This window comes from Nonomuraea fastidiosa (assembly GCF_042751225.1).
GTDB lineage: Bacteria > Actinomycetota > Actinomycetes > Streptosporangiales > Streptosporangiaceae > Nonomuraea > Nonomuraea fastidiosa.
In genome coordinates this window covers 8161613-8276955 of record NZ_CP170570.1, presented here as the reverse complement: position 1 = coordinate 8276955, position 115343 = coordinate 8161613, and the positions used below count along the sequence as shown (strand labels likewise).

The 115343-nt window shown below is 72.4% G+C and carries 86 protein-coding genes, 6 tRNA genes and 1 pseudogene (2 of these 93 running past the window's edge); 39 read left to right on the top strand and 54 right to left on the bottom strand.

Going from position 1 to position 115343, the window contains the following annotated elements; genetic code table 11:
* The 7 genes from ACFMQL_RS38310 to ACFMQL_RS38280 all read right to left on the bottom strand — a co-directional run.
* Positions 1–9142 carry the 5' portion of an SDR family NAD(P)-dependent oxidoreductase gene (locus ACFMQL_RS38310; RefSeq protein ID WP_378789679.1) on the bottom strand. The gene continues 1646 nt to the left of window position 1, outside the view, so only the first 9142 of its 10788 coding nucleotides appear in the window; the start codon lies at positions 9140–9142; the stop codon falls past the left edge of the window.
* Positions 9139–11967, bottom strand: coding sequence for an AMP-binding protein (locus tag ACFMQL_RS38305; protein WP_378789677.1), 2829 nt, complete (start codon positions 11965–11967; stop codon positions 9139–9141). Before ACFMQL_RS38305 ends, ACFMQL_RS38310 begins: the two co-directional genes overlap by 4 nt.
* A gap of 260 nt (positions 11968–12227) precedes the next feature.
* Positions 12228–12434: an acyl-CoA carboxylase epsilon subunit gene (locus tag ACFMQL_RS38300; protein ID WP_378789676.1), complete on the bottom strand. Its 207-nt coding sequence runs from the start codon at positions 12432–12434 to the stop codon at positions 12228–12230.
* Positions 12431–14023 carry an acyl-CoA carboxylase subunit beta gene (locus tag ACFMQL_RS38295; RefSeq protein ID WP_378789674.1) on the bottom strand — a complete coding sequence of 531 codons (1593 nt, stop codon included), beginning with the start codon at positions 14021–14023 and terminating at the stop codon, positions 12431–12433. Before ACFMQL_RS38295 ends, ACFMQL_RS38300 begins: the two co-directional genes overlap by 4 nt.
* 205 nt (positions 14024–14228) lie before the next feature.
* Positions 14229–14837 (bottom strand): TetR/AcrR family transcriptional regulator, encoded by a 609-nt coding sequence (locus ACFMQL_RS38290; RefSeq protein ID WP_364070046.1) that lies wholly within the window; start codon positions 14835–14837, stop codon positions 14229–14231.
* Positions 14834–16357, bottom strand: coding sequence for an FAD-dependent oxidoreductase (locus ACFMQL_RS38285; protein WP_364070044.1), 1524 nt, complete (start codon positions 16355–16357; stop codon positions 14834–14836). The genes ACFMQL_RS38290 and ACFMQL_RS38285 overlap by 4 nt, the downstream gene beginning before the upstream one ends.
* A gap of 40 nt (positions 16358–16397) precedes the next feature.
* Complete coding sequence (locus ACFMQL_RS38280; protein WP_378789672.1) at positions 16398–16841, bottom strand: CBS domain-containing protein; 444 nt, start codon at positions 16839–16841, stop codon at positions 16398–16400.
* A gap of 166 nt (positions 16842–17007) precedes the next feature.
* Here ACFMQL_RS38280 and ACFMQL_RS38275 point away from each other — a divergent pair, with 166 nt between their 5' ends.
* Entirely contained in the window at positions 17008–17625 is a 618-nt protein-coding gene (locus tag ACFMQL_RS38275; RefSeq protein ID WP_364070040.1) for a TetR/AcrR family transcriptional regulator, read from the top strand.
* Positions 17626–17737: 112 nt separating this feature from the next.
* Positions 17738–18949 carry a cation:proton antiporter gene (locus ACFMQL_RS38270; protein WP_364070038.1) on the top strand — a complete coding sequence of 404 codons (1212 nt, stop codon included), beginning with the start codon at positions 17738–17740 and terminating at the stop codon, positions 18947–18949.
* Between the two features lie 7 nt (positions 18950–18956).
* On the opposite strand, the gene ACFMQL_RS38265 is transcribed toward ACFMQL_RS38270, so the two are convergent.
* From ACFMQL_RS38265 to ACFMQL_RS38235, 7 genes are all read right to left on the bottom strand, one after another.
* Positions 18957–20156, bottom strand: coding sequence for a glycosyltransferase (locus ACFMQL_RS38265; RefSeq protein ID WP_378789669.1), 1200 nt, complete (start codon positions 20154–20156; stop codon positions 18957–18959).
* Positions 20153–20605, bottom strand: a complete 453-nt coding sequence (locus ACFMQL_RS38260; RefSeq protein ID WP_364070034.1) for a MarR family transcriptional regulator — start codon at positions 20603–20605, stop codon at positions 20153–20155. Before ACFMQL_RS38260 ends, ACFMQL_RS38265 begins: the two co-directional genes overlap by 4 nt.
* Before the next feature lie 44 nt (positions 20606–20649).
* A complete protein-coding gene (locus tag ACFMQL_RS38255) occupies positions 20650–21600 on the bottom strand; it encodes a cyclase family protein (protein WP_378789666.1) in 951 nt (316 codons plus the stop codon).
* A gap of 46 nt (positions 21601–21646) precedes the next feature.
* Positions 21647–22840, bottom strand: a complete 1194-nt coding sequence (locus tag ACFMQL_RS38250) for an FAD-dependent monooxygenase (RefSeq protein ID WP_378789665.1) — start codon at positions 22838–22840, stop codon at positions 21647–21649.
* Positions 22837–23514 carry a TetR/AcrR family transcriptional regulator gene (locus tag ACFMQL_RS38245; RefSeq protein WP_364070028.1) on the bottom strand — a complete coding sequence of 226 codons (678 nt, stop codon included), beginning with the start codon at positions 23512–23514 and terminating at the stop codon, positions 22837–22839. The genes ACFMQL_RS38250 and ACFMQL_RS38245 overlap by 4 nt, the downstream gene beginning before the upstream one ends.
* 238 nt (positions 23515–23752) lie before the next feature.
* Entirely contained in the window at positions 23753–24931 is a 1179-nt protein-coding gene (locus ACFMQL_RS38240; RefSeq protein ID WP_378789663.1) for an FAD-dependent monooxygenase, read from the bottom strand.
* 29 nt (positions 24932–24960) lie between these two features.
* Positions 24961–25911 (bottom strand): hypothetical protein, encoded by a 951-nt coding sequence (locus tag ACFMQL_RS38235; RefSeq protein WP_364070024.1) that lies wholly within the window; start codon positions 25909–25911, stop codon positions 24961–24963.
* Between the two features lie 72 nt (positions 25912–25983).
* Between ACFMQL_RS38235 and ACFMQL_RS38230 the strand changes: the two genes are divergently transcribed.
* Together ACFMQL_RS38230 and ACFMQL_RS38225 are read left to right on the top strand one after the other, a co-directional pair.
* Positions 25984–26616 carry a TetR/AcrR family transcriptional regulator C-terminal domain-containing protein gene (locus ACFMQL_RS38230; protein WP_364070022.1) on the top strand — a complete coding sequence of 211 codons (633 nt, stop codon included), beginning with the start codon at positions 25984–25986 and terminating at the stop codon, positions 26614–26616.
* A 16-nt stretch (positions 26617–26632) separates the two neighbouring features.
* Positions 26633–27199, top strand: a complete 567-nt coding sequence (locus ACFMQL_RS38225; protein WP_378789661.1) for a hypothetical protein — start codon at positions 26633–26635, stop codon at positions 27197–27199.
* A gap of 70 nt (positions 27200–27269) precedes the next feature.
* On the opposite strand, the gene dgoD is transcribed toward ACFMQL_RS38225, so the two are convergent.
* Genes dgoD through ACFMQL_RS38210 form a run of 3 tightly spaced genes read right to left on the bottom strand, consistent with a single transcriptional unit; the run spans position 27270 to position 30415 of the window.
* Entirely contained in the window at positions 27270–28415 is a 1146-nt protein-coding gene (dgoD, locus tag ACFMQL_RS38220) for a galactonate dehydratase (RefSeq protein ID WP_364070018.1), read from the bottom strand.
* 12 nt (positions 28416–28427) lie between these two features.
* Positions 28428–29180: an SDR family NAD(P)-dependent oxidoreductase gene (locus tag ACFMQL_RS38215; protein WP_378789659.1), complete on the bottom strand. Its 753-nt coding sequence runs from the start codon at positions 29178–29180 to the stop codon at positions 28428–28430.
* On the bottom strand, positions 29177–30415 hold the full coding sequence (locus tag ACFMQL_RS38210) for a cellulase-like family protein (RefSeq protein WP_378789658.1): 1239 nt from the start codon (positions 30413–30415) through the stop codon (positions 29177–29179). Before ACFMQL_RS38210 ends, ACFMQL_RS38215 begins: the two co-directional genes overlap by 4 nt.
* 188 nt (positions 30416–30603) lie before the next feature.
* Between ACFMQL_RS38210 and ACFMQL_RS38205 the strand changes: the two genes are divergently transcribed.
* On the top strand, positions 30604–31323 hold the full coding sequence (locus ACFMQL_RS38205) for an FCD domain-containing protein (protein WP_364070012.1): 720 nt from the start codon (positions 30604–30606) through the stop codon (positions 31321–31323).
* An 87-nt stretch (positions 31324–31410) separates the two neighbouring features.
* On the opposite strand, the gene ACFMQL_RS38200 is transcribed toward ACFMQL_RS38205, so the two are convergent.
* The 8 genes from ACFMQL_RS38200 to ACFMQL_RS38165 all read right to left on the bottom strand — a co-directional run bounded on the left by ACFMQL_RS38200 (position 31411) and on the right by ACFMQL_RS38165 (position 41903).
* A complete protein-coding gene (locus ACFMQL_RS38200) occupies positions 31411–32049 on the bottom strand; it encodes a bifunctional 4-hydroxy-2-oxoglutarate aldolase/2-dehydro-3-deoxy-phosphogluconate aldolase (protein ID WP_378789656.1) in 639 nt (212 codons plus the stop codon).
* Entirely contained in the window at positions 32046–34391 is a 2346-nt protein-coding gene (locus tag ACFMQL_RS38195) for a beta-galactosidase (RefSeq protein ID WP_378789654.1), read from the bottom strand. The genes ACFMQL_RS38200 and ACFMQL_RS38195 overlap by 4 nt, the downstream gene beginning before the upstream one ends.
* Positions 34392–35185: 794 nt before the next feature.
* A complete protein-coding gene (locus ACFMQL_RS38190; protein WP_378789652.1) occupies positions 35186–35656 on the bottom strand; it encodes a TetR/AcrR family transcriptional regulator in 471 nt (156 codons plus the stop codon).
* A 71-nt stretch (positions 35657–35727) separates the two neighbouring features.
* Complete coding sequence (locus tag ACFMQL_RS38185) at positions 35728–36606, bottom strand: alpha/beta fold hydrolase (protein ID WP_364070002.1); 879 nt, start codon at positions 36604–36606, stop codon at positions 35728–35730.
* A gap of 3 nt (positions 36607–36609) precedes the next feature.
* Complete coding sequence (locus ACFMQL_RS38180) at positions 36610–39282, bottom strand: AAA family ATPase (RefSeq protein ID WP_378789651.1); 2673 nt, start codon at positions 39280–39282, stop codon at positions 36610–36612.
* Between the two features lie 24 nt (positions 39283–39306).
* The gene (locus ACFMQL_RS38175) at positions 39307–40239 is read right to left on the bottom strand and encodes an MBL fold metallo-hydrolase (protein ID WP_378789649.1); all 933 of its coding nucleotides are present in this window, start codon (positions 40237–40239) and stop codon (positions 39307–39309) included.
* Positions 40240–40252: 13 nt separating this feature from the next.
* On the bottom strand, positions 40253–40897 hold the full coding sequence (locus ACFMQL_RS38170; RefSeq protein WP_378789647.1) for a TetR/AcrR family transcriptional regulator: 645 nt from the start codon (positions 40895–40897) through the stop codon (positions 40253–40255).
* A 142-nt stretch (positions 40898–41039) separates the two neighbouring features.
* The gene (locus ACFMQL_RS38165) at positions 41040–41903 is read right to left on the bottom strand and encodes an NAD(P)H-binding protein (RefSeq protein ID WP_364069994.1); all 864 of its coding nucleotides are present in this window, start codon (positions 41901–41903) and stop codon (positions 41040–41042) included.
* An 83-nt stretch (positions 41904–41986) separates the two neighbouring features.
* Here ACFMQL_RS38165 and ACFMQL_RS38160 point away from each other — a divergent pair, with 83 nt between their 5' ends.
* A complete protein-coding gene (locus tag ACFMQL_RS38160) occupies positions 41987–42508 on the top strand; it encodes an Rrf2 family transcriptional regulator (protein WP_364069992.1) in 522 nt (173 codons plus the stop codon).
* On the opposite strand, the gene ACFMQL_RS38155 is transcribed toward ACFMQL_RS38160, so the two are convergent.
* Positions 42468–42788, bottom strand: coding sequence for an NIPSNAP family protein (locus tag ACFMQL_RS38155; protein WP_364069990.1), 321 nt, complete (start codon positions 42786–42788; stop codon positions 42468–42470). The two genes, ACFMQL_RS38160 and ACFMQL_RS38155, sit on opposite strands and share 41 nt — an antisense overlap.
* 21 nt (positions 42789–42809) lie before the next feature.
* Positions 42810–43760 carry an NADP-dependent oxidoreductase gene (locus ACFMQL_RS38150; protein ID WP_364069988.1) on the bottom strand — a complete coding sequence of 317 codons (951 nt, stop codon included), beginning with the start codon at positions 43758–43760 and terminating at the stop codon, positions 42810–42812.
* A gap of 113 nt (positions 43761–43873) precedes the next feature.
* Between ACFMQL_RS38150 and ACFMQL_RS38145 the strand changes: the two genes are divergently transcribed.
* Positions 43874–44854: a helix-turn-helix domain-containing protein gene (locus ACFMQL_RS38145; protein WP_364069986.1), complete on the top strand. Its 981-nt coding sequence runs from the start codon at positions 43874–43876 to the stop codon at positions 44852–44854.
* 38 nt (positions 44855–44892) lie between these two features.
* Here the strand turns inward: ACFMQL_RS38145 and ACFMQL_RS38140 are convergent, their stop codons facing one another.
* Positions 44893–45495: a DUF3558 family protein gene (locus ACFMQL_RS38140; RefSeq protein ID WP_378790258.1), complete on the bottom strand. Its 603-nt coding sequence runs from the start codon at positions 45493–45495 to the stop codon at positions 44893–44895.
* A 338-nt stretch (positions 45496–45833) separates the two neighbouring features.
* Entirely contained in the window at positions 45834–47054 is a 1221-nt protein-coding gene (locus tag ACFMQL_RS38135; protein ID WP_364069980.1) for a Gfo/Idh/MocA family oxidoreductase, read from the bottom strand.
* Between the two features lie 338 nt (positions 47055–47392).
* Here ACFMQL_RS38135 and ACFMQL_RS38130 point away from each other — a divergent pair, with 338 nt between their 5' ends.
* Entirely contained in the window at positions 47393–48244 is an 852-nt protein-coding gene (locus tag ACFMQL_RS38130; protein ID WP_378789644.1) for an ROK family protein, read from the top strand.
* Between the two features lie 398 nt (positions 48245–48642).
* On the opposite strand, the gene ACFMQL_RS38125 is transcribed toward ACFMQL_RS38130, so the two are convergent.
* Positions 48643–50028 (bottom strand): MFS transporter, encoded by a 1386-nt coding sequence (locus ACFMQL_RS38125; protein ID WP_364069976.1) that lies wholly within the window; start codon positions 50026–50028, stop codon positions 48643–48645.
* A gap of 214 nt (positions 50029–50242) precedes the next feature.
* Between ACFMQL_RS38125 and ACFMQL_RS38120 the strand changes: the two genes are divergently transcribed.
* Entirely contained in the window at positions 50243–51289 is a 1047-nt protein-coding gene (locus ACFMQL_RS38120; RefSeq protein WP_378789642.1) for an RNA polymerase subunit sigma-70, read from the top strand.
* A 77-nt stretch (positions 51290–51366) separates the two neighbouring features.
* Here ACFMQL_RS38120 and ACFMQL_RS38115 read toward each other — a convergent pair whose 3' ends face one another.
* The gene (locus ACFMQL_RS38115) at positions 51367–52611 is read right to left on the bottom strand and encodes a DUF6596 domain-containing protein (protein WP_364069972.1); all 1245 of its coding nucleotides are present in this window, start codon (positions 52609–52611) and stop codon (positions 51367–51369) included.
* Positions 52608–52928 (bottom strand): YciI family protein, encoded by a 321-nt coding sequence (locus tag ACFMQL_RS38110; RefSeq protein WP_364070070.1) that lies wholly within the window; start codon positions 52926–52928, stop codon positions 52608–52610. Before ACFMQL_RS38110 ends, ACFMQL_RS38115 begins: the two co-directional genes overlap by 4 nt.
* Positions 52929–53055: 127 nt before the next feature.
* Here ACFMQL_RS38110 and ACFMQL_RS38105 point away from each other — a divergent pair, with 127 nt between their 5' ends.
* The 7 genes from ACFMQL_RS38105 (at position 53056) to ACFMQL_RS38075 (ending at position 71880) form a co-directional block, all read left to right on the top strand.
* Positions 53056–56571: a protein kinase gene (locus ACFMQL_RS38105; protein ID WP_378789639.1), complete on the top strand. Its 3516-nt coding sequence runs from the start codon at positions 53056–53058 to the stop codon at positions 56569–56571.
* Positions 56572–56905: 334 nt separating this feature from the next.
* A complete protein-coding gene (locus tag ACFMQL_RS38100; RefSeq protein WP_378789638.1) occupies positions 56906–58387 on the top strand; it encodes a class I adenylate-forming enzyme family protein in 1482 nt (493 codons plus the stop codon).
* A gap of 23 nt (positions 58388–58410) precedes the next feature.
* Positions 58411–64569 carry an amino acid adenylation domain-containing protein gene (locus tag ACFMQL_RS38095; RefSeq protein ID WP_378789637.1) on the top strand — a complete coding sequence of 2053 codons (6159 nt, stop codon included), beginning with the start codon at positions 58411–58413 and terminating at the stop codon, positions 64567–64569.
* A 37-nt stretch (positions 64570–64606) separates the two neighbouring features.
* The gene (locus ACFMQL_RS38090) at positions 64607–70024 is read left to right on the top strand and encodes an amino acid adenylation domain-containing protein (protein ID WP_378789636.1); all 5418 of its coding nucleotides are present in this window, start codon (positions 64607–64609) and stop codon (positions 70022–70024) included.
* A 1-nt stretch (position 70025) separates the two neighbouring features.
* Entirely contained in the window at positions 70026–70229 is a 204-nt protein-coding gene (locus ACFMQL_RS38085; RefSeq protein WP_364069962.1) for an MbtH family protein, read from the top strand.
* Complete coding sequence (locus tag ACFMQL_RS38080; protein ID WP_364069960.1) at positions 70226–70480, top strand: phosphopantetheine-binding protein; 255 nt, start codon at positions 70226–70228, stop codon at positions 70478–70480. Before ACFMQL_RS38085 ends, ACFMQL_RS38080 begins: the two co-directional genes overlap by 4 nt.
* Entirely contained in the window at positions 70477–71880 is a 1404-nt protein-coding gene (locus tag ACFMQL_RS38075) for a condensation domain-containing protein (protein WP_364069958.1), read from the top strand. The genes ACFMQL_RS38080 and ACFMQL_RS38075 overlap by 4 nt, the downstream gene beginning before the upstream one ends.
* A 26-nt stretch (positions 71881–71906) precedes the next feature.
* Here the strand turns inward: ACFMQL_RS38075 and ACFMQL_RS38070 are convergent, their stop codons facing one another.
* From ACFMQL_RS38070 to ACFMQL_RS38035, 8 genes are all read right to left on the bottom strand, one after another.
* On the bottom strand, positions 71907–72065 hold the full coding sequence (locus tag ACFMQL_RS38070; RefSeq protein ID WP_364069956.1) for a hypothetical protein: 159 nt from the start codon (positions 72063–72065) through the stop codon (positions 71907–71909).
* A 154-nt stretch (positions 72066–72219) separates the two neighbouring features.
* On the bottom strand, positions 72220–75201 hold the full coding sequence (locus ACFMQL_RS38065; protein ID WP_378789633.1) for an AAA family ATPase: 2982 nt from the start codon (positions 75199–75201) through the stop codon (positions 72220–72222).
* Between the two features lie 71 nt (positions 75202–75272).
* On the bottom strand, positions 75273–75896 hold the full coding sequence (locus tag ACFMQL_RS38060) for a hypothetical protein (RefSeq protein WP_364069952.1): 624 nt from the start codon (positions 75894–75896) through the stop codon (positions 75273–75275).
* An 8-nt stretch (positions 75897–75904) separates the two neighbouring features.
* Entirely contained in the window at positions 75905–76747 is an 843-nt protein-coding gene (locus ACFMQL_RS38055; RefSeq protein WP_378789631.1) for a hypothetical protein, read from the bottom strand.
* A gap of 27 nt (positions 76748–76774) precedes the next feature.
* The gene (locus tag ACFMQL_RS38050) at positions 76775–78250 is read right to left on the bottom strand and encodes a carboxylesterase/lipase family protein (protein WP_378789629.1); all 1476 of its coding nucleotides are present in this window, start codon (positions 78248–78250) and stop codon (positions 76775–76777) included.
* A 13-nt stretch (positions 78251–78263) separates the two neighbouring features.
* Positions 78264–79169: an MBL fold metallo-hydrolase gene (locus ACFMQL_RS38045; protein ID WP_364070068.1), complete on the bottom strand. Its 906-nt coding sequence runs from the start codon at positions 79167–79169 to the stop codon at positions 78264–78266.
* Between the two features lie 162 nt (positions 79170–79331).
* Complete coding sequence (locus tag ACFMQL_RS38040; protein ID WP_364069947.1) at positions 79332–79532, bottom strand: NADH-quinone oxidoreductase subunit H; 201 nt, start codon at positions 79530–79532, stop codon at positions 79332–79334.
* Between the two features lie 446 nt (positions 79533–79978).
* On the bottom strand, positions 79979–80518 hold the full coding sequence (locus ACFMQL_RS38035) for a hypothetical protein (protein WP_364069943.1): 540 nt from the start codon (positions 80516–80518) through the stop codon (positions 79979–79981).
* Positions 80519–80581: 63 nt separating this feature from the next.
* Here ACFMQL_RS38035 and ACFMQL_RS38030 point away from each other — a divergent pair, with 63 nt between their 5' ends.
* Both ACFMQL_RS38030 and ACFMQL_RS38025 read left to right on the top strand, forming a co-directional pair.
* Positions 80582–81505: an aminoglycoside phosphotransferase family protein gene (locus ACFMQL_RS38030; protein WP_364069941.1), complete on the top strand. Its 924-nt coding sequence runs from the start codon at positions 80582–80584 to the stop codon at positions 81503–81505.
* Between the two features lie 163 nt (positions 81506–81668).
* The gene (locus tag ACFMQL_RS38025) at positions 81669–82952 is read left to right on the top strand and encodes an IS701 family transposase (protein WP_378788690.1); all 1284 of its coding nucleotides are present in this window, start codon (positions 81669–81671) and stop codon (positions 82950–82952) included.
* A gap of 10 nt (positions 82953–82962) precedes the next feature.
* Here ACFMQL_RS38025 and ACFMQL_RS38020 read toward each other — a convergent pair whose 3' ends face one another.
* Positions 82963–83280: a hypothetical protein gene (locus ACFMQL_RS38020; protein ID WP_378789627.1), complete on the bottom strand. Its 318-nt coding sequence runs from the start codon at positions 83278–83280 to the stop codon at positions 82963–82965.
* Positions 83281–83354: 74 nt separating this feature from the next.
* The gene (locus tag ACFMQL_RS38015) at positions 83355–83885 is read right to left on the bottom strand and encodes a hypothetical protein (protein WP_364294226.1); all 531 of its coding nucleotides are present in this window, start codon (positions 83883–83885) and stop codon (positions 83355–83357) included.
* A 61-nt stretch (positions 83886–83946) separates the two neighbouring features.
* Between ACFMQL_RS38015 and ACFMQL_RS38010 the strand changes: the two genes are divergently transcribed.
* From ACFMQL_RS38010 to ACFMQL_RS38000, 3 genes are all read left to right on the top strand, one after another.
* On the top strand, positions 83947–84387 hold the full coding sequence (locus ACFMQL_RS38010; RefSeq protein ID WP_378789625.1) for a MarR family winged helix-turn-helix transcriptional regulator: 441 nt from the start codon (positions 83947–83949) through the stop codon (positions 84385–84387).
* A gap of 126 nt (positions 84388–84513) precedes the next feature.
* Positions 84514–84690: a hypothetical protein gene (locus tag ACFMQL_RS38005; protein WP_378789623.1), complete on the top strand. Its 177-nt coding sequence runs from the start codon at positions 84514–84516 to the stop codon at positions 84688–84690.
* 172 nt (positions 84691–84862) lie between these two features.
* Complete coding sequence (locus ACFMQL_RS38000) at positions 84863–85009, top strand: hypothetical protein (protein ID WP_378789621.1); 147 nt, start codon at positions 84863–84865, stop codon at positions 85007–85009.
* Positions 85010–85272: 263 nt separating this feature from the next.
* Here ACFMQL_RS38000 and ACFMQL_RS37995 read toward each other — a convergent pair whose 3' ends face one another.
* Positions 85273–86409 (bottom strand): IS701 family transposase, encoded by a 1137-nt coding sequence (locus ACFMQL_RS37995; RefSeq protein ID WP_364070935.1) that lies wholly within the window; start codon positions 86407–86409, stop codon positions 85273–85275.
* 496 nt (positions 86410–86905) lie between these two features.
* Here ACFMQL_RS37995 and ACFMQL_RS37990 point away from each other — a divergent pair.
* The 7 genes from ACFMQL_RS37990 to ACFMQL_RS37960 all read left to right on the top strand — a co-directional run bounded on the left by ACFMQL_RS37990 (position 86906) and on the right by ACFMQL_RS37960 (position 87938).
* Positions 86906–86979, top strand: a tRNA-Ala gene (locus tag ACFMQL_RS37990).
* A gap of 1 nt (position 86980) precedes the next feature.
* A tRNA-Gly gene (locus ACFMQL_RS37985) sits at positions 86981–87052 on the top strand.
* Positions 87053–87058: 6 nt separating this feature from the next.
* Positions 87059–87131, top strand: a tRNA-Leu gene (locus ACFMQL_RS37980).
* 4 nt (positions 87132–87135) lie between these two features.
* Positions 87136–87208 (top strand) — tRNA-Glu (locus tag ACFMQL_RS37975).
* A gap of 1 nt (position 87209) precedes the next feature.
* A tRNA-Arg gene (locus tag ACFMQL_RS37970) sits at positions 87210–87285 on the top strand.
* A 6-nt stretch (positions 87286–87291) separates the two neighbouring features.
* Positions 87292–87372 (top strand) — tRNA-Tyr (locus ACFMQL_RS37965).
* A 65-nt stretch (positions 87373–87437) separates the two neighbouring features.
* Positions 87438–87938: a hypothetical protein gene (locus tag ACFMQL_RS37960; RefSeq protein ID WP_378789619.1), complete on the top strand. Its 501-nt coding sequence runs from the start codon at positions 87438–87440 to the stop codon at positions 87936–87938.
* Positions 87939–88546: 608 nt separating this feature from the next.
* Here ACFMQL_RS37960 and ACFMQL_RS37955 read toward each other — a convergent pair.
* Together ACFMQL_RS37955 and ACFMQL_RS37950 are read right to left on the bottom strand one after the other, a co-directional pair.
* Positions 88547–89629: a serine hydrolase domain-containing protein gene (locus ACFMQL_RS37955; protein ID WP_364069143.1), complete on the bottom strand. Its 1083-nt coding sequence runs from the start codon at positions 89627–89629 to the stop codon at positions 88547–88549.
* A gap of 236 nt (positions 89630–89865) precedes the next feature.
* Complete coding sequence (locus tag ACFMQL_RS37950) at positions 89866–90801, bottom strand: NADP-dependent oxidoreductase (RefSeq protein ID WP_378789617.1); 936 nt, start codon at positions 90799–90801, stop codon at positions 89866–89868.
* Between the two features lie 109 nt (positions 90802–90910).
* Between ACFMQL_RS37950 and ACFMQL_RS37945 the strand changes: the two genes are divergently transcribed.
* The gene (locus tag ACFMQL_RS37945; RefSeq protein WP_364069147.1) at positions 90911–91336 is read left to right on the top strand and encodes a helix-turn-helix domain-containing protein; all 426 of its coding nucleotides are present in this window, start codon (positions 90911–90913) and stop codon (positions 91334–91336) included.
* Positions 91337–91553: 217 nt separating this feature from the next.
* Here the strand turns inward: ACFMQL_RS37945 and ACFMQL_RS37940 are convergent, their stop codons facing one another.
* Positions 91554–92570 (bottom strand): LacI family DNA-binding transcriptional regulator, encoded by a 1017-nt coding sequence (locus ACFMQL_RS37940; protein WP_364069149.1) that lies wholly within the window; start codon positions 92568–92570, stop codon positions 91554–91556.
* A 393-nt stretch (positions 92571–92963) separates the two neighbouring features.
* On the opposite strand from ACFMQL_RS37940, the gene ACFMQL_RS37935 reads away from it, so the two are divergent.
* From ACFMQL_RS37935 to ACFMQL_RS37910, 6 genes are all read left to right on the top strand, one after another.
* Positions 92964–94865 carry a glycoside hydrolase family 127 protein gene (locus ACFMQL_RS37935; protein ID WP_378789615.1) on the top strand — a complete coding sequence of 634 codons (1902 nt, stop codon included), beginning with the start codon at positions 92964–92966 and terminating at the stop codon, positions 94863–94865.
* A 96-nt stretch (positions 94866–94961) separates the two neighbouring features.
* Positions 94962–96236, top strand: a complete 1275-nt coding sequence (locus ACFMQL_RS37930) for a sugar ABC transporter substrate-binding protein (protein WP_364069153.1) — start codon at positions 94962–94964, stop codon at positions 96234–96236.
* Between the two features lie 77 nt (positions 96237–96313).
* On the top strand, positions 96314–97270 hold the full coding sequence (locus ACFMQL_RS37925; RefSeq protein ID WP_364069155.1) for a sugar ABC transporter permease: 957 nt from the start codon (positions 96314–96316) through the stop codon (positions 97268–97270).
* The gene (locus ACFMQL_RS37920; protein ID WP_378789612.1) at positions 97267–98121 is read left to right on the top strand and encodes a carbohydrate ABC transporter permease; all 855 of its coding nucleotides are present in this window, start codon (positions 97267–97269) and stop codon (positions 98119–98121) included. Before ACFMQL_RS37925 ends, ACFMQL_RS37920 begins: the two co-directional genes overlap by 4 nt.
* 37 nt (positions 98122–98158) lie before the next feature.
* Positions 98159–100621, top strand: a complete 2463-nt coding sequence (locus ACFMQL_RS37915; protein ID WP_378789610.1) for a glycoside hydrolase family 2 protein — start codon at positions 98159–98161, stop codon at positions 100619–100621.
* Between the two features lie 48 nt (positions 100622–100669).
* Positions 100670–100900, top strand: coding sequence for a hypothetical protein (locus ACFMQL_RS37910; RefSeq protein WP_364069161.1), 231 nt, complete (start codon positions 100670–100672; stop codon positions 100898–100900).
* Between the two features lie 6 nt (positions 100901–100906).
* On the opposite strand, the pseudogene ACFMQL_RS37905 reads toward ACFMQL_RS37910, so the two are convergent.
* The 3 genes and pseudogenes from ACFMQL_RS37905 to ACFMQL_RS37895 form a co-directional block, all read right to left on the bottom strand.
* A pseudogene (locus ACFMQL_RS37905) lies at positions 100907–101122 on the bottom strand (Clp protease N-terminal domain-containing protein); the annotation flags it as partial.
* Between the two features lie 73 nt (positions 101123–101195).
* Entirely contained in the window at positions 101196–101465 is a 270-nt protein-coding gene (locus ACFMQL_RS37900; protein ID WP_364069163.1) for a GlsB/YeaQ/YmgE family stress response membrane protein, read from the bottom strand.
* A gap of 77 nt (positions 101466–101542) precedes the next feature.
* Positions 101543–101917, bottom strand: a complete 375-nt coding sequence (locus tag ACFMQL_RS37895) for a darcynin family protein (protein WP_364069165.1) — start codon at positions 101915–101917, stop codon at positions 101543–101545.
* Between the two features lie 41 nt (positions 101918–101958).
* Between ACFMQL_RS37895 and ACFMQL_RS37890 the strand changes: the two genes are divergently transcribed.
* Positions 101959–102525, top strand: coding sequence for a TetR/AcrR family transcriptional regulator (locus ACFMQL_RS37890; protein WP_364069167.1), 567 nt, complete (start codon positions 101959–101961; stop codon positions 102523–102525).
* Positions 102526–102750: 225 nt separating this feature from the next.
* Complete coding sequence (locus ACFMQL_RS37885) at positions 102751–103107, top strand: SDR family oxidoreductase (RefSeq protein ID WP_364069169.1); 357 nt, start codon at positions 102751–102753, stop codon at positions 103105–103107.
* Positions 103108–103229: 122 nt separating this feature from the next.
* On the opposite strand, the gene ACFMQL_RS37880 is transcribed toward ACFMQL_RS37885, so the two are convergent.
* From ACFMQL_RS37880 to ACFMQL_RS37860, 5 genes are all read right to left on the bottom strand, one after another.
* Positions 103230–104552 (bottom strand): TIGR02679 family protein, encoded by a 1323-nt coding sequence (locus ACFMQL_RS37880; protein WP_364069171.1) that lies wholly within the window; start codon positions 104550–104552, stop codon positions 103230–103232.
* The gene (locus tag ACFMQL_RS37875) at positions 104549–108808 is read right to left on the bottom strand and encodes a TIGR02680 family protein (RefSeq protein ID WP_364069173.1); all 4260 of its coding nucleotides are present in this window, start codon (positions 108806–108808) and stop codon (positions 104549–104551) included. Before ACFMQL_RS37875 ends, ACFMQL_RS37880 begins: the two co-directional genes overlap by 4 nt.
* A complete protein-coding gene (locus tag ACFMQL_RS37870) occupies positions 108805–110052 on the bottom strand; it encodes a TIGR02678 family protein (protein ID WP_364069175.1) in 1248 nt (415 codons plus the stop codon). Before ACFMQL_RS37870 ends, ACFMQL_RS37875 begins: the two co-directional genes overlap by 4 nt.
* Positions 110049–111587, bottom strand: a complete 1539-nt coding sequence (locus tag ACFMQL_RS37865) for a TIGR02677 family protein (protein ID WP_364069177.1) — start codon at positions 111585–111587, stop codon at positions 110049–110051. The genes ACFMQL_RS37870 and ACFMQL_RS37865 overlap by 4 nt, the downstream gene beginning before the upstream one ends.
* A 1012-nt stretch (positions 111588–112599) precedes the next feature.
* On the bottom strand, positions 112600–113361 hold the full coding sequence (locus tag ACFMQL_RS37860; protein ID WP_364069179.1) for a helix-turn-helix transcriptional regulator: 762 nt from the start codon (positions 113359–113361) through the stop codon (positions 112600–112602).
* A 219-nt stretch (positions 113362–113580) separates the two neighbouring features.
* On the opposite strand from ACFMQL_RS37860, the gene ACFMQL_RS37855 reads away from it, so the two are divergent.
* Positions 113581–114663 carry a zinc-binding dehydrogenase gene (locus ACFMQL_RS37855; RefSeq protein WP_364069181.1) on the top strand — a complete coding sequence of 361 codons (1083 nt, stop codon included), beginning with the start codon at positions 113581–113583 and terminating at the stop codon, positions 114661–114663.
* A 58-nt stretch (positions 114664–114721) separates the two neighbouring features.
* Positions 114722–115343, top strand: partial view of an isochorismatase family cysteine hydrolase gene (locus ACFMQL_RS37850; protein ID WP_364069183.1) — the 5' portion only. The gene runs 32 nt beyond the window's last position; only the first 622 of its 654 coding nucleotides appear in the window; it begins with the start codon at positions 114722–114724; its stop codon lies beyond the right edge, outside the window.

The following is a 115343-nucleotide window of genomic DNA, read 5'->3' as shown; positions in this document are numbered from 1 at the left end:
AGACGTCCACCGCGCCGGGATGTCCTGGCGGCGTTACCGGCCGCCATGCCACCGTGAGCAGCGACCCCGCCGCCGGCCCGGCCTGCGCCAGCTGCTCGGCCTGGACCGGCCGGGACACCACCGTCTCCACCGTGGCCACCGGCCGTCCCGAAGAGTCGGCCAGGTCCAGCCGGGTGACCTCGTCGCCGTCCAGCCTGCGCAGCCGTACGCGCACCGCGTCGGCGCCGGCGGCGTGCAGGGTGACGCCGTTCCAGTTGAACGGGATCAGCGTGGCCTTCGGCCCGGCCACCAGATCCACGTGCATCGCGGCGTCGAGCAGCGCGGGGTGCAGGCCGTACCGGGACGAGGACCCGGCCTCCTGGGGGAGCGTCACTTCGGCGTACAGGTCGTCGCCGTCTCTCCAGGCCCGGGTGAGGCCGTGGAAGGACGGGCCGTAGCCGTAACCGTGGTCGACGAGGCGCTCGTACAGGCCGGTGGTGTCCAGGGGCTGGGCATCGGACGGTGGCCATGCCTGCATATCCGCCGGTACGTTGCCCGGGGCCGGGATGAGCGCGCCGGTGGCGTGCCGGGTCCACTGTCCGCCGTCGCTCCTGGAGTGGATGGTGATCTGCCGTCGGCCGTCGCCGTCGGGGGCGGTCACGGAGACCTGGATGACGACGTCACCGCCATCGGGGACGGGCAGAGGCGTGTGCAGGGTCAGCTCGTCGATCGTCGGGCAGCCCACCTGCTCGCCGGCGTGCAGGGCCAGCTCCACGAAGCCGGTACCGGGGAGGATGGTGGTGCCACTGATCACGTGGTCGGCGAGCCACGACTCGGTGATCGCCGACAGGCGGCCGGTCAGGATCGCGCCGCCGTCCGGCTGCTCCACGACCGCGCCCAGGATCGGGTGGTCGATGGCGGTCTGGCCGAGCGACGCCGCGTCACCGGACGAGGCGGGCTGGAACCAGTAGTGCCGCCGCTGGAAGGCATAGGTGGGCAGATCCAGAGGCTTCACGGTGCTCAAGCCCGGCCAGGCGGACCAGTTCACGTCGGTGCCGCTCGCCCAGGCTTGGCCTAGGCCGGTGATGAGGTGAGTGGTCTCGTCGCGGTCTCGGCGGATGAGGGGTACGACGGCGGGATCGGCGTCGGTGAGGGTCTGTTCGACCATGGGGGTGAGCTGGGCGTCTGGACCTGCTTCGATGAAGCAGGTGACGCCTTGCTCGTGCAGGGTGGTGACGCTGTCGGCGAAGCGGACCGGGCGGCGTACGTGCTCCACCCAGTACGCGGGCTCGGTGATCTCTTCGCCTGCCAGGTCGCCGGAGACATTGGAGATGAGCGCCAGCTCCGGGCGTCGCAGTGTCAGCCCGGCGACGACCTGTTCGAACTCGGCCAGCATCGGCTCCATCAACGGCGAGTGGAAGGCATGCGACACCCGCAGCGGGCGGGTCCGATGCCCCTGCTCACGCGCCCACTCGACGATGTGGTTGACCTGGTCGGCGGCACCGGAGATCACGACCGCGCCAGGTGCGTTCACCGCGGCGATGGCCACCTGATCGTAACGAGCCAGCACGGAGGCGATCTCGTCCTCGCCGCAGCCGATCGCGGCCATCGCACCACCGGCCGGCAGCGCCTGCATCAACCGCCCGCGGGCGGCCACCAGACGGCACGCATCCGCCAGGTCGAGCACCCCGGCGACGTGCGCGGCGGTGATCTCACCCAGCGAGTGCCCGGCCACGAAGTCCGGCCGCACACCCAACGACTCCAGCAGCCGGAACAAGGCAGTCTCGAAGGCGAACAACCCGGCTTGGGCGAACACCGTCTGATCCAGCACCCCGTCAGGGGCCGAATCGCCGAGGATGATGTCGCGCACGCTCAGCCCACCGGCCAGCCCGGCTACGACATCCGCTCCGGCGAGTTCGGCTTGCAGCAGTTCGCAGGCTTCGTCGAAGGCTCGGGCGAAGACCGGGAACGCCGCATACAGCTCCCGCCCCATCCCCGAACGCTGAGCACCCTGGCCGGAGAACACCACGGCCAAACGGCCGGATCGCACTCGGCCCTGGACTCCAGAGGACGCCTCCAGCTCGCCGCCAGCCAAAGCGCGCAGCCCGGCCAGCAGACCGTCACGATCCGAGGGCGCGACCGGCAGCACGGCCCGGTGTTCCAGGGCCGCGCGCCGCGTCAGCCCGGCGGCCACCTCCAGCGGTTGCGCCTCCTGATGCTCGGCCACGTAGGCGGCGAGCTGGTCGGCCTGGGCGCGCAGCGCGGGCTCGGTCTTGGCCGAGACCAGCACCGGCAGCACGGTGCCGCCCGCGTCAACCGGCTTCGGGCTTTCCTCGGCGGGTGGTTCCTCGATGATGACGTGGGCGTTCGTGCCGGAGATGCCGAAGGAGGACACGCCCGCGCGGCGCGGCCGATCGGCCTGCTTGGGCCAGGGCTTCGGCTCGGTGAGCAGCTCCACCGCTCCGGCGGACCAGTCCACCTTCGACGACGGGGCGTCCACGTGCAGGGTCTTGGGCAGCAGCTCGTGCTGCATGGCCAGGATCATCTTGATCACACCGGCCACGCCGGCGGCCGCCTGGGTGTGGCCCAGGTTCGACTTGACCGACCCCAGCCATAGCGGAGACTGCCGGTTCTGGCCGTAGGCGGCCAGCAGCGCTTGGGCCTCGATCGGGTCGCCCAGGGAGGTGCCGGTGCCGTGGCCTTCGACCACGTCCACCTGATCCGGCTTGATCCCGGCCGACGCGAGCGCCTGCGCGATCACCCGCTCCTGGGAGGGTCCGTTGGGGGCGGTGATGCCGTTGGAGGCGCCGTCCTGGTTGACGGCACTGCCGCGTACGACGGCCAGGACCCGGTGCCCGCGGCGGCGGGCGTCGGACAGCCGCTCGACCACCAGCACGCCGACGCCTTCACCCCAGCCGACACCATCAGCGGCATCGGCGAAGGACTTGCATCGCCCATCGGCGGCAAGACCCCGCTGGAGGCCGAAGTCGGTGAACGTATCGGGCGTGGACATCACGGTCACGCCACCCGCCAGCGCCAGGTCGCACTCGCCGTTGCGCAGCGCCTGCGCGGCCAGGTGCAAAGCCACCAGCGACGAGGAGCACGCGGTGTCCACCGACACCGCAGGTCCCTCCAGGCCGAACGCGTACGCCACCCGCCCGGAGACCACGCTGGCCAGGCTGCCGTTGCCCAGGTAACCGGCGTACTCCTCCGGAACCCGGCCGGGCCGCGTGCCCCAGTCGTGGTACATCACCCCGGCGAACACCCCGGTCTGGCTGCCGCGCAGCCCCGACGGGTCGATGCCGGCGCGCTCCAGGGCCTCCCAGGTGGTCTCCAGAAGGAGCCGCTGCTGCGGGTCCATGGCGGCGGCCTCGCGCGGGCCGATATCGAACGGAGCAGGGTCGAAGTACGCCGCGTCGTGCAGGAAACCGCCCTGCTTGGTGTAGGTGCGCCCCAGTTTGCCGGGCTCCGGATCGTACAGGCTGGAGATGTCCCAGCCCCGGTCGGTGGGGAAGCCGGTGATGCCGTCGCGGTCCTCGATCAGGAGCCGCCACAGCTCTTCGGGGTTGGTGATCTGGCCGGGGAAGCGGCAGGCCATGCCGACCACCGCGATCAGATCATCCTCGCGATCCCCGCTCGTCTTCACGGTGACGGTGGGGGTCGTGCGGCGCGTACCGGACAAGGTCCTGTCCAGGTGCGCCGCCAGGGCGCGAGGCGTGGGGTGATCGAAGACCAGCGTGGGCGTCAGCCGCAGCCCGGTCACCTGATGCAGCCGGTTACGCAGCTCCACGGCGGTCAGCGAGTCGAAGCCCAGGTCCTGGAACGGCCGATCCGCATCGATGGCCTGCGCACTGTCGTGCCCCAGGGTGGCCGCCGCCTGAGCGGACACCACCTCCAGCAAACGCCGCTGCCGCTGCGCCTCCGGTAATCCGGCCAGCTCCGCCACCACAGGCGGCGTGTCCGAGCCGGGCTCGGGGGTCGCGGAGGGTGCGGCGGCTGCGGCACGGCGTCCGGTACCGGCGGCCAGCTCGCGCAGGACGGGCGGCAGCTCGGGCCCGCGCCGTCCCAGCGCCACCGCGTCGAAGCGGGCCGGAACGAGGAACGGCTGCCCGGACTGCACGGCGGCGTCCAGCAGCGCGAGCCCTTCCTCGGTGGTCAGGGAGATCGAACCGGTGGCACGCATGCGAGCTTCATCGCGCGTGCTGATCCGGCCGACCATGCCTCGCTCTTCGGCCCACGGCCCCCAGGCCAGCGACACGGTCGGCAACCCGGCCGCCGCCCGCGCCACGGCCACGGCGTCTGCGAACGCGTTAGCGGCGGCGTAGTTGCCCTGACCCGCACCGTCCACCACCCCGGCCACCGAGGAGAACACCACGAACCGCTCCAGAGCACGGTCCTGCGTCAGCTCGTGCAGATGCCACAGCGCATCGGCCTTGGGCCGCAGCACCGCATCCACACGCTCCGGCGACAACGAGGAGATCACCCCGTCATCGACCACACCCGCCGCATGCACCACCGCACACAACGGCCGATCCTCAGGAATCCCCGCCAGCAAAGCGGCGAGCGCCTCACGATCGCCCACGTCACAGGCCGCGATCGTCACCTCGGCGCCGAGCCCGGCCAGCTCCTCACGCAGCTCGACAGCGCCGGACGCGTCCGGACCCCGACGGGAAACCAGCAGCAGATGCCGTACGCCGTGCTCGGACACCAGATGCCGCGCCACCACGGCACCCAGACCACCCGTGCCACCGGTGATCAAAGTCGTTCCATCGACCGGCCACACCGCACCATCGAGCACCGACGGGGAGGACGGCTCCACGCGCTTCAGACGCGGCACCCACACCCGGCCGCCGCGCAGCGCGACCTCGGGCTCGCCGGAGGCGAGCGCCGCGGCCACACCATCGCCGGCGCTCTCGACATCGACGAGCGTGATACGTCCGGGATTCTCCGCCTGCGCGGCCCGTACGAGCCCGAGGATTGCCGCCTGGACCGGATCCGCTGGGCCGTCATCGGCCACGGACACCGCGCCCCGGGTCACCACCACCAGCCGCCCGTCGCCCTCCGGCTCGCGGGCCAGCCACTCCTGTACGCGAGCCAGCACCGAGCCCACGCCATCGCGCAGGCGGTCCAGCAGCTCGCCGCCGGCCGAGACGGTCCACTCGGTGGCGTCGATCACCGTGTCGGCGCCGGCCGGGGAGGCCGTCACGTCCACCGGCCGCCACACGAGCTCGTGCAGCCACCGATGAGTCGCGGTACGCGCACCGGACCACTGGGCGGGCACCGGGCGGTAAGCCAGCGACGACACGGTGGCCAGCGGGCGACCGGCGGGATCGGCGATGTCGAGCCGTACCCCATCCGAACCGTCGAGGCGCACCTTGACCCGCGCCGCACGCGCCCCGCCGGCGTGCAGGGACACCCCGCGCCAGGCGAACGGCAACGACGTGTCCCGGTCGTGGCCGGGCAGCAGGTCGGTGCCGTGCAGGGCCGCGTCGAGCAGCGCCGGGTGCACGCCGAAGCCCGAGGCGTCCACGCCCTCGGCCAGCGCCACCTCGACGAACACCTCATCGCCGCGCCGCCAGGCCCGGGTGAGGCCGCGGAAGGCGGGACCGTAGCCGTAGCCGCGCTCGGCCATCGCCGGGTAGAGGCCGGTGATGTCGAGCGGTTCCGCGCCGGGCGGCGGCCACGCGGCGAAGTCGTCCGCCGTGGCGGTAGCGGGGGCGGGGGAGAGGAAGCCGGTGGCGTGCTGGAGCCAGATCCCGTCCTCGGCGATGGAGTGGATCTCCACGGGACGTCGCCCGTCCGCCGTGGAGGGACCGGCGGTCACCTGGATCGCGATCTGGCTCCGGCTTGAAAGGTCCAGCGGGGCGTGCAGGGTGAGCTCGTCGAGCGTGGGGCACCCGACCTGGTCGCCCGCGCGCAGCGCCAGCTCGACGAACGCGGTGCCGGGCAGGATCGGGGTGCCGCTGATGGCATGGTCGGTTAGCCAGGGCTGGGCGGCGGCCGACAGGCGTCCGGTCAGGATGGCGCCGCCGCCCGGCTGTTCCACCACCGCGCTCAGGATCGGGTGGCCGGCGGCGCGCAGGCCCAGCGCGGCCGGGTCACCGGACGGGGCCGGCTCCAGCCAGTAGCGGCGGTGCTGGAACGGGTACGTGGGCAGGTCGAGGTCGCCCGCGCGGGCACCGGTCGGCCAGGCGGTCCAGTCGAGGTCGACGCCGGAGACCCAGGCCCGGCCGAGCGCGGTGGCGACGTGGTCGGTCTCGTCCTTGTCGCGGCGCAGCAGCGCCACCACCGAGGCGGGCTCGCCCTCGGCCTGAGTCAGGGTCTGTTCGATCATGGGGGCGAGCTGGGCGTCGGGACCCGCCTCCAGGAAGTGGGTGACGCCGCGCCGCCGCATGACCTCGACGCCGTCGGCGAACCGCACCGGACGGCGCACATGCTCCACCCAGTAAGAAGGCTCGGTGACCTCTTCACCCGCCAGCTCGCCGGAGACGTTCGAGACCACGGCGAGCTCCGGGCGACGCAACGTCAGCCCGGCGACGACCTGCTCGAACTCGGCCAGCATGGGCTCCATCAACGGCGAGTGGAACGCATGCGACACCCGCAGCGGGCGGGTCCGATGCCCCTGCTCGCGCGCCCACGCGACCACCTCATCGACCTGAGCGGCGGCACCGGAGACCACGACCGCGCCCGGCGCGTTCACCGCGGCGATGGCCACCTGATCGTGTGCAGCCAGCACGGAGGCGATCTCGTCCTCACCGCAGCCGATCGCGGCCATCGCACCACCGGCCGGCAGCGCCTGCATGAGCCGCCCGCGAGCGGCCACCAGACGGCACGCATCCGCCAGATCCAGCACCCCGGCGACGTGAGCGGCGGTGATCTCACCCAGCGAGTGCCCGGCCACGAAGTCCGGCCGCACACCGAACGACTCCAGCAGCCGGAACAGCGCCGTCTCGAAAGCGAACAGCCCGGCCTGCGCGAACACCGTCTGATCCAGCAACTCGGAGCCCTGGATGATCTCCCGCAAGCTCAGCCCATGCGCCAGATCGCTCACGAAGTCCGAAGCGCGGAACTCGGCTTCGAGCAGCTCCAGAGCCTCATCGAAGGCCCGCGCGAAGACGGGAAATGTCGCATGAAGCTCCCGCCCCATCCCCAAGCGCTGCGCACCCTGGCCGGAGAACACCACGGCGAGACGACCAGGCCGCACCCGGCCCACGACGCCCGAAGGCTCACCGGCCGCCAGCGAACGCAGCCCGGCCAGCAGCCCATCCCGATCCGACACCGGGAGTACGGCCCGATGCTCCAAAGCGGCCCGCCGGGCCAGCCCGGCCGCCACCTCAGCCACGCCGGCCGAGGAGTGCGCGGCCACGAAGTCCGCCAGCCGCTCGGCCTGCGCCCGCAGCGCGGCCTCGTTCTTGCCCGACACCACCACCGGCACGACCCCGCGTACAGGCGACAGCACCACAGGACCGTCACCAACAGCAGACGGCACCTCCAGCGGCGGCTCTTCCAGGATCACGTGCGCGTTGGTGCCGGAGATCCCGAACGACGACACACCCGCCCGGCGCGGCCGCCCCTCGACGCGCGGCCACGGCCGGGCCTCGGTGAGCAGCTCCACCGCCCCGCTCGACCAGTTGATCTTGGAGGAGGGCGCGTCCACGTGCAGGGTCTTCGGCAGCAGCTCGTGCCGCATCGCCATGACCATCTTGATCACGCTGGCCATGCCGCCGGCCGCCTGCGTGTGCCCGAGGTTGGTCTTGGCCGAGCCCAGCCACAGCGGCGTGCTGCGGTCCTGGCCGTAGGTGGCGAGCAGGGCGTGCGCCTCGATCGGGTCGCCCAGCGCGGTGCCGGTGCCGTGCGCGTCGACCGCGTCCACGTCCGCGGGCCGCAGCCCGGCCGCCGCCAGCGCGTCCAGGACGAGCCGCCGCTGCGCGGGACCGCTCGGCGCGGTGAGCCCGTTGGACCTGCCGTCCTGGTTGATCGCGGTGCCGCGGACGACGGCGAGCACGCGGTGGCCGTTGCGGCGGGCGTCCGACAGCCGCTCCACGACCAGCACGCCGACGCCTTCGGAGAACGCGGTGCCGTCCGCGGCGTCGGCGAACGCCTTCACCCTCCCGTCGGGCGCGAGACCGCGCTGCCGGCTGAACGCGGTGAACATCCCGGGGCTGCCCATCACCGCGACGCCGCCGACCAGGGCCAGGTCGGACTCGCCGGAGCGCAGCGAGTTGCAGGCCAGGTGCAGCGAGACGATGGCGCCCGAGCAGGCCGTGTCCACGGTGATCGCGGGGCCGGACAGGCCGAGCAGGTAGGCGAGCCTGCCGGAGACCACGCTCGGCGCGTTGCCGGTCATCAGGTAGCCGTCGAGACCCTCGGGCGCGTCGTGCACGCGCACGCCGTACTCGTGCACCTCGGCCCCGAAGAACGAGCCGACGGCCCGGTCGCGCAGCGACGTCGGGTCGATGCCCGCATGCTCCAGCGCGGCCCAGCAGGTCTCCAGCACCACGCGCTGCTGCGGGTCCATGGCCAGGGCCTCGCGCGGGTTGATGCCGAAGAAGTCGGCGTCGAAGCCGGTCGCGTCGGGCAGGAAGCCGCCGCGGTCGACGTAGCTCTTGCCGGGGGCGTCCGGGTCGGGGTCGAAGAGGTTGTCCAGGTCCCAGCCGCGGTCGGCGGGGAAGCCGCCGAGCACCTCGCGCTCCTCGGCGAAGATCCGCCACAGCGTCTCGGCGGAGTCGGCGCCGCCGGGGAAGCGGCAGCCGATGCCGACGATGACGATCGGGTCGTCGCCCGCGCCCGTGTCGAGGTCGTGCCCGCGGCCCGAGGCCGGCTGCGGCACGGGCAGGCCGAGTACGGCGGCGCGCACGTACTCGGCGACCAGCTCGGGCGTGGGGTAGTCGAAGGCCAGCGTCATCGGCAGGTCGACGCCGGTGGCGGCGACCAGCCGGTCGTGCAGGTCAACGGCGGCCAGCGAGTCGAGGCCCAGCTCGCGGAACGGCCGGCTGGACGTCACCGCGGCGGGGTCGCCGCCCTCCACGCCGAGCAGCGCCTCGCCGGTCTCCCTGAGCACCAGTTCCAGCAGCGCCCTGCGCTGCTCGGCGACGGGCAACGCGGCGAGGCCGTCGAGCCCGGCCTCGGAAGGGCCGCCGTGGTCACCAGGAAATGCCATCATGCGCTCCGGGGGTCAGGGGTCGGCGACGGTTCGTAGACGCGCTCGCGGCGCAACTGGGAGACGGAGACGACCTCGCCTCCGCGGATCACCACTTCGGTGGGTGCGGGGCGGCCGAGGAAGAGCGAGAGGCTGGCGGTGAGCCCGTACGCGCCGGCGTGCGGGATCGTCACCAGGTCGCCGGGCGCCGGGTCGGGCAACTCGACCTCGCGGGCGAGCAGGTCGCCAGGCGTGCACAGGGGACCGGCGAGCGCGGCCTTGCGGCCCGGCCGGGCGTCGCCGTCGGGTTGCCGGGGTCTGACCTGGGCGGGAAGCAGCCGGCCGAGGCCGGACATGCCGCCGAACGCGTTGATCCCGGCGTCCAGGATGGCGAACGTGCGGCCCCTGCTCTGCTTGACGTTGACGATCGTGCAGTGCAGCTCGCCGCAGTCGGACACCAGGTAGCGGCCCGACTCGCAGGCGATGCCCGGCCGTCCCTCCCGCCATTGCGGCAGGTGCTGGTCGAGCGCCTCCTCCAGGCCCTTACGCAGGTTCGGGTAGGCGGGACGGGTGCCGGGCACCCCGTACGGGGCGGAGAACCCGCCGCCGAGATCGACGAGCTCGAACGGTTCGCCCAGGATGCGCCGCACCTCGGCGGCCACCGTCACCGTGTGCTGGAACTCGCCGAGCAGGCTCTCCTCGTCCGCGGCGTTGCTGAGCGGGAAGAAGTGGGCGCCGACGATCCGGGTGCCGGGGATCGCGCGCATCGCCTCCACCTGCGCGGGCAGCTCCTCCATGTCGTTGCCGAACTGGGAGGGCGCGCCGGTCATCCGGATGCTGGTGGCGGCGGCCGCGGTGGCGCTGTTGATGCGCAGCAGGCACCTGGCGACGGTGCCCTGCGCGGTGGCCGCGGCGCCGATGTGCTCAAGGTCGGTGAGCGACTCCACCGAGAACAGCCGCACCCCGGCGGCGAGCGCCTCGGCCAGCTCCCCGGCCGTCTTGCCCGGCCCGGTGTACATGCAGTCGGCGCCGGTGAAGCCGGCGGCCAGCGCGGCGGCCAGCTCACCGGTGGAGCTGATCTCCGCCCGGCAGCCGCCGCCGCCCGCCTCGCGCAGCGCGCGGGCCACGTCGGGATGCGGGTTGGCCTTGAGCGCGTAGTAGATCGCGGTGCCCTCCGGCATGAAGTCGGCCAGGTCCCGGTACGCCGCCGTCACCTTGTCGAGGTCGTAGACGTACAGCGGGGAGCCGAACCTGCGCACCAGCTCCTCGCGGGACAGGCGCGGCCGCGCGGGCCCCGTCTTCATGGCGTGCGGGGTCTTCTTGGCGTGCAGGCGGCGGAGCTGGTCGCGGGCGTACTTGCCGTGCGCCGACTGCGGGAGCTCCGCGACCACCTGGCAGGTGGCGGGCACCTTGGCCGGCTCCAGCCGGGCGGCCAGCTCGCGCAGCACGGTGTGGGGCTCCAGCTCGGCGCCGTCGGCGGGCTCGACGTAGATCGCGAGGTCGTGGTCGCCGTCAGGAGGGAGCGCGGCGGCGGCGCGGACGCCGGGGATGTCGAGGGCCGCCGCCTCGATTTCCACCGTGCTCATGCGGATGCCCTTGCGCTTGAACATGTCGTCGCGGCGGCCGTCGAAGTAGAGGTATCCGTCCTCGTCGAGATGGCCGTAGTCGCCGGTGTGCAGGCGCACCTCCCCGGTACGCGGGTCGCGGCGGAACGTCTTGGCGGTCATCTCGGGGTTGCGCCAGTACCCCGGCATCACGTGCGGGCCGGTCACCACGATCTCCCCGGTGGTGCCGGTGGGCACCGGCTCGCCGTCGGGGCCGAGGATCTGCACGCTGGTCCCGGCCAGCGGCAGCCCGACGGAGTCCGGGCGTTCGCGATCCTCCTCCGGCGGCATGACGGAGATGCGCTTGCACTCGGTCTGGCCGAACTGGCGGACCACCCGGGCGCCGGGGAAGTGCGTGCGCAGCGCCTCGATGGTGGCGGCGGGCAGCGCCGCACCGGTGTTGGTGAACAGCCGCACCCCGGTGGTGGGCTCGCCCCGCCGCTGCGCCGAAGCGATGATCATGTTGGCCAGCGAGGGCACGATCGGCACCACGGTCGCCCCGGTCCTCCGGAGGTGGTCCACCAGCCGCAGGTCGGCGCTCGCGTCGGCGAAGACGATCTCCGCGCCGACGGCGCAGGTCATCAGCAGCTTGTACAGCCCGTAGTCCCACGACATGGGGAAGCGGCAGAAGACCACGTCGTCCTGCCGGTAGCCGAGCGCCTCGACGAGCGCGACGGTGGCGAAGCAGACCTGGGCGTGGGGGCAGATCACCGCCTTCGGCGCCGCCGTGCTGCCCGAGGTGTACACCAGCGCGGCCGGGTCGGCGGGGTCGATCTCCTTGGTCACGGCGGCGCGGGCGCCCTGGCTCGCCAGGCCGGTGATCTCCGCCCAGACCGCGTCGAAGCCGTGGACCGGCGCCTCGGTGAGCGCGCGTACGGCGTCGGGCCGTCCGCCGGCCGATTCCGCGAGCACCAGCGCGGGGTTGGCGTTCTCCAGCACCGAACGCAGGTGGAAATCCTTCATCGCCGGATTGAGCGGCACGAAGATGGCGCCACGGCGGGAGACGCCGAAGAACAGCGCGGCCAGCCGGCGGTCGGTGGGGGCCTGCACCACCACGCGCGCGCCCGGGCCGACGCCCTGCTGCTCCAGCCAGTGGTCCACCGCGTGGCTGATCGTGTCCAGCTCGTGATAGGTCAACGTCCCGCTCGAGTCCCTCACCGCCGGCGACTCGGGATAACCCGCGGCGCTTTGGTCGAGAAAGTCGTGGATGAATTTCCCGGTGTATCTCGGCCGGATATTGCGCATAGTTGACGATCTCCCTCAGGCAGCAGAGTTCAGGCTAAGGCGGGGTTCCGCCCCAGAAGTACCCCTAGCCGCCCCTAACGTGGGAACCGGCTGTCCCGCGATAAGTCCGCCATTTTTCGCGGGTTTACGCAGGGAATTCGCCGGAATCGGCGGTGCGGGGCAAGGGGTCGGCAGTGGCCATTCGAGCCGCCTTTTCCGCCGGAGGTCGCCCCGGTGGGCGGCGGTTCGTCATGCTCTCGTGGTCCCCGGCAGGGGTTCGCTCACAGGGGGGACCCGGACTCGATCCACCGCTCGCCTGCCGGGCCGGGCACCAGATGTTCGGCGGCCGGGTGGTCTCCCTGCCGCACCCAGGGGGCCGTACGGCGGGGCGGGGGCGCGGGGGCGGCGGTGCGCAGGCGGAGCGCGCAGACCAGCGCGCAGATCTCCTCGGCCGTGGGAGCTCCGGCGATGACTTTGATCTCGTTCACATCGGCGGGTTTCCGTGCTTGCGGTACGGCGGGGGCACGTGCTTGGCGCGCAGCAGCTCCAGCGCCCTGATCAGCCGGGCCCGGGTGTCGCGGGGGTCGATGATGTCGTCCACCAGGCCACGCTCTGCGGCGTGATAGGGGTGCATGAGCGTGCGCCGGTACTCCTCCACGCGCCTGATGCGCTGCCGTTCGGGGTCGGGGGCGGCGGCGATCTCCCGCCGGAAGATGACGTTCGCCGCGCCTTCCGCGCCCATCACCGCGATCTCGTTCGTCGGCCAGGCGAAGGACAGGTCGGCGCCGATCGAGCGGGAGTCCATCACGATGTACGCACCCCCGTACGCCTTGCGCACGATCACCTGGACGCGGGGCACGCTGGCCGCGCAGTAGGCGTACAGCAGCTTGGCGCCGTGCCGGATCACCCCGCCGTGCTCCTGGTTCACCCCGGGCAGGAAGCCGGGCACGTCCACCAGGCTGACCAGGGGGATGTTGAACGCATCGCACATCTGGATGAAGCGGGCGCCCTTCTCCGACGACCCGATGTCGAGCACGCCCGCCAGGTGAGCGGGCTGGTTGGCGACGATCCCGACCACGTGCCCGCCGAGCCGGGCCAGCCCGCAGATCAGGTTCTGCGCCCAGCCCTGATGGAACTCGAAGAACTGCCCGTCATCGACGACCTCCTCGATGACCGCCGTCATGTCGTAGCTCTGCGCCGGATCACTGGGCACCAGATCGATGAGCGCGTCGTTACGCCGGTCGACCGGGTCGGTGCAGGCCACGGCAGGGGGCAGCTCCTGGTTGTTGGGCGGCAGCATCGACAGCAGGAACCGCACGTCCTCCAGGCACGCCTGCTCGTCGTCGTAGACGAACCCGGCCACCCCGGAGCGGGTGAAGTGCGCCTCCGCCCCACCCAGGCCTTCGCGGGTGATGTCCTCACCCGTCACCGCCCGCACCACATCGGGGCCGGTGACGAACATCTGCGCGGTGCCCTGCACCATGAACACGAAATCCGTCAGCGCCGGGGAGTAGGCGGCCCCGCCCGCGCACGGGCCGAGCATCACGCTGATCTGCGGCACCACCCCCGACATGCGCACATGCCGGCGGAAGATGCCGCCGTAGCCGGCCAGCGCCGTGACCCCCTCCTGGATGCGTGCGCCCGCGCCGTCGTTCAGGCCGATCAGCGGCACCTTCGCCGAGGCGGCCAGGTCCATCACCTTGTGGATCTTCTCGGCGTGCGCCGCGCCCAGCGCGCCGCCGAAGATGCGGAAGTCGTGGGCGTAGACCATCACGTCCTGCCCGTGCACCCGCCCCCAACCGGCCACGACCCCGTCGGTGTAGGGGCGCCGGTCCTCCAGCCCGAACCCGGTGGCCGTGTGCCGGCGGAACGGCTCCACCTCGATGAACGAGCCCGGATCCAGCAGAGCGTCCAACCGCTCCCGCACGGTCAGCTTCCCGGCGGCGTGCTGCTTGTCGGTGGCCCTCGGGTCGGGTCCCTGGATGATGCCGTCCCGCAACAGCTCGAGCTCGGCGATCCTGTCGCGCATGGTCTCCTGCGGCAGCTGACTCACAGGGCCCGGCGCGGTTCTACTCATACAACTCCCCCGTAGAGAGCCAGTGAAATGCATATCGACTATCCATGCGAGCCGGACATTACGGGGAGTGGTGCGGCAAACCAACCCCTAAGCATTAGGGGTGTCCCGGCGGTGACGGTCTCCCTCTCGGCTCTCATAACGGGAGATGAACCGCGGTTAGCCGCATTTAACGCCGAACAATGGCCGCGCGGCGTTCACCGAATAACTAATCGGCGTCCCGATACAGGCCGACCTGGCGATAGACGCTCTTGAGATAGCCGAGCATGGCGGCGGCGTCGGGCGGGTCGGGCTGGAGCACCCGCCAGGTGACCGCCCCGGCCATCATGTCGATGAGCACATCGAGGTCGGCGTCCGCGGCCACCGTGCCCTCCTGCTGGGCGCGGCGCAGCATGGCCGCGGCCAGCTCGCGGCGGGGCAGCACGTGGTGCTTCCAGTAGACGGCCATGAGCCGCGGGTGGCTGACGGCCGCGCCCATCATGCGGGCGACCAGCGCGCGGAAGGCGGGGCTCGCGGTCGTCTCCGCCGCCGTCTTCAGCGCCCGCTCGACGATGTCCTGCGGCGCGAGATCCCGCACCTCGCCGGGCGTGGGCACCATGTCGGCGCTGACCGTCTGCTCGACGGCCTGCGCGATCAGGTCCTCCTTGGTGCTCCAGCGGCGGTAGACGGTGAGCTTGCCCACCCCTGCGCGCTTGGCGATCTGCTCGATGCTGGTGCCCTCCACACCGCGTTCGATGAACAGCTCGAGCGCGGCGCGCAGGATGGCGGAGTCGGTCTCGGGGTCGCGGGGGCGTCCGCGTCCTCGGGCAGCGGTCACGCGAGTGCTCCGTCCAGCCAACCGGTGATCTCGGCGGGGCCGCCCTTGCAGGCCAGATGGGCGTCCGGGCGTACGAGCATAGCGGGCAGCGTGCGCACCGGCCGCAGGTGCACGACGTGGCCGCCGAGCCGCCGATGCGCGGCTTGGAACGCGTCGTGGCCGCCGAGCACCGCCCAGCGGCCGCGCAGCTCGGCGTGCAGCCGGGTAGAGGTGCCGTCGGGCCGCTCGCAGGCCAGGTCGGGAACACGGTCGCCGGGGCGCGGCCTGCGCCCGCCGCCGCCGAGCGGGCCGCGCCGATAGCTGACCCACAGCTGGGACGTCGTGTACGTGACCCGCCGCTGCACCCACGCGACGTTCATCACCCGCACGATCACCCGGTCGCGCAGGAAGCGGCCGACGGGCCCAGAGGCGATGTTGACCTTGGTGGTGGCGGTGCTGCCGCGCAGCACCTGAGTGGCCAGCGGGCGCCGCTCGGCCTCGTAGGTGTCCAGCAGGCGCTCCCCGGCCCTGCCCTGCACGACGAGCGCCAGCTTCCACGCGAGGTTCTCGGCGTCACCGATGCCGGTGAGCATGCCCTGGCCGCCGAACGGGGCGTGCACGTGCGCCGCGTCCCCGGCCAGCAGGACGCGCCCGCGGCGGTAGGCGTCGGCGAGGCGGCGGTGCACCCGGAACAGCGACGCCCACGACGCGTCGAGCAGCCGGATGCCGCTCAGCCCCGTCCGCTCGGGAAGGATGCGGGCCATGCGCTCGACGATCCGCTCCTCGCCCGGCTTGTCCTCGGTGAACGCGGGGTCGTAGGCGAGCAGCCGCCACTGCCCGCCGGGCATGGGCATGGCGCCCAGCATGCCCTGCGGGTGCACCCAGCCGCTGGTGCCCGACCTGTCGAGGGTGGTGTCGAGTGTCGCGTCGACGAGCAGGAAGCGCTCGCTCAGCTTGACGCCGGGGAAGCCGATGCCGGCGAGCTTGCGCACGGTGCTGCCGGAGCCGTCACAGCCGGCCAGCCAGCCCGCCCGCAGGCTGCGGCCGTCGCTGAGCACGGCGGTGACGCCGCCCGCGTCCTGCTCGGCCGCGACCAGCCCGCAGCCCCACTCCGGCCGCACGCCCAGCTCGGCCAGGCGGTCGCGCAGGCGCGCCTCGACGCGGGCCTGGGAGATCACCATCGGGGGAGCGGCGGTGTCCAGCCCGGGATCGCCGAACCGGATGCGCATCACGGGGCGCTCGCCGGCGTACGTCGTGATCGTCATCGCCCTGACCGACTCCTCCGGCAGGCCGCTCAGCGCGTCCAGCCGGTCGAGCACCTCCGAGCCGCGCGCGTGCACGAAGTTGGCCCGCGACGTGGTGGCGGGGCCGGGCGCCCGGTCGATCACGCGTACCGAGACGCCGTGCTGGCGCAGGGCGATCGCCAGGGCCAGGCCGACCGGCCCGGCTCCCACCACGAGGACGTCGGCGTCCATGGCCACCTCATTAATAAACGGAACGGTCTCGTAAACAAAATAGACGCGAGGCGCCGCGCTGTCCACGACGGGTTTTCCGGACCCGCGATGGCCGGCTATCGCGGCGTCAGGTCGTGATCGCCCAGTCCATGAGCGCCTGCAACGTCACCGCGCCCAAGAGCTGCCTGTCCTCCACCACCGCCACCACCGGGCTGTGCGTGCGGGCCATGAGCGCCGCGACCTCCAGCATGGTCGCGTCGGGATCGGTGATCGGCAGCTCGCGCGGCTGCTCGGGCAGGGCGTCGCGCACGGTGCGGTCGGCCAGGGAGCGCAGGAACCGGTCGGCGTGCGCCTCGTCCACGACGCGCGTCAGCATCGGGTCTTCCATGCAGTACGCGGGCACCGCCAGCCGCAGCACCTGGGTGCCCGGCAGAATGCTCAACGGGCGCCCCCGGCCGTCGAGCACGATGAGGCCCGGCAGCCGCTGCTCGGACAGCAGCCTGGCGGCCTCGTGCACCGAGGTGTCGAGCGTGACGGTGGGGAAGGGCGCGGTCAGATCGCGGGCGCGCATGGGGGCCTCTCAGAATCGACGTTCAACGGTATCGCCGACCAGACTTCCCGGCACACCGCCCATGAACGTACCAAGACGCACCCGCCCGCGCCGCCGAACGTGAAAAGGTTGTCACCATCAGCACAATATCCCGATACCGGAAACAATATCGAGATATAGTCCCGGCGTGAGCGACCGCCAGGGGAGACCGCTCGACGAGGTGACGGCGCGGGCGAGGATCAGGGACGCCGCACTGGCCGAGTTCGCCGAGCGCGGCGTCAAGGCGGCCAGGCTGCAGGACATCGCCGCCGCTGCGGGCGTGTCCGTGGGCCTGGTCCAGCACCACTACGGCACCAAGGACGGTCTGCGCGACGCCTGCGACGCGTACGTGCTCGCCCGGCTCGTCGAGCGCGCCAAGGACGAGACCGCCGAGCCGGACCCGGGCGGCCTGGCCGCCCTGTACGACACCAGCGAGCCGATGGCGCGCTACCTCGCCCGCGCCATGGTCGACGGCAGCCCCGCCGCCGACGCCTTCTTCGAGGGCGCGGTCCGGGTGACCGAGCAGTTCCTGACCGCCACCTGGCCCGACCGCTTCCCCGCGGGCTCGGCCAGGACCCGCGACGCCGCCGCCGTGATGAGCGCGATGCACGCCGGCACCATCGTCCTGCACCGCCACCTCACCTGCCGGTTGGGCGTGAACGTGCTGTCGGCCGAGCACGCCGGCGCGATCGGCGCCGCCATGGCCGACGTGTACGCCGCGATGGGCGACTTCGTCCGCTCGGAGGCCGGCCGCCGCCTCGCCTGAAGGCGGCTGGACGTCGGCGAGCACGGTGCTGTTACCGTAGGTCGCGGTGTGCCGGGAAGTCTGGTCGGCGGATGTCCAGTTCCGAGTGACCGACCGGAGGTCCGTTCCCCCCATGCTCCTGACCGCGTTCGCCGCCCTGCTCCTGCTGGCCGTGCTGCTGTCCAGCCTCGCCCACCGCACGATCCTGTCCACGGCCGCGCTGTTCCTGGTCGCCGGATTCGTGCTCGGCGACGGCGTGCTCGGCGTGATCTCGCTGACGGCGGCAGATCCGCTGGTGGCCACGCTGTCGGAGCTGGCGCTGTTCGCGGTGCTGTTCACCGACGGCATGCGGGTGGGCTGGCAGGACCTGCGCAGCGCGTGGCGGCTGCCGGGCCGTGCCCTGGGCTGGGGGCTGCCGCTCACGCTGGTCATCACCGCGGTCGGCGCGCACTACCTGCTCGGGCTCGGCTGGATCGAGTCGCTGCTGGTCGGGGCGATCCTGGCGCCCACCGACCCGGTCTTCGCCGCCGCGCTGGTCGGCAACGAGAAGGTGCCGCCCCGGCTGCGGCAGCTGCTCAACGTCGAGTCCGGCGTCAACGACGGGCTCGCGCTGCCGTTCGTGCTGGTGTTCCTGGCCATCGCCGCCGGCTCGCACGACCTGCACCTGGGCGAGCTGGCGCTGGAGCTGGGCCTCGGCGTGCTGATCGGCGTGGCCGTGCCGTGGCTGGCCATCAAGCTGGAGCAGACCCGCTGGTTCGCCGCCTCCACGCAGTACGAGCCGCTCAACGCCCTGGCCATCGGCCTGCTCGTGCTCGCCATCGGCAAGGCCACGCACGGCAACCTGTTCCTGGCCGCCTTCTCCGCCGGCATCACCGTTGCCACCTTCGGGCCGCGGCAGCGCGAGTCGTTCGAGCACTTCGGCGAGCTGATCGCCGAGGTGTTCAAGCTGGCGGCGCTGCTGGTGTTCGGCGCTCTCATCACGCCGTCCCTGCTCGCGGTGGGCTGGCAGGGCTGGCTGTTCGCCCTCGGCGCGTTGGCGCTGGCCCGTCCCATCGCGATCTGGGTGTCCTTCCTGCGCGCCGGGCTGTCGCTGCGCGAGCAGGCCGCGGTGGCCTGGTTCGGCCCCAAGGGCTTCGCCTCCGTGGTCTACGGCCTGCTCGTGCTGGCCTCCGGCATCACCGCGGCGCCGCAGGTGTTCCAGATCGTGGCGGTGACGATCGTGACCTCGATCCTGCTGCACTCCTCCACCGACATCGTGGTCGCCCGCTGGTTCGACGACGAGCGCGGGCTGCCCGCCTGGTACGGCGTCGCCAGAAAGATCAGGGGGCCGAAGGCGAAGGCGTGACGGGCCGCTAAGCGGTGATGCGGGCGACGGCGGCGGCGACGCCGTCCTCGGCGGCGACCCGCTCGCCCAGCGCCCGGGCGGCGGGCGCGAGCGCGGCCGCCGACTCGATGGCGGCGGCGAGGCGGGTGGGGGAGAGGCGGCCGGTGAGCGGCGCCGGCGCGATGCCGAGCCGGTGCAGGTGCCGGGCCCAGAACGGCTGGTCGCCCAGAAAGGGGCGGATCACCTGCGGGACGCCGGCGCGCAGCGCCGCGGCCACCGTGCCGACGCCGCCGTGGTGCACGACGGCCGCCACGCGCGGGAACAGCCACTCATGCGGAGCCTCCTCGACCACCAGCACGTCGTCCCCACCGGCCGCGCGGCGCAGCGCGCCCCAGCCGGTGGCCAGCACCGCGCGCCGCCCGGCCAGCCGCACCCCCTCCAGCACCGTGCGCGTCAGCGCTTCGGGATCGCCGCTGAAGGAGCTGCCGAACCCGACGTAGACCGGCGGGTCGCCGCCGTCGAGGAAGCGGGCCAGCGGCTCCGGCGGTGGCCGGTCGTCTCCTGGCAGCGTCCAGAAGCCGGTCGGCCGGGCGGACGCGGGCCAGCCGGCGGGCGCGGGAAGCAGGTGCGGGCTCCATGCGTGCAGCACGTCGCCCGCCGCGACCAGCTCGGACATCGGCCGTGACCGGGCGGGCAGGCCGAGCGCCTCGGCCCGCCAGCGGCGTACGGTGCCCCGGTGCGGCGCTTCGACGGCGGAGGCGACGCGCCAGGTCGCCCTGTTGAGCAGGCGCGGCACGCGGACGGGGAAGATGGGCGAGGGGAAGGCGGAGGTGGGCAGGTAGAGCGGCAGCAGCAGGCCGGCGACGGCCGGGACGCCGAGCTTCTCGGCGAGCGAGGGGCCGCCGAGCGCCTTGGGGTGATGCACGACCAGGTCGGCCGGATGCGCGGCGAGCGCCGCCTGGTCGGCGAGCAGGCGGCGCAGCATCGGCTGGAGCGGGCGTGCGGCGGTGACGGCGGCGCGCACGCCCTGCCCGCGTACGGTGTCCTGCAGCGCGAGCAGCGCGTCGTCGAGCCCGGCGAACTCCACGCCGCGGGCGGCGGCGAGCGGCGCGAAACGGCGAGGCGCCGCCAGCAGCGGCCGGTGGCCGGCGGCCCGCAGCCCCACGGCCAGCGCGAGGAAGGGCTGCACGTCGCCGCGGCTGCCCACGGCCAGCAGCAGCGCTCTCATCGGCGCTCCTTGAGCGCGTCCCACTCGTCGAGCAGCCGCGGGAAGCGGTCCATCATGAACGCGTACATGTCGCGCATGAGCTCCAGCCGCCGCCTGCGGGCCGGGTCGTCGCCCACGGCGCGCAGGCCCTGCTCGGCCAGGGCGCGGAAGCCCTCGAACTCGGCCAGCTTCGCGCGGAAGGCGCGCAGGAAGACGTCCTCGGCGAGGCGGTAGCGGTCACGCCGCCCGCCGCGCACCCGGAACCGCTCGATCAGGCCCGCCTGCTCCAGCTGCCGCAGGGCGACGCTCATGCTGCTCTTGGCCACGCCCAGCGCCTCGGCCAGCTCCGGCGCGTCGGCGCTGTCGGCCTCGGCGGCGAGCAGCCAGCCCATGACGCGGCCCGACGTGCGGCTCAGCCCGAGCCGCTCGTAGAAGAGCCCGGCGCTCTCCACGAACTCATCGACGCTCATCCATCGATACTATCGGTTTGTTCGGACTGTGCCGAACAAACCGATCAGAAGGTGGCGATCGGGTTGACCGGGCTGCCCGAGACGCCGGCGAAGCGGACCGGCGCGACCGCGAGCTGGAAGTCCCACTGGCCGAGCTCGGCCGCCGTCGCCGTACACGCCTCCAGATCGCAGTTGTCGAGCAGCCACAGGCCCATGGCGACCAGGCCGACGGCGTGGACCGGCATCAGCACGTCGGCGTACCCGGACGGCTGGACGTCCTGCGGAGTGTCGGCGCCGATCAGTGCGACGTCCCGCTCGTGCAGCCACGGCAGGCAGGCCGCATGCCAGCCCGCCTGCTCGTACCCGCCCTGCGGGCCCGCCTCGTGCCGGAGGCGGCCGCGCCCGGTGCGCAGCAGCACCGCGTCGCCCGGACGTACCCGCACCCCTTGGCGGCGCTCGGCCTCCTCAAGGTCCTCGGGGAAGACGCCCTGACCCGGCTCCAGCCACGGCACCCCGCGCACCGCGGCGACGTCGAGCAGGACGCCGCGGGTGACGATGCCGTGCGCCGCGGCCGTGACCGCCGCCCACGCCGACCCCTTGTCGGCGTCGACCAGCTCGTGCGGCCGCCCGTTGTACATCGCGCCGTCCCAGAAGATGTGGCACGGCGCGTCGAGGTGGGTGATCGTGTTGCCGTGGAAGGTGAGGCCGAGCCGCTCGGTGGAGAAACCCCAGCGCCGGTCGTTGCGGAAGGTGGGCGACGGCATGTGCTCGGCACCCGGCATGTCGGCGGCGCACGGGCAGGCCGTCGTCGCCCGCTCCATCTCTTCCGGTACGGCGACCTCCCAGGCGCACGACACGCTCCTGCCGTGCCGCACCGCACGCGCGGCGGCCAGGCGGACGTCATCGGTGATGTGGTTGAGCGTGCCGAGCTGGTCGTCGTCGCCCCAGCGCCCCCAGTTCGACAGCGTGTCGAAGTAGCCGAGCACGTCGTCCTGGGCGGGTGTCTGTCGCTGCATCGGCTCCTCCGGGCGTACGGGCTGGGGTCAAGGGCACGCTACCCCGCTACGGCCGGGTTCGAGCGGCGACCGGCGTGCCGGGAAGGATGTCGGCGAGGCGGACGTCCTTGCCGGTGAGCGCCGACGTCACGAACCCGGTGACGAAGGGGACCCGGCTGAGCGCGAGCACCACGCGCCGGATGCGCAGGTCCGACCGCGACGAGGGCAGGAACCAGCGCGCCAGCGAGCGGGCGTTGCGCTGCCGCTCCTCGACCACGGGCCGCCACATCCGCTCGAATCCGGCCGTGGCCTCCTCGATCGACGGCGCGTGCGCGAGCCGGTCGGCCAGCACGTACGCGCCCGCGATCCCGAGCGATGCGCCCTGCCCGGCGAGCAGCGACACGGCGTAGGCGGCGTCGCCGAGCAGCACGGTACGGCCCGAGCTCCAGCGCGGCGTCTCGATCTGCGCGACCTGGTCGTAGTAGATCTCCTCGGCCGGCGGGATCTGCTCCAGGGCGCGCGGCGTCACCCAGCCGAGACCGGCGTAGGCGCGCCGGATCGCCTCCCGCGGATCGTCCGGCAGCGCCGGGTCGGCGCTGCGGTGCACCAGGAACGTGGCGACCCGGCCGTTGCGCAGCGCGTAAAAGCCCATCTGCCGGTCGGCCGAGTCGGTGAGACAGAACGCGCGCCGGGTGGCGGCGTGCACGTCCGGCGCGTCGAAGGTGAACGCCGCCGTGTGCAGCCCCAGGTAGCGCAGGTAGCGCTCCTCGGGACCGAACACCAGCCGGCGCACCGTCGAATGGATCCCGTCCGCGCCCACCAGCAGATCGGCCTCCAGCACGGCCCCATCGGAGAGCGTCACCGCCACCCCGCCCGCCCGCTCGTCCACCCCGGTCAGCGCCACGCCGTAACGCACCTCGACCTCGGCCGGAAGGTGCTCGGCCAGCACCGCTTCGATGTCGGGACGCATGAGGCTCAGCAGCCGGCCGCGCGCGAACCCTTTTGTACGGAGCGTGGCCCGGCGGCGGCCGTCCTCGCCGACCAGGTGCCCTTCGGGATAGTCGTAGGCCGCCCGCTCGAACGCCGGCAGCAGCCCCATGGCCTCGACCGCCTCCAGCCCGGGACCGAAGAAATCGATCATGTAGCCCTGCGGTCGGGGCCCCGGAGCCCGTTCCACCACCACGACCTCACCGCCCAGGGCGGCGAGCCGGTGGGCCAGCGCCAGACCGCTGATCCCGGCTCCGGATATCACGGTTCTCATGGGCGCTCCTCCTCGGGGGCGGCGGAATCAGGGGCGGCGCCAGGGGCGGCGTGAGGTGTGGTGGTGGCGTTGGGCGTGGCGGTAGCACGGGGTGTGGCCGGTGCGGCGGGCTCGGAGGCCGTGGCGAGCAGCCTGCGCAGCACCGCCGAGGCGCCATCGGCCTTCAGCCCCAGGCCCCGGTGCAGCATCAGGCCGTCCACGCAGGCCGCCAGCACGGCGGCGGTCCCGTACGGGTCGGGCACGCCGTGCCGCTCCAGCGACTCCCCGAACCGCTGCCGGAACTCGGCGACCAGCTCGGCGATCCGCTCACGCAGCTCGGCGTCGCGGGTGCTCGCCAGATACGCCTCGACGAACAGCAGCGAGGTGGGGTCGGTGCCGGTGTACTCCTCGATCGAGCCGAACAGCACCTCGATCGCCGCGCCGGGCGGCGGTGCGCTCGCCAGCAGCTCGTTCATCTCGGCGAGCAGAGCCCGCATCCGGCCGACCGCGGCCTCGTTCAGCAGGCTCGCCAGCGAGGGGAAGTGGTAGTGCACCACGCTCGGCGTCACCCCGGCCCGCTCGGCGAGTATCCGCGTGCTCACCGCCGTCCATCCGCGTTCGGGGATGAGCTCGGCGGCCGCGTTGAGCAGCCGTTCCCGGACCGCGCGCCCGCGCTCGGCCGCAGGGGAGGCCATGGCTCCCTCCAATCAGGGCGATCGTCCTGTACGACTGCCCTGATACTACGCGCGCGTTCCCGCCGCGCTCAAGACGACCCTGATTCCTGGCCGCGTTCCAGCAGGAAGCGGCGTACGGGAGAGTCGTAGGCGGCGCGCAGGTGCCGCCGGAGAACCTGTTGGATCTCCGGCGGCACCGGCGAGCACCCGGGATCAGGCGCCCGGCCGCGAGGCGAGAGGCCCGCGCGCGACCGGACGGTCACGCCGCCTGAGCCTTGGCGCGCCTGCGTTCCCGCAGGGTGCAGGCCAGGCGCACGGCTACGGAGCGGACGGCCTCGATGGGCAGGTTCGACGGCACGAACATCTGGCTCTTCAGCCGGGCCATGTGCTGGTGCTTGACGACGGACGGGCGCAGCCGCGACTCCCACTCGGTCAGCGCGGCGCCGAGGTCGCCGGGATGCCCCCGTAGAGCCCGGCCGAGCTCGGCACCGCCCAGCAGACCGAAGGTGGCGCCCATGCCCGAGTACAGGTTCAGGCACCAGGCCGCGTCGCCGACGAGCACCACCCTCCCCCTGCTCCACGTGGGCATCTTCACCTGATGCACCGAGTCGAACAGGAAGTCAGGCGTCTCCTCCAGGGCGTCCAGGGCGTGCCGCACCACGGGGTCGTCCAGGTCGGAGAACACCTCGCGCAACCGCGCGATCCGGTCGGCGGCGAACTCCGCCTGGACGTCGTCGGTCCGGTACGTCAGCAGCACGGTCGGAGGCCGGTCGGCGAACCCGAACACCCACACCGCACGCCCCGCCCGCGCGACCGTGACGCTGTCGGACTCCCCGAACGACGGGACCTGCTCCTTGAGCTGGAACGCGCAGATCATGGCGTGCCAGTCGGTCATGAACTCCTCGTGCGGTCCGAAGACCATGCGGCGCACGTTCGAGCGCAGCCCGTCGGCGCCCACCACCAGGTCGAAGGTCTCGTTGCGCAGCGCCCCCGTACGGGTGTCCTCCAGCAGCACCCGGACGCCGCCGTCGAGCTCGTCGATCCCGACCGGCTTGGTGGCGAACCATACGGGGATGGGCTCGTCCGTCCCGCCTCCGCACACGCCCTCCCAGAGCGCGGCCTCGATGTCGCCGCGGACCACCGCGGCGGGGTCGCCGGGCTGATGCAGGAACCCCAGCCCGGGTTCGAGGCCGCCGCGCCGGTTGAGCGACCACGCCTTCCCGCCGCCGGGCGGGTTGCGGGTGTGCAGGTGGCCGGAGATGCCCAGATCCTCGGCGGCCTGCCTGCCCTCGGGCATGAGGCCGATGAAGTAGCCGCCCCTGCGGCGTTCCGGGGCCCGTTCGGCGATGACCGGCTGCCATCCCGCCTGCCGGAGCCCGATCGCCGCGGACATGCCGGCGATCCCGAGCCCGACGACCAAAGCGCGCTTCGGCATCATGTCTCTCCTTTCTCCGGACTCTCTCGGACTCAGTCGGGGACGATGACCGCGCGGGTGCGCCCCTGGTGCGCCCACGCCTCGCCGACGCGGCTCAGCGGATAGGCGGTGTACGGCACCTCGAACGTGCCGTCGGCGAACCGCGCGATCATCTCGGGGAACTCGGTGATCAGGTCGGCCTTGGAGACCGAGCCGAGCCCGCTGCCGGTGACCCGGAACCGCCGGCTGCGCAGCAGCTCCGATGGCAGCGCCGCCTCGTTCCCGGCGAGCGAGCCGATCTGCACGTACGAGACCGTCTCGTCCTCGTTGCCGGGGCGGAAGGCCGACAGCGCGGCGAAGGCGGCCTCGGCCACCCAGCCCCACACGAAGTCGAGGATCAGCGCGGGCTGCGCGTCGGCCAGCACGGGGGCGAGCACCGCGCGCGCGTCCTCCTGGGAGATCGGGACGGTGACGGCGCCGAGTGCGCCCAGCCGGTCCAGCGACTCGCGGTCGCGTCCGGCCGCGATGACCTGCTTCGCGCCGAGCGCCAGCGCCGCCCGCGCGGCCAGGCCGCCCGACATGCCGGTGGCCCCGAGCACCAGCACCGTGCCCAGCGCGCCCGTCTCCCTGCGGTGGGCGGTCAGCGGCATCCAGCCCGCCGACGCGGGGTTCATGCCGGCGGCGACGGCGAGCGGGTCGGCCCCTTCAGGGACCTCCACCTCGAACGGGGTGACCATCGACTCGGCGAACGTGCCCCAGGGCGCACGGGGGAGGCCGGTGTAGACCAGCCGCCCGTCCTGCGTCCTGGCGACCGCGTCGATGCCGGGGACGATCGGGAACCCCTTCCCGCTGCCGTAGTGGCGGCCGGTGGCCATGCCCCGGACGACGTGGTGCAGGCCCGCGCCCACGAGCCTGACCGGCGCGCGGCCCGGGTGCGGCTCGGGGTCGGGGAAGTCCGCGCACACGGGGGCGGCTTCGGGGGATTCGATGACGGCAGCACGCATGACAGCGCCTCCTGAACTAAGTTCAATTCCGACGGCCTCAACGATGCCCTGAACTTTGTTAAGGTGTCAAGCGTGGCGAAGGGCATCACTCGGGAGCGGATCGTGGCGGCGGCCCTCGACCTGCTCAATGACAAGGGCATGGACGCGCTCACGGTCAGGGCGCTCGCGTCCCGGCTCGGCGTGGGGGCGCCCGCGCTGTACTGGCACGTACGCAACAAGCAGGAACTGCTCGACGAGATGGCCACGTTCGTCATCCGCCGGGTGATCGAGGCGCTCGGGAAGATCGATCACGGCGCCGGCTGGCGCGAGGGCCTGGCCGCGTACGCCCGCGTCCTGCGCGCCGAGTACCTGCGCCACCGCGACGGCGCGCGCATCTTCAGCGGCACCCGCTACGTCGACCCGGAGGTGGTGCGGCAGAAGGAGTCCTGGCTTGAGCTGCTGACCGGGGCCGGTTTCTCGCTGGCCGAGGCGGACGACGCGCTCGATGTGATCACGGCGTTCGTGGTCGGCTTCGTGATCGAGGAACAGGAGCGCCGGCGGCCGGACGACGACGGCGACCGCTATTCGGCCGAGGAGCGCGACAAGTGGCTGGGGGAGGGCGTCGAGCTGGTCAAGGCCGCCTTCCACCTGCGCGACGACGGCGACCAGCGCTTCGAACGCCAGCTCGGCGTGGTGCTCGACGGCTTGGAGTCCCGCCTCCGCTGACCGCTACCCGGCGGGGGTGAAGCGCACCGGCAGCGAGCGGATGCCGTTGGCGAAGGTCGAGCACAGGTACTCCGGCGGGCGGCTGCTCGGGATCGTCGAGGACGTCGGCCAGCCGCAGGACCCGGCGGCGGTCCTCGTCATCGGGGAAACCGATCACGTCGGCCAGCACCGCGATCGCGAACTCGGCCGCGACGTCCCGCGCGAAGTCGCACTCGCCCTTCCCGGCCACCCGGTCGAGGACCTGCCCGCACAGCGCGCGCACGCGGCCCGCCCGCCGCGCGACGGCCTGCGCGGTGAACGCGCCGTCGATCAGGCCGCGCAGCTCGCCGTGCGCGGGCGGGTCCAGGCTGACCAGTGTCCGGCCCCGCCGGTCGGGCTGCTCGTCGACGAAGGCCCCGTCGCGTTCGGCGGAGAACGACGGGTCGCGCGAGACGCGCACCACGTCGTCGTAGCGGGTCACGACCTAAGAGTGCGGCCGGTCGGGACGGCGATGCAGGAAGACCGGGTCCTCGCGGCGCAGCCGGGCGAAGAACTCGTGCGGCGCGCCGAGCAGGAACGTGCCCGGGTCGGTGAGATCCACTGAGCCATGGTGGCATCCGCCCCGGGCCGAGCGCGATCGCCGAGATCGCCGGCGCAGGCGTGAAGCACGGGCATCACCACTCGGCGAAGGAGCCGTCCGCGTGCCGCCACGTCGGGTTGCGCCAGCGGTGGCCGCGCTCGGCCGCCCGCTCCACCTCGGCCTCGTCGATCTCGATGCCGAGCCCGGGCCGGGTGGTGCGGGTGGCGTACCCGCCGGGGAAGGTCAGCGGCTCGCGATCGACGAGGTAGTCCAGGACGTCGTTGCCCTGGTTGTAGTGGATGCCGACGCTCTGCTCCTGGATGAGGAAGTTCGGGACGGCGAAGGCGAGCTGCAGGCTGGAGGCCAGCGAGATCGGGCCGAGCGGGCAGTGCGGGGCCATGCTGACGTCGTACGTCTCGGCCATCGCGGCGATCCTGCGGACCTCCGAGATGCCGCCCGCGTGGCTCACATCCGGCTGGGCGACCGCGATGCCGTGCCCGATGACGTCGCGGAAGTCCCACCGCGAGAACAGCCGCTCGCCGGTGGCCAGTGGGATGGAGGTGCTGGCGGCGAGCGCGGAGAGGTTGCGCGAGTGCTCGGGCAGCACCGCCTCCTCCACGAACAGCGGCATGTACGGCTCCAGCAGCGGCAGCAGCCGCCTGGACATGGCGGTGGTGGCCCGGCCGTGCAGGTCCACCACCAGGTCGTTGTGGTCGCCGATGGCCTCGCGTACGGCGGCGACCCGCTGGACGACCTCCATGGTGCGGGCCGGGGTGTCGATGGCGGTCAGCTCGGCCGAGCCGTTCATCTTCACGGCGGTGAACCCGGCCTCGATCTGCGCCTTGGCCTGCTCGGCGACCTCGGAGGGACGGTCGCCGCCGATCCAGGCGTACATGCGGGCCTTGTCGCGCACCGGCCCGCCAAGGAGCTGGTGCACGGGCAGCCCCGCGGACTTGCCGGCGATGTCCCACAGCGCCTGGTCGATGCCGGCGACCGCGCTGGACAGCACCGGGCCGCCCCGGTAGAAGCCGCCCTTGGTGAGGACCTGCCAGTGGTCCTCGATGCGCAGCGGGTCCTGGCCGACGAGGTAATCGGCGAGCTCGGCGATGGCGGCGCGGACGGTCTCCGCCCGGCCTTCGACGATCGGCTCGCCCCAGCCGGTGACGCCCTCGTCGGTGCGGATCCGCAGGAACAGCCAGCGTGGCGGGACGAGGAAGGTGTCCAGAGAAACGATCTTCATGGGGTTCCGTTCCTAAGAGGAGGTGGTGGAGATGCTCCAGCCGCCGTCGACGTTGAGGCAGGCTCCGGTGATGAACGAGGCGTCCGGCGAGGCGAGGAACGCGACCGCCGCGGCCACCTCGTCGGGTGTGCCGAAGCGGCCCGCCGGGGTCTCTGCGAGGGTGGCGTCGCGGCCCGCCTGATCGATGCCGTCCCAGGCGGGGGTCATGATCGGGCCGGGGACGACGGCGTTGACGCGGACGCGCGGCGCGTACTCGACGGCGAGCTGCCTGGCCAGCGACTGCAGCCCGCCCTTGGCGGCGGCGTACGGCGCGCAGCCGGGGATGCCGGTCTGGGCGTGCACCGACGAGGTGATGACCAGCGCGCCCGAGGTCTCGGCGAGCAGCGGGCAGAACGTCCGCGCGGCCAGGTACGCGGCCTTGAGCGAGACGTCGATCTGCAGGTTCCAGTCCGCCTCCGGCATCTCGTGCGCCGGACGCGCGGGCACCACCCGGCCGGGACCGTTGGCGTGCAGCACGTCCAGGCGGCCGAACCGGTCGCGCACCTCGTCCAGGGCGGCGGCCCAGTCGCCGGCGGAGGCGACGTTCAGGTGCACGTACGCGGCCCGCTCGCCGATCGACGCGGCCACCTCGCGGCCGGGCTCGTCGGCGATGTCGGCGAGCAGCACCCGCGCGCCCTCGGCGGCCAGGCGGCGGGCGGTGGCCGCGCCGATGCCCGACGCGGCGCCGGTGACCAGGGCGGTCCTGCCGGTGAAGCGGTCGCTCATCGTCCCTCCGTGAAGATCCGGTTGGCGGTGACCTGCAGCGTCACGTCGTCCCACATGGGGTGGTGCGGGGCGGCGTTCGAGCACACGACGGTGCCCCATGCGCCGGTGTCCCTGGCGTGGCGTACGGCGTCCAGGCAGATCCCGGCCCCCACGGGCCCCTCCTCGAACGTGCCGCGCAGCGGGGTGTAGCCGACCCAGCCCTCGCCGAACACCAGCGGGAGGTCCCGGGCGGCGGCCCAGTCGGCGGCCACCTCGATCCACAAGCGCAGCTTCTCGTCCATGCCGTAGCGGTAGGCGGCGTACCGGTCGTACAGCCAGCGGTCGAAGCGGGCCGGGTCGCACCAGTCGTGCAGATAGACCTCGCGCGGCGACACCACCGTGGCCGCCGTCCGCCACTCCTGCTGCGGCCCCCACTCCGCCAGGTCGGGCGCGTCCGGACGCAGCAGCTCGCGGCGGGCGCGCTCCTGCGGGAACGGCCGGGACGGATCGCGCAGCGCGAACGTGCCGACCAGCTCGTCCAGCACGCCGTAGACGTAGGGGTGGAAGACGGCGACGTCGATGTTCGCGGGGACGCCGCGCAGCTCGCCGTGGGGCACGCCCGCGTAGTTCACGGTCGCGGGCACGTCGGGATGCCGGCACTTGAACGCGTCCAGCGCCTTCTCCAAGTACGGCCGCAGCCCTGGCACCGGCGGCTCGCCCGGCGGCAGCGCCTCGGTGAGCCAGGAGGCCTGGACCTCGTTGTGCAGCTCCACGAACGCGATCTGCTCGGCCAGCCCGTGCCCGGCCACGAAGTCGACCAGGCCGGCCAGCGCCTCGGCCAGCGCGCCCGCCCGCCGCTCCGGCGGCACCGCGCGCAGCGCCTCGTACCAGGCGGGATCGGCCAGGAAACTCGAGCTCTGCTGGTACTCCCAGGAGGAGACGATCACCTTGCAGCCGTGCCGCCTGGCCGCCTCGAACAGCGCCAGCAAGTGGGCGCGGCCGTCCAGCGTCGCGCTCGCACGCAGGTCGTACCAGCGGGTGCCGAGGCCGTAACCGCGCCCGAAGGGGGCGAAGGTCAGCGCGGAGGTGTCCAGCCCCGACCCGAACAGCAGGTACGGCATCGCGCAGATCCGGACCGTGTTGTAGCCGCGCGCCACCGCCTCGTCGAAGGCGCGGTCCAGATCCTCGAACGGCTCGCCGGGCCCGGTCCTGGCGTACCAGGAGAAGTCCCAGAGCGTGATGGTCAAAGTGGACAACAGGTCGGCTCCCTCAGGATCGGCAGGTGAGGTGCCCGGGTACGGGACTCGACGAGCAGGATGCCGCCCTGCCTCGTACGACGTCAAGAAAAAGTATGATTAATGTTCTCACTAGTATGCTCAGCTGACTCGGGCATGGGTGATCATGAGGGCGGTGGCAGGGAGTGCGGGCGTGGCATGATTCCGCCATGACGGAGATCGGGAGATCCGGCGCGCACGACCGGGTGGTCAGCAGCCTCGGCACGGCCATCGTCAACGGCGACCTCCTCCCCGACGACGACCTCGACGTGGCAGAGCTGCAGGAGCGCTTCGCGGTGAGCAGGACCGCCGTACGCGAGGCGCTGCGCGTGCTGGCCGCCAAGGGCCTGGTCGGCGCCAGGCCCCGGCGCGGCACCTTCGTCGCGCCCCGCGAGCAGTGGGCGCTGCTCGACGCCGACGTGCTGCGCTGGCGCTTCGCCGACCGCGTGGACGAGCGGTTCCTCGACGAGCTGGGAGAGGTGCGGCTGACCGTCGAGCCCGCCGTGGCGCGCATGGCGGCCCAGCGCCGCACCGACCGCGACCTCGCCGACCTCGAGGACGCCCTGGCCGCCATGCGAGCGGCGGCCGGCGGGGCCACCGGTGATCACGTCGAGGCCGACCTGGCCTTCCACCACGCCCTGCTGCGCGCCGCGCACAACGAGCTGATGACGCAGATGGCCAGCGCGATCGAGGCCGGGCTGCGGCTGCGCGACCAGTTCGTGCACGCCACGCTCACCAGCGAGTCCACGGACAAGCACGCCGAGGTGCTGCTCGCCGTGCGCAAGCAGCGGCCGAAGGCGGCCGAGACCGCGATGCGGTCGCTCATGGAGCGCTCGATCGCGGACGTCGAGCTGGCCAAGAAGATCCACGGCGAGCAGACGGCCCGCTGACCGCCGAGCCCGCGTTCCCGCGCTCTGTCGCGAGCGCCGAGCCCGCAACTCCGCGCCCTCGCGCCGGACCCGGTCATAGCGTCTTGTTCACCCGTCCGATGGCCGTCGACCGGCCACATCGACCAGGCGTCTGGCGCGGGCGGCCAACGCCGCCATGTCGCCGTCCGCGCACGCGTCGCCCAGCAGCGGCGAGCCCATCCCCACCGCGCGCGCCCCGGCCGCCAGGTAGGCGGGCACGTCCTCGATGCCGATGCCGCCCGTCGGCACCAGCGGGATCTGCGGCAGCGGCGCCCGCACGTCCTTGATGTAACCGGGCCCGCCGGCCGCACCGGCCGGGAAGACCTTCACCATGGCGGCCCCCTGCGACCACGCCTGCACGATCTCCGTCGGCGTGAACGCCCCCGGCAGGACGGGCACGCCGAGCCGCCGCCCTTCCGCGATCACCTCGGGCAGCACGGCCGGGGTGATGAGGAAGCCCGCACCCGCGTCCACGGCCTTGCGCGCCGAGGCGGCGTCGAGCACGGTGCCCGCCCCGACCGCCACGCCCTCAAGCCCGGTGGCCCGGCGGATCGCCTCGGTCGCGCCGGGGGTCGGCATGGTGACCTCCATCGCCCGCAGGCCGGACCCGGCCAGGGTCTCCAGCGCCGCGTCGAGGTGGCGGGCCTCGGCGGCCCTGATGATGGCGATGACGGGCAGCTCCGCCAGCGCCTCATCAAGCGTCGTCATGATTCCTCCAAGGTGAGCCTGGGCATGGGGACGAGGCTGACCGAGCGCAGCTCCAGCACGGAGCCGCCGGGATAGGAGCCGGGCCGCACCTGCGGCGAGACGTACACGGGAGCGTCCTCGCGCAGCGGCAGCAGCCGGATCTCGATGCCGTGCTCCAGCACCGCGTCGCGGAAGCGGCGCAGCCCGATCTCCCAGGCGGGGCCGTACCAGAACTGGTCGGCCACCAGGCGGCCGCCGATGTAGGCGCGGCCGACGTCGCCGACCCAGTCGAGCCGCAGCAGCACCTCGTCATCACCGGTCAAAGCCTCGCGCGGGACGGTGACGCGGTAGACGGCGGCCTGCTCGAAGTCGGCGTCGGCCGGCGCGGACGCCCGCCCTGACCTGGGGTCGATGACCGGTGCCCGGGCCGGGCCCGCCTGCCTGATCTCCTCCACCTTGGGCTCGGGCGGCTGACCGGCCGGAGCCGGCGCGGGCAGCAGGCCGAACACGCCGTCCGTCCGCGTCGCCGAGGCGGGCGCGGGGTAGATCCGCACCTCGGACGAGCCCCGGCCGTAGACCGTCAGCCGGTCGTCCTCGATCACGACCGGCCGCTCGCTCAGCACCAGCCGGTACGCGCCCCACAGCCGGCCCGCCGCCGCGTTCAGCGCACGATCGGCGTCCAGGACGAGGACGGCCGCACGGCCCCCGGAGGCGTCGCGGATCCGCAGCAGGCATCCGGTGCCGGGCGCGAGATCGGTGACCACGAGGCGGTCGCCGTCGCGCTCCGCCGTCGCGGGGCCCTCGACCTCGCTCACGGTGGCCGCGTCGAAGACCAGCTCAACCGGGATGCCCGCCGTCTGGCAGAAGACGTGCACCGGCTCGTCGCCCGCCAGCACGCCCATGGGCTGCGCGGTGGCGGTGAGCAGCGTGGCGCCGCCGACCGGGCGGGCCAGCGGCCAGGCGAAGTACGCCCCGGAGGGCACCGTCACCGGCTCGCGCGGGACGACCAGCTCGCGCCCGCCCAGCTCGACCGCGAACCGCACGCCCTCGTGCGCGGGCAGGGTCTCGACCGGCTGGTGGTTGTTGACGAACAGGAACCCGGAGCGGCCGTCGGAGCGTACGCACCAGCGCAGCGTCCGCCGGTCGGCCGTGTCGGCGGGGGCGTCGGGCGGCATCACCAGCGTCATGCCGGCCAGATCGGGGCCGTCGCTCGCCAGCCACAGGTGCTGCCGCCGCAGGTGCCGATAGGAGTCGCGGACCTGGCCGTACTCGCCGAGCGGCGCCTGGAAGTCGTAGGTGATGACCGGGCAGTCGTTGGGGTAGCCGGTGGCGTGCGACTCCTGCAGCGTGGACAGCGCGCCGATCTTCTGCGACGCCCCGTGGTACATGTAGTAGCCCTGCCACACCGACCCGCTGCCCAGCTTCACCAGCGCCAGCGCGGCGATGTCGGCGGCCTGGATGATCGGCCTGCGGTGGTAGGAGGTGTACATCCCGCCGCCCAGCTCGCAGGTGGCGAACGGGTAGCGCGCGAGGTGGCTCTCGTCCGACCCGGTCACCGCCGTCGTACGCAGGTCGGCCCCGATGGAGTCGTCGTCGCGGCCGGGGCCGAAGAAGTAGTGCGCCCTGCTCTGCTGCGGCCAGCCGTCGTGCGCGGTGTCCCACGCGGCCTCCGGGTAGCCGCCGAACAGCGGGATCACCTCATCCGGCGGAAGCCGCGCGTGCCCCCAGCCGGTCGCCGTCCACAGCGGCGCGTCGATGCCCGCCGCCTTGGCCATGCGCTTGATCGTGACGAGGTGGCCCGGCCGGTCGTGCAGCTCGTTCTCCACCTGCACCGCCACCACCGGGCCGCCGTGCGCGCGGGTCAGCCCGGCGAGCTGCGCGCCGATCTGCTCGAACAGCGGGCGCACCAGGTCCAGGTAGCGTGGGTCGTCGGTACGCGGCTCGCAATCGGCCCGCAGCACCCAGTCGGGGAAGCCGCCGTTGCGCGACTCGCCGTGCGCCCACGGCCCGATCCGCACCACCACGTCAAGGCCGAGCTCGGCGCAGGTGCGTACGAACCGCCGCAGGTCACGGTCGCCGCTCCAGTCGAAGACGCCGCGGCGCTCCTCGTGCAGGTTCCAGAAGACGTACGTGGCGACGACCGTCACCCCGCCCGCCCGCACCTTCAGCAGCTCCTCCCGCCACTCGGCCACCGGGTAGCGGGCGTAGTGGAACTCGCCCATGATCGGAAACCACGGCCTGCCGCCCCGGCTCAGGTGGCGGGAGTTCACGGTGATCGCGTCCGGCCCGCCGGGCGGGTCGCCCAGCCGCAGATGACCCTCCACCGGCGGGGGGATCTGGCGCGGGACGCCGAGTCGTCGCACAGCTGCACCTTTCCTCATGGCCGGACGACCGCCGCCGTACGGTACGACGACTGATCGAAAAAATACTACTAGTCGGGCTTGCGGATGTCGGCGGAGTCACGCCGAGCAGCGACCAGTACAGGTAGCCGCGCACGTTCACGCCGTCGTCCATCGCGGTGGCGGGCGAGCCCGTCCTGGCCTGCTTCGCCTCGACAGGACGCGACCCCGGCCAGTTCGGGCCCGACGCCGACGTCCCGCACGCCGGCAGGCGCGGCGGCGGTGTGGTCGATGCGGCGCTCGTCGTCGCGGGTGGCGAACCCGTTCTCGGTGACGATGAGCGGGGTGCCGCGCCCCAGCTCCCACGAGTGGCGCAGCGCGTTGCCGGGCGAGGCCGGGTAGTACTCCCAGCCGAGGAGGTTCGTCTCACGCCCTCGGGCACCTTCACCGGACCGTCGGGGCCGATCACCGTACGCGAGTAGCTCTGCACGCCGATGAAGCCGTCGCCCGCGGCGGCCTCGGTGAAGAAGCCCTCCCGGTAGTAGCCGTACGCGCGGGCCACCTCCTCGGCGCCGGGCAGCGCCTGGAAGTCCTGCGTGCCGATGGTCCACCCGGACCGCAGCCCGCCGCGCCCGGCCAGCACCTCGCGCGCGGCCTTGTGCGCGCGGACGAGCACCTCCGCCACCTTGACGTCGGGCTCCGGCAGGCGGGCGGCGATCATCTCGACGGCCTCCCAGTCGCGCAGCAGGCAGAGCATGCTCGGCTCGTTGATCGTGCACACCCGGGTGACGTCGTCGAGGACCGGCAGCCGCCAAGTCCTACATCCGGAGGTTGAGCGCGTACTGGTCGTCCAGGTGGCGGGCCCGCAGCGCGGGCGTGGAGATCATGAGCCGGAGGCGGACGAGCAGGGACCGCCGGTCGGCCTCCGCGCCGTCGCCGGTCAGTGCGGTGGCCGCGGCGACGAGTGCGCGGCCGATGCGGCGTACCAGCGGCTGATCGGGCGGGGAGGCGGTGATGCGCTCGGCGATGAGCTCGCCGTGCTGGTCGATCAGTACGAGATCTTCCTTGGTGGGGAAGTGCCGGTAGAGCGTCATCGGCGACACCCCGGCCGCCTCGGCGACGTCGTTCATGGTCGTCGCGTCGTAGCCGCGCTCGCTGAACGGACGGATCGCGTGCGCCTGGATCGTGCGCTGCGTCTGGACCCGTCGTCGCTCCCGGAGGCTTGAACGCTGTGCCGGCTCGGCAACGCGGACGACGTGGCCGACGTGGTGGCGTTCCTCGCCTCCCACGCCGCCCGCTGGATCACCGGCCAGGTCATCGACGCCAGGCGGCGGCCTGTTCCTGGGGCCACGGTCCTGATTCACCCGGCCGTGTGCGCGAGGATGGCGTCGGCCAGCTCCTCGTGCACCTCCGGCGGCAGCGTGTGCCCCATGCCCTGCACGATCATCAGCCGCGCCCCCGGGATCTGCTCGGCGATGATCGCGCCGTGGCCCGGCTTGGCCGGTTCGTGGCTGCCCTCGATGACCAGGGTGGGCGCCTTGACCTGGTGGAGTACGCCCACCGGCTCGAAGTCGGGCTTGGCCGCCGCGGCCAGCCGGTGGTTGGCGGCCTTCGACAGGTCGCGGGCCCGGTCGTAGATGCGCTCCTGGAGACGGCGCGCCGCGTCCTCGTCGAACGGCAGCCCCGTGCCGTGCAGCACGCGCTGCTCGGCGATCATGGCGTCGATCTGCGCCCGCCGGTCCGCAGGAGGCGGGGCGGCCATGAGCCGGCGGAAGAAGGCCACGAACTCCGGCGTCGGCTCCGGCAGGCTGCCCTCGGGCTGCGGCTGCCCCATCAATGCCCGCACGAGCACCTCGCCCTCGCCACCGCCGAGCGGGGACGAGCCGATGACGGTCAGCGTACGCACCCGCTCAGGACGCTCCACCGCGATGAGCTGCCCGAGCAGGCCGCCCGCCGAATGGCACACCAGGTGCGCGCTTTCCAAACCGTGCTTGTCCATCACGCGGTAGACGTCGTCCTTGATGTCCTCCCACGTGTACGGGTTCGCTTCGAAGTCCACGGTGTCCGACATGCCGGTGTCGCGGTGGTCGTACCGGATGACCCGGCGGCCCCCGGCGGTGAGCCGGCCGACGAACTCGTCAGGCCACAGGACACCCTGTGACATCGAACCCATGATCAACAGGATCGGCTCGTCCGTGCCGGCGCCGAACTCTTCACTCCAGATGTTCACGTTCTGCATGCCTCACAGCATGCCGCCGCCGCTTACGGGTGCCTTCCGTAGAACTACCAGCCGCGCCAGATCAGTACGGGAGCTGATCCCCAGCTTCGGATACATCTTGTACAGGTGGTATTCGACGGTACGCGGGCTCAGGAAGAGCCGGGCCGCGATCTCCTTGCTGGACAGCCCGTCGGCGACCAGGCCCGCGATGCGCAGCTCCTGCGGCGTCAGCACGTCCAGCACGTCGGCGGCCGGTGCCTGCCCGCTCTCGCCCGCCGCCCGCAGCTCGTCCTGCGCCCGCCGCGCCCACGGCCGGGCACCCGCCTGCTCGAACGTCTCCAGCGCCGCCCGCAGATGCGCCCGCGCCTCACCGGGCCGCTGCGTCCTGCGCAGCCGCTCGCCCAGCAGCAGCGCCGTCCTCGCCGCCTCGAACGGGTTGGTGTGCAGCCGCAGCGCCTCGGCGAAGGCGTCATCGGAACCTTCGACCAGGCCGCGGCAGCGGGCCAGCAGGGCCTGCGACTCGGCCGTGGCGGCGTTCGCCGACCACCGCTCGTACGCGGCCAGCGCCGCCCGCGCGCCCTCCTCGTCGCCCGCGCCCACGGCGGCCTCGACCCGATCCGGGGCCGTCCGCCACACCACGGTCGGATGCCCGGCCCCCGGCCCCGCCGCGACGACGGCCTTGAACCGGTCGTGCGCCGCCGCGTACCGGCCGAGACACAGATCGAGCAGCGCCAGCGCGTACGACGCCACCCCCGCGCGCATCCCCACCCGGTGCGGGATCGCGATGGCCAGCGCCTCGCGGGCCTGCCGCGCGCACAGCTCCTCCTCGCCCCGCAGCGCCGCCACCGCCGCCAGGTTGGCGAGGTGCGCGGCGACGGTGTTCGTGTATCCGGCCTCGCGTGCCAGCTCCAGCCCCTCCTCGGAGAGGGCCTGGCTGCGCGCCAGCCGCCCGGCCAGGCGCTCCGCCGTCGCTGTGAACTCCAGCACGACCGGCAGCTGCCCGCTCATCCCCGACACCCTGGCGACCCGCCCGGCCCGCTCGGCCAGCTCATTGGCCAGGTCGTTCTCGCCCAGGTAGCTGGCCGCGGCCGCCGCCCACAGGTGCTCGGCCGCGTCCTCCAGCTCGCCGGCCCGCGACAGAGCCCGCGACAGGGCCCGCCGCAGCAGGCCCGGCCCCTCGGGGTCGCCGTCCAGGGTCAGGCCGATCCCGGCCACCGTGTCGCGCAGGAACCCCTCGGGGTGCGCCGCCGCCCGCCGGCCCAGCTCGGCGATCGCCTTCGTGTCGCCGACGTACGAGGCCGCCTCCACGGCGTCGGCCAGCATGTCCAGGCCGTCGCCCGCCGACAGGATGCGTACGGCCTCGGCGGCGTCCCCCGAGTTCAGCTCGAACCGGCCGCGCAGCCGGGCGATCTCCATGGCGAGACGCGCGTCATCGCCGGCGCGCTCGCGGGCCTCGGCCAGCAGCGACTGCGCCTGACCAGGACGCCCGCCGAGCCAGGCGGCGACGGCGGCGTCCTTCAACCGCGCGGCACGGACGCGCGGGTCCGGGGTCAGCTCGGCGGCCCGGGACAGGGCGGTGGCGGCGGCGCCGTACCCGCCGCGCTCGCGCGCCCGCTCGGCGGCGGCCACCAGCGCGGCGGCGACCTGCTCGTCCTGGCCCAGCGTGGCACCCGCCAGGTGCCAGGCGCGGCGGTCGTCGCAGGCCAGCTCCGCCAGCACGGCGTGCACCCGGCGCACGTCGGCGGGGGAGGCCGCCTCCAGGATCGCGGAGCGGACGAGCGGATGCCGGAACCGCACGGTCGCGCCCGACACCTCGGCCAGCCCCGACTCCTCCAGCTCCGCCAGCGCCGCCTGCCCGCCGGCCAGCCGCTCGGCGGCCCCGAGCACCAGCGGGAGGTCGGCCTCGACGGCGGCGATCAGGGCGACGAGACCGGCTTCGGGGGACAGGGCGGCGACCCGGTCGCCGAAGAGGCGCGCGCCGCCGGGCAGCGGGTCGGGCAACGGCTCGTCCCCGGCGAGCTGCGCGGGCGTCAGGCGGGCGACGATCTCGTGGAGCGCGAGCGGGTTCGCGCCGGTCAGCGCGACGAGTTCCCGCCGTACCCGGTCGGGCAGCTCGCCGTGGCGCTCCCGCAGCAGCTCGTCGGCGGCGGACTCGGGCAGCGCCCCTACGTCCACCGTCCGCGGCACCCCCTTGACGGGGGCGTCACCGCGTACGGCGAACAGCATCGCGATGCGTTCCGTGCCCAGCCGCCTGGCGGCGAACAGCAGCGCGTCGGCCGAGGCCCGGTCGATCCACTGGAAATCGTCGATCACGCAGATCAGCCCGTCCGGCACGGCCGCCTCGGCCAGCAGCGACAGGACCCCGGCCCCCACCAGGAACCGATCGCCCGCACCGCCCGGCTCCAGCCCCAGGGCCGCGCCCACGGCGTGCCGCTGCGGCTCGGGCAGCGCGCCGAGCGACCCGAGCACCGGCCACAGCACCTGGTGCAGTGCCGCGAACGCGAGATCGGACTCCGACTCGACGCCCGTGGTCCGCAGCACCCGCATCCCGCCGCCGCGCGCGGCCGCCGCGTCGAGCAGGGCGGTCTTGCCCGTCCCCGCCTCACCGCGCACGACGACCGCGCCGCCGGAGCCGTCACGCGCCCGCGCGATCACCTCGTCGAGCGCGCCCATCTCCGCAGACCTTCCGTAGAGCACGGGCACCCACTGTAGGGGCGCCCGTCACCTGGTGGGGAAGGCGGCCCACTTGTTGACGGCGAAGCCGTCGCCGTTCTTGCGCACCTCGGCGGCACTGTGTCCGGGCCAGTGGGCGGGGAAGATCAGCTCGCGCTGGTCGGCGGCGCGTTCGAGATAGGCGCGGCGGGTCTTGGCGGCGAGCTGCAGGTCGTCGCAGAAGCAGCTGTTCCAGCGCGGATCGAGGACCTGTACGGGGCTGTGCAGCATGTCGCCGACGAAGACCGCCCGGTCGGGGCCGGAGCGCAGGGTGAGCACGGACGAGCCGGGGGTGTGCCCCGGTGCGGGCTCGAGCGTCAGGTTGCCGTCGATGCGGTGGCCGCCCTCCCACAGCACCGCCTGCCCGGCCTCGTGGATGGGCGCGATGCTGTCGTTGAACACGAGCTTGCTGCCCTCCCAGCGGATACGCTCGTGATCGTCGCGCGGCGCCCGGCGCAGGTGGGCGTTCGCCGGGTCGAAGTAGGTGTTGTCGACGCGCGGGATCAGGTACGTGGCGTTCGGGAACGTCGGCCGCCACGCCCCGTCGCGCCACTCGGTGTTCCAGCCGACGTGGTCATAGTGGATGTGCGTGTTGACGACGACGTCGACGTCCTCGGGTGCGACCCCGGCCGCGCGCAGGCGGTCGAGAAAGTCCGTCTGCAGATCGGCGAACAGCGGGATCTGCGGGCGCGCCCTGCCGTTGCCGACCCCGGTGTCCACCAGGATCGTCTTGCCCTCGCTGCGCAGCACCCAGGTCTGGATGTGGCAGAGGTAGGCGTCGTCGGCGGGGTTCCAGAAGTCGGGCGCGAGCCAGTCCTCGTTGCGCCGCCAGGTCTCCTCGTCGCTGTCCGGGACGATGAAGCGGGCGGTGCGGACGGGGCCGGACCACTCGATGACGCGGGTGATCTCGACGTCGCCGAGAACGATCTTGTAAGCGGGCATGAAACGGGATCTCCTAAAGCTGCGGGCCAGGCGAGGCGGGGCCGTAGCGGGCCAGGAACGTGCGTACGGCCTCCTCGATCACCACCTCGGCGGACGGCTGGGCGGCGATCTCCTCCTCGAAGGCCATCACCCCGGGCCACACGAGGAACTCCTGCACCAGCCCCATGAACTGGCGGGCCGCGAGGTAGGTGTCCTCGCAGCGCAGGAGGCCGCGCTCGACCAGGTCGTCCAGACAGGCGGTGAACGCCGCCGCCACCGGTCCCTTACCCAGCCGGTAGAACTCGTCGGCGATCCACGGAAGCCGGGCGGACTCGGTGACCACGAGCCGGGCGAAGCGGATCTGGTCGGTCTCGGTGGCGAAGCGCCGCAGCGAACGGGCGAACTCCCGCAGGACGTCCTCGGCGCTCGCACCCGCATCACACGTGATGCTCTTGCCGTCGAAGGACTCCCAGTGGTAGCGGAGCATCTCGCGGAAGACCGTCTCCTTCGCGCCGAAGCGGTTGTAGACGGTCTGCCGCGAGACGCCGGCCCGCTCGGCGACCCGCTCCACGGTGACGCCGGCGTAGCGGTCGGCCAGGAACAGCTCCTTCGCCGCCGCGAGGATCTTCCCGTCCGATGAAGATCTGCGCCGCCGCGTCTGCGCCGGCCGGTCCGTCATGCCGCCGCGCTCCTCACTCGCCTGCCGTTCACGAATTTAGACTTTACAGTACAGTCTAAACAACGGTGCGAACGGCGGGATTCCGCGCGGTCAGGCGGCTCTTGAACGCGAGCCGGTCCGCAGCGTCAGGCGATCCCCGGCGTCAGGAGCCCTTCAGCGCGGTGCGTACGACGTCCGCCAGCGCGGTCGGCCGCCGCCCGGTGATGTCGGCGACCGCCGAGGTCACGGTGGCGAGGAAGCCGCCCCGCGTCGCCGCGCCGAACGACGTCATCACCCGCGCCGCCTCCTCGGGCACACCGGCCGCCCGCAGGCCGGCGGCGTACGCGGCGTCGTCCACCTCCACCAGCTCCACGTCCCGGCCGCCGATCTCGCGCGCGAGCGCCGCCAGGTCGGCCGCGGTCAGCGCCTCGGGCCCGGTGATGTCGTACGCCTGCCCCTCGTGCCCGCCCTCGGTGAGCACCGCCGCGGCCGCCGCCGCGCAGTCCTCCCTGGTCACGTAGGCGACGGCGCCGTCTCCGCCGTTGCTCACCAGCCGGCCCGACGCGATCGCCTGCTGGATGCGGGCGGTCTGCATGTGCGCGTACAGGTTGTTGCGCAGGAACGTCCAGCTCATGCCGCTGTCGCGCAGCGCCTGCTCCGTGCCGGCGTGATCGGTGACCACCAGCGCCGGGTTGTCCGGCACCGGCTCGGGGACCGAGGTGTAGATCACGTGCCGCACCCCGGCAGCGGCGGCGGCCTTGACCGCCGCGCGGTGCCCGTCGAGGCGCACGCCCACCACGTCGGTGGAGATGAGCACCAGCCGCTCGACGCCCGCGAACGCGGTGTCGAGCGTGGCGGGCTCGCCGAAGTCGGCCCGCCGCACCTGGACGCCGCGGGCGGCGAGATCGGCGAGCGCCTCGGGGCGGCGCGTGGTCAGCACGACCTCTCGCGGGTCGGTGGTCTGCAGCACGTACTCGGCGGTGGCGCGTCCCAGAGGGCCGGAGGCGCCTGTGATGGCGATCGTCATCCCGATGCTCCTATTCGCAATCATCAAAGTTGCGAATTGATTATACTGTAGCCATAACGGTTGCGATATGACAGGATGGCGGCATGGCACGGTCGAAGAACACGCAGTTCGCCGTGGCCGTGCACGTCCTGACCTACCTCGCGGGCCAGACCGACGGCCGCCCGGTCAGCTCCGACGAGCTGTCGGAGAGCACCAACGTCAACCCCGTCTACGTACGCCGCGTGCTCGGGCCGCTGCGCGAGGCCGCGCTGGTGCGCTCGCGCCCCGGCGTGCGCGGAGGCTGGGAGCTGGCCGCCGACCCCCGCGACATCACGCTCGCCCAGGTCTGGCGGCTGCTTCAGGGCGACGACCCGGTGCTCGGGCTGCACGGGCCCGATCCGGCGTGCCCGATCGGCCGCAACATCCAGGAGTCGCTGACCTGCCTCGACCAGATGGTGGCCGACGCCGTCGCCGCGGAGCTGGAGCGGTTCACCGTCCTCGACGTGCTGACCAGGGCCCTCACGGATGAGCCGGACGGGCGGCAGAGCCCGGACCCGGCGTCCGGGGCGGGCCCTGTCCGCGCCGTCACCTCAGGGGAGACGCCGGGGTCGGCGTCACACGGGTGACCACGGTCCTCTCCCGGATCAGCAGGTCGTAGACGACCGGGCCGATCTCGTTCTTCCAGCGGTCGCTCTCGTAGACGGCCTCGTACAGCGCCTTCTTCTCCTCCTCGTCATCGAAGCGGCGGATCCAGACGTAGCCGTCCGGGTCCTCCGCGTCGACGAAGGAGGCGGTCACGTCCATGCCCTGCGCGGTCTGGAACGGGATGACGACGTCCTCCATGTAGCGCACCCATTCGTCGCGGCGTCCGGGCTTGGCCTGGTAGCGGCGGATCTCGTAGAACATCGTGTCACTCGGAAGGCCGCGTCAGTTCACGGTGAGGACGAGCTTGCCGCGGGTGCGGCCGGTCTCGCCGCGCTCGTGCGCCTTGGCGGCCTGCTCCAGTGGGAACGTCTCCTCCACCTCGACACGGACGTGACCCGCGTCGATCAGGCCCGCGATCGTGGCCAGCGCGGGACCGTCCGGCTCGACCAGGTACGCGCTGGTGCGCACCCCGGCCTCCTCGGCCGCCTCGGCCAGCTCGGGGGAGACGCCGCCGGGCACGGCCACCAGCAGGCCGCCGCGGCGCAGCGTCCGCAGGGAACGGGTGCTCGTCCGGTCCTGCCCGTCACCGATCAGGTCGATGACGACGTCCACGTCCTCGGCGACGTCCTCGAAACGGGTGGTCGTGTAGTCGATGGTCTCCTCGGCGCCCAGCTCCTTCAGCCAGGAGTGGCGGGCGGCGCGGGCCGTGCCGATCACGTGGGCGCCCAGGTGGCGGGCGAACTGCACCGCGAAGTGCCCGACACCGCCGGCGGCGGCGTGGATCAGCACGCGCTGGCCCTCCTGCACGTGGGCGGTGGCGGTCAGGATCTGCCAGGCGGTCAGCGCGGCCAGCGGCACGGCGGCCGCGTGCACGTGGTCGAGCGTGGCCGGCTTGCGGGCCCACTGGCGGCTCGGCGCGGTCACGTACTCGGCGTACGCGCCGGCCGCGCGCGGGAACCACGGCATGCCGTACACCTCGTCGCCGGGCCTGAGCGTGTGCACACCGAAGCCGACCTTCTCCACGACGCCCGAGACGTCCCAGCCCAGGATCAGCGGGAACGTCTGCAGGCCCGCCATGCCCTGGCCCGCCCGGGTCTTCCAGTCCACCGGGTTGACCCCGGCCGCGTGCACGCGTACCAGGACCTCGGTCGGCAGCGGCTCCGGGCGCTCCACGTCCTCCACGGTCAGCACCTCGGGCCCGCCGAACTCCTTGATCGTGACAGCTCGCATCATGTCCTCCCTCGGGTTCCGTGCCGGGAGCGTCACCCCCGGCAGGAAGAAAGAGTGGCCGAGGGCGAGGGACCTGTGTGAGTGGCCGGAGAGCCATCTACCGTACAATTCCGGCCATGACACATCGTGTGGCCGTTCTCGCGCTCGACGGCGTGCTGCCGCTGGATCTGGGCATCCCGGCTCGCGTGTTCAACGAGGCCTGCGAGCCCGACGGAACCCGCCTGTACTCGGTCACCACCTGCTCCATCGGCGGCAGGCCCGTACGCACCCACGAGGACTACAAGATCGTCGTAGACCACGACGAGTCGCTGCTGGAGAGCGCCGACACGGTCGTGATCGCCACGCAGGAGCCCAGCGAGCGGCTGCTCGCGACCGGCGAGCCGCCCGATGACGTCGCCGCCGCGCTGAAGCGCATCGGGCCGGACACCCGCATCGTCAGCCTGTGCACCTCCGCCTTCCTGCTCGCCGCCGCCGGGCTGCTGGACGGCCGGCGGGCCACCACCCACTGGGCGCTGTGCGACCGGCTGGCGCGGCTGTTCCCCAAGGTCGAGGTCGATCCGAACGTCTTGTTCGTCGACAACGGCCGCATCCTGACCTCCGCCGGCGGCGCGGCCGGCATCGACCTGTGCCTGCACCTGGTCCGCATGGACCACGGGGCGGCGGTCGCCGCGGCCGCCGCGCGGCGCTGCGTGGTCGCGCCCTGGCGCGAGGGCGGGCAGGCGCAGTTCATCGAGCACCCGGTGCCGCAGGACACCGACCGTTCGACGTCGGCCACCCGGCAGTGGGTGCTGGACAACCTGGCCGAGCCGATCACACTGGAGGACATGGCCAGGCACGCGAACATGAGCGTGCGCACGTTCACCCGCCGCTTCCGCAGCGAGGTGGGCAGCAGCCCGCAGAAGTGGCTGGCGCAGCGTCGGCTCGCGCACGCGCGCCTGCTGCTGGAGACCACCGAGCTGCCGATCGCGCGCATCGCCACCGCCTGCGGCTTCGGCGACCCCGTCGCCTTGCGCAAGCACTTCTACGCCAACCTCGGCCTGTCCCCCCTGGCCTACCGCCGCGCCCACCACGCCCCGGAACCGGCGGCCGCCTCGTAACGGCACCGGCGGGGACCCATACGTTCAGCGGATGTGAGTCAGCGCGGCGGCGACGACCGCGGCTCCCATCGGACATTGGCGTCCTGTGAAACCCCTCGGTCCGGGATGGTCGTCGTCCCGATCAGATGATCGACATCGTCCACAGCGACGAAGATGAAACAGATGCGCTGGAACTCGGCCTGTATGCCCCGGTGCAAACCCACCGGCACCTGCGTGACGCGCCCGTCCTTGGTCATCGTCTTCGCAAAGGACAGCGGCACGTCGAGGTCGAGGCTGACGCTCTGTCCCGCCACCTCCCACCTGCACACCTCCCCGCCCTTGGTCGAGCTGTGCTCTCCCTCCTCCTTGATGCCGAGGGCCGCGCGGTCGCGCTCGTCGAGGGCCAGGCACGGCTTCGACCTCAGCTCCTTCAGCGAGTACTTGCGCAGCGGTGCAGAAGGCGAGGCGGAGGAGGACGAGGGAGTGGCGGAAGAGGGGACCGGTTGGGGGACGCTCCTCGCGCGGCGGGCTGCCCGCTCGCGCAGTCGGCACTGAGCGCGACAGCGGCGAGCGCGAGCGCCGGTCCGGCGTTCAGGTGACCGAGCCCGCTCCAGGAGCGCCGGGGGCTGCCTGATCGCGGCATGCCCGCATGGTAGACGCATCCTCCCGGGACCGCTCCCTGCGATCCGGCTGCTCCAACGGCTGCCGGAAGGACCACGTCGCACCGGACGAAGCGGGCACTGCTCTACGATCACGCACCTGACGGAGCTGAGGCCACGAGCCGGCGCACGCTGACCGAGGGCTCGACCAGGCCCGCGGTCGGCGTGAACGCCACCAACGCCCAGCTCCCGGTCAGCGACGTCGCCGTCTACGCCAACACCGTCCGGGGCGGCGGGTTCGGCTACAGCGCGAACGTCACCTTCCGCCGGGAGCCGCAGCGCTGACGCCCCAGAAGGGCGTTCCCAAAGGGCGTCTCGGAGGGGCGTCTTAGCAGGGCGTCTCAGAGGGTGACGACCGTCCCGGTGAGGCGGGACTCCTCCGCCGCCCAGGCGACCTCATGGCTGTGCAGGCTCTCCCGGGGATCCGACAGGATCGCGGCCGGGTCGTCCCGGGTGAGCGCGTCCAGGAAGGCGGCGATCAGGCCCTGGTCGCCGCCTCCGTGGCCGTCGGCGGGCGGGTTCGTCTCGATGACCTCGGCCTCGCCGGTCACGAAGTCGGTCACGGTGATCGTGGCGCCGTCACCCTCAAGGAAGCCGCGGGTGCCGAAGATGCGGGTCCTGCGGTGGGACATCGGGGAGAACGCGGTCATGGTGAACGAGGCCGTCGCCCCGCCGTCGAAGTCCAGGTTCACCACCTGGTGGTCCACCACGTCGTTGTCGCAGGCGTACACGCACCTGCCGTACGGGCCCTCGCGCAGCGCCCGCAACAGGCCCGCCTCCGTCGGGTCGTCAGTGAGCACCGAGAGGGGCCAGCGCTTCTCCTCGCCCACGTACGGCGAATAGATGCGCCTGGCGTCGTACGGACAGCCGGCCGCGACGGCGCAATCGAGGCAGCGGTCGGCGGCGCCCGCCGGGCGGTTCTCCGCCGTGAAGTGCTTCAGGCCGCCGAACGACGATACCCGGGCGACGCGGCGGCCCATCACGTACGTCAGCCAGTCGAGGTCGTGGCACGACTTGGCGAGCAGCATGAACGTGGCCTCGTCCGCACGGCGCCACTTGCCCCGCACGTACGAGTGGGCGTGATGCCACCAGCCGACGGGCTCCAGGTGCTCGATGGTCACGATCTCCCCGAGCCGCCCGCTGTCGAGCACGTCCTTCACCCGCCGGGTGTAGGTGGTGTAGCGCAGCACGTGACAGACCGCGAATATCACGCCGGAACGTTCGGCCGCCGCGACGATCCGGCGGCAGTCCGCCAGATCGGTGGCCATCGGCTTCTCCAGCAGCACGTGGTAACCCAGCTCGGCGAAGCGCACCGCCGGTTCCACGTGGTCGGCGTCCAGCGTCGCGATCACCACCGCGTCCGCGAGCCGGGGCCGCTCGGCGAGCTCCCGCCAGTCGCCGAAGGCCAGGGCCTCCGGGTGCTCGGCGAGCAGCGCGTCCCTGCGCCGCCGATCGGGCTCGGCCACGGCGGCGAGCCTGGCGTGGCCGTCCATCGTCGCGTACCTCGTGTACTTCGTCCCCCGGTCGCCCGCCCCGACCAGCGCCAGCCCGATGTGCGGCATGCTTTCCGCTCCAATTATGAGAAGATGCGTTATAAAGCTAGGGTCGCTGCAGTCCTACGGTCAAGAGGATTTATGACAACTCCTGGCGTAACTCGCGACGCGGCGCTGCTGCGCCGGCTCAACACCCGCGCCACCCTGCACGCGCTGCGCCGGGGCGGGCCGCAGACGCTGACGCAGCTCGCGCGCGCCGCCGGCCTGTCGCGGCAGACCGCCGAGGCGGCGCTCGCCGACCTGACCGCGCGCGGGCTCGCACGCGAGGTCGCGCCGGCCGAGGGCGGGGCGGGCCGGCCCGGCGCTTCGCGTTCCGGGCGGACGCCGGTCACGTCGTCGGCCTGGACGTGGGGCCGCGGCGCATCCTCGCCATGCTGGCCGACCTCGACGGCGACGTCGTCGCAGAACGCCGGCTCGACACGGACGAGCACCTGCCCGCCGCCGAGCGCCTCGCGCTGGCCGAGCGGGCCGCCACCGCCTGCGTCGAGGCGGCCGGACCGGCGCGCGGCGGCGTGTGGGCGGCCACGGCGGGCACCTCGGGCGTCGTGGACCGCTCGGGCAGGGTGACGATCTCGACTCTCATCCCCGGCTGGACGGGGCTCGACCTCGCCGGGCAGGTGGGCCGATGGTTCGGCTGCCCCGGCTTCGCGGCGAACGACGCCAACCTCGCCGCCGTCGCCGAGCACTGGCGAGGCAGCGCACGCCACGTCGACGACCTGGTCTACGTGCTCACCGGCTACCGGGCGGGCCACGGGCTGCTGCTCGACGGCCGCCTGCGTACCGGCCGCACCGGCAGCGCCGGCGAGCTGGGCAGGGTCCCGCTCACCGGCTGGGAGGACGCGTCGGTGGTGCTCGCCGAGGCGGGCCGCGGCGCGGACGAGCTCTTCCAGGCCGCACGGGCGGGCGAGCGGCAGGCGCTCGCGCTGGTGGACCGGCTCGCCCACGGGCTCGCGCGGGGTGCGTCCGTGCTCGTGGCCGCGGTGGACCCCGAGCTGGTCGTCGTGGGCGGCACGCTGGCACGCGGGGGAGAGGTGCTGCTGGAACGGATGCGGGCGCACCTGGCCGAGATGTGCCTCAACCCGCCGGAGGTCGCGCCGTCCACGTTCGGCGAGGAGAGCATCGCGTACGGCGCCGTACGCATGGCGCTCGACCACGCCGAGCAGAAACTCATGGAGCCGTACGCCGCCGGGGCACCGTAGCCGCCCGCGCCCTGGCCGCTGCCGGCGTCTCCGCCTGACGGAGCCAGTCGTCGCCGTCGAGGCTGAGCGTGACCTCCGCGTCGCCCGCCTTCGTGGCCTCGCCGCGGATGAGGCCGGGCAGCACGCGCAACGCCTCATCGGTCCGGCGCCCCCTGTCCCGCGCGGGAGTCCGACGGCCCGCCAGAACGGCGAGCCGGGGAAACCGCCGATCCCGACGCCGAGCACGACCCGGCCACCCGACCGGTGCTGGAGCGTCTGCACCTGCGCCGCGACCAGGGCGACAGGACGCAGCGGGAGGCTCAGGACGCCGAACTCCAGCCCGATCCATCCGCATCGTGATCCTCCCGTGTCTCCGGATCACGCTGGAAACTCAACCAGGGTTGAGGTCAACCGGCGGTTCAGGGCCTGGCCTGCTGAAGGTCCTCCGGCGGTGCCGGCTCGGCCGCGCCCCCGGCGTCCTCGTCAGGCGAGGAGGTGACGCGCTCGCTGAGCCGGCGGTACGGGCGGCTGCGCAAGGCGACGACGGTGGCGAGCAGGCCGATGACGCCGGCCGCCATGAAGATGACGGCGAGCCCGCGGTCGGTGCCGGTGCCGAACCAGCCGCCGATCGCCCGGGCGCCCGCGCCGTCCGTCATGAACGGGATGACCACGAACTGCGCGATCGGCGAGATCAGGAACGCGGTGAGCGGCGACGCGGCCTGTTCCACGCTCTGCGCGAAGCCGAACACCCGCCCCTGCCGCTCGTACGGCACCACCTTCTGCAGGATCGTCTGCTCCGCGGCCTCGGCGTACGGCACGAGCAGCATGTACGCGTACATCCCCACAGACAGCAGCACGATCGAGGAGCGCACCGGGAACAGCACGGTCACCCCCCACAGCACGAGGTTGGTGAGCAGCAGCACCCGCAGCGGGTTGCGGCTCAGACCGGTACGCGAGACGAGCAGCCCGCCCACGATGAACCCGGTGCTCAAAACGCCCCAGAGCAGCCCCCACACCTGCACGGGCACCAGCGTCAGCCCGTACGGGTCGATCAGCGCCATGAAGACGCCGCCGAGGAAGTTGTTGAACGTGGTGAACAGGATCAGCGCCGTCAGCCCCGGCACCTCGCCGACCAGCCGCATCGTGCCGCGCAGATCCACCGACCGCTTCGGCGCGTCCTCCTGCGCGGAAGCCTCCGGATTCCCCGGAACGCGGACGGCGGCCAGATGCAGCAGCGCGAGCACCAGCGCCCCCAGGCCGAGCACGAGCACCCAGTACATGCCGCCGAGTGCGACGAGCCCGCCGCTGAACACCGACGTGACCAGGAAGCTCACCCCCGTCGAGCTGCCGACCAGCCCGTTGGCGCGGTCCCTGCCCTCCTCGGGGATCAACAGCGTCACCAGCGTCGGCAGCGCGATCGTGCGGATGTTGCCCGCGATGACGCCGAACATCAGCAGCACGACCATCACCCAGAGCGGCACGCCGGCCGGATCGGTGAACGACTCCTGCGGCACCGTCAGATAGACGGCCAGCGCCCCGGCGTAGAGCACGAGCGACGCCAGCGCCGACAGCTGCATCATCGCCTTCTTGGAGTGGTGATCGACCAGGCTGCCGAACCAGATGCCGGACAGCGCCGTCAGCACCAGGAAGATGCCGGAGATCACGCCGGTCGCGAAGACCGAGTGCGTCTGCAGATAGACGTAGAAGGTGATGGCGAACCACGCGGTGCTGTTGACCACCGACACCAGAACGGTGTTGGCCAGCAGCTGGTAGAAGGTCTTGCGATCGCCGGGGATGACGCTCACGCCGCGGCTCCTGTGGCAAACGATGTGCTCCTGCGCACGGGTTGCGCGCCGCGCATAATCGTGCTGTCCTCGTCAGTAGACATCAACAGATTTTCCGTTCTCAGGGGTCGGTGCGAATCCGTCGGTAGTTAAGACCCGCCGGAACGGGCGAACTCATCGCGGTGCCGAGGCACGCGAGTCGTCCGGCCGTGCGGCGCACACCGATGGAGGAGACATGAGGGAAGCCACCGACCGGCCGCACACCACGACCGAGGCCGAGTTGCTCGACGCGGCGCGGGCCGGCGACGGCGACGCGTTCGGAGACCTGGTGGGCCCGCTGCGCGGGGAGCTGCGGGCGTACTGCTACCGCATGCTGGGGTCGGTGCACGACGCGGAGGACGTGGTGCAGGAGACCCTTGACCGGGCCTGGCGGGGCCTGGGACGGGTCGAGCATCGTGGGTCGTTCCGCCCGTGGCTGTACCGGATCGCGACCAACCGCTCCCTGACGCTCATCGAGCGGCGCGGCCGCCGCGAACTGCCCGCCGACCTGCGGCCCGACGGCCCATCGGCGGGGGACGTGGCGTGGCTGGAGCCCTACCCCGACCGGCTGATGGGCTGGGTGGACCGGCTCGGTCCCGAGGCGCGCACGCTCCAGCGGGAGAGCATGGAGCTCGCGTTCGTCGCCATGCTCCAGCACCTGACCGCCGTGCAGCGCGCCGCCCTGCTGCTGCGGGACGTCCTCGGCTACAGCGCGGGCGAGGCCGCCGAGGTGCTGGACACGGGCCGGCCCGCCGTCAACAGCGCGCTGCAGCGGGCCAGGAAGGTCCTCGCCGCGCGGCGTCCCGAGGAGAGCCAGCAGCAGGCGCTCGCCGCGCTCGGCGAGGCCGGCCGGCGGGACGTCGCCCAGCGCTACGCCGAAGCGTGGGAGAGCGGCGACGCCGACGCCATCCTCGCACTGCTCACCGAGGACGCCCGGATCTCGATGCCGCCGCTGACCGAGCTGTACCGCGGGCACGCCGAGATCCGCATCTTCCTGAGCGAGGTGCTGGGGCAGCGCTGGCGCGTCCTGCCCACCGAGGCGAACGGGCAGCTCGCGTTCGGCACGTACGCCTGGGACGGCCGCTCCGCCTACCAGCCCGCCGGCCTCGACCTCATCACCGTGCGCGGCTCCAGGATCGGCGAGGTGGTCTCCTTCCTGACCGCCGACTTCACCTCCTTCGGCCTGCCCGCCCGGCTCCCGGAGGGGTACGCGCGCACGCGGCACGCGTTCGCGATCGTCTAGCCCGGACATCCGGTACGCCCTGGCAGAGCCGTCCTGGTCCTGGCCGTCCACGGCCAGGACCGCCGCTTGTGTGACCGTCAGCCTTGGGCCGTCTCCGCGGCGCGGGCGAGCAGGGCGCGGCGTTCCGCGTCGGTGTGGGCGACGGCGGCGGCCTCGCGGAACAGGGCCGCCGCGCGGCCGCGGTCGCCGAGCCTGGCGGTGAGGTCGGCCTCGGCGGCGAGGGCCAGCGGGTGGCCGTCCAGCTCGCCGCCCGCACGGGCGCCGGCCAGCAGGGCAAGGCCCTCCCGAGGGCCGTACGCGTAGCCGTGCGCCACGGCGCGGTTCAGCTCGACGGCCGGCGTGGAGCGGATGCGGGACAGCTCGTCGTAGCAGCGTGCGATCTGCGCCCAGTCCGTATCCGCCACCGACGGTGCCGTCGCGTGGCAGGCGGCGATGCGGGCCTGCAACTCGTACGGGCCGCACACGGTGATACGGTCCCCGAAACCGCCCTCCGCCGGCTCGGCCAGGATGCCGAGGGCCTCGGCGATCGCGGCGCGGTCCCAGCGCGACCGGTCCTGCCGCTCCAGCGGCACCAGCTCACCGGCGCGGTCGCGACGGGCGTCCCGCCGCGAGTGCTGCAGCAGGAAGAGCGCGAGCAGCGCCGCCACCTCGTCCTGCCCCGGCATCAGCCGCGGCAGCAGCCGTGCCAGCCGGACGGCCTCGTCGGCGAACGCGGGCTCGCCGTCGGCGTTGTAGCCCTGCGTGAACAGCAGGTACAGCACGGAGAGCACACCGGGCAGCCGCTCGTCCAACGCAGGGCCGCTCGGCACCCGGTACGGGATGCGCGCCGCCGCGATCTTGTGCTTGGCCCTGGTCAGGCGGCGGGTCATGGCCGACTCGGTGACCTGGAAGGCACGGGCGAGCTCGGCGGCCGGCACCGCGCAGATCGTCCGCAGTGTCAGCGCCACGCGCGCCTCCAGCGCCAGCGCCGGATGGCAGCACGTGAAGATCAGTCTCAGGCGATCGTCCACGATCTCCTCCCCGCCGCTTTCACCGCTCGTCCACGGGCCGTCGCCGGCGTCCACCGAGAGCGCGGCCAGCTCCTCCAGCTTCCGGCGTTCCAGCGAGGCGCGGCGCAGCGTGTCGATCGCGCGGTTGCGCGCCACCGTCATCAGCCAGCCGCCCGGATTGGGCGGAACGCCGTCTTCCGGCCACCGCTGCACGGCACGCGCCAGCGCCTCCTGGGCGCAGTCCTCGGCCAGCGTCCAGTCGCCGGTGACGCGGATGAGCGTGGCCACGATGCGCGCGTACGCGTCCGCGGCCACGCTTTCCAGGACGTTCACGCCTCCAGGACCGGGCGCAGCTCCAGACGCCCCTCCCTGGCCATCGGGTGGGCGCGGGCCACCTCGATCGCCTCGTCGAGGTCGGCGCATTCGAGCAGATCGAAGCCGACGATCATCTCCTTGGTCTCGGTGAACGGGCCGTCGGTGAGGATCAGTTCGCCGTTGCGCACGCGGACGGTGGTCGCCGCCGACCCCGACGCCAGCGCCCCGCCCTGCAGCCGCCGCCCGCGGGTGTCGTTGTCGGCCACCCAGGCCTCGATGTCCGGCAGGTTCTCCCTGTCGGTGTCGGGCTCGGGGTCGTTGCAGACGAACATCATGTACTTCACTGCGTGCTCCTCCTCGGATTGCGGTTCACCATAGTCACGAACGGGACCTGCCCATCCGGACACGTCCACGAGGAAGAGCTTCAGGAACCACGGCGGCCACGCGCGCATCTAACTCGCCGTGGAAGCGCTCACCGCTGGGGATCCGCAGCGGATCGGGGACTACTGGATCGCCGGGCGGCTCGGCTCCGGCGGCCAGGGCGTCGTCTATGACGCCTATGACGGGGAGGGGCGCAGGGTCGCGCTCAAGGTGCTGCACGCGGTCGACGACCAGGCGAGCCGCGACCGGTTCGCCAGGGAGGCGACGGCGGCGCGGCGGGTGGCGTCGTTCTGCACGGCGCGGGTGCTGGGCTGCGACATGTCGGGCGAGCGGCCGTACATCGTCAGCGAGTACGTGCCGGGCCCGAGCCTGCGCCGGGTGGTCGAGCGGGGACGCAGGTTCACCGGCGACGACCTGCACCGGCTGGCCACCGCGATCGCCACCGCGCTGACCGCCGTGCACGAGGCCGGGGTGATCCACCGCGACCTGAAGCCGGACAACGTGCTGCTCAGCGCCGACGGCCCGCGCGTCATCGACTTCGGCATCGCGCGCACCCTGGAGATGTCGCTGACCAGGACCGGCGAGGTGGCGGGCACGCCCACGTACATGGCGCCCGAGGTGTTCACCGGGCAGCGCGCGGGAGCGCCGGCCGACGTGTTCGCCTGGGGCGCGATCGTGGTGTTCGCCGCCACCGGCGAGGACCCGTTCAGGGCCGACAATCTGGGCGGCGTCATGCACCGCGTGCTGTCGCACCATCCCGACCTGAGCGCGCTGCCGCCTGCGCTGGCCTTGCTGGTCTCGGCCGCGCTGGAGAAGGACCCGGCGGCCCGTCCGGCGGCCCGCGACCTGCTGCTCGCCCTGGTCGGCGGCGTCGGCGTCCCGCTGCTGGAGGCGGGCAGCAGGGCGGCGGCGGGCGTGCACGTGCCAGAGCAGGCCGACCCGGCGCTCGGCACGATCGCCGAGGACGCCTACGGCGCGCTCACCCCCGACGAGCGCGAGCTGGCCGCCGCGGTCTTCCTCCGCCTGGTGACGGTGACCGACGACGGCCACGAGACCGTACGCCACGCGCTCAAAGAGGACCTGCTCGCCGGCCGCTCAGAACGCGAGGTCCAGGCCATCGAGCACATACTCAAGGCGTTCTCCTACCTGGTGACGCAGCAGGACGACGCCGTACGGCTGTCGCGTCCGGCGCTGCTGCGCGCCTGGCCCCGGCTGCGGATCTGGGTGGACGGCGACCGCGACGGCCTCGCCGTGCTCGCCAGGATCAGCGACGCCGCCCGCCACTGGGACGACAACGGCCGCAAGGACGCCGACCTGCTCCAGGGCAGCCGCCTGGACGAGGCGCTGACCTGGGCCGCCACCGGACGCCGGCACATCACGCTGACCCCGCGCGAACGCGACTTCCTCGCCGCCGGCACCGGCCTGGCCAGGCGGCGCGTGCGCCGCAGGCGGCTGACCACGGCGGCGCTGGCCGGGCTGCTCGCGGTGGCGCTCGCGGCGGGCGGCATCGCCGTGCTGCAGGGCAGGCAGGTGGCCGAGCAGAGCCGCGTGGTGGCACGCCAGCGCGACCAGGCCGTCGGGCGGCAGGTCGCGGCGGAGGCCGACCGGCTGCGGACCACCGACCCGGTCAAGGCGATGCTGCTCAGCGTGGCCGGCTGGCGGCTGGCCCCCGGCTCCGACACCCGGCGCAGCCTCACCACGTCGCTGACCATGCCGGAGAGCGGCGTCTTCCGCGACCCGGGCGCCAAGGGCGTCTCGGCCGCGGCGTCAGCAGCAGGCGGGCGTGTCCGCGCCATCGCAGGGGAGGACGGCGTACGGGTCTACGACGTGCCCGCGGGGCGGCAGACCGCGTTCTGGCCGTGGCCTGAGGGGATGGACATGCTGCCGACCGCGGCGGCGCTCAGCCCGAGCGGCCGCACCCTGGTCGTCGTCAGCAGGCAGACCGCCACCGCCTGGGACACCGCCACCGGCAAGAAGCTGCGCGAGCACCGCGTCACCGAGGGCAGTCCCGGCGTGCACGTCGTCTTCGACGGCCACGAGAGCCTGGCCGCCGTCATGCGCGAGAACACGCTGGAATTCCTCTGGGACACCAGAACGGGCGCGTCCTACACGCCACGCCTGTGGGCCGAGCACACCCCGGCGATCGCGCCGTCCGGCGACTACATCGCCGGGGTCGAGATGAACCAGCGCGGGCTCAAAGTGATCCACCTGCCCGACCTCAAGGTCCACGCCCGCATCCCGAAGACGTGCGGCTCGGTGGTGGCGTTCACGCCCGACGGCAGGCGGCTGCTCTGCGCGAACGGCGACATCACCGCCTGGGACCTCGCCACCGGGACCAAGGTCCCTGACGAGGACCGGCCGTTCTGGCAGCCGTCGGCGGCGAGGTACCTGCCGGGTGGGCGGCTGCGGATCAGCCCCGACGGCCGCCGCCTGCTCGGCGTCGAGGGCAGCACCCTGCACCTGTGGGACGCCGCCGGCGGCGACGAACTGGCCGTCTACCACGCAGAAGGCGAGCCCGAGGACGCCTGGCTGGAACGCGACGGCCACACCGTCCGCTACCTGCTCGACAACTCCACCATCACCGCCGACCTCGGCTCCCGCCTGACCTCGGCCCGGCTGCCCGGCGGCCAGCAGGTCGTCGCGTTCGCCGGGAACGGCCGCCTGGCCGCCACCGCCAAAGGGCCGGAGCCGCTGCGCCTGTGGGACGGCCGCCGCCTCGGAGCTCCGATGGAGGGCAGCGGGGGCGCGACCGGAGCGGTGTTCGACCCGGCGGGCCGGCGGCTGGCCGCCGAAGCCCTCGACTCCTCTGTCGGGCTCTGGGACGTGACCTCCGGCCGCCGCCTGTGGCGGTACCCGGTGCCGCGCCGGCAGGGCGTGCTGGCGAAGGCGTTCACGCCGGACGGCCGCAGCCTGGTGCTCTCGCTGACGGAGCAGAGCGAGCGCGACGCCCGCAACGAGCTGATCGTCCTCGACGCGGGCACCGGCCGGGTGCTCGCCCGGCACGCCCTCGCCACCTCCACCGGCTCGATCGAGCCCACATCCGACGGCACGGCCGTGGTGACCGGCACCGGGACCGTGTACGACCTGCGCACCGGCAAGGCCACAGGGCCCGGCTTCGGCCGCGCGGGCCAGGTCGTCGCGGTCAGTCCCACGGAGCCGCTGCTCGCACTCGGCTCAGGGACGGTCGAGCTGTGGGACCTCACCAAGGGCGCCGAGCTGCCGCCCGCGCTGCGCGTGGCGAGCGAAGCCCAGGTCGAGGCCATGCGGTTCAGCCACGACGGCTCCCTCATCGCCTTGATCGGCAGGTCCATGGGGGAGACGTTCAACGACGTCTACAGCGTCCAGGTCTGGGACGTCGCCGCCCGTGAGCGCCTCGGCTCCTTCCCCATCGGCATCCTCGACCGGCTCGCCTTCAGCGCCGACGACCAGACCCTGTACGTCTCCGGCAACGGCGAACACACCGTCACCACCATCCCGGTCGGGGCGCAGGGCGTGGCCAGGCTCGTGTGCGAGCGAGCGGGCCGTACGCTCACCGGCCAGGAGTGGCGTCGGTACCTGAAGGACGTGCCCTACCGCGACGTCTGCGCCGACCTGTGACGCGCGGGGCCGGACCCGGCCATCCGGACCACGCGCCGGAGAGAAGCGATCAGCTCGCTGACGGGCGTCGGCCACGCTGAAGACTTGGAACGATGCAATCCCGCAGGGGATGCGATCGAGCCCGTTCGAAGGGCCGCGAGCGGGCCACCGGCCGGAGCCGCCGCCTCTGAAAGTTTCGGACAACTTCTTAAAGTTTCCCTCTGTTGTTGCTCGCGCGAATTGCCTATTCTTCGGACCATACGGTTTTCGGGGCGGCCGTATTAGGCGTGATCTGCGTGGAATTCGAGTCAAGGAAGCGGGCCATGGTCACGAAACGTTTCGGTCACTCACCGTGGTGAAGGGTAACGCTGGGCTGCTGGTGCCGGATCTCCTCGCGCGCCGCGCCCAAGAGCAGCCCGAGAGCCCGGCGCTCGTGGTGGCCGAGGTCGGGACGCTCACGTTCGGCGCATGGGACCGGCGCTCCAACGCGGTCGCCCGCGCGCTGATCGAACGCGGCCTGGCGGGCGGGCAGCGGGTCGGCCTGGTGTTCGACGAGCGGGACTGGATCGACCTCGCCGTCGCCTGGTGCGGGGTGATGCGAGCCGGCTGCGTCGCCGTGCCGCTGTCCGCGCGGCTGGCCCCCGCCGAGTTACGCCACGCGCTGACCGACTGCTCCGTGAGCGCCGTCCTGCACGGCCCCGGGATCGATCCACCGGACGTGGGCGGCTGGCGGGGCACGCCGGCGGACCTGGATCAGGCGGACGAGAGCCCGGTGCGCGGGGACTTGCAACCCGGCGGGCTGGCGCAGATCATCTACACCTCCGGCACCACCGGCAAGGCCAAGGGCGTCGGCGCCACCCACGCCAACCTCGCCTACGGGCTGTCCGCCGACCCCAAGCGCCGCAGCCTCCTGCACTCCCGGCACTTCCTGCACGCCTTCCCCATCGGCAGCAACGCCGGCCAGACCATGCTCGTCAACTCCCTGGGCGCCCGCCCCGCCGCGCTGACGATGCCGCGCTTCACGCCCGCCCGCTTCGCCCGGCTGATCGAGTCGTACCGGGTGGGGACGGTCTTCGTGGTGCCCGCCATGGCCATCGAACTGCTCAACGCCCGCGTCCACGAGCGGCACGACCTGTCGAGCGTGCGGCTGCTGGGATCCACCGCGGCGAGCCTGCCGCCCGCCGTCGCGGCCGGCATGGCGAAGGCGTTCCCGAAGGCGACGATCGTCAACTACTACACCTCGACCGAGGCCGCTCCGGCGCAGACCGTGATGATCGTGGACCCCACGCGGCCGGCCTCGGTGGGACGGCCCCACTCGGGCGGCGACCTCAAGATCGTCTGCCCGGACGGGCGGCCCGCGAAGACCGGGGAGACCGGCGAGGTGTGGCTGCGCTCACCTGTCGGCACCCGCTCCTACTACCGCGACCGCGGGCTGAGCGAGACCGTCTTCCGTGACGGCTGGGTGCGCATGGGCGACGTCGGCTACCTCGACGCGGACGGCTACCTCTACCTCGTCGACCGGGAGAGCGACGTCATCAAATCCGGCGCGCACAAGGTGTCCACGCTGCAGGTGGAGGCCGCGCTGTACGAGCATCCGTCGGTCGCCGAGGCCGCCGTGGTCGGGGTGCCGCATCCGGTGCTCGGCCGGGTCACCGCGGCCGCCGTCGTGACCAGGTCGCCGGTCAGCGCCGCCGACCTGCGGACGTTCCTGATGGACCGGCTGGCCAGGCACGAGCTGCCGAGCCGGCTGCTGTTCGTCCCCGAACTGCCGAAGAACCACCTCGGCAAGGTGGTGAAGTCGCGGCTGCTCGACCTGCTCCGGCCCGACGCCACCTGACCACGATCACAGGAAGAACGCACATGACGCACTGCCAGGAGAGCGTGCCGGCCTCGTACGTCCAGCAGGACATATGGGTCGGCGAGCGCATGGGAGCGGGAACGGCGTACCACATGCCGCTCGCCGTGTGGTTCGACGGCGACCTCGACGTGGCCGCGCTGCTCGGCGCGTGCGAAGCGATGGCCGCCCGGCATCCGGTGCTCGCCACCGCCGTCGCGGAGAGCGGCGACGGGCTCCGGCTGGTCCCCGCCGCGCGACCGTCCGTGACTGTCGCCGGCCGGACCGATCCCGACCGGCTGATCCGGGAGGAGAGCGCGCGGCCGTTCGACCTGGAGAAGGGGCCGCTCGCCCGGTTCACGCTCGCGCGGGTGGGGGAGCGGCGGCATCTGCTGCTGTTCGTCGCCCACCATCTGGTCTTCGACGGCATCTCCAAGGACATCCTGGTACGCGACCTCGCCGCGGCCTACAGATCCGAGTCCCCGACGCCGCTGCCGCTCACCTGGCAGGAGCCCGCGGCGGACGTGCTGGCGGAGGCCGGCGAGTTCTGGGCCGCACGCGAGCCGGGCGAGGTCATGCTGCCGGGGCAGCGGCGCACCGGGCGGCGGTACGGGCCCGGCGAGCAGATCGACGCCGGGCTCGACCACGAGCTGACCCGCTCGGCGCGCAAGGCCGCGGCGGCGACCGGCGCCTCGACCTTCGAGGTGCTGCTGGCCGGCGTGCACGCGCTGCTGTTCCGGTACGGCGCGGAGCACGTGGCGGTCGCCGTCGACGTCACCACCCGCGGCCCCGAGACCCGCGACCACATCGGCGCGTTCGTCAACGAGCTGCCCGTGCACTCCCGGCCGGAAGGCGGGCAGACCTTCCGCGCGTTCGTCGGCGAGCTGCGAGACGAGCTGCGCGCGGTGTACCGGTTCCGCCAGGCGCCGCCGAGACGAGCGGCACTGCCCGTCTCGATCAGCTATCGCAGGCAGGAGCCCGACCCCGTCTTCCCCGGCCTGACGGTCACCGTGGACCGCATGATGTTCGCGGGCGGCGCGCGGAACCCGCTGCACCTGCAGATCGTGGACGGCCCCGGCGGGCTTGCCCTGTGCGTGCGCTACGACCCGGCGGCCGTGGACCGCGACGTCGCGGCCCGCTTCGCCGACGGCCTGCGCGCCCTGCTGCGCCACGCCGCCGACGATCCCGGCACGTGCCTGGGCGAGCTGGACGTCATGCCGGCGGAGCAGGCGCGGCGGATGCTCGTCGAGTGGAACGACACCGAGGTCGCCTACCCCGCCGATGCGACGCTGCCGAGCCTGTTCGCCGAGCAGGTGCGGGCCCGTCCCGGCGCGTGCGCCGTCACCTTCGACGGCAGGACGCTCACGTACGCCGAGCTGGACGCGGCGGCCGGGCGGCTGGCCGCCAGGATCAGGCAGGCAGGGGCCGGGCGAGGCGAGCTGGTCGCCGTGCACCTGCGCCGCTCCGACCTGCTGCTGGTGAGCCTGCTCGCCGTGCACAAGGCGGGAGCCGCGTACCTGCCGCTCGACCCCGACCACCCGGCGGAACGGCTCGCCATGATCGTGGACGACGCCCGTCCCGTGCTGGTGCTGTCCGAGACGGACGCGCTGCCCTGGCCGGTGATGCTGGTGGACCGCGCGTCCCTGGAGACGGGGGAGCGGCTCGCGGAGCCGGTACGACCCGGCGACTCGGCCTACGTGATCTACACCTCGGGCTCGACGGGCCGGCCCAAGGGCGTCGAGGTCGACCACGGCAACCTGGCCAACCTGCTGCTGGCCATGCGCGACCGGCTCGAGTCGGGACCCGCCGACGCCTGGCTCGCGCTCACCTCGCCCGCGTTCGACATCAGCGCACTGGAACTGTACCTGCCGCTGATCACCGGCGGCCGGGTCGTCGTCGCGCCGCACGGCGCCGTACGGCAGCCGGAGGCGCTGGCCCGGCTGGTCGCCGAACAGGGCGTCACGCACGTCCAGGCCACGCCGTCGGTGTGGCGGCTGCTGCTGCCCGGCGGCCTGGCCGGCGTGACCGCGCTGACCGGGGGAGAGGCGCTGCCGCCCCGGCTCGCGCAGGAGTTACGCGAGCGCTTCCCCCGCGTCGTCAACGTCTACGGCCCGACGGAGACCACGATCTGGAGCACGTACGGCGAGCCGGGCGACGGCGACGTCGTCACCATCGGCCGCCCCCTCGCCAACACCCGGATCTACCTGCTCGACGAGGCACTGCGGCCGGTTCCCCAGGGTGTCGCGGGCGAGCTGTGCATCGGCGGGGCCGGGGTGGCGCGCGGCTACCGGGGCAGACCGGCGCTCACGGCGGAACGCTTCGTCCCCGACCCCTTCGGCCCACCAGGAGCGCGGCTCTATCGCACCGGCGACATGGCCCGCTACCGGGACGACGGCGAGATCGAATTCCTCGGCCGCAGGGACGGCCAGGTCAAGCTGCTCGGCCACCGGATCGAGCTCGGCGAGATCGAGGCCAGGCTGCGCGAGCACCCCCAGGTGGGCGAGGCCGCGGTGGTCGTCCGTGGCGAGGGAACGGACGACCACCGCCTGATCGCCTACGTCGTCCCCGCCCAGGGCGAACCCGACGCCGGCGATCTGGCCGCCCACCTGGCCAGGACCCTGCCCGCCGCCACGCTGCCGAGCGCGTACGTCCTGCTGGACGCCCTCCCGCTCAACCCGATCGGCAAGCTGGACCGCGCCGCGCTCCCCGAGCCGCCGCGCACAACCGAGCCGCCACAGAGAACCGAACTGGCACAGCAAGCCGAATCGGCACAGCAAGCCGCGCCGCCGGGCTCCGGCGGCGGGGCGCTGGTCGAGGAGGTGCGGCGGATCTGGTGCGAGGTGCTGGAGCTGGACGACGTCGGCATCGACGACGACCTGTTCGACCTCGGCGGGCACTCGCTCACCATCACCCAGATCTCGGCCAGGATCAGGGAGAGCCTGGGCGTGGACGTGTCGCTGGACGCCTTCTTCGACGATCCGACCATCCAGGGGGTCGTCGAGGAGATCGTCCGGCTGCAGGGTGACCGCCCGGCGGCGGAGATCCTGCCGCGTCCCGAGGGGGTCGTCCCGCCGCTGTCGTTCGTCCAGGAACGCCTGTGGTTCCTGCAGAAGTTCGACCCGGACGACGCCTCGTACAACATGTATCTGGTGCTGCGGCTGCGGGGCGAGCTGGACACCGGCGCGCTGCAGGAGGCGCTGGACGCGGTGGTGGCCAGGCACGAGAGCCTGCGCACGTCGTTCGCCGACGTGGACGGCGCGCCGATCACGGTCATCCACCCGCCGGGCCCCGTGACCGTCGAGCGCATCGACCTGGCGGGATCGCCGGGCGCGGAAGGCGAGGCGCTGCGGCTCGTCGCCGAGCGCACGAACGCGCCGTTCGACCTGGCGCAGGCGCCGCCCCTGCGGATCAGCCTGCTCCGGCTCGGGCCCGGCGATCACGTGCTCTGCTTCGTGCTGCACCACATCATCGCGGACGGAACGTCGCTCGGCATCCTGTTCGACGACCTGTTCGCCCTTTACCAGGACAGGGACGCCGAGCTCCCGCCGCTGAGGATCCAGTACGGCGACGTCGCCCTGTGGCAGCGGGAACAGGACTCCGAGGAGTCGCTGGCCTACTGGCGCGACCAGCTCGCCGACCCGCCCGTGCTCGACCTGCCCGCCGATCTGCAGGGAGGCGAGCGGCCCGAGGGCGCCTTCCACACCTTCACGGTGCCCGCGGAGCTGGTGACCCGGCTGGAACGGATCGCGCAGGAGCACAACGCGTCGCTGTTCATGGTGCTGGTCGCCGCCTACCAGGTGCTGCTGGCCCGGCACACCGGGCAGGACGACATCCTGGTCGGCACCCCGTGGGCGACCAGGGACCGGATGGAGCTGGAGCCGGTCATCGGCTACCTCACCGACACGCTGGTGCTGCGCGGCGACCTGTCCGGGGATCCGCTCTTCGCCGAGCTGCTGGACGCGACCCGGCGTACCGTGCTCGACGCGCACGCCCACAGGACCGTCCCCTTCGAACGGCTCATCGGCGAGCTGGGCGTGCCCCGCGACCTGAACCGCAATCCGCTGCTCAGCACCATGATCATTCTGCACAGCCAGGCGGGGGAGGGGACTCCGCCCGAGCGGGTCGGCGACCTCGGGGTGGAGCTGTTCGACGGCGGGTACCGGCAGGCCAAGTTCGAGCTGTCGCTGGAGTTCTGGCGCAACGAGCGAGGGCTGCTCGCGGTGTTCGGCTACGACGCCACCCGGTATCGGGCGGACACCGTGGAAGGGCTGGCAGCCCGGCTCGAGACCCTGCTCCAGAGCATCGCGGACGCCCCCGAGACCCCGATCTCCCGGTTGCCCCTGCTGACGGAGGCCGACACGGCCCTGCTCACGGCGTCCCGATCGGCCGTCCCCGGCGACGGGGAGAGCGTGCCCGCGCTCATCAGGCGGGCCATGGCCGCGCACCCCGACGCCACGGCGCTGCTGTGGGGCGGCGAGGCGATGAGCTACGCGCAGCTCGACGCCAAGGTGGCGCGGCTCGCGGCGGCCCTGCGGCGGCGCGGCGTCGCCGATGGATGCGTGGTCGGCGTCTGCCTGGAACGGTCGGCCGAGGCCATCGTGGCCCTGCTGGCCGTGTGGCGGGCCGGGGGCGCCTACCTGCCGCTCGATCCCGCCTACCCCGACGAACGGCTCGCGTTCCTGATCGCAGACAGCGCCGCCCGGCTGGTGGTGACCGACGCCGGGCTCGCATCGCGGCTGCCGGGAGAGACGGTCGTGCTCGTCGCCGGCGACGAGACAGGGCCAGGCGATTCCCACTGGTACGGCGACTGGGACCCGGTCGAGCCGGACGACCCCGCGTACGTGATCTACACCTCGGGCTCGACGGGCCGGCCGAAGGGGGTGCTGGTCGAGCACGGCAGCCTGGCAGCGCGCGTGGAGTGGATGCGGCAGGCGTACGAGATCGGGCCGGACGACCGGGTCGCGCAGTTCGCCTCGCTCAGCTTCGACGCGCACGCCGAGGAGCTGTACCCGGCGCTGACGGCGGGCGCGAGCGTGCTGCTCCTGCCCGACGGCGCCGCCTCGCTGCCCGACGTGCTGCGCACACCGGCCGGCCGGCAGGTGAGCGTGCTGGACCTGCCGACCGCCTACTGGCACCGGCTCACCGAGGCGCTCGGCGACGTGACCTGGCCGGAGCCGCTGCGGCTGGTGATCCTCGGTGGCGAGCAGGTGCACGCGGCGGCGGTGGCCAGGTGGCGGGAGCGGTTCGGCGACCGGGTACGCCTGATCAACACCTACGGGCCGACCGAGGGCACCATCATCGCCACGGCCCACGACCTCGGCGCGGCCGACACCGTGGGGCGCCCGCCCATCGGGCGGCCGATCGCCGGCACGACCGCGCACGTCCTCGGCCCGTACGGCGAGCCCGTACCGCCCGGCTGCCCCGGCGAGCTGTGCCTGGGCGGGGCGGGGCTGGCGAGGGGCTACCTGGGGCGCCCGGCGCTGACGGCCGACCGGTTCGTCCCCGATCCTTTCGGCCCGCCCGGCTCCCGGCTCTACCGGACCGGCGACCGGGTGCGGTGGCGGCGGGACGGGACGCTGGAGTTCCTGGGCCGGTTCGACGCCCAGGTGAAGGTGCGCGGCTTCCGGGTGGAGCCGGGCGAGGTGGAGGCCGTGCTGCTGGCCCAGCCCGGTGTCCGGCAGGCGGTGGTGACGGCGGACGGGGAACGGCTGGCCGCGTACGTGGCCGGGCCGGCCGAACCGGACGAGCTGCGGGCACGCCTGGCCGCGGCCCTGCCGGCCCATCTCGTGCCCACGGCCTGGGTGAGCCTGCCGGAGCTGCCGCTCACGATCACCGGCAAGGTGGACGTGGCGGCCCTGCCCGCGCCCGAGCCAGGACCCGCCGCGGAGTACGTGGCCCCGCGCACCGACGCCGAGGTGCTCGTGGCCGAAGTCTGGCGCGAGCTGCTCGGCCTGGAGACGGTCGGGGCCCACGACGACTTCTTCGCCCTGGGCGGGCACTCCCTGCTCGCCACCCGGGTCGCGGCCCTGCTGCGCAACGCGGTCGAGACGGAGGTACCGATCCGCACGGTGTTCGACCACCCGACCGTCGCCGGGCTCGCGGCCGCGGTCGAGCGGCTGGTGATCGAGCAACTCTCGGCGCTCAGCGACGCCGAGGCCGCGGAACTGCTGGAGGTGGGGGAGTGACGTGCCCGGAGGCGATGGGGCTGTGGGAGGTGGCGCAGTGACGGGCGCGAACGAGCTGTCGGCGGCCAAGCAGGCGCTGCTGGCGCAGCGGCTGCGGCGCGGGGCGGCCCCGCGCCGTACCATTCCCGCGCGCCCCGGCGGCGAGCCGCCGCCGCTGTCGCACGCGCAGGAGCGGCTGTGGTTCCTGGAGCAGTTCGCGCCGGGCACCGCCCAGCTCACGATCCCGATCCGGCTGCGGCTGCGCGGCGCGCTCGACACCGGAGCCCTGGCCGCCGCGCTCGACGCCGTCGTGGCCGGGCACGACGCGCTGCGCATGCGCTTCCCCGCCACCGAGGACGGCCGCCCGCGCGTCGTGCTCGCCGCGGACGCCACGCTCCCCCTCACCGTCCGCGACGCGCCCGACGAGGCCGCCGCCAAGGAACAGGCCGAGCGGTTCCTGGCGGCGCCGTTCGACCTCGGGGCGGGCCCCATCGCACGGGCGCTGCTGATCAGGCTGGGCGACGACGACCACGTGCTGGTGATCGCGGTCCACCACATCGCCGCCGACGGCTGGTCCGCCGACGTGCTGCTGCGCGAGGTCTTCGCCCGCTACGACGGCCGCACACCACCCGCCCCGCAGGTCGGGTACGCCGACTACGCCGCCTGGCAGCGCGGCCTGCCCCCGTCCGAGCGCGACCTGGACTACTGGCGCGACCGGCTGGCCGGCCTGGAACCGCTGGACCTGCCGGCGGACCGGCCACGCCCGCCCGAACGCACTTACACGGGCGCCGCGCACCCGTTCACCCTCGACCCCGAGGTGGCCGCCGCGCTGGCCGGGCTCGGACGCGCGCACCGGGCCACGCCGTACATGGTCATGCTGGCCGCGCTCGCCGCGCTGCTCGGCCGGTACGCGGGCACCGAGGACGTCGCCGTGGGATCGCCCGTGGCCGGCCGGCAGGTCCCCGAGCTGGACGGCGTGATCGGCTGCTTCGTGAACATGCTCACCATGCGGGTGGACCTGACCGGCGACCCCACGTTCGCCGAGCTGATCGACCGGGTGCGCGACCTCGTCCTGGACGCCTTCGCCCACCAGGACCTGCCGTTCGAGCAGCTCGTCTCCGAGCTGGACGTGCCGCGCGACGTGTCCAGGTCACCGCTGTTCGGCGTGATGTTCGCGATGCAGAACTACCGCCACGAGGCCATCGACCCGCCCGCCGGGCTGACCGTCACCGACTTCCCCGTGGACTCCTGGGCCACCCGCTACGACCTGGAGCTGTACGTCGGCGACGACTCGGGCGGCATGTTCGTCTACAACACCGACCTGTTCGAGCCGGACACCATCGAACGCCTCGCCGGCCACCTGTGCACGCTGCTGGAGCGGGTCGCCGCCGACCCCGGCACCCCGCTGTCCCGCATCGACCTGCTCACCGAGGACGAACGCCGCCAGGTCCTGCACACCTTCAACGACACCGCCGCCGAATACCCCGGCCCCGCCACCCTGCACGGCCCCATCGAGGCGCAGGCGGCCCGCACTCCCGACGCCGTCGCGGTGCGCTTCGAAGGGCGGTCACTGACGTACGGCGAGCTGGACACCGCGGCGGACCGGGTCGCCCGCACGCTGCGCGACCTCGGCGCGGGCCCTGGGACGGTGGTCGCCGTGTGCGCGGAACGCTCGCTGGAGCTGCTGCCCGGCCTGCTCGGCGTGCTCAAGGCGGGCGCCGCGTACCTGCCGATCGACCCCGAATACCCGCCGGACCGGGTGGCGTTCATGCTGGCCGACGCCGCACCGGCCGTGCTGCTCACCCAAAGCAGCATCCGCCCGGACCTGCCGGACACCGGCGCGACCGTCCTCGACCTGGACGATCCCGACGTCTGGACCGGCGCGGCAGGACCGCTGCCCGAGGTACGGCCCGACGACGTCGCCTACGTCATCTACACCTCCGGCTCCACCGGCCGCCCCAAAGGCGTGCCGAACACCCACGGCGCCATCGCCAACCGGCTCGACTGGATGCAGGACCGCTTCCGGATCGGCGAGGCCGACGTCGTGGCGCAGAAGACGCCGCTCAGCTTCGACGTGTCGGTGTGGGAGCTGTTCTGGCCGCTGCGCTGCGGGGCCAGGCTGGTGCTCGCGACGCCGGGCGGCCACAAGGACGCCGCGTACCTGCGCAAGCTCATCACCACCGAGGGCGTGACCACCGCCCACTTCGTCCCGTCGATGCTGGCCGTCTTCCTCGCCGAGAACGGCGGCGCGGGGTGCGGCTCGCTGCGGCGGGTGATCTGCTCCGGCGAGGAGCTGCCCGCCGACCTGGCCCGCCGCTGCGTCGCCGCGCTTCCCGCCGCCGAGCTGCACAACCTGTACGGCCCCACCGAGGCCGCCGTGGACGTCTCCGCCTGGCACTGCCGGCCCGAAACCCTCACCTCGGCGGCCCGCGTCCCGATCGGCACCCCCATCGCCAACACCACCCTGTACGTCCTGGACGCCGCCATGTCCCCGGTGCCGATCGGGGTGCCCGGTGAGCTGTTCATCGGCGGTGCCGGCCTGGCCAGGGGCTACCTCAACCGTCCCGCGCTCACCGCCGAGCGGTTCGTGCCGAACCCGTACGGCCCGCCGGGCTCGCGCCTCTACCGCACCGGCGACCTGGTCAGACGCCGCTCTGACGGGGTGCTGGAGTTCCTCGGCCGGCTGGACGCCCAGGTCAAGCTGCGCGGCCTGCGCATCGAGCCGGGCGAGATCGAGGCGGCGCTGCGCGCGTTGCCCGCCGTCGGGGACGCCGCCGTGATCGTCCGCGACGACCGCCTGGTCGCGTACGTCACCCCCGGCACCGGCGACGCCCTGGACCAGGCGCTCGACCAGGCCCTCGACCACGGCGCGCTCCGGGCCGAGCTGAAGAAGACGCTGCCCGACTACATGGTCCCCGCGAGCTATGTCACCCTCGCCGCCCTGCCGCTGAGCCCCAACGGCAAGCTGGACCGCCGCCGCCTGCCCGCACCCGTGGCGACCAGGGACGCCACGGTCGAGTTCATCGCGCCCGGCACCCCCACAGAACGCGCGCTCGCCGCCATCTGGGGCGAGCTGCTGGGCGTCGAGGCGGTCGGCGTGGACGACGACTTCTTCGACCTCGGCGGCCACTCCCTGCTCGCGACCCAGGTGGTGGCCCGGCTGCGCCAGGAGACGGGCGCCGTGGTCAGCGTCATGGACGTCTTCAAGCACCGCACCGTCCGCGAGCTGGCCGCGCTCGCCGACACCCCGCAGGACCGGCGCGGCCCCCGCGCGCTGCTGCACCGGCTGACCGCCGCCGGCAGCACCAGCCCGGTCCTCAGCTACGTGTGCGTCCCGTACGGTGGCGGCAGTGCCGTCGTCTACCAGCCGCTCGCCGACGCCCTGCCGGACGGGCACGCGCTGTGGTCGGTGGCGATCCCCGGTCACGACGTGGGCGTGGACGAGGACAGGCTGCCGTTCGACGAGCTGGCCGCCGGGTGCGTGCGCGAGATCCTGGAGAAGGTCGAGGGCCCGATCGTCCTGTACGGGCACTGCGGCGTGGGCTCGGCGCTGACCGTGGAGATCGCCCGCCGGCTCGAAGCCGCCGGCCGCGAGCTCGACGGCGTCTACATCGGCGGCATCTTCCCGTTCGCCCGCCCGCGCGGCCGGATCATGTCGCGCCTCGCCAAGATCGCGGAGGCCGAGCGGCTGCGCAGCGATCAGCGCTACGTCAACTGGCTGATCTCGCAGGGCGTGGACATGAGCGACCTCGACCCCGCGCAGGCCCGCCGCATCGTACGGAACATGCGCCGCGACTCGCGAGAGGCCGAGGACTACTACACCCGCCTGTTCGAGTCCGGCACGCAGCGGCTGCGCGCTCCCGTGATCAGCGTCGTGGGGACCGAGGATCCGGCGACGGACTACTACCAGGAACGCTTCCGCGAATGGCACTTCCTCACCTCGGTGTCGGCGGTGGTCGTGCTCGCAGAGGCTGGCCACTTCTTCCTGAAATATCGGGCACAGGAGCTCGCCGAGATCGTCACCACCGTCCACCGGAACCTGAAGGAACCGGCCGGTCCCCGCCCGGCCGGGCCGCCGCGAGGCAGCGGCCGTACCTGGTGGTTGCACGACGTGTCGCACGCCGACACGATGCCCGCCCCGACCGGCGTGCGGCCCGGCATTCCGCGCTTCCTCGCCATCGCGCTCAGCCAGCTCGTCTCCATGACGGGATCGGCGCTGACCGAGTTCGCCGTCCCCCTGTGGATCTACACCACGACCGGGTCGGTGGCGAAGTTCGCGCTCATGGCGGTCGTCGGCCTGGTGCCGGGCATGCTGGTGGCACCGGTCGCCGGCGCGATCATCGACAGGACGAGCCGCCGCCGGGTGATGCTGGCCGGAGACATCGCCGCGTTCACGATCCAGCTCGCGTTCGGCGTGCTGCTGTGGACGGGGAACCTGTCGGTCGACATGATCTACCCGCTGCTCGGCTGCCTGTCCGTCGCGCTCACGTTCCAGCGCCTTGCGTACTTCTCCGCCGTCCCGCAGCTCGTCCCCAAGCACTACCTCGGGCACGCGGTCGGCATCACGCAGCTCGGCAACGGCACCGCCCAGCTCCTGGTGCCCATCTTCGCCGTCGGGCTGATGTCGGCGATCGGGCTCGGCGGCATCCTCCTGCTCGACATCGCCGGCTACGCGGTCGCCATCGCCGTCGTGCTGGCGGTGCGCTTCCCCGACAGCATGCCCTGGCGGCGCCGCGAGTCGATCAAGGACGAGATCCTCGGCGGCCTGCGCTACTCCCTTGGCCACCGGGGGTTCGTCGCCATGCTGCTGTTCTTCGTCGTGCTGAACGTGTTCCTCGCACCGCTGCTGCTGATGTTCTCGCCGCTGGTGCTCTCCTTCGCCGGGCTCGCCGACGTCGGCAGGATCTCCTTCCTCGCCGGACTCGGGACGTTCCTGGGCGCGCTCATCATGGTCGTCTGGGGCGGCCCGCGCCGGCGGCGCCTGCGCGGCGTGCTGCTGTGCAGCCTCGTGCTCGGCTGCTTCTGCCTGCTCACCGGCCTGCGCGCCGACCTGGTCGTGATCGCCGCCGGCGTGTGCGGCATCACGCTCTGGATCACCCTGCTGAACGGCATCTACACCACGATCGTGCAGGTCAAGGTGCCGCAGCGGTTCCACGGCCGGGTGTTCGCGATGAACACGCTCATCGCCTGGTCCACGCTGCCCATCGGGTACGGGCTCGTCGCGCCGTACGCCGCCACGCTGCTCGACCCGCTGCTGCTGGACGGCGGCCCGCTCGCCTCGACGGTCGGAGCGGTCATCGGTGTCGGCCCCGGCCGCGGCATCGGCCTGATGTACGTGCTCTTCGGCCTCGCCATCCTGGCGCTCACACTGGCCGCGATGCGGGTTCCGGCCCTGGCCCGCTTCGACGACGAGGTTCCGGACGCCGTCGCCGACGACCTGGTCGGCGTACAAGCCCTGCGACAGAAGGAGGAATGACGTGACGGGACGACACCAGGTGGTCGTCAACGACGAGGAGCAGTACTCGCTGCTGCCGCTCGACCGCCCGCTCCCGGACGGCTGGCGGGCGACGGGCTTCACCGGCGACCGGCAGGAGTGCCTGGATCACATCGACGAGATCTGGACGGACATGCGTCCCCGCAGCGTACGGCTGCGCCAGGAGTCGAAGGGGGGCGCGCGGTGAGCAGCGACCTGGAACGCAGGCTCGCGGACCTGGTGGCCGCCGTGTCCGACGGCGAGATCAGCGCCGAGCAGGCGCTCGCCGGCGACCACTCGCTGTCGGCGCTGGGCCTGACCTCGCTGGCGTGGATCAGGCTCATCGACGCGATCGAGGACGTCTTCGGCGTGGACGTCGATCTCGGCGGCGACCTGTCCGCCTTCGACCGCGTGGACGCGCTCGCCGCCCACGTGTCGGACCTGCTGGACGCCCGATGACCACCCCGGCCATGGCGACCGCCTCGGTCCGGTTCAGCGGGACGCGGGACGGCCAGGCGCCGCTGACCTGGGGGCAGCGGCTGATGTGGCGGGCCGTGCACCTGATGGGGCCCAGCCAGTCGTTCCTCAACTGCCCCTGGGTGCTGCCGGTGCACGGCAGGCGCGACCTCGCGACCGTGCTGGGCGCGCTGCGCCGGATGCTCGAACGCCACGAGAGCCTGCGCACCACGTTCATCGACACCCCAGACGGCCCGGTGCAGCGGGTGGCGCGCAGCGGCGAGCTGACCGTCGAGCTGGTGCGGACGGGCACGGAGGGGCCGCTGGCGACCGCGGGGCGCATCGCCGCCGAGCTCGGCACCACGATCTTCGATCACGGCGCGGACCTGCCGCTGCGCTGCGCCGTCGTGATGGCCGACGGCCGGCCGCGCGCCCTGGCGTTCGCCTTCTCGCACCTGGCGGTGGACTACCAGGCGCTGAGCCTGCTGTCGGCCGAGTGGCGGGCGCTGCTGCGCGGCGACGACCTGCCGGCGCCCCCGTGGCAGCCGATGGAGCAGGCGGCGCTGGAACGCGAGGAGCCGTTCCAGGCCCGCTCGCGGCGGTCGATCCGCTACTGGCGCAAGGTGCTCGAAACCGTCCCGCTCGAGGTGTTCGACCATCCGCCGGGGGAGCCGGAGGAGCCCCGGTTCATCGAGGTCGGCATGGAGTCGGTGGCGCTCGCGGCGGCGGCCGTCCGGCTGGCCGAGCGGCTGACGATCAGCACGACGAGCGTGCTCATCGCCGGCTGCGCCACCGTCCTGGCCGTCGCGAGCGGCCGGCCGCGGGCGGTCATGCAGCTCGTCCACAGCAACCGGCGCGACCCGCGCACCCGTCCGCTGGTCGCCACCGTGGGCCAGGACGCCCTGCTCGTGCTCGACCTGCCCGAGACCGGCTTCACCGACACCTGCCTGGCCGCCCACCGCAGCGCCCTCATGGCCTATCGCAACGCCCATTACGACCCGTTCGAGATGACGGCCATGCGCGAGGAGATCGGCCGCATCAGGGGCAGCGAGCCCGACCTCGACGCCTTCTTCAACGACCGGCGCGGCGACGGAACCTGGCCGAACCTGCCCCGCTTCGGCGAGGACCTGACCCCGCTCACGGAGAGGACCCGTACGTACGTCACCAACGCCTGGCCCGGCGTCCGGTTCAAGGCGTTCTTCACCCTGGGCACCGCCCCCGACACCGGCCAGCTCAGCCTCATCATCGACACCGCGTACCTGACCAGGCAGACGGCGACGGCCATGCTGCGCGCCGTCGAGACCCTGCTGGTCCGCACCTGCACCGAGGACGTCCCGATCGCCGCCGTCAAGGACCTCGTCCCACCGGCAGAAACGGGCATCGCCCCACGATCCCGCACCTAGCCCGCCCCCGCCGCTGTCCCGGCGGGCTAGGGCCTGCCTCTCCGGAGCACGGGCACCAGCAGCAGCGACAGCATGGGGTTCGTCACCAGCGCCCAGGCGAATGCGCTGCTGTGGCTCGCCGCGTCGGTCGCGCCGCCGAGCAGCGACAAGAAGATCAGTCCGATGACCGCGACCCCGAACGCCACGCCCGCACCGCCACCAGCACGCCGCCGACGAGCTGCCCGGCCACGGACGCCAGGCTCGTGTGCGAGCGCGCGGGCCGTACGCTCACCGGCCAGGAATAGCGGCAGTACCTGAAGGACGTGCCTTACCGCGACGTCCGCGCGGACCTGTGGCGCGTCACCGGCCGGTGCCTTCGAGCACGTCGCGCAGCTGCGCGCGGGCGGTGACGCCCAGCTTGGGGAACACCCGGTACAGGTGGGAGCCGACCGTGCGCGGCGACAGGTGGAGCCGGTCGCCGATCTCGCGGTTCGTCAGCCCGCGGGCCGCGAGCCTGACGATCTGCTGTTGCTGCGGGCTCAGCTCGGTGAGGACATCCGGCGTCACGCCGCCGATGGCCTCGACGCCGGCGGCGCGCAGCTCCGCCTCGGCCCGCTCGGCCCACGGCCGCGCGCCGAGCCTGCGGAACGTCTCCAGCGCGGCGGCCAGCTGCGGGCGGGCCTCGGTGATGCGGCGGCGCCTCCTCAGCCACTCGCCGTAGTCGAGCCTGGTCTGCGCCCGCTCGAACGGCCACTGCTCGCCCGCGTCGCCCGCCAGCGCCCTCTGGAAGTACGGCTCGGCACTGTCAGGTTGGGCACTGTCAGGTTGGGCACTGTCAGGTTGGGCACTGTCAGGTTGGGCACTGTCAGGTTGGGCACTGTCAGGTTCGGCGCTGCCTGGGTCGGCGCTGCCGGGTCTGGCGCTGCCGGGTCCGGCGCTGTCGGGTCCGGCGCTGCCGGGCTCGGCCAGCAGGGCGCGGCCCCGGTCGAGCAGCGCGGCGAGCCGGGGCGACGGGGCGGGGCCGAGCCGCTGGGCCGCGCGTTCGAGCAGCTCGGCGACACGTCGATCGGGGCCGTGGCGGCCCCGCCGTCCCAGGCGGGCGGCCGAGGCGGCGAGCTCGGCCAGCACCGTGGGGGAGACGTGATAGTGAACGGGGTCGCCGTCGCCGGTGAACGCCGACCCGAACCACGTGTAGGCGGCCTCGTAGTCGCCGTCGGCCACGGCCGCGAGGCCCAGGGCCCGGTGCGCGGCGACCGCGATGGAGCGGCTCTCCAGCGGATCGACGAGGGCCAGCGCCCGCTCGGCGGCCCGCCGCGCTCCGTCCGTCTCGCCGCGCAGCGCGAGCACCGTCGCATCCAGCGCGTACGCGCACGCCTCGGCGTGCTCCAGCCCCGCCGTCGCCGCCACCGCCGCGATCTCGGAGGCCACCGTGCGCGCCTCGGCCCACCGGCCGTGATCGAGGTACGCCCAGCCGACGGCGCTGCCCAGACCGTCCGGCAGCGCGCCACGGACCCGCCACCTGTCGTACGCCTCGTCGAAGGTCTTCACGGCCAGGGCGGTCTGGTCGAGCAGCCAGGCCACGACGGCGAGCACGGTCAGCCCGCCCGCGTCGCCCTCGGCGGCGGCGACCAGCTCGGGCAGCTTCGGCCTGAGCCGGGAACCCGCGCCATGCGGATCGGAAACGGCCTCCACCCAGACCCGCAACGGGCCGTCGGGGGAGGCGGCGAGCAGGCTCTCGATACGCCGCCGCTGCGCCTCCTCACCCGAGTAGTAGCGGACCACCGCAGCGGCGGCCAGCGCCTCCAGGGACGGGGTGTCCTCTGCGGCTGCGGCATGCGGCTCCCGAGCCGCTGCCCCCTTTGTGGCCGAAAGGTGCGCGCGCAGGGCCGGTACCTCTGCGGAGATGGTGAGGGCCTTGGGCGGCGGTGCCTCTACGGAGGAGGCGAGCATCTCACGGAAGGACGCCTCGGCGGCGATGCGGGTCAGCAAGGCGAAGGCTGTCGTGTGATTACTGCGCAGCGCCATGAGCTTCCCGGTGGCCAGCGAGGCCCGGCCGATCAGCTCCGGGTCGTCGCTGTGCGCCCGGACAGCGACGACCAGGCGTTCCACCCAGTCGAGCTGCCCGGTGAAGACGGCAAGTTCGGCGGCCTCGGCGAGCAGCCGCGCCCGGTCCGCGCGGCGCGGGCTCAGCTCGGCGGCCCGCTCCAGGGCGGCGGCAGCGGCCGCGTACCCGCCACGGCGGCGCGCCCGATCGGCGGTCTCGCGCAGCGCGTCCGACACCTCCGCGTCGGTACCGGTGGCCGCGGCGGCGAGGTGCCAGGCGCGGCGATCGGGCTCCTCGCTCAGCCGCGCCAGAGCGAGGTGCGCCTGCCGGCGCTCCTCAAAGGGGGCAGCGTGGTAGACGGCCGAGCGGATCAGCGGGTGGCGGAAGGAGACCGACGGGCCGGATCGGCGTACGAGCCCGGCCTCCTCCGCAGGCACGAACGCCTCGGACAGCCCATGAGAGACGGCGGAGAAGTCCGCCGCGTCGGCCGCGGCGAGCAGCAGGAGAGAGCGGCGGGTCGACTCCGGAAGGGGCCGCGCCTGCTCCGCGTAGATCCGTTCAAGCCGGTCGGTGACCGGCAGCGGCCCCTCAACACCGGCGCTCCGGACGCGGGCCAGCTCGATCAGCGCCAGGGGATTGCCGGAGGCCTCCTGCAGAACGCGCACCCGATGGCGACCGACCGGCGGCTGCGGCTGCAGGTCGAGCAGCCGGTTGGCGGCGACACCGTCCAGCGGCCCCAGCTCAAGCCGGTCGTAGCCCGTGTCGAACCCGGGCAGCGCGTCCGCCGACCGCACGCCGACCAGCAGCGTGACGGGCTCGGCGTCCAGACGGCGAGCCACGAAGGACAGGACGTCCAGCGACGCCCGGTCGATCCACTGCGCGTCATCGACCACGACGAGCAGCGGCGACGCCCCGAACCGGGAGATCAGGGTGAGCACGGCCGAGCCGGTGAGCACGCCGTCAGGGGCCTCCGTACACTCGTCCAGCCCCAGGACGGCCCGGAGCGCGCAGCGCTGGCGCGGCGGCAGCCCGTCCAGCTCACCAAGCACCGGCCGCAGCAGCTGATGCAGCCCCGCGAACCCCAGACGCGACTCCGGCTCGCTCCCGGCGACCCGCAGCACCAGCCCGCCGTCGCCTCGAACGCGACCGGCCACGACGTCGAGCACCGCACTCTTACCGGCCCCCGGCTCGCCGGAGAGGACGAGCACGTGAGAGCGCCCGGCGGCGACCCGCCGCATGATCTCCGCGATCTCGCCGTCCCGGCCCACGATCGCCGGATCGGAGGTGTACTCGGGCATGTCCCTCCCGCGGGGCCGGTGGCTTCGACCGGCCGACAACGCCCCCGCCACCCGCGATATTCCGAAGCGGCTCACCACTCCTCGTGGGCCAGCTGCCGCCGGAGCAGATCGTGGCGGAAGTAGTAGAAGCCGCCGACCTGCCTGAGCACGCCGCGCCGGTGACCGTCCTCCAGGAAGGCGCCCACCCGCCACGGCAGCCGCCCCGACACCGCGAGCAGGGCGCGGGCCAGCAGCAGGCGCAGGGAAGACGCGGACAGCACGGACACGGCGAGGTAGGTCACGATGAAGGCCAGGATCAGCGCGTACGGGGAGACGGACGGCCGGGTGACGGCGGCGTGCACCACGGCCAGGTCGAGCAGCGCGACCTGCACGGCCCTTATGCCGCGCGAGAGGATCGCCTGCAGCCAGAGCGCGGCCCCCGCCGCGATGACCGCCGCCTGGCCGGCGCTCAGCCCGGCGGCGTTCGTCAGCAGAGCGAGGAGGACGGCGAAGAAGCCCGTCCCCGCGAGAAACGGCAGTGGTCCACCTCCGGGGAGCGGCTCCGAGGACGGGACGGCGAGACCGGCGAACGTGACCACGGCCATGACCGTCCCGACCAGGGCTCCGCTCGCGGATCCCGCCGCCGCTCCGAAGGCCGCACCGGCGCACAACCCGGACAGCAGGCTGAGGACCACGCCGTATAACCAGGTAGGCACGGCGTCGATCAGCCCCGGCACGGAGATGGGCTGCCGGCCGAAGTGCCGCGCGAGAAAGGACAGCCAGCTTGCCGCGAAGCCCGGATGCCAGCCGGGCTGGTCCGGCTCATTCGCACCCGGGTAGAGGGCGGGAACCAGCCCGGCGAGAAGATGGGTCTCGATCTCGTGCCTGGTCGTGAAGGTGAGCAGCTCGTCGGGGTCCTCACCCTGCTGATCGGCTGCTCGGAGGGCTCCCAGGTGGACAGCCGCAGGATGACGGGTACGGGGTCGGACGGCTCGCGCGCCGCCAGCGCGTCCAGGACGAAGCGCACCATCAGCGACGTCTTGCCGCCGCCCGGCTCGCCGAGCACGACCAGCCGCCCCTTGGGCAGCCTGGTGCGCACCACGTCGTAGCTGTCGTTCAGGCTGCCGTCGAGGTCGATGGGCGTGTCGCCGCCGCCGATGACCCGCCAGTGGTCGGTGACCGGCGGGCCGAGCGTGCGCCAGGCGACCGGCATGGGCTCCGGGTCCAGCAGGCGCTGCCGCAACTCCTCGGTTCGCCACGCCCGCTCCACACCGGCGGCCAGCCGCTCGGCGCACGCCGCGACGGCGTCCGCTTCGGGCTCGGCCACGTCCAGCGTGCCGAGGTCGCCCCTGCTCTTGGCGCGTTGACGCAACCAGCCGATCATCGCCGCCGCGGCGACGAGCCCGGTGATGACGAAGCTGAAGATGCTCGCCCACTGGTCGGCGTTCTCCCGGCCCTGGGAGATGAGGAACACGACCGCGGCGATCGCCACGAACGGCACAAGGACGGACGTGACGACCAACGCCCACCAGTACCAACCGCGGAAGTCCGACCCTGAGCGCGCCACGGCAGCCGACCCTACCGCGATCGTGGATCATGTCCAGACGCGGCGCTCCTCCGGGCGGGGGTCGTCGATCTGGGTCCAGGCGGTGCCGATGCGCATGGTGGCGCGGCGTCCGGTGTCGTAGGAGTCCCAGCCGGGCTTGCCGGTCCGCGCGAACCTGATCCACGTCTCGTGGACCCGGGTGGCCAGGTCCGCGGGAGCCTCGCCGGGGCCGAGCAGGGCGTCGGGGCCGTGCAGCTCGGGCCGGTGCGCGAGGTCGAAGACGAACGGCAGCTCCACCGTGTGGGCCGCCCCGAGCCGCCCGCCGAGGGCGGGGGAGCGCCAGGTGAACTCGTAGACGTACGTCCCCGATCCGGGATGGGCGGCGTGCGCGGACGCCAGTGCCCGGCTGCCCGCCCCGAACAGGGTGTCGCCCATGATGGCCGAGCGCAGCTCCGCGTGCGAGGCCCCGGGCCGCGAGGCGCGGTAGGTCTCGACGAGGCCGGCCGGGTCAGGGTGCGAGCGCGCCGCCGCCTCGTGCACGTCGGCGGCGGTCGAGCCTTCGTACGTGCCGACCGGCACGAGATACAGGTTGCCCTCCTCGCTCGTGGTGCCGACGAGCAGATCGACGCCGCTGCCGAGCCCGGCGGTGACGGCGTCGGCGGGCTGCGTGTCGAGCACGAGGCTGAACGGGCTGAGCCCGATCAGCGGGTCCCGGTGCGTCGCGGTGCGCAGGTTGATGCCGCCGAGCCGGGTGGCGGCCTCGACCAGATGCTCGTCGGGGACGCCGGCGAAGGCGGCGGCGTGCGGCGCGACGCCCAGGATCTCGGCGGCCTTCTCGGTGACGCGCATGGCTTGCTCGCGGGTGAACGCGCCCAGCCCGCTGCCGCTCTGCACGATCGCCCGCTGGAACAGCCCCGCCGCCTCGGGCGTGGCGAGCACGCCGCCGACGATCGTCGCCCCCGCCGACTGGCCGAAAAGGGTGACGTTCGAGGGGTCTCCGCCGAACGCGGCGGCGTTCTCCCGCACCCAGCGCAGCGCGGCGACCACGTCCAGCAGGCCCCGGTTGGCGGGTGCCCCTGGCAGGTCGAGGAATCCGGCGATGCCGAGCCGGTAGTTGACCGTGACCAGGACGACCCCGTCGCGGGCGAACGCCGATCCGTCGTACAGCGGCGAGCGCGTCGATCCCGCCACGAACCCGCCGCCGTGCACGAACACCATGACCGGCAGCCCTTCACCGCTGGCCGGCGCGAACACGCTGACCGTCAGGTAGTCCTCGCCGCGGCTCCAGCCGGCGCCGAAATACGCGGACATGTCCATCTCGCCGATCCGGCGCTCCGACTGCGGCGCGTTCGGGCCCGGAGCCGTGGCATCGCGCACGCCATCCCACGGCTCGTGCGGCTCCGGTGGCGCGAACCGGCCCGCGCCGCGCGGCGGGGCGGCGTACGGAATGTTGAGGAAGACCCGGGCGGCGCCCCGGCGCACGCCGCGGACGGCGCCCCGCGTGGTGGTGACGATGTCGATCATGAGCTCTCCTCCCTCAGACCCGCTCGCCGTACGGGGCGAAGGGCGCCCAGCCCTTGATGGCGAACTTGCCGCCGTCGCGGACCACCTCGGCCGCGCCGTGCCCGCCCAGATGGGCCGGGATGATGAGCGCGTTCTCGTCGGCGGCCCGGCCGAGCAGCGCGCGGCGGGTGGCGCGGGCCTCGGCGGGGTCCTCGCAGAAGCAGCTGTTGGCGTCCGGCTCGTGGATCTGGAACGGGTTGTGCAGCAGGTCCCCTACGAACAGCGCCCGATCCGAGCCGGACTCCAGCGTCAGCACCGATGAGCCCGGCGTGTGTCCAGGCGCGGGGTCGAGCTGTAGGTTGCCGTCGATGCGGTGGCCGCCCTCCCACAGCAGGGTCTGCCCGGCCGCGTGCACGGGGGCGACGCTGTCCTCGAACACGTTCTGGTTGCCGCGCCCGAGCCGGGTCCTCTGCTCGTTGGCGGGGTTCCAGTAGTCGAAGTCCGCCTTCGGCATCAGGTAGGTGGCGTGGGGGAACGTCGGCACCCAGGTGCGGCCGTCGAGGTAGGTGTTCCAGCCGACGTGATCGATGTGCAGGTGCGTGTTGATCACGATGTCGACGTCCTCCGGCCGTACTCCGGCGCGGGCGAGGTTGTCGAGGTACGTCGTGTTGAGCCGGTTCCACACGGGCGCGTACGGGCGGTCCTTGTGGTTGCCGACCCCAGTGTCCACCAGGATGACCTTGCCCTCGCTGCGCAGCACCCACGTCTGGATCGCCGAGTTGACGATCCCGGTCCGCTCGTCCAGGAAATGCGGAGCCAGCCAGGACCGATGCTCCCGCCACGCCTCCTGCGGGCTCTCCGGGAAGAACACCTCGGGCGTCATGCCGACGGGCCCGAAGTACTCCCAGACGCGGGTGAGCGTGACCTCACCCAGGGTGATGGTGTCCACGTACGTCTCCATAAGTCGCGAAATAACGGGATGCGTTACGGCCGGCCTCGCCCGCCCATCCTGCGACCACAGAGGCACGCGGCGGTATGCGTCATGTGACTGCATTCGAGGCGGAACGGCGGACATCCCCACGTACGTGGCCGTCGTGTTCAGCTACCGCGACGACAAGCAGGCCGCGAACCTGCCGGCCCGGTTGGGGCCGTAGCGGTGCTGCATCCGCGCGATCAGCTTGCGCTCGAACCACACCCCGAAGGCCACGCTCAAAGCCAGGAAGAGGAACAGCATCACGGCCTTGATGATCGTGATCCACAACGGATCCTTACCGGAATCGGCCAGCGTGGGAGCGGCCTCCATGGAAATCATGCTCAGGCACGCTGGGCGGGCGGCGGCACGATGTCTTGGACGAGTGCGAACAGCCGTTTCGGCGCCATCCCCGTCAACGCCCGCATCCCCGCCGGGGTGAGCCCGACCGCCACGCCTTGCCGCCAGGCGACCTCGCCCGCGGGCGTCGCGGCGCTGCGCGGCCCGGTGAGGACCGCGCAGGCCGGTGCAGTCGATGATCAGGGTGGCCGCGTTGAGCGGCGGCATCCGGTCGGCGGAGGTGCCGTCGCCTCAGCCCCGCGCGGCGGTTGTCCGGCCGATGGCGTACGGAGTCACAGCGGCGATCCTGAGCGCGGCGACCCCGACGACGAACCGCATGTGAAAGCGGGGGCCGACGAACCCCCTGGCGGCCCCCGCTTTCAGCCCTTTGCGACGTACCCGACGCGCCCCCGTTCGCGCAGAGAAACCACCTGGTCGAACTAGTTGAAGCAGTCCTGGTTGCGCAGCGCGATGCCGTACTCGGTGACCTTGCCGCGAGTGACGGTGAAGTTGTAGTACGCCTTCTTGTTGCCCGGCACCGTGACCACGTAGTAGCCGTGGAAGTCCTTCTTGATGCCCGGGTAGGCCGCCTTGAGCTGCTTGTACGTGGAGCCGATCTTGATACCCTGCGGGGTCTTCACGCCCTTCGCCGCCCAGATGGCGGCTAGCCCCACGCGCGGCGAGATGTAGAGCCCCACCGCGTTCTTCGGCGTTCTGAACTTCTTCAGATCCCAGCCCGAGCAGGCCGCGCCGCCCCCGTCCAGCTTCTTGACGATCTGCCCCGTCGCCTGAGCCTGCTTGGTGGTCATCCCGAGCTTGACGGCACCGTAGCCGTGGGGACCCAGCGTCGTCGGCTTCGCCTCGGCGACCGCCGAGGTGGCACCGGCAACGAGCAGCGAACAAGCGAGGAGCGAAGCACCCATCATCATCTTCATCATGTCTTCTTTGATGACGGACTCCGGGTAAAGGTTGCGAGTCATGATCAAGAAATTTCGCCGGACGCCCGGAATCGCCGGACCCGGGGAACGGCTAGGTTGCACCGCATGACGCACACCGAGATCGACATCAGCGCGGAGCTCGTACGGGAGCTGCTCCGCGAGCAGCACCCCGACCTGGCCGATCGCCCCGTGCGGCTCGGTGCGCGCGGCTGGGACAACCAGCTGTGGCGGCTCGGCGACGACCTCGCCGTCCGGCTGCCGTGGGCGACGCAGGACGCGGACGAACTGGTGATCAAGGAGCACACCTGGGTGCCGAGGCTCGCCCCGCGGCTTCCGCTGCCGGTGCCCGTGCCGCAGCGGCTCGGACGGCCGTCATCGGCGTTCCCGCGGCCGTGGATCGTCACCACCTGGGTGCCGGGCGAGCCCGCCGACCGCGCGCCCGTCACGCGCGGCGCCGAGTCGGCCGACGTCCTGGCCGCCTTCCTGACCGCCCTCCACCAGCCCGCCCCCGCAGAGGCGGACACCGGGGGCCGGGGGCGCGGAGGACCCCTGGCCGCCGCGTCCGCGTACGTGGCCGATCAGCTCGCCTCGGCCGTCGAGGCCGGGCTCGTCTCCGGCGAGGACGCCGGCGTCGTCCGTACGATCTGGGACGCAGCCGCCACCGCGCCCGCCTGGGACGGCCCGCCGGTCTGGCTGCACGGCGACCTGCACCCGGCGAACGTCCTCACCGCGGACGGCGTCATCTCCGGCGTGATCGACTTCGGCGACCTGTTCGCCGGCGACCCGGCCTGCGACCTGTCCGCCGCCTGGAGCCTGCTGCCCGACGTCGCCGCCGTCGAGCGCTGCCACGCGGCCTACGAGCCGTCCCCGGACACCGCAACCCTGCGCCGCGCCCGCGGGTGGGCCGTGATCCGCGCCCTCGTCGGCCTGCACGTCGGCGACGCCGGCGTCCACGGACGGCCGGGCGGCAAGGCCACCTGGGGCCCGCCCGCTCAGGCGGCCCTGCGCCGCCTCATCGCGACGGCCTAATACGGCAGCCGTAGATCGTGATCTTCACGGTGTTGCCGCTGGTCGTGTGGCGTGACGCGAAGAGCCGCCGCGATCATGTCGAGTTGTGACACAAGACCAGGCCGCGGCGGCTCGTGCCGTCACCGTAGCGCATACCGAGCACGCCGCTCTACACCAGGAACTCATGGCCCGGATAGCGCCCTGCTTCCCCCGCCGTGAAAGCCGCGCCACCTGCGCACAGATGCTGGCGGGGCTGCTGATGGAACTGGAGGACAAGAACTGCTGGACCCTGGCCGAGGCGGCCGGACACCCCACCCCAGACCGACTCCAGCACTTCCTGGCCCGCGCCTCCTGGGACGAGCAGCAGGTCACCGCCCAAGCCGCCCGATGGGCGATCGAGCACCTGGACGACGGCGACCCCGACCACGCCGTACTGATCATCGACGAGACCGCCGACGCCAAGTCCTCCACCGACGCCGCCGCAGCCGCCCGCCAATACAGCGGCACCCTCGGCGGTGTCGCGTTATGCCAGGTCGCAGTCCACCTGGCGTACGCCACCCCACGCGGGCACACCATCCTCGACCGCGCCCTCTACCTGCCCGCAAGCCGCGCAGCCGACGACGAACACCGCGAGCTGGCCCACATCCCCGAACAGACCATGTTCGCCACCAAACCCCAGCTCGCCGGCGACCTGCTCCAACGCGCGCACGCGACCGGCATACGCGCCGCCTTCGTCACCGGGGACGAGGTATACGGCGGCCGTGAGCTACGCACCCTGATCCGCACCCTGCTCCTGGGCTACGTGCTGGCGGTCCGCTCCAGCACCACGATCATCACCCACGCTGGACGCACCCTCGCCGCCAAAGACGCCGCCACGCTCATCCCCGCCGGCGCATGGATGTGGCTGCGCACCGGCAGCGGCACCAAAGGCACCCGCCACTACGACTGGGCGATGCTGGCCATCCGACCCGACGACACCCCCGACGAGCACGACCCCGGACACGCCGCCCTGCTGATCCGCCGCCACCGCTACACCGGCCAGATGTCGTTCTACCGCTGCTGGAGCCCGCACCCGGTGCCGCTGGCCCGCCTGATTCACGTCGCCACGTCCAGATGGCGCATCGAAGAAGATCATCAACTTGCCAAGCAGACCTGCGGCCTGGACGCCGGACAGGTCATCCGCTGGCGCTCTTGGCACCGCTGGAGCACCATGGCCTTGCTCGCCTACGCCTTCATCGCCGTGGCCACCGCCTACCAGCGTCAACTTGACGGTCCCCTCGCCGAGCATCTCGGCCTGGTCGCCATCGCCATCCCCGAACTGCTCCGCCAACTGCGCGGCGTCGTCATCCCCGACCCACGACGGGACCCCGAGCACCGTCTGACCTGGTCCATCTGGCGGCGACGGCACCAATATCGAGCGCGCCTCTGCCACCAGCGATGGCATACCTACGCCGAGACAACACCATGATCACAACAATCTACGGCTGCCGTATCAGGAGCAGGGCCTGGCCGCGACCGGTGGACAACTGCGGCAAGGCGTCGGGGACGTCGGTGCCCAGATGGAGGACTTGGAGCCAGTCGTCGTTGAGCCGGCCGATCCAGACGACGCCTGTCCCGCCGCCGACGTCCACCCCTTTGAGTAAGTCAGCCCAGGCACAGTTCTTACCGGTAGTGCTGTCGGCGCCCAGCAGGTCAGCGGTTTCCTCGATGCCAAGACCTCGCACCCACATCGCCGTGAACGATTGGCCCATGCCGTAGTCGTGGGCCAAGTGCCACAGCCGCTCCGCATGCCTCATCGCAGTCTCCCGGTGTGGGCGGACCCCATGATCCTCATTGCCGACAGCAAACGGTATCGCGCGGAGAGGACGCGTCAGGCCGGCGCAGGGCTGGCCGGTGCCGCCGGGTGCCCCGGGTCGTCGCGGTGGAAGATGGCCAGGAGGGCGAACCAGATCAGGATCATGATTCCGGCCGGGCGCAGGTATTCCTCGGCGAGATGGGTGCCGACGAAGGAGTAGCCGCCGAGCCAGACGCCGGTGATGACGCCGACTACACGCACCGGCCAGAAACGGCTGACCAGGGAACTGGCCACGATCCAGACACCGGCGAGGACATGCCCGCCCAACCGGACCGCCCAGGCCGTGTCGTACTCGATCGCGTTGATCATCAGGATGCCCGCGAGTACGTCGAGTGCCACCCAGCCGTAGCCTGCGGCTTTGGCCCAGGGTGCCGCTTCCAGGCGCGATACCAGGAAGAGGATCGAGAGGTGGAAGAAGACGCCCAGGTATTCTCCCCACGCCACGTCCGGGTCCGTGAAGAAGGCGATCACGGCAGGGAGGAACAGAACGAGGGGTAGCAGCGCCACCAGGCGCAGGCTGGCGTAGTGCCGCCGAGAATCGAGCATGGGGGAGTCCTTGTACGTCGAGCTGTGTGGTCAGGTCGAACACTAAGAAGAAGGTGTTGATATGTCAACAGTTGGCGGCGGTGAAGCCACCGAGCTGTGGTTGCGGTGGAAGCGCGCCTACGAGACGGTCCGCGCCAACGTCGTCGCCGAAACGACTGCGGCCTCCGGCGTCTCAGAGGCGGAGCTGAGTGTCCTGGTCGCCCTGCACGAGTCCGGTGGAAGCCTGCGGCAGAACGCCCTCGCCGCCGCCCTCGGATGGGACCGGACACGGCTGTCGCACCTGCTGACACGGATGGTCAACCGCGGCTACGTGGCCCGCGCCAAACTCCAGAACGGGGTGGAGGTCACGCTGTGCCCGGAAGGCAGACACGTGATCGACGCGACGTTGCCGACCCTGGAAACGGCCACCCGGCGTCACATGCTGGACCGGCTCGGCCCGGACGACGCCAAGACGCTCAAGGCCCTCGTCGACCGTCTCCTGCCCGGCGAAGGAGGCAACTGAGGCCAAGAGGGGCGAGTCATCTTCACGTCCCGCGGGATGTGCGGGCCAGCCTTGATCTGCAACAGTGAGGCCATGACTCCTGCGACGCGGAAGCCCTGGTGGGACGAGCTTTCGATGATGCGGAGGGTGGCCGTCTTCGCGTCCCCGCCGATCTGTGTGGTGCTCGGCCTGGCCGGGTTGGTCGTCATCCGGCCCTCGGGGCTCGAACTCGCGGGGCTCCTGCTCTTGGTGGTGGCCGGGGCCGCGCTGTGCGTGAGCAACGTGCGTGACCTCGTACGGAAGAGGAGTTCGCACCTCGCTTGAAGGTGATCGACCGGGGCCGGGGTGAACGCGCGCGGCCCCGGGTGGTGAGTGGTTCCCCTCGCTGCGGGGGGCTGAAGTGGGCCGTCCGATATCCAACCAATCAAATCGTCGTCTTTATCGGGATAAATATGTTTATGTACGATGGCCTGGAATTCCTGACCGGAGGTGTCCCGTGGATTCCAGGACCAGCGTCAAGACCTTACTTGTCGCCGCGCTTATCACCGTCGCCGGTTTCGCGTTCGCCAGCCCGGCCCAGGCCGACGACGAGGTTCCCCGCGGCGGGGCGGTGCGCACCAACGGATTCACCTGGTCGAACTGACCCCAGTGCCCAGTCCGCGGCGCGTTCGCTTCGGTATTCGCTTAGAACTGTCCTAGTACTCCAGCCGCATTTAGTGATCGATGATTCGTCGCTGTCGCTGGTAATGGCAGCGGCGGGCGCGGGCTTGATGCCGACGTCGCCACTGTGACCAGCGGATTCGATGACTGGCAGGGTGCCGGGGCTGGGCAAGATGAGCATGCAGACGCCGGATCTCGTTGACGGTAAGCGGGATCAGCTCGCCGGAATCGTCACCGTTCGCACCCTCAAGCTGTGATCGTCCCTGTCGGCAGGGCCCCCTGTGTGGCCAGGCCCGAGAAAGCCTCGCCCTGCTGAGCGCCCGTTGCGCCGGGTGGGCCGGCGGCGAGGAAAGCCAGGTGAGCGTGAGCGACCATGGCCAACGTGACGTGCCGATACCAGGCCAGGTGCTTGCGGACCTGGTAATGGTCCAGGCCGACCTCGTTCTTGGTGGCCTGGAAGCATTCCTCCACGCTCCACCGCGATCCCGCCACTCGCACCAGCTCCGGCAGCGCGACCGGGCCGGTGGCCCAGCAGGTGTAGAACGCCAGCTCGCCGGAATCAGTGATGGAGCGGCGGGCCAGCAGCCACTCGGCCGGGCCGAGCGGGATCCACGCCCAGTCGTAGTAGCGGTGGCCCTTGGCACCCTGGCCGCAGGAGTAACGCTGCCACGCCTGCTCCTCCAGCGCGGCGAAGACCTCATCGGCACGCATCTTCCGGCCGGCCAGCACGATCGGGTGGTCACAGGAGACAGCGAACACGTAGCTCAAACCCCGGCTGCGGCACCGCTCACGCAACACGGGGTTGTCGCCGTAGCCCTCATCCGCGGTGAGCCAGGCGAAGGTGAGCAGCGGATCGTCGGCGGCCCGCTCGATCATCCTCCAGGCCAGCTCCGGTTTGGTCGCGAACTCCACCTGCTCCGGGATGCCGGCGTCGGTGCGCCGCTCGGGTGCGGTGAACCAGGAAGCGGGCAGATACAGTTCCCGGTCGATCAGCACCCGTTGCCGGCCGGGGTGCAGGTAGGAGGCGAACACTCCGACCTGACAGTTGGTGATCTTTCCGGCCGTGCCGGTGTACTGGCGCTGCACCCCGGCCGAGCGGCGGCCCTTCTTCTCGAACCCGGTGTCGTCGACCACCAGCACCCCGTCCAGGCACCCGAGCCGCTCGGCGACCTGGGCCCGCAGTGCATCCCGGACCGCATCGACGTCCCAGCGGGCGTGGTTGAGCAGTCGTTGCATCCCGTCGGGTGTCGCGTCTCCGGCGAACTCGGCCAGGGACCAGCCGTTCTTGCGTTCCAGCGAACTCAGCAGGCCCAGCAGGTAACCACGCGCTCTGATCCGCGGCTCACGCCGGCCGAAGAACGGTGCCACTACCTGCGCGAACAGGTCATCGAACGCATCGGCCCATACACGCGGGTCGATTTCGGCTACCGTGGCTGCCACGGCCACCGCCGATCATCTGGATTCCACACACCCACATGATCACTGCGGTGGCCGTCTCACGTCTCAGCCTCGACCAGATCGAGATCTCGAAGTGCGGCTGGAGTACTAAGAACTCGGCGGGAATTCCCGGTGGCGCTCATGCGTCCGAAAAAATAAGTGGCACGACCGCCGAGTCCGCCATTACCGTCGATGACAACGAAACGCGGGGCGGTGCCCGATCCGCCCCCTCCGGACCACAGCAAAGGAACCACGTCATGCTTCTCGCGGCCGCCGCACTCGGAGAGGAAGGGCGAGGCTATCGCCGCCCTGCCGAGCTGGGCCGCGCCCTGCATGAGGTGGCTCCTGGATGATCCTCGGAGAGGACCATTCCAGAGGCCGCCAGGTGACCACCCGGCGGCCTTTCCTTTTGCTGATTGACAATTGCACAGCGAAGCGCCATGGGCTGATGGTGAAAAGGCATCACACCTGCCTTGCAAGCAGGAGTTCGGGTTTCGAGATCCCGTCGGTCCACCAAGCCGCAGAAGCCGAACGGGTAAGGCGGCTGGCTTCCAACCAGCAGGACGGGGTTCGAGTCCCCGCTGCGGCTCTCCACGCGTCCGTAGCCCAATGGGAGAGGCGCCGGTCTTAGGAACCGGTCAGTGCGGGTTCGAATCCCGCCGGACGTACTGCGCCCCGTTCGTCCAGTGGTCAGGACACCCGGCTTTCACCCGGGAGATCGCCGGTTCGAATCCGGTACGGGGTACGGCCCCATAGCTCAATGGACGAGAGCGCCGGCCTACGAAGCCGGGTCTGGTGCAGGTTCGAGTCCTGCTGGGGTCACCTCACGCGCGAGCTGGGCATGTGGCGAGCCCACCCGGCTGTAAACCGGACGCTTCGGCTGTGGCGGTTCGACTCCGTCCTCGCGCACCGCTTTCCCGGCGCCGCCGGACCCCCATGATGCGGAGCTGAATGAGCCTGCGATAATGCGGCGAATGGATCATCGCTCTCATACGTGGATTCGGCGACGGCTGCGTTCGCTGGCGTGGCTCGAGTTGCTCAACATCCCGCTGCAGGCGATGATCTGGTTCGTCGTGGTCGGGTTTCCGCTGACGACCGTGAACATCGTGGGCTTCGGTCTGACCGCGCTTCTCCTGCTGGAGGGAGCCGCTTATTGGCGGGCCAAGCGCCGCAGGCTGGACACGGGCCGCAAAACCCTGCCCGGAGCCGGCGCTTTCACGGTCGCCCGCTGGGGCAATGTCGCCGTTCTGACCGCGGGCCTGCTCGTCATCCTTCGGGGCGTGGTCACCGATCCGGGAGTGGGAAGCTGGCCGGGTCTGGTGTTCGGCTTGTTCGCGTTTTTGGAGCACGTGAACTACTTCCACCTTCAGCTCATGTACGACACCGCCGAGGATCTCCGATACCTGCGAACGCGCGGCCTGCGCCGCGCCCATCTGGCCCGCGATCTCGCCCTCTATGCAAGAACGCGGGCATGACATTGTCGATTGACGAGATTCGTCAATCGTGCCGGCTTTTCATGGGCTTCCCGGCGCGTTCTGACGGCCGCGCCGGCTCGCCGATCCGCATGGCCCGGACTCTCAGCACTTGACCCTCGGCTCCGGCCGCGTCCACGGCCGCCTTGGACCGCGCCGGCCGCCGTATTGCGCGATCCGGCACCGCACGACGGACGTGCCTACGGCGTTGGCCGCCGAGGCCGCATCCCTTCGCGAAATCACCGAACGGCCGGCCGAGGTGACCAGGGGACCCTAGGGGCTGCCTCGGAGCGTTGACCGGCGGCGTGTCGCAGCTGCGCATCCACATCTCCGCCATCACCGACTGGCTCATCGCCCTCTGAAACACGCCCTTGCTGCTTGCCCTCCAGCGAGACGCCGGTGTGTTCGACGGGCGTCAGGGGAAGGCGCCGGACCAGCGGCGGCGCCACAGGTTCCTACGGGGCAGGGCAGCTTCACCGGCGGCGCGGCGGTTACTCGGACGTCACGGCCTCGGGCGCGGAGCGTCACGTGCGGGTTGTGCGGGCGGGGTGGGCGCCGGCATATGCGCAGGGCCCGAACCCCAGGCGGCGGGATCCGGGCCTTTCGCTGGTTCAGCGCGACCTGCTCTCCGGCTGATCTCCTGGCGCCGCACGGGGGAGTGATCTGCTTCCGGTGAAGACGAGTGCGTGGAAGGCGCTGCGGACGGCCGCGATCGGCTCGCGGTCCCGGCCGAAGTAGAGCTTGTTCGTCAGCAGGACGGCCCACCGTGACTGCTTGGCGGAGACCCACAGGGCCGTGCCGGTGAAGCCGTAGTGCACGTACACGTCCTCGTCGCCGCCGGGGCCGGGGTGCCAGAACAGGCCGCGCCGGGGAGCGAGGCCGCCGGTCTGGATCCGCAGCGACTGCGTCACCCACGCCTCCCCGAACCCGGCCCCGGGGGCGGGGTTGAGGAGGTGCCGCTGGAAGCGGGCCAGGTCGTCCAGGGTGGAGAAGACGCCGGCGATGCCGCACACGCCGCCGAGCAGACGGGCGGAGAAGTCATGGGCGACACCCTTGAGGTGGGCGCCGGACCCCGGGTCGAACTCGGTCGGAGCGCACCGCGCCCGCTCGGCGTCCGGCAGCGGCCCGAACCTCGTGCCGGTCATGCCCAGCGGCCGCCAGATCAGGCTCGCGGCGAGCCGGTCGAGCGGGGCGCCGGTGAGGTGCTCGGCGAGGAAGCCCAGGATGAGGGCGGCCCGGTCGGTGTACTCGACGGCCTCGCCGGGCGGCCGGTGCAGGGCCTCACGCAGCACTCCCTCCCGGACGGCGCGGGGGTCGGTGCCGTACGACGCCTTGAGGTTGGCCCGCAGCGGCACGCCGGCGGTATGGGTGAGCAGGTGATGTGCGGTGACCTGACCGAGCGGCCGGCCCGCGACCTCGGGCCAGAAAGTGCCCAGGGGCTGGTCCAGCGGCAGCCGCCCCTCCTCCCACAGGGCGCCGATCACGGACCACACCGCGACGATCTTGGTCAGGCTTGCGACATCGAAGATCGTCTCGCGCCGCATCGCGGACCCGGGATCGTCGGGGTCGGCCAGCCCGCGGGCTCCCCAGCCGAGCACGCCGCTCGCATCGCCGACAGCCCACACCGCCCCCGGGAAGACCTGCTCGCGCACGCCCCGCTCCAGCAGCCGGATGATCGGGTCGTAGCAGTCCATGATGCGTCCTTGCAGGCAGGCGGGCATGCACCGGCCAGCGTAACGGCCGGTCCGCGTCGGGACCGGTCCTTCAGCGCGTACCACGCCCTGGTGTCGGCGCCCAGCGACAACACGAGCGTGATCGGCGCGGCAGCGCAACCGAACGCGTACGTCAGCGCCAGGGAGCCGGATCCCCGGCCGACGGCCATCGAAGGCCCGTCACCCGATCGCCCGCAAGGCGCGGGGCGGCAGCGGCCTCAAGGGGTGAGGACGAGACGGCCGCGGAGGCCGCCTTCTGCGAGGCGCTTGTGCGCGGCGGCGACCTGCTCCAAAGGCAGGGTCCCGGCCACGCGAAGGGTGAGTGACCCCGCCTCGACCAGGGCGGCGAGCTCGGCGAGGCGGGCGCCGTCAGCGTAGATCCAGTGGGTGAAGACGCGGACGCCGCGCAGCGGAGGCGGCGCCGCTCCGGCCACGAGCGCGGCGAAGGCCCCATGCGACCGGACCGCGTCGAGGGCGGCCGCGCCGGTCAGGGCGGCGTCCAGCGCAGCGTGCACGCCGCCGGGAACGAGGGCGCGAACGGCCTCGCCCAGCCGTGCCGTACGCGGCACGAAGAGATCGGCTCCGAGCTCGCGGACGAGCGGCTCGTCGCCGGCTCCGGCGACCGCGATCACCCGGATGCCGCGCGCGGCGGCGAGCTGGGTCGCGAAGCCGCCGACGGCGCCGGCCGCCCCGGTCACCAGCAGCGTCTGCCCGGGGCTCAGGCCGAGGCCGTCGAGCGCCTGCGCGGCGGTGAGCCCGTTCAGGGGAAGTGTGGCGGCCTGTACGGGCGAGACGCCCGCGGGTGCGGCCGTGACCGCGTCCGCATCGAGCACGACCTGGTCGGCCTGGGCGCCGAGCGGGACGTCCAGCCGGTCGGACAGGCCGATCACCCGGTCTCCGGGCTCGATCCCGGTGACTCCCGGGCCGACCTCCTCGACGGTTCCCGCGACGTCCCACCCGAGGCCCACCACGTCCCGCGCCGACATCAGGCCCGCCTCGGCGAGCGCACCCGACCGGGTGGCCAGATCGACAGGATTGACGGTCGCGGCCTCGACCCGGATCCGCACCTGTCCTTCTCCCGCGACCGGCACCGGAACCTCCGCGACTTCCAGGACCTCGGGCCCGCCGAACGAACGGACGACGACTGCACGCATGAAGATCTCCTCATCACGAAAAGTCGGAACTTGAGGAAGACCGTATGGAGACTTACTCTCTGTTGGGAAGTACGTACCTGAAGGTGCGTACCGTACGGAATGGAGAGCGATGACCACCCGCACCGCCGCCCAGCAGCGCGAGCAGGCGCGCATCGCCTACGACGCCTACCTCGCGACCTGCCCGACACGTCAGCTTCTCGACAGGATCGGCGACAAGTGGGTGGGTCTCGTGCTCACCGCCCTCGCCGATGGTCCCCAGCGCTACAGCGGCCTGTCGCGGACCATCGCCGGCGTCAGCGAGAAGATGCTCACCCAGACCCTGCGCACCCTCGAACGCGATGGCCTGGTCTCCCGGTCGGTCACGCTCTCCGTCCCGGTACGGGTCGACTACGCCCTCACCCCGCTGGGCAGAAGCCTGCTGCCCGTGATGCAGGCCATCAAGGACTGGGCCGAGACGCACATCGACGAGGTCACCGCCGCCCGCGCCGCCTACGACGAGCGCGAATCAGGTGAGCGGCAGGAGCACCTGCCATAGCTCCGAAGCCAGGTCCGCGCCGCCTGGTCATGGCGCCGCACCGGGAAGGCGGGCAGGCGCAGTTCCCGCGGCGTCCGCTGCCGGAGAGCGGCACCGGGATGGCCGCCGTCTGCACCTGGCCCGCGACGCGGCCACCACGTCGGCCGCCTACCGCCGCGCCTACCGAGGCCGCCCGCAACCGCCCGGCCGAGACCGTCACTGAGGCTCCGGCCCGGTGTCAGGACTCGCGCACGACGAGGTGGCCCGCCACCACATGGCGGCCCGGCTGCGGATGCCCGTCGATCGCGGCGATCAGCAGCTCGGCGGCCCGGCGGCCGATCTCCTCCAGCCCCAGGTCGACCGTCGTCAACGGTGGCCGCGCGGCCTCCGCCACCAGGGCCCAGTTGTCCACGCCGACGACGCCGACCTGCATGGGCAGGGAGACCCCGGCCTCGCGCAGCCCGTCGGTGACGCCGCGGGCCACCACGTCGTTGCCGCAGAAGACGCCGTCCACGTCGGGGTGGGCGCGCAGCAGCTGGGCGGCGGCGAAGCGCCCCCACGCTTCGGTCCAGCTGCCGAAGTAGGGCTCGCCCACGAGCCGGAGGCCGTGCCCGGCCAGCGCTTCGATCGTGGCGTCTGCGCGTTCGCGGGCCGAGGCGTGGGAGTGCGGGCCGGTGATGTGGGCGATGCGGCGGCGGCCGGTCTTGACGAGGTGGTCCACGGCCAGGCGCGCGGCGCCGCGCTCGTCGCTGACGACGTTGCAGTCGTCCGGGTCGCTGCTCGGCGCGAGCGCGTACACGACGGGGACGGGCAGGTCGCGGCCCAGAGGGCGGCGCTCGTCGGTGCGCCGCCCGGCCACGATGATGCCGTCGACCCGGCGTTCGAGCAGCTTGCGCAGGTGGTGCTGCTCGCGGATGGGGTCGTCGCGGCTGTCGCACAGAAAGGCGATCATCTCGCCGGCGGCGAGCGAGTCCTCGGCGCCGCGCATCACGGGGATGCTGAAGCGGCCGTAGCTGTCGGTGGTGATGATGCCGACGGTGAACGTACGCCCGGACAGCAGGCTGCGCGCGTTGGTGTTGGGGGCGAAGCCCAGCTCCTCGGCCGCGGCGCGCACCCGGGCCCGGGTCTCCTCGCGGAGGTTGCCACGGCCGTTGAGCGCCTTGGACGCGGTGCCCAAGGACACGCCGGCCCTGGCGGCCACGTCCGCGATGCCGACGCGGCGGCCCGCGGCCTGGGGAGAAAGATCCTCGGTCATGTGCTGTTCTTCGTCGTCGATGGCGGGGCTGCGTGATCACAACCGTAAGCCGGAAACACGTGATCTCGTCTAGGAAAATTTTCCTCAACCGTACACGTGTGTGATGCTCCGCGATAGGCCGTGCCGAACGCCAGGATGCCGGTCGGAGCCTCAGATGGCCACTGTGAGCTGTTGTTTTCGCGGCGTCATGGCGCTCGGGTCTTGACCGGTTCAACGGCACGGTCCTATGTTGACGAACGGGAAAAGGTTTCATTCATGTTTCCCGGCGGTGTTGCCGCCCTCACGTTCCCGTCCATCCGCGATTGATCCCGACGTCACCGTGCGGCGGTGGTTCGGCGTCAGCAGCGACCCGGTCGACCGCTCCACGATCTCCACGAGAGGCAACAGCAGAACGTGCACACCCAAGACGCGCCGCCCCGAACCCGGATCCCGGGCCCGGCCGTACCGCGTAGGCCAGCGCGACTTGCCCCCATACCGCTGGACGCGGCGAAGCCGGACCCCGCGTCCCTGCTCGGCGGCTGGCAGGAGCTCAACGCCACGGCCACCATCCCGCACTGCGTCGACAACGTCGAGCGGACCTCCGCCATCGAGAACTTCCGCCGCCTGGCCGCGGCGGGCGAAGACGGGCCGCAGGGCACGTTCAAGGGGCCGTGGTTCGCCGACTCCGACCTGTACAAGACGCTTGAGGCCATCGGCTGGGAGGCCGGGCGCAGCGGCACCGGCCGCTGGGCGGACCTGCTCACGGAGCTGGCCGACCTGCTCGAACGCGCGCAGGCCCCCGACGGCTACCTCAACACCTACGTGCAGGGCACCGGCAGGGAGCCGTTCACCGACCTCGAGTGGACCCACGAGCTCTACTGCGCGGGCCACCTCATCCAGGCGGCCGTGGCCCTGCACCGAGGCGGCGGCGACGAACGCTTCCTCGCGATCGCCCGCCGCGTCGCCGACCTCATCGTGCGCGAGCTCGGCGAGGACGGCCGCCCGCTCATCGACGGCCACCCCGAGATAGAGACGGCCCTGGTCGAGCTGTACCGGGAGACGGGGGAGGAGTCCTACCTGCGCGCGGCCGAGCTGCAGATCGAACGCCGCGGCCACCGCTCGCTCGGCGCCGGCCGCTTCGGCTCGCAGTACTTCCAGGACCACCTGCCGGTACGGGAGGCGACCGAGGCGATCGGGCACTCGGTCAGGCAACTCTACCTGGCCGCCGGCGTCACCGACGTCTACCTGGAGAACGGCGACGAGACGCTGCTGGAGGCGATGGAACGCCTGTGGGACAGCGCCTTCGGCACCAAGATGTACATCACCGGCGGGCACGGCTCCCGGCACCGCGACGAGGCGTACGGCGACCCGTACGAGCTGCCCCCCGACCGCGCCTACGCCGAGACCTGCGCCTCCATCGCGGCCCTGCAGTGGTGCTGGCGGATGCTGCTGGCCACGGGCAAGGCCCGCTACGCCGAGGAGATGGAGCGCGCGCTGCTGAACGCGATCGCCGCCTCCATGGACCACACCGGCACCGCGTTCTTCTACTCCAACCCGCTCCAGCTGCGCACCGGGCACGACGGCTCGCACGAGGACGCGCCCAGCGAGCGCCTGCCCTGGTACAACTGCGCCTGCTGCCCGCCGAACCTGGCCCGCCTGCTGGCCTCGGCCGGCGCCTACACGGCCACGTCCGGCCCCGACGGGCTGCAGCTGCACCTGCTCACCGCGGGCACGTTCACCGGCCGGAACATGAGCGCCGCCGTCGAGACCGGCTACCCGTGGGACGGCGACGTGCTGGTCACGGTCAGCGGCGCCGGCGAGCTGGCCGTCCGGGTGCCGTCCTGGGCCGAGGGCGCCACCGCCACCGTCACCGGAGGGCGCGTGCTCGCCGAGCCGGTTCCCGGCGACTACCTGCGCGTGGCCTGCGACGACGGCGCCACCGTGCGCCTGACGCTGCCGATGACGCCGCGCCTGGTGCGCGCCGACGAGCGCGTGGACGCCGTACGCGGCTGCGCGGCCGTCCTGCGCGGGCCGATCGTGTACTGCGTCGAGCAGGCCGACCTGCCCGAAGGCGTCCTGGTCGAGCAGCTCCGCCTCGACACCGCCGCCCCGATCACCGAGGAGCGCACCCCCGGCGACCTCACGCCCGTCCGGCTGCGCCTGTCCGGCACGATCCAGCCGCTGGGGACGGAGCTGTACGGCCCGTACGGCCAGGCCCCCGCCGCCCGCACCCCGATCACCTTCACCGCCATCCCCTACCACGCCTGGGCGAACCGCGGCCCAGGAGCCATGCGCGTGTGGATCCCGACCGCCTGACCCTCCATCCACCCCCCTCCACCCCCTGCCGGGCCTCGCGCGGGAAGCGGCCCGGCTCACCGCCCGCACGCGGCGCGGGCAGAAAGCGAAGTCACCATGAGAACCACGAGGCTCGCGGCCCTGGCGGCCGCTCTCGCGATCGCCGTCTCGGCCTGCGGGGGCGGCGACGCAGGCCAGACGTCGGCGGCCGGCGACAAGCCGACCGGCACCGCCACCCTCTGGGTACGCGACAGTGCCAAGGGCTTCATCAAGCTCCTCACCGACCAGTACAACAAGACGCACGAAGGCAAGGTGACGGTCACCATCGTGCCGTCGGGCAACTTCGTGCAGAAGTTCGGCACCGCCGCCGCCTCCGGAGCGGGACCGGACATCACCTCGATCGACCTGGTGTTCGCGCCGTACTTCGCCTCCAAGGGCGTCTTCGAGGACCTCACCCCGGTGCTGAACTCGCTGAGCTGGAAGGACGGGCTCAGCGAGGCGCACAAGAAGCTCGCCGTCTACGAAGGCAAGACCTACGCGCTGCCGTTCACCGCCGAGGCGTCGGTCACCTTCTACAACAAGGACCTGTTCAAGAAGGCCGGACTCGACCCCGACAAGCCGCCTGCCAACTACGCAGAGATGCTGGAGGCGGCGCGCGCGATCCGCAAGCTCGGCAGCGACTACTACGGCTTCACCATGGCCGGGCAGTGCGGCGGCTGCAACGTCTTCGAGTTCGCCCCGCATGTGTGGGCCAGCGGCGGGAAGATCCTGTCCGACGACGGCAAGACCGCGATGTTCGACAGCCCCGAGGTGACCGACGCCCTGGCCTTCTACCGCCAGATGTGGACCGAAGGGCTGATGCCTCCCTCGGCCAAGACCGACGGCGGCACCGTGCAGCCGCAGTCCTTCCAGAGCGGCAAGGTCGGCATGGTGAACCTGGGCGCCTTCTTCGTGCAGACGCTGGTGAAGGACAAGAAGTTCGACTTCGGCGCCACGCCCATCGTCGGCAAGGAGGGCGGCACCGCCTCGTTCGCCGGCGGCGACCTCATCGGCGTCGCCAAGAGCGCCAAGAACAAGGCCGTGGCCTACGACTTCGTCAAGTGGGCCACCGGCGAGGAGGCGCAGACCATCCTGGCCGAGAACGGCATCGTCCCGATCCGCACCGACCTCATCGACAAGATCTACGCCCCGCTCGACCCGCGCTACAAGGTGCTCGGTGACGCGATGGCCGCCGGGCAGACCCCGTACAGCGTGGTCGAAAACGCGATCATCAACGACAACAACGGCCCGTGGGCCAAGATGATCAACCAGGCGGTGTTCGGCACCGGCGACATCAAGGCGGCGCAGGACGCGGCCAAGCAGGCCGCCCAGCAGATCATCGACCAGGGCTGAGGACCGATGCCCGCCGCGGCGCCGGGCCGCCGCGGCGGGATGCACCACATCGGCCGAGCCGGCCGGAGGAGGGCCGCATGACCGAGACCGCAATTCCGAACGTGACGCCGGGCTCGCCGGACACCGCGGCGGCGACGCGGCCGCGCGGGCCCCGGCTGTCCATCAGACGGCGCCGCCAGCTGCTGGGGATGGCCGTGGTGGCGCCCGCCCTGACCGTCGTCACCGTGTTCTTCCTCATCCCGCTCGTCATGACGTTCTGGATGTCGCTGCACGAGTGGCCGCTGCTCGGCGACCACCAGTTCGTCGGGCTCGCCAACTACGTCAAGGCGCTGGGCGACGCCGAGTGGCTGAACGCCATCCGCTTCACCCTCGAGTACACGGCACTGATCACGCCGATCCTGTTCATCGCCGGCCTGGCGCTCGCCCTGCTCGTCCATCGCCGGAGCCGGGCGGCGCGGGTCTTCCAGTCGGTGTTCTTCCTGCCCGTGGTGATCGGCTTCGCGGCGGCCGCGTACCTGTGGCTCTACCTCGCCCAGCCGGGCCTCGGCCCGCTGTCGGACCTCGCCGTGCGGTTCGGGCTCGGCAGCCGCGACACCAACTGGTTCGCCACCGCCACCAGCGGCCTGCTCATCGTCACCGCGATGGTGGTGTGGAAGGTCACCGGCATGCAGATGCTCCTGCTGCTGTCGGGCCTGCAGTCGATCCCGGGCGAGCTGACCGAGGCGGCGCGCATCGACGGCGCGGGCCGCTGGAAGGTGTTCAGGCACGTCACGCTGCCGCTGCTGCGGCCGACCCTGGCGCTGGTGCTGGTCTTCTCCGTGGCCGGCTCGCTGCTCGCGTTCGACCAGTTCTACATCATGACCAGCGGCGGGCCGTCCAACGGGACGATCACCGCCGTCTACCAGATCTACCGCACGTCGTTCATCAACTTCGAGCTCGGCTACGGCGCCGCGCTGTCGGCCATGCTCATGGTCGTGCTCGCCGCGGTCAGCGCCGTGCAGATGCTCCTGCTGCGCAACTCGGACCACTCATGAACCTCATCGCCGACGTCCGCAGGACGCTTCCGCGCGCCGCCTGGTGGGCCGCATGCCTGTGCGTCTCCGTCGTCATCCTCTACCCGCTGTACACGATGCTGTCGCAGTCGCTGAAGACACCGGCCGAGGCGACGGAGAACCCGCCCACCCTCTACCCGCACAGCCTCTCGCTGGAGAACTACGCCGCACTCGGCGACACCGGCCAGGTCGGCCTCTGGCAGCACGTCGGCAACAGCCTCATGGTCGCCGCCGGCGCGACCCTGCTGACCGTGGTGCTCGCCACGCTCGCCGGCTACGGCTTCGCCAAGCTGCGCTTCCGCGGCAGCGGGGTGCTGTTCTTCGTCATCCTCATCACGTTCATGATCCCGTTCCAGGCGATCATCACGCCGCTGTTCTCCATCCTGCACGGCATGGGGCTGAGCAACACGCTGCTCGGGCTCATCCTCGTGTACGCGACGTTCCAGCTGCCGTTCGGCATCTTCCTGATGCGCAACAGCTTCGCCGCCCTGCCGCCGAGCATCGAGGAGGCCGCGCTCATGGACGGCTGCGGCCTCGTCGGCGCCATGACGCGGGTGCTGCTGCCGGTCGCGATCCCCGGCGTGATCAGCACCGCGCTGTTCACGTTCTTCGCCTCGTGGAACGAGTTCTTCGCGGCGCTCATCCTCGTCACCGATGAGGCCAAGTTCACCCTGCCGGTGACGCTGACCGTGCTCGCCTCTAACCAGCTCGGCACCCTCAACTGGGGGCTCACCCAGGCCGGCGTCGCCGTCACGGCCGTCCCGTGCATCGTGCTGTACCTGCTGCTGCAGCGGTACTACGTCACCGGCCTCATCGCGGGCGCCGTCAAATGAGATCCGAGAAAGGCCCGGTGCGATACTCGGAGATCAGATGAGTACCGCACGCGTCACCCGCACCGCCCTGACCGGAGGATGGACGCTCGAGCCGGGCGCGGCCGGCCGCTTCCCCGAGCACGTACGCGCCCACGGCCCCATCCCCGCCACCGTCCCGGGCACCGTCCACACCGACCTGCTCGCCGCCCGCCTCATCGACGACCCCTACCTCGACGACAACGAACGCACCCAGGGCTGGATCGGCGCCGCCGACTGGACCTACCGCCACGAACTGCGCTGGCGGCCCGACGGCAGCGACCGCCAGGAACTCCTCTTCCAGGGCATCGACACCGCCGCCGCCATCACGCTCAACGGGCACCTCCTGGGCACGACCAGGAACATGCACCGAAGCCACCGCTTCGACGTCACCGGCCTGCTGCGCGCCGGCGCCAACGAGCTGACCGTCGCGTTCACCTCCTCGATCAGGGCCGCCGACGCCGCCAGCGTCGAGATCGGCTACCGCCCCCACACCAACCACCACCCGTACAACGCGATCAGGAAGATGGCCTGCGCCTTCGGATGGGACTGGGGCATCGACACCTCCACCTGCGGCCTGTGGCGGCCGGTCGTGCTGGAGACCTGGTCCGTCGCGGCGCTGTCCGAGCTGCGGGTGGCGGGTATCGTGCGCGACGGCGTCCCCACCGCTGTCGTCAACGCGGCCGTCGAACGCACCGCCGGCGGCGCCGGCCTGGCGCTGCGCGTCACGCTCGCCGGCCGCGAGACCGTGCATCCCCTGACCGGCGAGCAGGCCACGATCGAGCTCGCCGTCCCGGACGCCGCGCTGTGGTGGCCGCGCGGGCACGGCGACCCCGCCCTGCACGACCTGCGCGTGGAGCTGCTGCACGACGGCGAGATCCTCGACGCGCAGGAGCGCCGCATCGGCTTCCGCACGGTCGAGCTGCAGACCGAGCCGGACGAGCACGGCACGCCGTTCCGCATCGCCGTCAACGGCGAGGTCGTGCTGATCCGCGGCGCCAACTGGATCCCCGACGACGCCTTCCCCCACCGCGTGGACCGGGCGCGCTACGCCCACCGGCTCGACCAGGCCGAGTTCGCCCGCATCAACCTGCTGCGGGTCTGGGGCGGCGGCATCTACGAGCAGGAGGACTTCTACGCCGAGTGCGACGCGCGCGGCATTCTGACCTGGCAGGACTTCCTCTTCGCCTGCGCCGCCTACGCCGAGGAGGAGCCGCTGTGGCCGGAGATCGAGGCCGAGGCACGTGAGGCCGTGGCCCGGCTCGGCGCGCACCCCTCCCTGGTGCTGTTCAACGGCAACAACGAGAACCTGTGGGGACGCCAGGAGTGGGGCTGGGACGCCGGGCTCGACGGGCGGACCTGGGGCGAGCGCTACTACTACGAGCTGCTCCCGGCCATCGTGGCCGAGCTCGCCCCGCACGTGGCGTACACGCCGGGCAGCCCGTTCAACCCCGCGCGGGAGGAGCGGCAGAACGATCCCGTCCACGGGACCGTCCACATCTGGGACGTCTGGAACGAGAAGGACTACCGGCACTACCGTGACTACCGGCCCCGCTTCGTGGCGGAGTTCGGCTGGCAGGGCCCGCCCACCTGGGCCACGCTCACCGAGTCGATCTCCGACGACCCGCTGACGCCCGAGTCGCCGGGCATGCTCGTCCACCAGAAGGCCGCGCGCGGCAACACGAAACTCACCAACGGCCTCCTCCCGCACTTGAAGCTGCCCCGTGACATGCGCGACTGGCACTGGGCCATGTCGCTCAACCAGGCCGCCGCCGTCCGCACCGGCATCGAGTGGTTCCGCTCGCTCACCCCGCTGTGCGCGGGCACCGTGGTGTGGCAGCTCAACGACTGCTGGCCCGTCACGTCCTGGGCGGCGGTGGACGGCTACGGCCGCCGCAAGCCGCTGCTGTACGCGCTCCGCCAGGCCCACGCCGACCGCCTGCTCACCATCCAGCCGGACGGTGATGGGCTGGTGCTGACCGCCGTGAACGACACCGCCGAGCCCTGGCGCGGCACGCTCACGCTGGAACGCCGCCGCTACGACGGGACCGTGCCGGCCACCGAGACCGCCCGGCTCGACATCCCGGCGCGCGGCACCGCCCGCCACGCCTGCGGCCCGCGCCTCGCCCTGCCCGGAGACGCCGCCGGCGAGCTGCTCGTCGCCACCTTCAGCGGGGCCCGCGCGCACTGGTTCTTCACCGACTACCGGGACTCCGCCCTGCACGCGCCGGAGACCGAGGTCACCGCCGAGCGCACCCCGGACGGGTGGGCGGTGACGATCCGCGCCGCCACCCTCGTCCGCGACCTCGTGCTGCTCGCCGACGCGCTCGACCCGGACGCGGTCGCCGAGGACGGCCTCGTCACGCTCCTGCCGGGGGAGAGCGTCACCATCGCCGTCCGGGGCGCCGTGGACGCCCGCCCGGACGCGTTCGCCGCCCCGCCGGTGCTCCGGAGCGCGAACGACCTGGTGGCCGCTCAGCCGTAGCGGTACGCAGGCCCCGTCATCGGTGATCCGGCTCGTAGGCTCACGCGTATGGCGAAGCAGGAAGTCGGAGCCGCGAAGACCAGGAAGGCGTCCGAGATCGGCGGCCGCGCGTACTACGCGTGCTTCGCGCGGGGCGGCCGCCCCCACACCCTGCTGGACTGCTGGTTCGAGGACGAAGACGGGGACCGCGACAACTGCGACTGGGTCAACATCAAGACCGGCGAGGGGCCGTGGCCGTACGTCCGCAAAGGCGAAGTGATCACGCCGGAAGACCCGTGACGGGACCTACCGCGCGGGCCCGCGGACGTACCTGCCCGTCGACCAGGACCTCAGTGGCAGGGGTGCGATACCCGTCACCCTCCATCGTCGCGAGCGGCTTCGCCTCCGGCTCGCCCGGTTCGACCATCCCGGCGAGCAGCTGGGGGGCACCGCGTCACGGTCGCGCAGCAGGGCGCGGAAGAGGTGCTCGGCGCCCACGTACGCGTGGCCCATGGAACGCGCGACGCGCGCCGCCTCCTCGACGGCGGCCTCGTACCGAGGCGTCGGCGTGGGGCCGCCGGACCCTCGTGGCCGGTCATGTGCGGCGCTTGCCGTAGGTGCCGGCCGTCAGCGAGACGCCGAGCGCCGCCAGAGCCACCTGGATGCCCAGCTCGATCCAGTCGACGCCCGAGGTGTCGGCGACGCCGAGAACGGTGGCGATCGCGGTGCCGATCAGGGCCGCCACCAGGCCGATCACGATCGTGAGCCAGATCGGGATGCGCTGCCGTCCGGGGATGACGAGCCGCCCGAGCGCGCCGATGACGATGCCGACGATGAGGCCGGAGAAAATGCCGGTGATCTCCACGCGTCTACCTCCCGAGTCCCACACGTGCGTCTGCTCTGGGAACGAACGCCGCCCCGGCGCGGTTCCTGCACGGCCGGTCACGAAGGGGCGTTGCGCCGCTCGTAGTCCGCGAAGCCGTCGCCGACCGTGGTGATCGTCTGCTCGTGCCGGAAGTACGGAACGCCGAACAGGGGAGTGTCGCGCAGCCCCTCCCACAGGTCGTACCAGTCGCCCATGTCGGTCGTGGTGACCACGGCGACGTCGGTGGGGCTCGCGCTCCACGCCTCGGCGTCGAACCAGTCGAGCCGGGTGGTGCCGGCGTACCGCTCGAGCAGCGGCCGTACGTGCCGCTCGATCACGGCCCCGCGCTCGCTCCTGGTCAGCGCCAGCCAGGCGGGCAGCGCCGTGAAGTGCAGAAAGATCGTGTACGTCCGGCCGGCGCCGCCCTTTCCTGTAACAGGTGCTTCACTCATGGGTCGGCATTGAAACATGTAACACCTGCTACAGTCAACGCGTGGCGCGAGCGGCGGACCAGGAGAAACGCAGGCGGCTCATCGAGGCGGCCATCGACCACCTCGACCGGCACGGCGTCGCCGAGTTCTCGCTACGGCGGCTCGCCGAGGCCATCGGCACGAGCGCCCGCATGCTCGTCCACTACTTCGGCACCAAGGAGAACCTCCTGAGCCAGGCGCTGGCCGCCTCCCGCCCCGACGTGCCCGCCCTGTTCGGCACCGTCCGCGATGCCGCCGGCCTGCGCGAGGCGGCCTTCGCGCTCTGGCAGGACAGTGCGGAGGGCGCCCAACGCCGCAACGTCAAGCTGCTGCTGCAGACGATGGCCCTCGCGACCGCACCAGGCCACCACTACCGGCCGTTCGTCCAGGAGGCGGTGACCGCATGGGTGACGCCACTGGCCGCCGCCTTCGTACGCATCGGCCTTGACGAGGCGGAAGCCGAGGCCCGCGCGACCGCCCTGGTGTCAGGGCTCCGCGGCCTGCTCCTCGACCGCTACGCCACCCACGACACCACCCGCACCGACGCCGCCGCCCAAGCCCTCATCAACGCCCTCCTGCCCCCGCAATAGGCGACCGCCAAAACCCCCGCGATAGGTGGCCGGCGAAAGCCCCCGCGATAGGTAGCCGGGAAAAGCGTGATAGCCGCCCTTGCGCACACCCGAAAAGCGAGGTCAGATTTCAGCGAGAAATGCTCGCCTGATGTGCGCCAGCCCTCGTCACACCGCTGCTTTCAGCGTTATCGCGCGAGTTCACGGTCCGTTTCGAACGGACGAAATCACCACGAGGGAAAAGATATGGATCTCCAGCTTTCCGGCAGGGTCGCGGTCGTCACCGGCGCCTCCAAGGGCATCGGCCTGGCCGTCACCCGTACCCTCCTCTCCGAGGGCACACGTATCGTGGCCGCTTCACGGAAGAGCACCCCCGAGCTGGACGCGCTCAGCGGCGCGGCCGACATCATCGCCGCCGCGATCGGCGCCGACCGCGACAGCGTCCTCGACAAGGCCGCACCCGAGATGATGAAGCCGGTCACCGGCCGTCTGATCGCCCCCCAGGAGGTCGCCGACGTGATCGCCCTGCTCGCCTCACCCCGCTCGGCCGGCACGACCGGCGCCGACTTCGCCGTCGATGGCGGCCTCCTCAAGCAGATCTGACGAGCCCTGCCGTCCGGTGCCGGCTGCTTTCGGCGAGACCCGAAAGCTCGGGGGATGGGGCGGATGAAAAGCGCCCCGGCGCCAGAGCCGAACACCTCTCGGCTGCTTGAGGATTCTCCACGTCATGAAGGCGACGCGTCATCAGCGCCCAGATCCTCCAGCAGGGCCGGCAGGAGCGTCTCCTCGTGGATGGCGAGGTCGTGCCGGCGCATGGCCTCCATGAGCTCCGGCTCCCAGGGAGTGGGGACCGGGGTGCCGGTGAGGGTGAGCACGGAGTCCGCCGCCAGGGCGGCCGCGGCCTCGACGTAGTCGCCGGTCCGCATCCGCCACGGCTCCACGCCGATCGAGAACAGACGCGCCGCGATCGCCACGCCCGGCCAGTCGAAATCGCCGTGGTAGCGGACACGTGCGCCGTCGTCCACGAGCCGGCGCACGACCTCCCAGGCCGCGAGGGACGGATTTCCCGCGAGGCACACCATGGGAGTGGTGACGCCGGCTCGCGCCGCGGCCTGCAGCACCTGCGGGTTCTCGCAGGCGAACACCTCGGCGCCGGGCGCGGCCAGGCGTTCCCCGAGCGCGGCGCCGCGCAGCTCGTGCAGGGTCAGGTGGGTCGCCAGGCCCATGCCGGCGCGGGCACGCATCATCTCCGGCCAGGGACCGGTACCGGGAGGACGGAGACGGAAGACCAGGGCGGTCCCCGAGACGAGATCGGGGGTGACGCCCAAGCGGATCCACAGCTCGCGCCGCTCCTCGGCGGTGCCGGGGGTGGCGACGCCGAACGCGGCCGCGGCCGCGCGGAGCAGGAGCGATGCGGTGAGTTCGCCGTCGTCCAGGCCGTGCGCGTCGCCGAGGCAGCGCCCGGCGAGCTCGGCCAGCTCCCAGCCGGGCCTGGGCACGACGGCGGTGTCGAAGACCTCCGCCGCGGCGCATTCGCGCAGCACCGCTGCGAACCGGGGGATCGCCGTCGAGGCGGCGTCGATGCCGGCTCTGGTCAGGATCCCCGAGCGGCGCACCCCCTCGACGAACGCCGGAGCCCAAGCGGCGCCGGCGAGGCCGGCGGACGCGAGGGCGGCGTCCAGGCGCTGCCAGATGCCCGCCCACGAGGCCCTGGTCTGCTCGCGGGCGGCCCTGCGGTCGACCAGGTCGCCGCCGGTGAGCTGGGCCACGACGGTGACCAGGCCCGCTTCGGCGGCCGAGCCTCGCAGCACCTGATCGAGCACGGGCAGGGAGACGCGGACCCGGCCCGCGGTGATCGTCCGGCCCAGCAGTCCGGAGAGCAGGGCCGCGCCATCGTCCTCCAGCGTCACGGCGACCGTTCCGGTGACGGCGAGCCCTGCGCGTTCCAGCTTCGTCCGGACGGCCGTCCACAGCGGAGCCAGGCCGGCGTGCGAGAGATAGCGGCGCGTGCGCTCAGGGAGGGCAGGAGCGGCGGTGGACGGGTTCATCGGGCGGCTCGCAGATGCCGGTTACGGCCGTCCCAGTGGATGTGCGTGGTCACGGCGGCCGTCCCTTCCCCTCGCCTGATCTCGTAGCAGTCCAGAGCCGGGACCTGGGCGAAGAATCCCCAGAGCGCGTGGCCCGTCATGGCGAAGTCCAGGTCGAGCCGGACGAGCAGCCCCAGCAGTTCGCCGATGGTGGGGTCGTCGACTTTGGCGAAGGCGTCGTCGAGCAGGATGAGGCGCAGCGCCTTCTTGGTGTCCGGCAATCCGGACAGATACGCGTCGACGGCGGCGAACAGCGTCACGTACGACACGAACCGCGTCTCGCCCTGGCTCAGCTTGGCCCGCCTGCTGATCTTCCGTTCCCGGCCCGGCTCGGGACCGGTGATGATGACCTCCACCTCATGCCACGCCCGGTAGTCCAGCGAGGACCGCAGGTGGGCCGCGTACCCGGCGGTCGGGTCCGTGGCGAACTCCTCATCGACGCGGGCCTTGAGCAGGTCGGTCAGCTCTTTCGTCTGTTCGGGGGAGCGGACGTCGTCGGCGACGGCCACGAGCGCGCGGATGCGCTCGACGGTGGGCCCGGCGTGCCCGGCGAGGCTCCAGCGCAGCCGGACGCCGATGCCGTGGCTGGTGCTGATGCCGCTCAGACTCGCGTTCATCGCCTTGATGAGGGTCTCGGCCTGCAGCAGGCGCCGGCGGAGCTCCTCGGCGACGCCTCCGAGGACGAACTCGGTGAAGACCCTCCGCTCCCGATCGCTCAGCGCGAGCCGGCCCTCCTCGCACTGGCGGCTCAGCTCGGCCGCGGCTTCCGGCAGTGAACGCTCACCGCTTCCGTCGACGATCGCGATCAGCCTGACGCCGTCGTTCACCGTGGGGATCACATCGAAGCCGCCGGAAAGCTCGCGTTCGGCCTTCTGCTGCGCGTGGATGAGCGCGTTCTCGTCGATGGCCGGGCCATGCCGCTTCAGCGCCGTCAGCAGGGCCTGGACGGCGCTCTTGACAGCGGCGGGCTCGGCGTCGGCCGGCGGAAGATCCGGGTGCGGCGGCATATCCGCCGCGGCGGCCACCCCGGGCAGCGCCAGCCGGCGGGCGAGCCGGTGGACGGCGCCGGCGAGCGAGCGTCGTTCGCGTGCGGCGCGCTCGTGCGCCGCACGCGCTTCAGCCTCGGCGGTGCCCTTCTGCTCGGCCAGCATGGCGATGCGCTTACCCACCTCGGTCAGCTCGCGGCGGCACGTGGCGAGCTCGGCTTCGGCGGCGTTCAGCTGGGCGTGCACCTCGTGGGCCGCCGCTTCGATGCCGGTTCGCATCGCGGCGACCGCGGATGCCTCTTTGTGCCAGTCGGCCCACTGATCCTCGGCCGCGGCCTCGGCTTCGCGTCGTTGATCGCGGGCGGCGCGCGTCCGCGCCGCGGCTCTGGCGTGCAGGTCGGCACGGTGCCGCAGCTCCCCGATGAGCCGGCGGGTGGCGCCGCACCGCTCTTCGGCCCGCCGGAGCAGCTCGCGTACGGCGTCGAGCGCGTCCACGGTGACGGGCAGGCCGAAAATCGCGCACGCCTCGCGGTGGGAGGAGACCGCCTGCGTCCATTCGTGGCGCAGTCTGGCCGCCTCTTCCCGGGCCTTGCGGCTCGCCTCCTCCGCCTTCTTCACCCGCTTGAGCGCCCTCTGCAGCGCGTCGCGCCTGCTCTGGACCGGCCGGCTGCGCGGAGCCGATCGGATGTGCGTCTCCAGTGCCCGCAGGTCGAGGTCCAGCTCCTGCCGCCTGGCGGCGCGCGCGGCGGCCGCGTCCGCCAGAGCGGCCAGGGAGCGGTCGATCTCGGCGAGCCGTTCCGCCCGCGCCGCGGCGCGGGCCGCGGCGCCGATGTGGCGGGCCGCCGCCGTGCGGTGGAGTCCCGTCAGCGGCCCGTTGCCCCAGGCGCCGTCGGCGTCCACCCAGGTCGGATGGTCACGATCACCCCAGGAGATCCGGCTGAGCACGTCCCGGACCAGCTCCACCGGCACAGGTGCGTCGGCGTCGACGACGAGTGCCTCCGTCAGCGGGTGGGCGGCCACCGGGCCGTGGGGGCTCACCAGAAGCCGGCCGTCGGAGGCGACGACGCTTCCCGCCCTGGTGATCGTCGCGGTCAGCAGACCCGACGCCAGCAAGGCACCTTCAAGGCCGGCGCGCTGGTCCTCGTCGAGGTGGGCGGCGAAGTCGAGGACGCGCCACAGAGGCACCTCGTCAGCGGACGGGGGACGTGTCCAGTGCGGCCGTGGAGGCTCGGGATCGCGTGCGGCGCGCAGCGCCTCGCGCTCGGCCTCCAGCTGATCGCGCCGTTCGTCGTCCGCCTGCTGCGCGGCGTCCAGGAGCGCGCGGGAACGGGACAGCTTGTCGCGTACGCCGATGGCGGCTTGTGAGGCGACATGGTCGAGCTCGGCCAGGAGCTCCCCTGTCTCATCGGGTTCGCCGGTGTCGCCGGGGACGAGCACGCCGGCGTCGTCGAGCACGCCGGGGACGACGAGCACGCCGGGGTCGTCGAGCACCGGCCCGAGAGCGGTCGAGCGCCAGTCGACCTCGCCCAGCAGGCTCTCCGTCGTCTCGTGGGCGATCCACGCGCGCCACGCTTCACGAAGATCGGCGGCGGCCCGCTCAAGCGCCTGCTCTTCCTCCTCGGCCTCCTGCCTGACATCGGCCAGCCGCTGCTCCTCCTGCGACGCCCGCTTGTCGGCCGCCTCCACCTCGCGTGCCTGCTCGTCGATCTCACGCGCCTGCACGCGGCGGGCGTCCGCGTGTGCGAGGCGCCGCTTCGCCGCCTCCTCGGCACGCGCCACCTGGCCGATCGCGTCGGAAAGGTCGGTGGGCGTCAGGGTGATCCGTGCCGGCACCGGGCGGGTCACCGGTGCCGGGTCGGCGTCCAAGGACAGCCGGACCACCTCGGTGCTGCCGGGATCGCCGTCTTCGCGTACGCAGGCGACCTGCGGCAGGGCCGCGTGCACACCGGCCTGCGCCAGCAGGTCACGGGCCTCTGCCAGGCTGGAGGTGACCTGCTGGGCCGCGTCGGTCACCTCTGCGGCGCGCTCGTCGGCCGTGCGTACTTTGTCGGCCTCGCCGTCCCGGGCGGAGCTCGCCGTGCCGAGGGCGGATGCCGCCGCCTTTCTCAGGGCGGTCACCCTCTTCTCCCGGTCGTCCAGCTCGCGCACGTCCCGGTAGGCCTGCGAATCGCGGATGCCCTCGACCGTCGCCTGCAGCTCCCGCTCGCTGTCGGTCAGCTGCGCAAGCCGCCTGCCGGCGTCGGTGTGCTCACTGGTCAGCCGCCGATGCTGGTCACACACTTCGGTGGCCTTCCGTTCGGCGGCTTCCGCGGTGGTCGCGGCGGCGTGAACGGTCTCGGCCGTCTCGCTCAAAACGCCCGCGACGTACCGGCGATAACTGCCGAGGAACCCCGAGACCTCCTTGTGCGCGGCCTCCAGCCGCTGCTGCGCGGTACGCGTCTCCAAGAGGCCGTCGAGCTGCTCGCCCGCGCGAGACAGCGCGGCATCGCTCGGCGGCGGCAGCGCGTCCGACAGGATCTGCGGAAGCCTGCCCTCCTCGATCCGGTTGCCGACGTCGGGCGAGCGCAGGGTACGCAGCAGCTGGAGGAGACCGGTGAAACGTTCGCGGCCCGACTCACCCGTCAGCCCGAACACGGCGGCGCGTACGCGCTCGCGATGCGTTTCCGGAGAGTCGGTGATGCGGTCGGCGCCGATCGCCGCGGCCAGATCGTCCCGCGACAGGGGAGTGCGGTCCGCCCCGAGCAGGACGAGATCCCGCCCCACGCGCAGGGGAGTGATGAAATACCACGCTTTCGCCTCTCCGGTGGATCGGGCGAAGCGCACCATCGCGCCCAGCGTCAGGAACTCGGGAGGGGTCGCGTGGCCGGGACCGTTCGCGTCGTCCGGGTGCCGGATGAGCTCCAGCCAGAGATGGCCCACCCTGTTCGGCTGCTCCTCGCCGCCCGCCCGCATGAGGTCCTCCAGGCGGACGCGGCCTGCTCCCGTCGCGTCCATCTTGCGGCGGTCGGCGTCGAGGAGGAAGGGCAGCAGCATCTCCAGCGCCCGGGATTTGCCCGAGCCGTTGGTGCCGCGCAACACCAGTCGCCCGCCGGAGAAGGCGAACTCGGTGTCGTAGTAGTACCAGACGTTCACGATCCCCGCGCGGTGCAGCCGCCACCGGAACGGATGGTGCCGGGCGGGCGTCTGCGCCACGGCGGCGAGCCCGTCAGCGGCCTGAGACAGCGGCGTCATGCGGGTTCTCCTCTTTCGTCGTCGACGGTGAACAAGGGGGATGGGAGCTGCCGCGCGTCGTCACCGAGGCGGCGCTTGGCGCGCGTGACCGGAGGGGCCAGGCGCACGGAGGGCCGGTAGCGCGCGGCGGCGGGGTGCAGCACCAGCCCCTCGGTCGTGATGGCGGCCAGGCCCACGGCCTGCAGCAGGGCGGCCACCTCCTCCCGGAACGGGAGCGGGTCGTCGAGGATGTCTTTGCGCCAGGCGGAGGCGTGGGCCCGCGCGAGCCTGCCGAGCTCGTCATCGACCATGGGCCACGGCGCGAGCACGCCGGGCACGGTGCGGCCGCCGACCGTCACCTGCTCGCCCCCCTGTGGTTCCAGGGCGCCGATCAAAGCCTCGATGAGGAGCAGTGCGGCTTGCCGCGTCGCGCCGCCGCCGGGGAAGGCGACATCGGTGAGCCGCCCGTCGGCGTCGTAGGCCAATGCTCCTTCGCCGCGCACCTCGAGCGTCAAGCCGAAGCTCTCCTCCAGGACACGGGTGAGCTCGCTGCGCTCCCTTCGCAGCACGTCGTGCTCGGCGTCACTGAGGTCGCCGCGATGCACAAGAGGGTTCTCCACGAGCTTGCGGCGCAGCGTGCGGCGTGGCGGCTCGGGCTCGTCGGGATCGGCGGCCCACAGATCTTCGGAACGTTCCAGAGTGTGCAGGGGACGGGAGACGAGATGGGGAAGCAGCCCGCGGTCGATCGTCAGCAGCGCCTCCTCACGGCGCTCGCCCCACGCCGTCACCGTGCCGTCCGTCTCGGCCAGGACACCCCAATCGAGCAGGAGGTTGATGGCGGCGACGAGGTCGCGACGTTCGGCCAAGGTGTCGTCGATCGTCACTCCCGCGATGACCGCGTCCGCCCGGATCTGTGCGACGAGCTGCGACAGCAGCACCTGCTCACCGACGTCGCGGGCCAGCAGCCCGGCGCAGACCAGCGCCAGATAGGTGTAGGTACGGGGCGTGAACTCGCTGCCGGAGGCCCGGCGGGCAGGACGGACCGGAGCCTCCGCCGGCAGCGGACCTTTCGTCAGCCGGGCGAAGCCGGACTGGACGACCAGCGAGTATCCGAGGAGCTGCCCGAACATCGGCTTGAGCGCGGCCGCATGCCGGCGGACGAGCGCGAGCTCTTCACTGTGGCGCGATGCGGTGAGTATGGGGGTGGCGAGCAGGGCACGGGCCGCCATGCGACGTTCGTCGGCGTCGTGAGCTGCGGTGGTCATCCGTCGGTTCCCGTCTGTGTGGCGTCGGCGTCGGGCATGGCAGGGGGCAGGACGCGCAGGGCGAGGTCGTGAACCGTGAGCCGGCCGTCGTCGGAAAGGACCGTGGTCCCACCGCCGGGAAGCGGCGCGGCGAGCAGCATCAGGCCCAGGTCGGTGTCCTGGGAGACGACCGGGACGGTCAGGTCGTGCGCCGCCGCGAGCAGCGCCGAGAGCCGTTCCAGCAGCAGGTCGCGGGCCGCGCGCGACACTGTGGCACCGCTGAGATCGCCCACGGCCAGTAACTCGGCCGCCGCTCCCTTCTTGCGCTTCGCCTCCTCTTCGGCCTCGGCCATCAGCCGTTCGCGATCGAGACCCGGGTCGGGAACGCGCGCCGTGCGGCCCCGCGCGGCCCTGTCACCGCGCTCACGCAGCGAGACCGGGACCTCGACCGGGTCCGCCTTCCACCACGAGGTGCCGGCCGTGGCGCGCACTCCCGCCTCATCGGGCCCCATCAGCAGGTGCCGCGCCGGGTAGGCGCCGAAAGCGGCGGCGAAGATGCGATGCGCCGTCTCGGTGTCGGCTTCGGCGAACCACGCGGCGAGCCGCAGGAAGTCGTCACGACGGGACACGCCTGTCCGCGAGGCGGCCAGCATGCGCTTGGCATTGGCGAGAAGCTGCCCGAGCGCCTGCTCGGCGGCGGCTCGGAGCTGGGCGGGACCCGACCGTCCGCCCTCACCGCCGTACCACGAGATCAGCTCCTGCCACTCGGCCGCCGTCCGCCCCGGCGAGCGCTCGGCGGGGCTTCCGTCGGGACCGGTGAGCCGGGGGAGGGCGGCCAAGGCCGTGAGCAGCCGGTCGAGATCGGCGACGATCCTCTTGAGCCGGGCGGCGACCGCCGGCGCGTGCCGGGCGACGTCGGCCGTGATGAGGTCGACGTACTCGAGGAGAAGGGACTTGAACGCCGAGTACTCTCCGCCCGACAGGTCGTACCGGGACAGGACCTGATGGAGGTAGGCGTAGAAGTCCCGGACGCTCTCCATGAACAGTCTCTGGTTGTTGAAGATCGTCGTGACGTCGGCGGCCAGCGCCTCGGCGTCGATGTCGTGGTCTCGGGAGAGCCGCCGCAGGATCCGGTCGAGCACCTCGACGGTGCCGCCGAGCAGCTCCCGGGCCACTTCCCGTGCGCCGTCGGTCGCCGACAGCACCTCCTCGATCTGGCGGTGCACGCGTCCGCCGAGTTTCGACACCTGATAACGCGAACGGGAGCGCAGCCATTCGGCGACCGTCGCCACCCGCGCGTCACGGCCTGACCGGGTCAGATTTCCCCACTCCATGAGCTGCCGGCAGCGGGCCTCCACCTCGTCGACCGAGAGCGTGATGCCCTCGTTCGCGAGGAGAACGGCTGCCTCCGACGCTGACAGGTCCGTGAGAAGCGTGCCGGTGAACAGCCGCATCAGCGCGATGTAGTCGTGCGCGACGTCGGCGGTGGCGTAACGATAGAGGTCGAGCCGCGCCCGCGGCTCGCCTGACGCGTCGACGTCATCGTCCTGTTCCAATGTTCCCGTCCGCCTTTCGTGAGGGTCGGCCGGCGGTGATGAGTCACCCACCTGCTGGAGAAATACGTCGGCTCGACGATAGGCATCGGCACTGACAATTTTCGGGCCGGCGATACGACTCGAAATGTTCTTCGAATTACGACAAATGCCTTTTGTTGGGGTGTTGGGGTGTTGGGGTGCTAATTGCGAACCGTACGTCAGTACCGGTGTCCATGACGGCCGAAATACCGTTTCTGTGAGAGAAGGCGGACTGTCAACGGCGCTGCGACAGCGGCGATCCGTGGAAGAACAGGGAAGACCAGGACGCCTGCCGCCGCGTGTGGGACGGTGCTGCGGTCGGGGTGTCTGCTGTGCGTGTGCGGTGGCCCTGTGATCGGGGTGTCTGTCGCGCGTGTGGGACGGTGCTGCGGTCGGGGTGTCTGCTGTGCGTGTGCGGTGGCCCTGTGATCGGGGTGTCTGTCGCGCGTGTGGGACGGTGCTGTGATCGGGGTGTCTGCTGTGCGTGTGCGGTGGGCCCTGCGGTCGGGATGTCTGGTGCGCGGCCGCTACGGCCGGATGTCGTCGTGTGCGCGTGTCTCGGCGCCGCCGCGCGGCTGGTGCCGCTGATCATTTCCGCTGCGAGGTGTGCCTGCTCTTGGACCCGGTTGCCGCCGTGGTCACTTCGCCGCTGCTCGGGGAGCTGGTCGTGAGGCGCAGCGGATGAGGTCGTATCCGGTCGAGCCGGGCCGCCCTTCTCTGGAGCGTGGTGGCACCGGCGGCGTTCACGGTGACGTAGGGCCGTGGTGTTCCCCGCGATCACTGTGATCGCGGCCGGGCCGCAGGCGGGTGGCGGCCATGCCGGCACGCAGGGCGTCATGGGTTGGTGGCGCTGCGGCGGCTGCCGCACATGCCGCTGCTCGTGGCCCTGGCCCTGTCCGCCCGCGCGCCGGCGGCGGCCTTCGCCTACGGGGTGCCGGTGGTGACCGGCCGGTTCCGCAGGGCCGAGCGGTCCCGCTCATGGCCCCGGTCGCGGTCAGCGGGGTGTGCAGACGGTCAGGCGCAGGGCCGGGTCCTCGTTGGTCTGGAAGGTGGCGTAGTCGTAGGCGTGGCCGTGCAGCATCTTCCGGCCCGCCCCACCGCTCGCCACATCGTGCTCCTTCCACCACCGGCGGAACTCGGGGGAGCCGTGCCGCAGACGGTCGGCCAGCGTGGTGAAGGCCGCGTCCGGTGCCTGCAGGTCGTACGCGGCGCGGAACTGGGCGGTGGTGTGGCGCGCCTGGGCGGCCCAGGTCTCGCCGAAGACCTCGCGGGCCATCGGGGTGAGCAGCAGGTAGACGAGGACGTTGCGGTCGTCGGCGGGCAGGCGGTCGAGCCCCGTGAACAGGGCGGTCGCGGCGGTGTTGGCGGTCAGGATGTCCCAGCGGCGGCCGGTCACGTACGCGGGCCGGTCGAGGCTGTGCACCAGGCGGGCGGTGCCCTCCGGAGCCTGTTCCCTGGTGAACGCGGGGCGGGTGGGGTGGCGGGCGAGGGTGCGCAGGTGGGCGTGCTCGGTCTCGTCGAGGCAGAGGGCGGCGGCCAGGGCGTCGATCGTGGTGAGGGAGGGGGTGACGGCTCGGCCCTGTTCGAGGCGTACGTACCAGTCGATGCCGATGCCCGCGCGTTCGGCCACCTCCTCGCGGCGCAGGCCGGGTGCGCGGCGGCGGGGGCGCGGCGGCAGGCCCACCGCCTCGGGGGTCAGGCGTTCCCGCCTGGAGCGCAGGAAGTCGCCGAGCGCGCGGCCGGTGGACTCGGGCATGATCGTCCCCTTCCCGACGTCTGGCGGTTCCCAGGGTGGTATCGGGCCATCCCAGGACGATACCGGTCCTGGTTACGCCTCGGCCGGGCGGCCAGCATGAGTGCCGTCCACAGCGGCGGCCGGTGGCCTTCTGTGCCGTCCCAGGTATCAGGCGGATGGGTCTGAGGCCGTCCAATGAGCCGGGCGGTCGGCAGGCCAGGCCCGCAGAGAAGGAGTGTCGTGAAGGCGGCTGTGCTGAAGGAGTTCGGATCCCCGTTGTCGGTGGAGCGGGTGCCGGACCCGGTGATGGGGACGGGCGAGGTGGTGGTGGACGTCGTGGCGGCGCCGGTGCTGCCGTACGCGGCCGAGGTGTTCAGCGGGGAGCGGCGGTATCCGCTGACGCTGCCGGTGACGCCGGGCGCGGGGGCGATCGGCGTCGTACGGGCGTGCGGCCCCGACGCCACCCGGCTGGCCCCGGGCGACTGGGTGCTGTGCGACCCGATGATCCGCGCCAGGGACGGCGCGCCGGCCCCCGACGTCACGTTGCAGGGATTGAGCGCCGGCGGCGAGGGCGGGCTGCTGCTGCAGCGCCACTACGGCCACGGGTCGTTCGCCGAGCGCCTGCTGATCCCCACCGAGAACGCCGTGCCGCTCGGCGGCCCCATCGACCCCGCCGACGCCGGGCGGTGGCTGGGGCTGACGCTGTGCCTGGTGCCGTACGGCGGGTTCCTGGCGGGCGGGCTGCGTCCGGGGGAGACGGTGCTGGTCAGCGGGGCGACCGGGAACTTCGGCGGCGCGGCGGTGGCGGTGGCCCTGGCGATGGGCGCCGCCCGCGTCGTCGCGCCGGGACGCAACGAGCAGGCGCTGGCCGGGCTGCGCCGCCGCTTCGGCGACCGGGTCGCCACCGTACGGCTGACCGGCGACGAGGACGCCGACCGCACGCGCATGATCGCACAAGGCCCGATCGACCTGGTGCTCGACATCCTGCCGCCCGCGGCGGGCCCGGCTCCCGTACGGGCCGCCGCCATGGCGGTGCGCGAGGGCGGCCGGGTCGTGCTCATGGGCGGCGTCGGCATGCTGGACGGCGCCGAGCTGGCGCTGCCGTACCGGTGGCTCATGCGCGGCAACGTGACGGTCCGCGGGCAGTGGATGTACCCGCGCGAGGCCCCGCCGCGGCTGGTGGCCCTGGCCCGCTCGGGCCTGCTGGACCTCACGCACTTCGACGTCACCGAGTTCCCGCTGGACGACGCGCGGGCGGCCGTGGCGCACGCCGCCGGGAAGCCGGCACCGTTCCACCTGACGGCCATCCGCCCCCACCCGTGAGGTGATCACGGGCGTAGACTCCCGGAAGCTCATCGGACTTCTCGGAGGGAGGGCACCCGTGAACCCCTTCACCGACCCCCATCTGACACCACACTGGGCCACCTCCGCGTTGCTGACCATCGACGTGCAGCGCGACTTCCTGTCGGAGTCGCCGTACGGCATCCCGGGCACCACCGAGGTGCTGCCGCAGATGGTCAGGCTGGCCGAGGCGTTCCGCGCCGCCGGGCGGCCGATCGTGCACCTCATCCGCCTGTACGACCCGAGCGGCGAGGACGCCGACCTGGTACGGCGGACACCGCTCTCCCAGGGGGCGAAGATCGTGCTGCCGGGCAGCGAGGGCAGCGAGATCGCCGGCGAGCTGCTGCCGCCGGGCGCGCCGCCGCTGAAGGCGGACCTGCTGCTGTCCGGCGAGCCGCAGACCCTGGGCGAGCGCGAGGTGGCGTTGTTCAAGCCGCGCTGGGGCGGCTTCTACCGGACGCGCCTCGACGAGCTGCTGCGCGGCTGGGACGTCGACACGCTGGTGGTGGCCGGCTGCAACTTCCCCAACTGCCCGCGCGCGACGCTGGTCGAGGCCAGCGAGCGGGACTACCGGCTGGTGCTCGCCGACGACGCGACCTCGCGCGTCCATGACGTCGGCCGTACGGAGGTGGCCGGCATCGGCGTGAACGTGCTGCCCGTCC

Bases quoted from the DNA above. Each gene is read 5' to 3' on its own strand.
- ACFMQL_RS38305 (WP_378789677.1), bottom strand. From the start codon at position 11,967: ATGCGCAATATCCGGCCGAGATACACCGGGAAATTCATCCACGACTTT.
- ACFMQL_RS38295 (WP_378789674.1), bottom strand. From the start codon at position 14,023: ATGAGTAGAACCGCGCCGGGCCCTGTGAGTCAGCTGCCGCAGGAGACC.
- ACFMQL_RS38280 (WP_378789672.1), bottom strand. From the start codon at position 16,841: ATGCGCGCCCGCGATCTGACCGCGCCCTTCCCCACCGTCACGCTCGAC.
- ACFMQL_RS38270 (WP_364070038.1), top strand. From the start codon at position 17,738: ATGCTCCTGACCGCGTTCGCCGCCCTGCTCCTGCTGGCCGTGCTGCTG.
- ACFMQL_RS38265 (WP_378789669.1), bottom strand. From the start codon at position 20,156: ATGAGAGCGCTGCTGCTGGCCGTGGGCAGCCGCGGCGACGTGCAGCCC.
- ACFMQL_RS38260 (WP_364070034.1), bottom strand. From the start codon at position 20,605: ATGAGCGTCGATGAGTTCGTGGAGAGCGCCGGGCTCTTCTACGAGCGG.
- ACFMQL_RS38255 (WP_378789666.1), bottom strand. From the start codon at position 21,600: ATGCAGCGACAGACACCCGCCCAGGACGACGTGCTCGGCTACTTCGAC.
- ACFMQL_RS38250 (WP_378789665.1), bottom strand. From the start codon at position 22,840: ATGAGAACCGTGATATCCGGAGCCGGGATCAGCGGTCTGGCGCTGGCC.
- ACFMQL_RS38245 (WP_364070028.1), bottom strand. From the start codon at position 23,514: ATGGCCTCCCCTGCGGCCGAGCGCGGGCGCGCGGTCCGGGAACGGCTG.
- ACFMQL_RS38240 (WP_378789663.1), bottom strand. From the start codon at position 24,931: ATGATGCCGAAGCGCGCTTTGGTCGTCGGGCTCGGGATCGCCGGCATG.
- ACFMQL_RS38235 (WP_364070024.1), bottom strand. From the start codon at position 25,911: ATGCGTGCTGCCGTCATCGAATCCCCCGAAGCCGCCCCCGTGTGCGCG.
- dgoD (WP_364070018.1), bottom strand. From the start codon at position 28,415: ATGAAGATCGTTTCTCTGGACACCTTCCTCGTCCCGCCACGCTGGCTG.
- ACFMQL_RS38215 (WP_378789659.1), bottom strand. From the start codon at position 29,180: ATGAGCGACCGCTTCACCGGCAGGACCGCCCTGGTCACCGGCGCCGCG.
- ACFMQL_RS38205 (WP_364070012.1), top strand. From the start codon at position 30,604: ATGACGGAGATCGGGAGATCCGGCGCGCACGACCGGGTGGTCAGCAGC.
- ACFMQL_RS38200 (WP_378789656.1), bottom strand. From the start codon at position 32,049: ATGACGACGCTTGATGAGGCGCTGGCGGAGCTGCCCGTCATCGCCATC.
- ACFMQL_RS38185 (WP_364070002.1), bottom strand. From the start codon at position 36,606: ATGCAGAACGTGAACATCTGGAGTGAAGAGTTCGGCGCCGGCACGGAC.
- ACFMQL_RS38175 (WP_378789649.1), bottom strand. From the start codon at position 40,239: ATGCCCGCTTACAAGATCGTTCTCGGCGACGTCGAGATCACCCGCGTC.
- ACFMQL_RS38170 (WP_378789647.1), bottom strand. From the start codon at position 40,897: ATGACGGACCGGCCGGCGCAGACGCGGCGGCGCAGATCTTCATCGGAC.
- ACFMQL_RS38165 (WP_364069994.1), bottom strand. From the start codon at position 41,903: ATGACGATCGCCATCACAGGCGCCTCCGGCCCTCTGGGACGCGCCACC.
- ACFMQL_RS38160 (WP_364069992.1), top strand. From the start codon at position 41,987: ATGGCACGGTCGAAGAACACGCAGTTCGCCGTGGCCGTGCACGTCCTG.
- ACFMQL_RS38155 (WP_364069990.1), bottom strand. From the start codon at position 42,788: ATGTTCTACGAGATCCGCCGCTACCAGGCCAAGCCCGGACGCCGCGAC.
- ACFMQL_RS38150 (WP_364069988.1), bottom strand. From the start codon at position 43,760: ATGATGCGAGCTGTCACGATCAAGGAGTTCGGCGGGCCCGAGGTGCTG.
- ACFMQL_RS38145 (WP_364069986.1), top strand. From the start codon at position 43,874: ATGACACATCGTGTGGCCGTTCTCGCGCTCGACGGCGTGCTGCCGCTG.
- ACFMQL_RS38140 (WP_378790258.1), bottom strand. From the start codon at position 45,495: ATGCGTCTACCATGCGGGCATGCCGCGATCAGGCAGCCCCCGGCGCTC.
- ACFMQL_RS38135 (WP_364069980.1), bottom strand. From the start codon at position 47,054: ATGCCGCACATCGGGCTGGCGCTGGTCGGGGCGGGCGACCGGGGGACG.
- ACFMQL_RS38120 (WP_378789642.1), top strand. From the start codon at position 50,243: ATGAGGGAAGCCACCGACCGGCCGCACACCACGACCGAGGCCGAGTTG.
- ACFMQL_RS38110 (WP_364070070.1), bottom strand. From the start codon at position 52,928: ATGATGTTCGTCTGCAACGACCCCGAGCCCGACACCGACAGGGAGAAC.
- ACFMQL_RS38095 (WP_378789637.1), top strand. From the start codon at position 58,411: ATGACGCACTGCCAGGAGAGCGTGCCGGCCTCGTACGTCCAGCAGGAC.
- ACFMQL_RS38075 (WP_364069958.1), top strand. From the start codon at position 70,477: ATGACCACCCCGGCCATGGCGACCGCCTCGGTCCGGTTCAGCGGGACG.
- ACFMQL_RS38065 (WP_378789633.1), bottom strand. From the start codon at position 75,201: ATGCCCGAGTACACCTCCGATCCGGCGATCGTGGGCCGGGACGGCGAG.
- ACFMQL_RS38050 (WP_378789629.1), bottom strand. From the start codon at position 78,250: ATGATCGACATCGTCACCACCACGCGGGGCGCCGTCCGCGGCGTGCGC.
- ACFMQL_RS38040 (WP_364069947.1), bottom strand. From the start codon at position 79,532: ATGGAGGCCGCTCCCACGCTGGCCGATTCCGGTAAGGATCCGTTGTGG.
- ACFMQL_RS38035 (WP_364069943.1), bottom strand. From the start codon at position 80,518: ATGACTCGCAACCTTTACCCGGAGTCCGTCATCAAAGAAGACATGATG.
- ACFMQL_RS38030 (WP_364069941.1), top strand. From the start codon at position 80,582: ATGACGCACACCGAGATCGACATCAGCGCGGAGCTCGTACGGGAGCTG.
- ACFMQL_RS38025 (WP_378788690.1), top strand. From the start codon at position 81,669: ATGGCCCGGATAGCGCCCTGCTTCCCCCGCCGTGAAAGCCGCGCCACC.
- ACFMQL_RS38020 (WP_378789627.1), bottom strand. From the start codon at position 83,280: ATGAGGCATGCGGAGCGGCTGTGGCACTTGGCCCACGACTACGGCATG.
- ACFMQL_RS38015 (WP_364294226.1), bottom strand. From the start codon at position 83,885: ATGCTCGATTCTCGGCGGCACTACGCCAGCCTGCGCCTGGTGGCGCTG.
- ACFMQL_RS38010 (WP_378789625.1), top strand. From the start codon at position 83,947: ATGTCAACAGTTGGCGGCGGTGAAGCCACCGAGCTGTGGTTGCGGTGG.
- ACFMQL_RS37960 (WP_378789619.1), top strand. From the start codon at position 87,438: ATGGATCATCGCTCTCATACGTGGATTCGGCGACGGCTGCGTTCGCTG.
- ACFMQL_RS37955 (WP_364069143.1), bottom strand. From the start codon at position 89,629: ATGGACTGCTACGACCCGATCATCCGGCTGCTGGAGCGGGGCGTGCGC.
- ACFMQL_RS37950 (WP_378789617.1), bottom strand. From the start codon at position 90,801: ATGCGTGCAGTCGTCGTCCGTTCGTTCGGCGGGCCCGAGGTCCTGGAA.
- ACFMQL_RS37945 (WP_364069147.1), top strand. From the start codon at position 90,911: ATGACCACCCGCACCGCCGCCCAGCAGCGCGAGCAGGCGCGCATCGCC.
- ACFMQL_RS37940 (WP_364069149.1), bottom strand. From the start codon at position 92,570: ATGACCGAGGATCTTTCTCCCCAGGCCGCGGGCCGCCGCGTCGGCATC.
- ACFMQL_RS37930 (WP_364069153.1), top strand. From the start codon at position 94,962: ATGAGAACCACGAGGCTCGCGGCCCTGGCGGCCGCTCTCGCGATCGCC.
- ACFMQL_RS37925 (WP_364069155.1), top strand. From the start codon at position 96,314: ATGACCGAGACCGCAATTCCGAACGTGACGCCGGGCTCGCCGGACACC.
- ACFMQL_RS37920 (WP_378789612.1), top strand. From the start codon at position 97,267: ATGAACCTCATCGCCGACGTCCGCAGGACGCTTCCGCGCGCCGCCTGG.
- ACFMQL_RS37915 (WP_378789610.1), top strand. From the start codon at position 98,159: ATGAGTACCGCACGCGTCACCCGCACCGCCCTGACCGGAGGATGGACG.
- ACFMQL_RS37910 (WP_364069161.1), top strand. From the start codon at position 100,670: ATGGCGAAGCAGGAAGTCGGAGCCGCGAAGACCAGGAAGGCGTCCGAG.
- ACFMQL_RS37895 (WP_364069165.1), bottom strand. From the start codon at position 101,917: ATGAGTGAAGCACCTGTTACAGGAAAGGGCGGCGCCGGCCGGACGTAC.
- ACFMQL_RS37885 (WP_364069169.1), top strand. From the start codon at position 102,751: ATGGATCTCCAGCTTTCCGGCAGGGTCGCGGTCGTCACCGGCGCCTCC.
- ACFMQL_RS37880 (WP_364069171.1), bottom strand. From the start codon at position 104,552: ATGAACCCGTCCACCGCCGCTCCTGCCCTCCCTGAGCGCACGCGCCGC.
- ACFMQL_RS37875 (WP_364069173.1), bottom strand. From the start codon at position 108,808: ATGACGCCGCTGTCTCAGGCCGCTGACGGGCTCGCCGCCGTGGCGCAG.
- ACFMQL_RS37870 (WP_364069175.1), bottom strand. From the start codon at position 110,052: ATGACCACCGCAGCTCACGACGCCGACGAACGTCGCATGGCGGCCCGT.
- ACFMQL_RS37860 (WP_364069179.1), bottom strand. From the start codon at position 113,361: ATGCCCGAGTCCACCGGCCGCGCGCTCGGCGACTTCCTGCGCTCCAGG.